The sequence below is a fragment of the Arenimonas sp. genome (assembly GCF_044353605.1).
GTDB lineage: Bacteria > Pseudomonadota > Gammaproteobacteria > Xanthomonadales > Xanthomonadaceae > Arenimonas.
This window is the reverse complement of the sequence record NZ_JBILBO010000002.1, coordinates 114,213-222,812: the sequence shown is the minus strand read 5'-3', so window position 1 is coordinate 222,812 and position 108,600 is coordinate 114,213. Positions and strand designations below refer to the sequence as shown.

General features: G+C 59.3%; 107 protein-coding genes, 2 tRNA genes, 1 pseudogene and 1 riboswitch (1 of these 111 cut by a window edge). Of the genes and pseudogenes, 45 read left to right on the top strand and 65 right to left on the bottom strand.

The window, feature by feature from the left end; genetic code table 11:
* A pseudogene (locus tag ACIQ1A_RS02380) lies at positions 1-323 on the top strand (nucleotidyltransferase family protein); the annotation flags it as partial.
* A 7-nt stretch (positions 324-330) separates the two neighbouring features.
* Here the strand turns inward: ACIQ1A_RS02380 and hda are convergent.
* From hda to ACIQ1A_RS02365, 3 genes are read right to left on the bottom strand one after another with little or no spacing between them, the layout of a single operon-like run.
* Complete coding sequence (gene hda / locus ACIQ1A_RS02375; RefSeq protein ID WP_395769477.1) at positions 331-1,023, bottom strand: DnaA regulatory inactivator Hda; 693 nt, start codon at positions 1,021-1,023, stop codon at positions 331-333.
* Positions 1,020-2,120, bottom strand: coding sequence for an AI-2E family transporter (locus tag ACIQ1A_RS02370; protein ID WP_395769476.1), 1,101 nt, complete (start codon positions 2,118-2,120; stop codon positions 1,020-1,022). The genes hda and ACIQ1A_RS02370 overlap by 4 nt, the downstream gene beginning before the upstream one ends.
* The gene (locus tag ACIQ1A_RS02365) at positions 2,117-3,361 is read right to left on the bottom strand and encodes a DUF2066 domain-containing protein (RefSeq protein ID WP_395769475.1); all 1,245 of its coding nucleotides are present in this window, start codon (positions 3,359-3,361) and stop codon (positions 2,117-2,119) included. The genes ACIQ1A_RS02370 and ACIQ1A_RS02365 overlap by 4 nt, the downstream gene beginning before the upstream one ends.
* 89 nt (positions 3,362-3,450) lie before the next feature.
* Here ACIQ1A_RS02365 and purM point away from each other — a divergent pair, with 89 nt between their 5' ends.
* From purM to ACIQ1A_RS02350, 3 genes are read left to right on the top strand one after another with little or no spacing between them, the layout of a single operon-like run.
* Positions 3,451-4,488 (top strand): phosphoribosylformylglycinamidine cyclo-ligase, encoded by a 1,038-nt coding sequence (purM, locus tag ACIQ1A_RS02360; protein WP_395769474.1) that lies wholly within the window; start codon positions 3,451-3,453, stop codon positions 4,486-4,488.
* On the top strand, positions 4,466-5,122 hold the full coding sequence (purN, locus tag ACIQ1A_RS02355; protein WP_395769473.1) for a phosphoribosylglycinamide formyltransferase: 657 nt from the start codon (positions 4,466-4,468) through the stop codon (positions 5,120-5,122). The genes purM and purN overlap by 23 nt, the downstream gene beginning before the upstream one ends.
* A 2-nt stretch (positions 5,123-5,124) precedes the next feature.
* Entirely contained in the window at positions 5,125-5,829 is a 705-nt protein-coding gene (locus tag ACIQ1A_RS02350; protein WP_395769472.1) for a DUF3108 domain-containing protein, read from the top strand.
* On the opposite strand, the gene murA is transcribed toward ACIQ1A_RS02350, so the two are convergent.
* Positions 5,830-7,086: a UDP-N-acetylglucosamine 1-carboxyvinyltransferase gene (gene murA / locus ACIQ1A_RS02345; protein WP_395769471.1), complete on the bottom strand. Its 1,257-nt coding sequence runs from the start codon at positions 7,084-7,086 to the stop codon at positions 5,830-5,832. It abuts the gene before it with no gap.
* Between the two features lie 9 nt (positions 7,087-7,095).
* A complete protein-coding gene (locus ACIQ1A_RS02340; RefSeq protein WP_297800728.1) occupies positions 7,096-7,332 on the bottom strand; it encodes a BolA family protein in 237 nt (78 codons plus the stop codon).
* 61 nt (positions 7,333-7,393) lie between these two features.
* On the opposite strand from ACIQ1A_RS02340, the gene ACIQ1A_RS02335 reads away from it, so the two are divergent.
* The 13 genes from ACIQ1A_RS02335 to ACIQ1A_RS02275 all read left to right on the top strand — a co-directional run bounded on the left by ACIQ1A_RS02335 (position 7,394) and on the right by ACIQ1A_RS02275 (position 17,476).
* Positions 7,394-8,395 carry an SIS domain-containing protein gene (locus ACIQ1A_RS02335; protein ID WP_395769470.1) on the top strand — a complete coding sequence of 334 codons (1,002 nt, stop codon included), beginning with the start codon at positions 7,394-7,396 and terminating at the stop codon, positions 8,393-8,395.
* Complete coding sequence (locus tag ACIQ1A_RS02330) at positions 8,395-8,922, top strand: KdsC family phosphatase (protein ID WP_395769469.1); 528 nt, start codon at positions 8,395-8,397, stop codon at positions 8,920-8,922. Before ACIQ1A_RS02335 ends, ACIQ1A_RS02330 begins: the two co-directional genes overlap by 1 nt.
* A complete protein-coding gene (lptC, locus tag ACIQ1A_RS02325; RefSeq protein WP_395769468.1) occupies positions 8,919-9,476 on the top strand; it encodes an LPS export ABC transporter periplasmic protein LptC in 558 nt (185 codons plus the stop codon). Before ACIQ1A_RS02330 ends, lptC begins: the two co-directional genes overlap by 4 nt.
* Positions 9,463-9,960, top strand: a complete 498-nt coding sequence (gene lptA, locus ACIQ1A_RS02320; protein WP_395769467.1) for a lipopolysaccharide transport periplasmic protein LptA — start codon at positions 9,463-9,465, stop codon at positions 9,958-9,960. Before lptC ends, lptA begins: the two co-directional genes overlap by 14 nt.
* A complete protein-coding gene (lptB, locus tag ACIQ1A_RS02315; protein WP_395769466.1) occupies positions 9,960-10,679 on the top strand; it encodes an LPS export ABC transporter ATP-binding protein in 720 nt (239 codons plus the stop codon). Before lptA ends, lptB begins: the two co-directional genes overlap by 1 nt.
* 7 nt (positions 10,680-10,686) lie before the next feature.
* Positions 10,687-12,072, top strand: coding sequence for an RNA polymerase factor sigma-54 (gene rpoN / locus ACIQ1A_RS02310; protein ID WP_395769465.1), 1,386 nt, complete (start codon positions 10,687-10,689; stop codon positions 12,070-12,072).
* Positions 12,073-12,148: 76 nt separating this feature from the next.
* A complete protein-coding gene (gene hpf / locus ACIQ1A_RS02305; RefSeq protein ID WP_395769464.1) occupies positions 12,149-12,475 on the top strand; it encodes a ribosome hibernation-promoting factor, HPF/YfiA family in 327 nt (108 codons plus the stop codon).
* 30 nt (positions 12,476-12,505) lie between these two features.
* Complete coding sequence (gene hprK, locus ACIQ1A_RS02300) at positions 12,506-13,459, top strand: HPr(Ser) kinase/phosphatase (protein WP_395769463.1); 954 nt, start codon at positions 12,506-12,508, stop codon at positions 13,457-13,459.
* Positions 13,456-14,328 (top strand): RNase adapter RapZ, encoded by an 873-nt coding sequence (gene rapZ, locus ACIQ1A_RS02295; RefSeq protein ID WP_395769462.1) that lies wholly within the window; start codon positions 13,456-13,458, stop codon positions 14,326-14,328. The genes hprK and rapZ overlap by 4 nt, the downstream gene beginning before the upstream one ends.
* A 2-nt stretch (positions 14,329-14,330) precedes the next feature.
* A complete protein-coding gene (locus ACIQ1A_RS02290) occupies positions 14,331-14,594 on the top strand; it encodes an HPr family phosphocarrier protein (RefSeq protein ID WP_395769461.1) in 264 nt (87 codons plus the stop codon).
* Positions 14,595-14,660: 66 nt separating this feature from the next.
* Complete coding sequence (gene mgtE, locus ACIQ1A_RS02285; protein ID WP_395769460.1) at positions 14,661-16,028, top strand: magnesium transporter; 1,368 nt, start codon at positions 14,661-14,663, stop codon at positions 16,026-16,028.
* Entirely contained in the window at positions 16,029-17,195 is a 1,167-nt protein-coding gene (locus ACIQ1A_RS02280) for a YeeE/YedE family protein (RefSeq protein ID WP_395769459.1), read from the top strand.
* Between the two features lie 17 nt (positions 17,196-17,212).
* On the top strand, positions 17,213-17,476 hold the full coding sequence (locus ACIQ1A_RS02275; protein WP_395769458.1) for a DUF1294 domain-containing protein: 264 nt from the start codon (positions 17,213-17,215) through the stop codon (positions 17,474-17,476).
* 9 nt (positions 17,477-17,485) lie between these two features.
* On the opposite strand, the gene tsaB is transcribed toward ACIQ1A_RS02275, so the two are convergent.
* Genes tsaB through ACIQ1A_RS02250 form a run of 5 tightly spaced genes read right to left on the bottom strand, consistent with a single transcriptional unit; the run spans position 17,486 to position 25,154 of the window.
* Positions 17,486-18,169 (bottom strand): tRNA (adenosine(37)-N6)-threonylcarbamoyltransferase complex dimerization subunit type 1 TsaB, encoded by a 684-nt coding sequence (gene tsaB / locus ACIQ1A_RS02270; protein WP_395769457.1) that lies wholly within the window; start codon positions 18,167-18,169, stop codon positions 17,486-17,488.
* Positions 18,166-20,112: an ATP-dependent DNA helicase gene (locus ACIQ1A_RS02265; protein ID WP_395769456.1), complete on the bottom strand. Its 1,947-nt coding sequence runs from the start codon at positions 20,110-20,112 to the stop codon at positions 18,166-18,168. Before ACIQ1A_RS02265 ends, tsaB begins: the two co-directional genes overlap by 4 nt.
* The gene (locus ACIQ1A_RS02260) at positions 20,112-20,615 is read right to left on the bottom strand and encodes a tetratricopeptide repeat protein (RefSeq protein WP_395769455.1); all 504 of its coding nucleotides are present in this window, start codon (positions 20,613-20,615) and stop codon (positions 20,112-20,114) included. The genes ACIQ1A_RS02265 and ACIQ1A_RS02260 overlap by 1 nt, the downstream gene beginning before the upstream one ends.
* Positions 20,612-22,987: a penicillin-binding protein 1B gene (gene mrcB, locus ACIQ1A_RS02255; protein ID WP_395769454.1), complete on the bottom strand. Its 2,376-nt coding sequence runs from the start codon at positions 22,985-22,987 to the stop codon at positions 20,612-20,614. Before mrcB ends, ACIQ1A_RS02260 begins: the two co-directional genes overlap by 4 nt.
* Before the next feature lie 58 nt (positions 22,988-23,045).
* Entirely contained in the window at positions 23,046-25,154 is a 2,109-nt protein-coding gene (locus ACIQ1A_RS02250) for a bifunctional (p)ppGpp synthetase/guanosine-3',5'-bis(diphosphate) 3'-pyrophosphohydrolase (RefSeq protein ID WP_395769453.1), read from the bottom strand.
* Between the two features lie 51 nt (positions 25,155-25,205).
* Here ACIQ1A_RS02250 and ACIQ1A_RS02245 point away from each other — a divergent pair, with 51 nt between their 5' ends.
* Positions 25,206-25,664 (top strand): hypothetical protein, encoded by a 459-nt coding sequence (locus tag ACIQ1A_RS02245; RefSeq protein WP_395769452.1) that lies wholly within the window; start codon positions 25,206-25,208, stop codon positions 25,662-25,664.
* Here the strand turns inward: ACIQ1A_RS02245 and hrpA are convergent.
* Together hrpA and ACIQ1A_RS02235 are read right to left on the bottom strand one after the other, a co-directional pair.
* Positions 25,657-29,556 carry an ATP-dependent RNA helicase HrpA gene (gene hrpA, locus ACIQ1A_RS02240; protein ID WP_395769451.1) on the bottom strand — a complete coding sequence of 1,300 codons (3,900 nt, stop codon included), beginning with the start codon at positions 29,554-29,556 and terminating at the stop codon, positions 25,657-25,659. The two genes, ACIQ1A_RS02245 and hrpA, sit on opposite strands and share 8 nt — an antisense overlap.
* 57 nt (positions 29,557-29,613) lie before the next feature.
* Complete coding sequence (locus tag ACIQ1A_RS02235; protein ID WP_395769450.1) at positions 29,614-31,545, bottom strand: prolyl oligopeptidase family serine peptidase; 1,932 nt, start codon at positions 31,543-31,545, stop codon at positions 29,614-29,616.
* Between the two features lie 160 nt (positions 31,546-31,705).
* Here ACIQ1A_RS02235 and ACIQ1A_RS02230 point away from each other — a divergent pair, with 160 nt between their 5' ends.
* Positions 31,706-32,173 (top strand): Dps family protein, encoded by a 468-nt coding sequence (locus tag ACIQ1A_RS02230; protein WP_395769449.1) that lies wholly within the window; start codon positions 31,706-31,708, stop codon positions 32,171-32,173.
* 215 nt (positions 32,174-32,388) lie between these two features.
* On the opposite strand, the gene ACIQ1A_RS02225 is transcribed toward ACIQ1A_RS02230, so the two are convergent.
* The 18 genes from ACIQ1A_RS02225 to aspS form a co-directional block, all read right to left on the bottom strand.
* Positions 32,389-32,464: transfer RNA gene (locus ACIQ1A_RS02225), tRNA-Lys, on the bottom strand.
* A 17-nt stretch (positions 32,465-32,481) separates the two neighbouring features.
* A tRNA-Lys gene (locus tag ACIQ1A_RS02220) sits at positions 32,482-32,557 on the bottom strand.
* A 33-nt stretch (positions 32,558-32,590) separates the two neighbouring features.
* On the bottom strand, positions 32,591-33,262 hold the full coding sequence (queC, locus tag ACIQ1A_RS02215) for a 7-cyano-7-deazaguanine synthase QueC (RefSeq protein WP_395769448.1): 672 nt from the start codon (positions 33,260-33,262) through the stop codon (positions 32,591-32,593).
* The gene (gene queE, locus ACIQ1A_RS02210; protein WP_395769447.1) at positions 33,259-33,927 is read right to left on the bottom strand and encodes a 7-carboxy-7-deazaguanine synthase QueE; all 669 of its coding nucleotides are present in this window, start codon (positions 33,925-33,927) and stop codon (positions 33,259-33,261) included. The genes queC and queE overlap by 4 nt, the downstream gene beginning before the upstream one ends.
* A complete protein-coding gene (gene ybgF, locus ACIQ1A_RS02205; protein ID WP_395769446.1) occupies positions 33,917-34,669 on the bottom strand; it encodes a tol-pal system protein YbgF in 753 nt (250 codons plus the stop codon). Before ybgF ends, queE begins: the two co-directional genes overlap by 11 nt.
* A 3-nt stretch (positions 34,670-34,672) precedes the next feature.
* Positions 34,673-35,203 (bottom strand): peptidoglycan-associated lipoprotein Pal, encoded by a 531-nt coding sequence (gene pal, locus ACIQ1A_RS02200; RefSeq protein WP_395769445.1) that lies wholly within the window; start codon positions 35,201-35,203, stop codon positions 34,673-34,675.
* 38 nt (positions 35,204-35,241) lie between these two features.
* Positions 35,242-36,546, bottom strand: a complete 1,305-nt coding sequence (gene tolB / locus ACIQ1A_RS02195; RefSeq protein ID WP_395769444.1) for a Tol-Pal system beta propeller repeat protein TolB — start codon at positions 36,544-36,546, stop codon at positions 35,242-35,244.
* Positions 36,543-37,427: a hypothetical protein gene (locus ACIQ1A_RS02190; protein ID WP_395769443.1), complete on the bottom strand. Its 885-nt coding sequence runs from the start codon at positions 37,425-37,427 to the stop codon at positions 36,543-36,545. Before ACIQ1A_RS02190 ends, tolB begins: the two co-directional genes overlap by 4 nt.
* Before the next feature lie 3 nt (positions 37,428-37,430).
* Complete coding sequence (gene tolR / locus ACIQ1A_RS02185; protein WP_395769442.1) at positions 37,431-37,865, bottom strand: protein TolR; 435 nt, start codon at positions 37,863-37,865, stop codon at positions 37,431-37,433.
* Positions 37,866-37,876: 11 nt separating this feature from the next.
* A complete protein-coding gene (gene tolQ, locus ACIQ1A_RS02180; protein WP_395769441.1) occupies positions 37,877-38,620 on the bottom strand; it encodes a protein TolQ in 744 nt (247 codons plus the stop codon).
* Entirely contained in the window at positions 38,617-39,027 is a 411-nt protein-coding gene (gene ybgC / locus ACIQ1A_RS02175; RefSeq protein ID WP_395769440.1) for a tol-pal system-associated acyl-CoA thioesterase, read from the bottom strand. The genes tolQ and ybgC overlap by 4 nt, the downstream gene beginning before the upstream one ends.
* Positions 39,024-40,052, bottom strand: coding sequence for a Holliday junction branch migration DNA helicase RuvB (ruvB, locus tag ACIQ1A_RS02170; protein WP_395769439.1), 1,029 nt, complete (start codon positions 40,050-40,052; stop codon positions 39,024-39,026). Before ruvB ends, ybgC begins: the two co-directional genes overlap by 4 nt.
* A gap of 37 nt (positions 40,053-40,089) precedes the next feature.
* The gene (locus tag ACIQ1A_RS02165) at positions 40,090-41,976 is read right to left on the bottom strand and encodes a potassium transporter Kup (RefSeq protein WP_395769438.1); all 1,887 of its coding nucleotides are present in this window, start codon (positions 41,974-41,976) and stop codon (positions 40,090-40,092) included.
* Between the two features lies 1 nt (position 41,977).
* Positions 41,978-42,562 (bottom strand): Holliday junction branch migration protein RuvA, encoded by a 585-nt coding sequence (gene ruvA / locus ACIQ1A_RS02160; RefSeq protein WP_395769437.1) that lies wholly within the window; start codon positions 42,560-42,562, stop codon positions 41,978-41,980.
* Complete coding sequence (gene ruvC / locus ACIQ1A_RS02155) at positions 42,559-43,083, bottom strand: crossover junction endodeoxyribonuclease RuvC (protein ID WP_395769436.1); 525 nt, start codon at positions 43,081-43,083, stop codon at positions 42,559-42,561. The genes ruvA and ruvC overlap by 4 nt, the downstream gene beginning before the upstream one ends.
* Before the next feature lie 3 nt (positions 43,084-43,086).
* A complete protein-coding gene (locus tag ACIQ1A_RS02150; protein ID WP_395769435.1) occupies positions 43,087-43,806 on the bottom strand; it encodes a YebC/PmpR family DNA-binding transcriptional regulator in 720 nt (239 codons plus the stop codon).
* Positions 43,807-43,867: 61 nt separating this feature from the next.
* Complete coding sequence (locus ACIQ1A_RS02145) at positions 43,868-44,467, bottom strand: esterase/lipase family protein (RefSeq protein WP_395769434.1); 600 nt, start codon at positions 44,465-44,467, stop codon at positions 43,868-43,870.
* Between the two features lie 3 nt (positions 44,468-44,470).
* A complete protein-coding gene (gene aspS / locus ACIQ1A_RS02140) occupies positions 44,471-46,228 on the bottom strand; it encodes an aspartate--tRNA ligase (RefSeq protein WP_395769433.1) in 1,758 nt (585 codons plus the stop codon).
* 206 nt (positions 46,229-46,434) lie between these two features.
* Here aspS and ACIQ1A_RS02135 point away from each other — a divergent pair, with 206 nt between their 5' ends.
* A complete protein-coding gene (locus ACIQ1A_RS02135; protein ID WP_395769432.1) occupies positions 46,435-47,382 on the top strand; it encodes a DUF3011 domain-containing protein in 948 nt (315 codons plus the stop codon).
* A 48-nt stretch (positions 47,383-47,430) separates the two neighbouring features.
* Here ACIQ1A_RS02135 and ACIQ1A_RS02130 read toward each other — a convergent pair whose 3' ends face one another.
* From ACIQ1A_RS02130 to ACIQ1A_RS02110, 5 genes are read right to left on the bottom strand one after another with little or no spacing between them, the layout of a single operon-like run.
* Complete coding sequence (locus tag ACIQ1A_RS02130; protein ID WP_395769431.1) at positions 47,431-47,670, bottom strand: FmdB family zinc ribbon protein; 240 nt, start codon at positions 47,668-47,670, stop codon at positions 47,431-47,433.
* Positions 47,671-47,713: 43 nt separating this feature from the next.
* Positions 47,714-49,597 carry an ABC-F family ATP-binding cassette domain-containing protein gene (locus ACIQ1A_RS02125; RefSeq protein WP_395769430.1) on the bottom strand — a complete coding sequence of 628 codons (1,884 nt, stop codon included), beginning with the start codon at positions 49,595-49,597 and terminating at the stop codon, positions 47,714-47,716.
* Entirely contained in the window at positions 49,594-50,517 is a 924-nt protein-coding gene (locus ACIQ1A_RS02120; RefSeq protein ID WP_395769429.1) for an aspartate carbamoyltransferase catalytic subunit, read from the bottom strand. Before ACIQ1A_RS02120 ends, ACIQ1A_RS02125 begins: the two co-directional genes overlap by 4 nt.
* A complete protein-coding gene (gene ruvX / locus ACIQ1A_RS02115) occupies positions 50,514-50,984 on the bottom strand; it encodes a Holliday junction resolvase RuvX (RefSeq protein WP_395769428.1) in 471 nt (156 codons plus the stop codon). Before ruvX ends, ACIQ1A_RS02120 begins: the two co-directional genes overlap by 4 nt.
* A complete protein-coding gene (locus ACIQ1A_RS02110; RefSeq protein ID WP_395769427.1) occupies positions 50,984-51,547 on the bottom strand; it encodes a YqgE/AlgH family protein in 564 nt (187 codons plus the stop codon). Before ACIQ1A_RS02110 ends, ruvX begins: the two co-directional genes overlap by 1 nt.
* A 98-nt stretch (positions 51,548-51,645) precedes the next feature.
* Here ACIQ1A_RS02110 and ACIQ1A_RS02105 point away from each other — a divergent pair, with 98 nt between their 5' ends.
* Entirely contained in the window at positions 51,646-52,917 is a 1,272-nt protein-coding gene (locus ACIQ1A_RS02105) for a serine hydrolase domain-containing protein (protein WP_395769426.1), read from the top strand.
* Positions 52,918-53,011: 94 nt separating this feature from the next.
* Here the strand turns inward: ACIQ1A_RS02105 and ACIQ1A_RS02100 are convergent, their stop codons facing one another.
* The 5 genes from ACIQ1A_RS02100 to ACIQ1A_RS02080 form a co-directional block, all read right to left on the bottom strand.
* On the bottom strand, positions 53,012-53,383 hold the full coding sequence (locus ACIQ1A_RS02100) for a hypothetical protein (protein ID WP_395769425.1): 372 nt from the start codon (positions 53,381-53,383) through the stop codon (positions 53,012-53,014).
* A gap of 785 nt (positions 53,384-54,168) precedes the next feature.
* Complete coding sequence (gcvH, locus tag ACIQ1A_RS02095) at positions 54,169-54,564, bottom strand: glycine cleavage system protein GcvH (protein ID WP_395769424.1); 396 nt, start codon at positions 54,562-54,564, stop codon at positions 54,169-54,171.
* A 73-nt stretch (positions 54,565-54,637) separates the two neighbouring features.
* On the bottom strand, positions 54,638-55,723 hold the full coding sequence (gcvT, locus tag ACIQ1A_RS02090) for a glycine cleavage system aminomethyltransferase GcvT (RefSeq protein ID WP_395769423.1): 1,086 nt from the start codon (positions 55,721-55,723) through the stop codon (positions 54,638-54,640).
* Positions 55,724-55,772: 49 nt separating this feature from the next.
* A complete protein-coding gene (locus ACIQ1A_RS02085; RefSeq protein WP_395769422.1) occupies positions 55,773-56,207 on the bottom strand; it encodes an NfeD family protein in 435 nt (144 codons plus the stop codon).
* On the bottom strand, positions 56,204-57,142 hold the full coding sequence (locus ACIQ1A_RS02080) for an SPFH domain-containing protein (protein ID WP_395769421.1): 939 nt from the start codon (positions 57,140-57,142) through the stop codon (positions 56,204-56,206). The genes ACIQ1A_RS02085 and ACIQ1A_RS02080 overlap by 4 nt, the downstream gene beginning before the upstream one ends.
* An 86-nt stretch (positions 57,143-57,228) precedes the next feature.
* On the opposite strand from ACIQ1A_RS02080, the gene ACIQ1A_RS02075 reads away from it, so the two are divergent.
* From ACIQ1A_RS02075 to dusB, 7 genes are all read left to right on the top strand, one after another.
* Positions 57,229-57,801: an RNA polymerase sigma factor gene (locus ACIQ1A_RS02075; protein ID WP_395769420.1), complete on the top strand. Its 573-nt coding sequence runs from the start codon at positions 57,229-57,231 to the stop codon at positions 57,799-57,801.
* Positions 57,798-58,313, top strand: coding sequence for a hypothetical protein (locus tag ACIQ1A_RS02070; RefSeq protein ID WP_395769419.1), 516 nt, complete (start codon positions 57,798-57,800; stop codon positions 58,311-58,313). The genes ACIQ1A_RS02075 and ACIQ1A_RS02070 overlap by 4 nt, the downstream gene beginning before the upstream one ends.
* Before the next feature lie 22 nt (positions 58,314-58,335).
* Entirely contained in the window at positions 58,336-59,481 is a 1,146-nt protein-coding gene (locus ACIQ1A_RS02065; protein WP_395769418.1) for a PDZ domain-containing protein, read from the top strand.
* Between the two features lie 100 nt (positions 59,482-59,581).
* Positions 59,582-60,487 (top strand): aldo/keto reductase family oxidoreductase, encoded by a 906-nt coding sequence (locus tag ACIQ1A_RS02060; RefSeq protein ID WP_395769417.1) that lies wholly within the window; start codon positions 59,582-59,584, stop codon positions 60,485-60,487.
* A 67-nt stretch (positions 60,488-60,554) separates the two neighbouring features.
* On the top strand, positions 60,555-61,883 hold the full coding sequence (locus ACIQ1A_RS02055; RefSeq protein WP_395769416.1) for a NupC/NupG family nucleoside CNT transporter: 1,329 nt from the start codon (positions 60,555-60,557) through the stop codon (positions 61,881-61,883).
* 2 nt (positions 61,884-61,885) lie between these two features.
* Positions 61,886-62,806, top strand: coding sequence for a ribokinase (locus ACIQ1A_RS02050; RefSeq protein WP_395769415.1), 921 nt, complete (start codon positions 61,886-61,888; stop codon positions 62,804-62,806).
* 2 nt (positions 62,807-62,808) lie between these two features.
* Positions 62,809-63,777: a tRNA dihydrouridine synthase DusB gene (gene dusB, locus ACIQ1A_RS02045; protein WP_395769414.1), complete on the top strand. Its 969-nt coding sequence runs from the start codon at positions 62,809-62,811 to the stop codon at positions 63,775-63,777.
* Here the strand turns inward: dusB and ACIQ1A_RS02040 are convergent.
* Positions 63,774-64,208, bottom strand: coding sequence for an OsmC family protein (locus ACIQ1A_RS02040; protein ID WP_395769413.1), 435 nt, complete (start codon positions 64,206-64,208; stop codon positions 63,774-63,776). The genes dusB and ACIQ1A_RS02040 overlap by 4 nt on opposite strands.
* A gap of 173 nt (positions 64,209-64,381) precedes the next feature.
* On the opposite strand from ACIQ1A_RS02040, the gene metK reads away from it, so the two are divergent.
* The 4 genes from metK (at position 64,382) to ACIQ1A_RS02020 (ending at position 68,692) form a co-directional block, all read left to right on the top strand.
* A complete protein-coding gene (gene metK / locus ACIQ1A_RS02035) occupies positions 64,382-65,593 on the top strand; it encodes a methionine adenosyltransferase (RefSeq protein ID WP_395769412.1) in 1,212 nt (403 codons plus the stop codon).
* Between the two features lie 83 nt (positions 65,594-65,676).
* Positions 65,677-65,759, top strand: a riboswitch (S-adenosyl-L-homocysteine riboswitch).
* A gap of 20 nt (positions 65,760-65,779) precedes the next feature.
* A complete protein-coding gene (gene ahcY, locus ACIQ1A_RS02030) occupies positions 65,780-67,201 on the top strand; it encodes an adenosylhomocysteinase (RefSeq protein WP_395769411.1) in 1,422 nt (473 codons plus the stop codon).
* A gap of 49 nt (positions 67,202-67,250) precedes the next feature.
* Entirely contained in the window at positions 67,251-68,072 is an 822-nt protein-coding gene (gene metF, locus ACIQ1A_RS02025) for a methylenetetrahydrofolate reductase [NAD(P)H] (RefSeq protein ID WP_395769410.1), read from the top strand.
* A gap of 20 nt (positions 68,073-68,092) precedes the next feature.
* Complete coding sequence (locus ACIQ1A_RS02020; RefSeq protein WP_395769409.1) at positions 68,093-68,692, top strand: DUF4124 domain-containing protein; 600 nt, start codon at positions 68,093-68,095, stop codon at positions 68,690-68,692.
* Here the strand turns inward: ACIQ1A_RS02020 and ACIQ1A_RS02015 are convergent, their stop codons facing one another.
* The 4 genes from ACIQ1A_RS02015 to ACIQ1A_RS02000 all read right to left on the bottom strand — a co-directional run bounded on the left by ACIQ1A_RS02015 (position 68,693) and on the right by ACIQ1A_RS02000 (position 72,173).
* Positions 68,693-69,964 carry an ATP-binding protein gene (locus tag ACIQ1A_RS02015; protein ID WP_395769408.1) on the bottom strand — a complete coding sequence of 424 codons (1,272 nt, stop codon included), beginning with the start codon at positions 69,962-69,964 and terminating at the stop codon, positions 68,693-68,695.
* Positions 69,948-70,634 (bottom strand): response regulator transcription factor, encoded by a 687-nt coding sequence (locus ACIQ1A_RS02010; protein ID WP_395769407.1) that lies wholly within the window; start codon positions 70,632-70,634, stop codon positions 69,948-69,950. The genes ACIQ1A_RS02015 and ACIQ1A_RS02010 overlap by 17 nt, the downstream gene beginning before the upstream one ends.
* A gap of 5 nt (positions 70,635-70,639) precedes the next feature.
* Positions 70,640-71,083, bottom strand: a complete 444-nt coding sequence (locus ACIQ1A_RS02005) for a hypothetical protein (RefSeq protein WP_395769406.1) — start codon at positions 71,081-71,083, stop codon at positions 70,640-70,642.
* Between the two features lie 214 nt (positions 71,084-71,297).
* Positions 71,298-72,173, bottom strand: a complete 876-nt coding sequence (locus ACIQ1A_RS02000) for a RimK family alpha-L-glutamate ligase (protein ID WP_395769484.1) — start codon at positions 72,171-72,173, stop codon at positions 71,298-71,300.
* 42 nt (positions 72,174-72,215) lie between these two features.
* Here ACIQ1A_RS02000 and thiS point away from each other — a divergent pair, with 42 nt between their 5' ends.
* Genes thiS through ACIQ1A_RS01980 form a run of 4 tightly spaced genes read left to right on the top strand, consistent with a single transcriptional unit; the run spans position 72,216 to position 75,807 of the window.
* Positions 72,216-72,416, top strand: a complete 201-nt coding sequence (gene thiS, locus ACIQ1A_RS01995; RefSeq protein WP_395769405.1) for a sulfur carrier protein ThiS — start codon at positions 72,216-72,218, stop codon at positions 72,414-72,416.
* 39 nt (positions 72,417-72,455) lie between these two features.
* Positions 72,456-73,250, top strand: coding sequence for a thiazole synthase (locus tag ACIQ1A_RS01990; RefSeq protein ID WP_395769404.1), 795 nt, complete (start codon positions 72,456-72,458; stop codon positions 73,248-73,250).
* On the top strand, positions 73,250-73,954 hold the full coding sequence (gene trmB, locus ACIQ1A_RS01985) for a tRNA (guanosine(46)-N7)-methyltransferase TrmB (RefSeq protein ID WP_395769403.1): 705 nt from the start codon (positions 73,250-73,252) through the stop codon (positions 73,952-73,954). Before ACIQ1A_RS01990 ends, trmB begins: the two co-directional genes overlap by 1 nt.
* Positions 73,955-73,968: 14 nt before the next feature.
* Entirely contained in the window at positions 73,969-75,807 is a 1,839-nt protein-coding gene (locus tag ACIQ1A_RS01980) for an SLC13 family permease (RefSeq protein ID WP_395769402.1), read from the top strand.
* Here the strand turns inward: ACIQ1A_RS01980 and ACIQ1A_RS01975 are convergent, their stop codons facing one another.
* Positions 75,808-76,062 (bottom strand): Rieske (2Fe-2S) protein, encoded by a 255-nt coding sequence (locus tag ACIQ1A_RS01975; protein ID WP_395769401.1) that lies wholly within the window; start codon positions 76,060-76,062, stop codon positions 75,808-75,810.
* Between the two features lie 143 nt (positions 76,063-76,205).
* Between ACIQ1A_RS01975 and ACIQ1A_RS01970 the strand changes: the two genes are divergently transcribed.
* Genes ACIQ1A_RS01970 through ACIQ1A_RS01955 form a run of 4 tightly spaced genes read left to right on the top strand, consistent with a single transcriptional unit; the run spans position 76,206 to position 79,058 of the window.
* A complete protein-coding gene (locus tag ACIQ1A_RS01970) occupies positions 76,206-76,469 on the top strand; it encodes a hypothetical protein (RefSeq protein ID WP_395769400.1) in 264 nt (87 codons plus the stop codon).
* Between the two features lie 52 nt (positions 76,470-76,521).
* Positions 76,522-77,211 carry a fumarylacetoacetate hydrolase family protein gene (locus ACIQ1A_RS01965; protein WP_395769399.1) on the top strand — a complete coding sequence of 230 codons (690 nt, stop codon included), beginning with the start codon at positions 76,522-76,524 and terminating at the stop codon, positions 77,209-77,211.
* A gap of 22 nt (positions 77,212-77,233) precedes the next feature.
* Positions 77,234-77,659 (top strand): large-conductance mechanosensitive channel protein MscL, encoded by a 426-nt coding sequence (gene mscL / locus ACIQ1A_RS01960; RefSeq protein ID WP_395769398.1) that lies wholly within the window; start codon positions 77,234-77,236, stop codon positions 77,657-77,659.
* A gap of 1 nt (position 77,660) precedes the next feature.
* Entirely contained in the window at positions 77,661-79,058 is a 1,398-nt protein-coding gene (locus ACIQ1A_RS01955) for a M20/M25/M40 family metallo-hydrolase (protein ID WP_395769397.1), read from the top strand.
* Position 79,059: 1 nt separating this feature from the next.
* Here the strand turns inward: ACIQ1A_RS01955 and ACIQ1A_RS01950 are convergent, their stop codons facing one another.
* From ACIQ1A_RS01950 to pyk, 5 genes are all read right to left on the bottom strand, one after another.
* Positions 79,060-79,986, bottom strand: a complete 927-nt coding sequence (locus ACIQ1A_RS01950) for a TrmH family RNA methyltransferase (protein ID WP_395769396.1) — start codon at positions 79,984-79,986, stop codon at positions 79,060-79,062.
* Positions 79,987-80,019: 33 nt separating this feature from the next.
* On the bottom strand, positions 80,020-83,145 hold the full coding sequence (locus ACIQ1A_RS01945) for an efflux RND transporter permease subunit (protein WP_395769395.1): 3,126 nt from the start codon (positions 83,143-83,145) through the stop codon (positions 80,020-80,022).
* Positions 83,142-84,170: an efflux RND transporter periplasmic adaptor subunit gene (locus ACIQ1A_RS01940; RefSeq protein WP_395769394.1), complete on the bottom strand. Its 1,029-nt coding sequence runs from the start codon at positions 84,168-84,170 to the stop codon at positions 83,142-83,144. The genes ACIQ1A_RS01945 and ACIQ1A_RS01940 overlap by 4 nt, the downstream gene beginning before the upstream one ends.
* Before the next feature lie 118 nt (positions 84,171-84,288).
* The gene (locus ACIQ1A_RS01935; RefSeq protein WP_395769393.1) at positions 84,289-85,296 is read right to left on the bottom strand and encodes a class I fructose-bisphosphate aldolase; all 1,008 of its coding nucleotides are present in this window, start codon (positions 85,294-85,296) and stop codon (positions 84,289-84,291) included.
* Positions 85,297-85,358: 62 nt separating this feature from the next.
* On the bottom strand, positions 85,359-86,825 hold the full coding sequence (gene pyk / locus ACIQ1A_RS01930) for a pyruvate kinase (RefSeq protein WP_395769392.1): 1,467 nt from the start codon (positions 86,823-86,825) through the stop codon (positions 85,359-85,361).
* A gap of 44 nt (positions 86,826-86,869) precedes the next feature.
* Here pyk and ACIQ1A_RS01925 point away from each other — a divergent pair, with 44 nt between their 5' ends.
* Entirely contained in the window at positions 86,870-87,499 is a 630-nt protein-coding gene (locus ACIQ1A_RS01925; protein WP_395769391.1) for a GNAT family N-acetyltransferase, read from the top strand.
* Here ACIQ1A_RS01925 and ACIQ1A_RS01920 read toward each other — a convergent pair.
* A complete protein-coding gene (locus ACIQ1A_RS01920) occupies positions 87,496-88,671 on the bottom strand; it encodes a phosphoglycerate kinase (RefSeq protein ID WP_395769390.1) in 1,176 nt (391 codons plus the stop codon). The genes ACIQ1A_RS01925 and ACIQ1A_RS01920 overlap by 4 nt on opposite strands.
* 111 nt (positions 88,672-88,782) lie before the next feature.
* On the opposite strand from ACIQ1A_RS01920, the gene hemN reads away from it, so the two are divergent.
* Together hemN and ACIQ1A_RS01910 are read left to right on the top strand one after the other, a co-directional pair.
* Positions 88,783-90,177, top strand: a complete 1,395-nt coding sequence (gene hemN / locus ACIQ1A_RS01915) for an oxygen-independent coproporphyrinogen III oxidase (RefSeq protein WP_395769389.1) — start codon at positions 88,783-88,785, stop codon at positions 90,175-90,177.
* 53 nt (positions 90,178-90,230) lie between these two features.
* Positions 90,231-91,187 (top strand): L-threonylcarbamoyladenylate synthase, encoded by a 957-nt coding sequence (locus tag ACIQ1A_RS01910; protein WP_395769388.1) that lies wholly within the window; start codon positions 90,231-90,233, stop codon positions 91,185-91,187.
* 11 nt (positions 91,188-91,198) lie between these two features.
* On the opposite strand, the gene ACIQ1A_RS01905 is transcribed toward ACIQ1A_RS01910, so the two are convergent.
* Together ACIQ1A_RS01905 and gap are read right to left on the bottom strand one after the other, a co-directional pair.
* Positions 91,199-91,852 carry a sulfotransferase family 2 domain-containing protein gene (locus ACIQ1A_RS01905; RefSeq protein ID WP_395769387.1) on the bottom strand — a complete coding sequence of 218 codons (654 nt, stop codon included), beginning with the start codon at positions 91,850-91,852 and terminating at the stop codon, positions 91,199-91,201.
* A 134-nt stretch (positions 91,853-91,986) separates the two neighbouring features.
* Positions 91,987-93,000 (bottom strand): type I glyceraldehyde-3-phosphate dehydrogenase, encoded by a 1,014-nt coding sequence (gene gap / locus ACIQ1A_RS01900; protein WP_395769386.1) that lies wholly within the window; start codon positions 92,998-93,000, stop codon positions 91,987-91,989.
* Between the two features lie 116 nt (positions 93,001-93,116).
* Here gap and ACIQ1A_RS01895 point away from each other — a divergent pair, with 116 nt between their 5' ends.
* Positions 93,117-93,866 (top strand): sulfite exporter TauE/SafE family protein, encoded by a 750-nt coding sequence (locus ACIQ1A_RS01895; RefSeq protein WP_395769385.1) that lies wholly within the window; start codon positions 93,117-93,119, stop codon positions 93,864-93,866.
* A gap of 24 nt (positions 93,867-93,890) precedes the next feature.
* On the opposite strand, the gene tkt is transcribed toward ACIQ1A_RS01895, so the two are convergent.
* The 6 genes from tkt to ACIQ1A_RS01865 all read right to left on the bottom strand — a co-directional run bounded on the left by tkt (position 93,891) and on the right by ACIQ1A_RS01865 (position 100,915).
* The gene (gene tkt / locus ACIQ1A_RS01890; RefSeq protein WP_395769384.1) at positions 93,891-95,891 is read right to left on the bottom strand and encodes a transketolase; all 2,001 of its coding nucleotides are present in this window, start codon (positions 95,889-95,891) and stop codon (positions 93,891-93,893) included.
* Positions 95,892-96,008: 117 nt separating this feature from the next.
* Complete coding sequence (pilQ, locus tag ACIQ1A_RS01885; protein WP_395769383.1) at positions 96,009-98,108, bottom strand: type IV pilus secretin PilQ; 2,100 nt, start codon at positions 98,106-98,108, stop codon at positions 96,009-96,011.
* Positions 98,105-98,638, bottom strand: coding sequence for a pilus assembly protein PilP (locus ACIQ1A_RS01880; RefSeq protein WP_395769483.1), 534 nt, complete (start codon positions 98,636-98,638; stop codon positions 98,105-98,107). The genes pilQ and ACIQ1A_RS01880 overlap by 4 nt, the downstream gene beginning before the upstream one ends.
* Positions 98,639-98,640: 2 nt before the next feature.
* Positions 98,641-99,267: a type 4a pilus biogenesis protein PilO gene (locus tag ACIQ1A_RS01875; RefSeq protein WP_395769382.1), complete on the bottom strand. Its 627-nt coding sequence runs from the start codon at positions 99,265-99,267 to the stop codon at positions 98,641-98,643.
* Complete coding sequence (locus ACIQ1A_RS01870; protein ID WP_395769381.1) at positions 99,264-99,860, bottom strand: PilN domain-containing protein; 597 nt, start codon at positions 99,858-99,860, stop codon at positions 99,264-99,266. The genes ACIQ1A_RS01875 and ACIQ1A_RS01870 overlap by 4 nt, the downstream gene beginning before the upstream one ends.
* The gene (locus tag ACIQ1A_RS01865) at positions 99,860-100,915 is read right to left on the bottom strand and encodes a pilus assembly protein PilM (RefSeq protein ID WP_395769380.1); all 1,056 of its coding nucleotides are present in this window, start codon (positions 100,913-100,915) and stop codon (positions 99,860-99,862) included. The genes ACIQ1A_RS01870 and ACIQ1A_RS01865 overlap by 1 nt, the downstream gene beginning before the upstream one ends.
* A gap of 207 nt (positions 100,916-101,122) precedes the next feature.
* Between ACIQ1A_RS01865 and ACIQ1A_RS01860 the strand changes: the two genes are divergently transcribed.
* Positions 101,123-103,516 (top strand): penicillin-binding protein 1A, encoded by a 2,394-nt coding sequence (locus ACIQ1A_RS01860; protein WP_395769379.1) that lies wholly within the window; start codon positions 101,123-101,125, stop codon positions 103,514-103,516.
* A gap of 62 nt (positions 103,517-103,578) precedes the next feature.
* Here ACIQ1A_RS01860 and ACIQ1A_RS01855 read toward each other — a convergent pair whose 3' ends face one another.
* The 5 genes from ACIQ1A_RS01855 to ACIQ1A_RS01835 all read right to left on the bottom strand — a co-directional run.
* Positions 103,579-104,865: a citrate synthase gene (locus tag ACIQ1A_RS01855; RefSeq protein ID WP_395769378.1), complete on the bottom strand. Its 1,287-nt coding sequence runs from the start codon at positions 104,863-104,865 to the stop codon at positions 103,579-103,581.
* Positions 104,866-104,996: 131 nt separating this feature from the next.
* Positions 104,997-105,239: a type B 50S ribosomal protein L31 gene (locus ACIQ1A_RS01850; protein WP_297799530.1), complete on the bottom strand. Its 243-nt coding sequence runs from the start codon at positions 105,237-105,239 to the stop codon at positions 104,997-104,999.
* An 84-nt stretch (positions 105,240-105,323) separates the two neighbouring features.
* Entirely contained in the window at positions 105,324-106,262 is a 939-nt protein-coding gene (locus ACIQ1A_RS01845) for a nucleoside hydrolase (protein ID WP_395769377.1), read from the bottom strand.
* A 9-nt stretch (positions 106,263-106,271) separates the two neighbouring features.
* Positions 106,272-108,371: an ATP-dependent DNA helicase RecG gene (recG, locus tag ACIQ1A_RS01840; RefSeq protein ID WP_395769482.1), complete on the bottom strand. Its 2,100-nt coding sequence runs from the start codon at positions 108,369-108,371 to the stop codon at positions 106,272-106,274.
* On the bottom strand, positions 108,372-108,600 hold the 3' portion of the coding sequence (locus ACIQ1A_RS01835; protein WP_395769376.1) for a RidA family protein. It continues 155 nt past the right edge of the window; 229 of the gene's 384 nt are visible here — the last part of the coding sequence; its start codon lies beyond the right edge, outside the window; the stop codon is at positions 108,372-108,374.

The following is a 108,600-nucleotide window of genomic DNA, read 5'->3' as shown; positions in this document are numbered from 1 at the left end:
TGGCGCATCTGGTGATGGTCGATAATCCCGAACACAATCCGGCCGGCGACTTCGCACTGCAGCCCGATGGCCGTCTGGCCTCGGAAGGGCCGTCGCGTCTGACCTTTTCCGGCATCGGCGTGTACCGTCCGGAATTGCTGTGGGAGTGCCGGTCCGATTGGCAGAAATACGATGTCGCGCATCCGCGCTTCAAACTCGCACCGATTCTGCGTGCGGCCATGCATGCCGGAAAAATTACCGGCGAACACTACCGCGGGCAATGGACCGATGTCGGTACGCCGGAACGTCTGGCGGAGTTGGATCGCACGCTGCGCAACCGCTAAGGCGGCGTTAGCCCTCGGTGTGCAGCACCGATTTGATGAACGGTACGGTCAGGCGCCGTTGCGCGGCCAAACTGGCATGGTCGAGCCGATCGAGCAATTGGCTGAGCGTATGCAGATCACGGCTGACGCGGGTGAACAGATAATCCAACACCGCTTCATCCATCTGCAGACCGCGGCCGGCGGCGCGGCGTTGCAACACGCGGCGTTTGCCGTACTCATCGAGCACCTCGGCATGCAAACGCAATCCCTGCTCCAGACGCGACACCAGATCCGGCAAGCCGATGCCGAGTTGGGCCGGCATGGCGGTGGCGGTGAACAACAGGCGCATGCCTTCGGCGCCGGCGCGGTTGTAAAAATGGAAGAGCGCCTCTTCGGCGTCACGGTTGCCGGCCAGTGCCTGCACGTCGTCCAGACACACCAAGGCCAGACCGCTCAAGCCGTCCAGCACCTCGGCCAACATGCCCGAGGCACGGGTCAAGGGCACATAGACCGCGGCCTGCCCCAGCGCAAGTGCGTGTCCGGCACTGGCCCGCAACAGATGGGTCTTCCCGGCGCCTTGGGCGCCGACCAGAAAGATGTGATGCGCGGCTTTGCCTTCGGCGGCCTGCTCGAAAGCCTGCCGGACCGGGTCCTGGCCGAGAAAATCGATGAAGCGGTGGTCGGTGCCGGCCTTGAACGCCAACGGCAGCTGCGTGCTCACACGTCCGGCCTTGGCGGCGAATCGGCGTTGGGCGCTGGCGGCAGGGCTACATACATGCGGCTTTTCAGGTAACGCTCTTCGTAGAGGTATTTGAACACCACATTGAGCACGGCCGAAACCGGCAAGGCCAGCAGGACGCCAAGGAAGCCGAACAGCAAACCGCCGGCCATCAATACGAAAATCACCATCACCGGATTCAGACCGATGCGGTCGCCGACGATGCGCGGGGTCAGGATGAAACTTTCCGTGAACTGGCCGATGCCGTACACCACAACAACCCAAATCAGATGCTGGATGTCGCCGAACTGGATGATGCTGGCGATGGCGGCCAGCACGATGCCGACCACGAAGCCCATGTAGGGCACGAAATTCAAGGCGCCGGACAGAAAGCCGATTAGCATTGCCGACTCGATGCCGACCAACCACAGGCCGCCGGCATACAGCGCGCCCAGGCAGAGCATGACCCGGAACTGGCCATCGATGAAACCGCCCAACACACTGTTCGATTCGCGGCTGAGCCGGACCACGGTGGCTTCATACGGACGCGGAATGGACTGATGCAGCTTGGACAGAATCGCATTCCAGTCACGCAGGAAATAGAAGGTGATCAGCGGTACCAGCAACATATTGGACACGAATGCCAGGACCGCACCGGAAGACCGGGTAATGGTGCCGATCAGGGACGCCGCCGCATTGCCGATCTCTTTTTTATACGGTTCAATCCAGGCTTCGAAATGTTCACGATCGGAAAAATTCATGACATCGATGGGCAGATGCAGCGCCAGCCAGGGCAGCGCCGTTTCGCGGATCCAGATCAGAAACCGAGGCACGCCGTCGACCAGCGACGACAGTTGCATCCACAGCAACGGAATCAGAATCAGCAGGCCGAGGATCAATCCGCCGAACAGCACTGCCAAGGCCAACAGCACGGCATTGTCATGCTTCAGACCCCAACGCTCGAAGCGACGCACCAGTGGCACGCCCATCCAGGCCAGTACCAGCGAGAAAATAAAGGGGAACAGAATCGGGCTGAGCAGCCATACCGCCACGGCCAGCAGCAGCAGAAGCAGCGGAAATTGCCATTTGAGTGGAATCATCGGTCGGCGTTCCGCAGCAGGTAACGTTCGATGAATTCGGTGCGGACCGCGCTGCCGTCGACCGGATCGCCGGCGGCGGCAGGAAGCGCGATGCTGACCGGGCCCAGAGGCTGCAGGGTGTTATTGGTGCGCATCAGGCCGCGGAAGGCATGAACCCCGCTGCGCAGATCCACCCGCAACATCAATTTGCCGGGCACCGCCACATCCACATCGACGCTGCGCACCGTGGCATGGGTTTGCAGGAAGCCGAGTGCACGCACGTAATCAGACAGGGAATCGATGCCGCTGATTTCCATGCGCACCTCCCCGGAACGACCGGCATCCAAGGCGCTGGAATCGCGCTTGGCAAAATACTCGGCGGTGCGGTCGGCGCCCGAGGCGATGACCTTGCGGGCGTCGGCTTCAGTCACCGGCCAGCGCGAGAGCTCCGCGCCGTCCTGCCAAAGCAACCACCACGCCGACCAGCCGCTGACCGAGCGGTAGACCTTGCCGATCAACAGGGTGTTGTTGCGATAACGGGCGTTGATCGGATTCAACGCCTTGCCATCGAGATTCTGGATGGCCGGCACCGCCGCCTGATCGGCAGCACTGCCTTGCGGGACCAAAAAGCGGATGCCCCGCTCAAGGCCGCGGTCGGCCAGGGATTTGATCACGTTCAATTGCTTCGAGGTCACCAGACGCGGGCCACGGCCATCATCGATGGTGAGCCACAGCATCGGCTTCGGGCGTTCGCCGGTCCAGTAGCGGTAGCCGGCGGCGGCAATCAGCGAATCGACCGGATTGGGATCGAAGCTGACCCGCAGCGAGGCCTTCAGCACCGGCGCACCCCCCACCAGCGTGTTGCCCTCGGTGTCCGATGCGGTTTGATTGGCATTGCTGCTCTGCACCCACTTCGGCGCATTGGACAGCGCCCCGCGGATGACCGGATTGCCGCCGGCATCGGTGCGGCCGGTCAGTTGATTGACCACTTGGACCAGTGCCCGGGCATAAGCGGCACTGCGGGCGTCTTCGCCCTGCGACAGCAGCTCGACGGTGGTGCTGTACAGTTCGGGATTGCGCACCGGACGTTTGCGTTCAACCGGCGCGACTTCTTCGTCATCCGCCGGTGTCGCAGACTTGGCAGGGGATGCGGTTTTGGCCACAGCTGGCTTGGCCGGCGTCGCGGTCTGCGCGGCAAGCAGGCCAGCGCCCGCCATCAGCAGCGAAAACAGGGCGATACGGGCGAAATGGCGGGACATCATGGAGGTATCTTGCCTCAGTTTATGGGGTTTTGCACCGTCTATTATCGCTTAACTGGTAGAATACGACTTTCTTTTTTCGGAATGACGGCGTGACCCCGGAAAACACCCCACTGAGCTACCGCGACGCCGGCGTTGACATCGATGCCGGCAATACCGTGGTCGAACGCATCAAACCCCTGGTCAAGAAAACCTTCCGTCCCGAAGTGATGGGCGGACTGGGCGGCTTCGGCGCGCTGTTCGATCTTTCCGGCCGTTACCGCGAACCGGTGCTGGTGTCCGGCACCGACGGCGTCGGCACCAAACTGAAACTGGCGCAGCAGCTGAACCGCCATGACAGCATCGGCATCGATCTGGTCGCCATGTGCGTCAACGACGTGCTGGTGCAAGGTGCCGAGCCCCTGTTCTTCCTCGATTATTTCGCCACCGGCAAACTCGATATCGAGACCACGGTCGCCGTTGTCGGCGGCATCGCCAAAGGCTGCGAAATGAGCGGCTGCGCGCTGATCGGCGGCGAAACCGCGGAAATGCCCGATATGTATCCGCCCGGCGAATACGATCTGGCCGGCTTCACCGTGGCTGCGGTGGAAAAATCCGAAATCATCGACGGCAGCGAGGTACGCGCCGGCGACATCTTAATTGGAATCGACTCGTCCGGTCCGCACTCGAACGGCTATTCGCTGGTCCGCAAGATCTATGATCGCGCCGGCCGACCGGCCGATCTGGATGTCGGCGGTGTGCGTCTGATCGACGCGTTGATGGCGCCGACGCAACTTTATGTGAAACCGATTCTGGCCCTGCTCAAGCAGCACCGCATTCCGGCCATGGCACACATCACCGGCGGCGGCCTGAGCGAAAACATCATCCGCGTCATTCCCGAAGGCCTGGGCCTCGACATCGAAGCCAGCACCCTGGTGTTGCCACCGGTGTTTGACTGGCTGCAGCGCGAAGGCAATGTCGCCGCGCCGGAAATGTGGCGCACCTTCAACTGCGGCGTCGGTTTCGTGCTGGTCGTGCATCCCGAGCAGAGCGTCGCCGTCGGCAACGCACTCGACGCCCTCGGCCTTGGCCACAAAACCATCGGCCAGGTGGTCACGCGCAGCGGCGATGAGCGCACCCGCATCGCCTGAAGCCCTGCGGGTCGCGGTCTTCGCCTCGGGCCGCGGCAGTAACCTGCAGGCCCTGCATCAGGCGGCGAGCAGCGGCGAATTGCCGATACAAATCGTTGGGGTTTTTTCCGATAAAGCCGATTCCGGTGCCATCGCCTATGCCGATGCACAGCACATTGCGTGCGCCCACCTCGATCCGAAATCGTTTGCCACGCGCGAGGATTTCGACGTAGCCTTGATGCAGAAAGCCGCCGCCGTTTGTCCTGAATTGATTGTCTGCGCCGGCTTCATGCGCATCATTTCGGAATCCGGCATCCACGCCGCGCCCTGCCCGATGATCAACATCCATCCCTCGCTGCTGCCCAAATACCCCGGCCTGCATACCCATGCCCGTGCGCTGGCGGCCGGCGATGGCGAACATGGCGCCAGCGTGCATCGGGTTGAGTCGGTACTCGATGGCGGCCGCATCTTGAGCCAAGCCAAAATCGCCGTGCTGCCCGATGACTCGCCGGAACACCTGGCAGAACGGGTGCTCGCCATCGAACACCCACTCTTAATCGCGACTGTACGGGCCATCGCCGATGGCCGTATCAGCCTGCATGACGGTGCGGACACTCGGGTATCATGGCTCAATCACCGACTCGAACTGGAATGACCATGCGCCGTGTTGTCCTCGGTTTGCTGCTGCTGAGCTTCAGTGCCACCGGTCTTGCCGACAGCCTGGACGGCTTCAGCTACAAGCTGCGCGTGTACCGCAACGGCTCCGCGCTGGGCACCGCCGACATGCAGTACGTGCTGAAGGAAGATGGTTTTTCGCAGTTCATCACCCGGACCAACGGCACCGATGGCGTGGCCAGTCTGGCCGGCGCCGGTGTGACCGAAACCAGCCAGCTGATCCGCCGCAACGGGGAGCTGGAGCTGGTCAGTAGCCGCATCGACACCAAGGTGGCGTGGAAGACCGGCACCAAATCGACCGCATTGCAGAAAGGCGCCAAAATCTATGAATTCGTCGACGGCAAAGACCGTCGTCAGGCGCCCTATGCGCCCGGCCTGCTCGATCAGCACAGCCTGACCTTGGCCTTGCTGGAAGATCTGCGCGCCGGCAAAGGGCCGCAGTTCGTGTACAAGATCATCAACAAAGGCCGACTGGAGACCTATACCTTCAAGCGCGTCGGCGAACAGAAACTGGACACCAGCTTGGGTAAACTCGATACCGTGCGCATCGACCGCATCCGCGAAAGCAGTGATGGCCGCAGCACGCGGATTTATTTCGCCAAATCCTTGGATTACGCGCCGGTGCTGATCCAGGAACTCAACAGCAAAGGCGACAACATCGAGATGCGTATCCTGACGGTACGCTGATCAACTCACGCGTTTGATGCGGGCGCCCAGTCCGCGGAATTTTTCTTCGATGTTTTCATAGCCGCGGTCGATGTGATAAATACGGTCGATGACGGTTTCGCCCTTGGCAACCAGACCGGCCAACACCAAGGACGCCGAGGCCCGCAGATCGGTCGCCATGACCGGAGCGCCGGTCAGTTCCCGCACGCCGCGCACGATGGCGGTGTGGCCATCAATCTTGACGTCCGCGCCCAGGCGCTGCAGTTCGTTCATGTGCATGAAGCGGTTTTCGAAAATGGTTTCCTTGATCACGCCGACACCGTCGGCGATGCAGTTCATCGCGGCGAACTGGGCCTGCATGTCGGTCGGAAAGGCCGGATACGGCGCGGTGGTGATGTTGACCGCTTTCGGACGGCGGCCGCCCATGTCGAGCGTGATGCTGTCGGCGGTGGTGCTGATGTCGGCACCGGCTTCGACCAGCTTCTGCAGCACGGAATCCATGTAGTCGGCGCGGGCGCGCCGGCACACCACACGGCCGCCGGTCATTGCCGCCGCCACCAGGAAGGTGCCGGTTTCGATGCGGTCGGCTTGCACCTGATAGGTGCCCCCGTGCAGGCGTTCAACGCCCTCAATGGTCAGGGTGCTGGTGCCGATGCCGTCAATCTTGGCGCCCAAAGCCTGCAGGCACAGCGCGAGATCGATGATTTCCGGTTCCTGTGCGCAGTTTTCCAGAACGGTGGTGCCCTGCGCCAGTACGGCCGCGCTCAATACGTTTTCGGTGGCGCCGACGCTGACCATGTCGAACACGAAACGGCCGCCTTTGAGCCGGTCGCATTTGGCTTTCACGAAACCGTTTTCAACCGTGACTTCGGCACCGAGTGCCTGCATGCCGCGAATGTGCAGATCGACCGGGCGCGAACCGATGGCGCAGCCACCGGGCAGCGAGACTTCGGCATGGCCGAACTTCGCCAGCAAGGGGCCGAGAACCAGAATCGAGGCCCGCATGGTCTTGACCAGCTCGTAGGGCGCCACGGTCTGGTTGACGGATCGTGGATCGATGTGAAGGGTCTGATTGTCATCGACCGTAATCTTGGCACCGAGCGCGCCGAGCAGGCTGATGGTGGTGGTGACATCGTGCAGGTGCGGCACGTTGGACAGGGTCACCGGCTCGTCGGCCAGGATGGTGGCGCACAGGATGGGCAGCACGGCGTTCTTGGCGCCGGAAATCTGCACTTCGCCATGGAGGACGTCGCCGCCGTTGATGATGATCTTCGCCATGGAACGTCCTTATGCGCGACCGGCTTCGGCCGGAGTCAGGGTTTTGAGAGCAAGCGCGTGGATTTCACCGCCCATTTTGTCGCCCAGGGTGGCGTACACCATGCGGTGACGGGCCAGTGGCAGTTTACCGGCGAAGGCCTCATGCACGATCAGGGCTTCGAAATGCACGCCGTCATCGCCGAACACCTCGACCTGGGCACCGGGCAGACCGGCTTGAATCATCTGGGCTATGGTCTCGGGAGACATCCGCACACGCTCGCATCATAAGTCGTACAATAAGGCGACATGATACCGCTAAAGACGGCCGATGACCCTTCACAGCGCTGAAAAATTTTCGAGCGATGACGCCTGGATCACTGCCGGGCGCCGGGTGCTGTCGGTCGAAACCCGTGCCCTGCAGCATCTGGAAAGCCGGCTCGACGCCCGCTTTGCCGAAGCCTGCCGACACCTGTTGGCCTGTACCGGCCGTGTGGTCTGTACCGGCATGGGTAAATCCGGGCATGTCGCCAACAAAATCGCCGCCACCCTCGCCTCCACCGGTACCCCGGCGTTTTACGTGCATCCGGGCGAAGCCAGTCACGGCGATCTCGGCATGATTACCGATGCCGATGTCGTGCTGGCGCTGTCCTACTCCGGCGAGTCCGATGAAATCAACATGATCATGCCGGTGCTCAAGCGCCAGGGCAACATCGTCATCAGCATGACCGGCAAGCCGCAATCGCGTCTGGCCGGATTCTCCGATGTGCACCTGGATGTGGCCGTGCCCGAAGAAGCCTGTCCGCACGGCTTGGCGCCGACCTCCAGCACCACGGTCAGCCTGGCCCTCGGCGATGCTCTGGCGGTGGCCCTGCTGGAAGCGCGTGGCTTCAGTTCCGACGATTTCGCCCGCTCGCATCCGGCCGGCAGTCTCGGCCGCCGCCTGTTGGTGCGCATTGATGACCTTATGCATCAAGGCCCCGATTTGCCTGCAGTGGGTCCCGATGCCAGTGTGACCGAAGCATTACTGGAAATCAGCCAGAAGCGCTTGGGCATGACTGCCGTACTCGATGCCAACCGTCGCCTGCTCGGCGTGTTCACCGATGGCGACTTGCGACGGGCACTGGGCAACGGCCCGGTCGATTTCAACAGCACGCCGGTTTCGGCATTGATGGCCAAACACCCGAAGACGGTTCCGGCCGGCCACCTGGCTGTTGAGGCCGCCCATTTGCTCGAGCAGCACCGCATTAACGGCCTGCTGGTCGTGGATGACGAAGGTCGCTGCGTCGGGGCGCTGAACATTCACGATCTACTGCAGGCACGGGTGGTCTGATGGCCAGTGCCGATGCCCGCGCCAAGAACATCCGACTGGTCTGCTTCGATGTCGATGGCACCCTGACCGATGGCCGCCTGAATTTCGATGAAAACGGCGGAGAAACCAAATCCTTTCATGTCCATGACGGCCAAGGCCTTCGTCTGCTCGAAGATTGCGGCATCCGGGTGGCGCTGATTACCGCACGCCACAGCCGCATCGTGCAAGCCCGCGGCCGCGACCTGCGCTTGCAGCATGTGTTCGATGGCGTCACCGATAAACTGGCCGTCGTCCGGCAGCTCTGCGCCTCCGAGGGCATCACGCTGGAAGAAGTCGCCTACATGGGCGATGACTATCCCGATCTGGCCTGTCTGCAGGCGGTCGGCCTGTCGGCCTGCCCGGCCGATGCCTTGATGCCGATCCAGGCCAATGCCCTGTGGACCAGCCGGTTCAATGGCGGTCATGGTGCGGCCCGTGAATTCTGCGATTTCATCCTGTCCATCCAGGGCAAGGATGAAGAGCTGTTGCGCCGGTTCGGTGCCCCGTGAATTACCGTAAGGCCACCTTGGCCATGAGTGTCGCGGTTGCCGTTCTGGCCATGGTGGTCTGGGACATGCGCGGAGAGCGCGATCAGCAGGCCGAAAAGACCGCACGTTCGGACTACCGACTGCAGGATTTCAGCATGCATGCCTTCAATGAAGACGGCAAGACGGCATTCTCCCTGAAATCACCCTTGCTGGAGCGCGATCCGGACGGAAAATCGCTCACCATCCAAAAGCCGGTGTTCGTGTTTCCTGGCGAGGAAACGGGCCAGAACTGGGATGCCGTCGCTGACAGCGCCTGGGTATCCGACCGCGCCCGCGAAATCCGCCTGCAGCAGAACGTGCTGATCTCCGGCCCGGTATCCCCGAAGGGCCTGAAAACCGAATTCAGTGCCGCCGAACTGAGCATTTTCCCCAAGGAAAACCGAATGCAAAGCACCGGACGGGTGACCGTCAACCACGGCCGCTCTATACTCAGCGGAGTCGGTCTTGAAGCCGACATGAAGCAGCGCCGCGTCCAATTACTCTCGAAGGTCACCGCCCGTTATGCGCCCGAATAATCTGTTTCCCGTGCTGCTGTTTGCCGCCCTGTTCGCCGGCCAGTGCGATGCCAAGAGCAGCGATCGCAAACAGCCGATGGACATCAGCGCCGACAACACCGATGCCCTGCTGACCGACACCAGTGAATCCAGCATCAGCGGCAATGTGCTGATCACCCAGGGCAGCCTGAAAATCGAAGCCGACAAAGCCGTGATTTCACGGGTCAAGGGCGATGTGGTCAAAGTCACCCTCAGCGGTGCGCCCACGCGCATGCAGCAGACCAACGACAACGGCGATGTGATGAAAGCCTCGGCCAAACAGATCGTGTATCTGATCAGCAGCGAACAGATCCAGCTCAACGGCGGCGTACTCATCGACCAGGCCCGCGGCAGCATGCGCGGCGAGTCGATCCGTTACGACCTCAAGACCGGACGATTGACCGGCGGCGGCACCGGCGGGCGCGTGCAGATGCGTCTGAATCCGGCGAGCGGAGCCGGTAACTGATGCTCAGCGCACGCGGTCTTAAAAAATCCTATAAGCAGCGGGCGGTCGTGCATGATTTCGGGCTCGATCTGAATCCGGGCGAAGTGGTCGGCCTGCTTGGTCCGAACGGCGCCGGCAAAACCACCTGCTTTTACATGATCGTCGGGCTGGTGGCCGCCGATGCCGGACGCATCGAGCTTGACGGCCGCAACATCACCGGTCTGGCCATGCACGAACGTGCCCGTCTGGGCCTCGGGTATCTGCCCCAGGAAGCTTCGGTATTCCGCAAAATGTCAGTGTCGGAAAACATCCTGTCGGTACTCGAACTGCGCGCTGATCTCGACGCCGATGGCCGCGATACGGCACTGCATTCCCTGCTTGATGAACTGCAGATCGCCCATGTCGCCACCCAGATGGGCGCCAGCCTTTCCGGCGGCGAACGCCGGCGTGTCGAAATCGCCCGCGCCTTGGCCGCCAATCCGCGCATGATCCTGCTCGACGAACCCTTCGCCGGCGTCGATCCGATTTCCGTACTCGATATCCAGACCATCATCCGCCAACTCAAACAACGGGGCATCGGCGTGCTGATCACCGACCACAACGTCCGTGAAACTCTCGGTATCTGCGACCGCGCCTACATTCTGTTCGAAGGCACGGCCCTGGCCGAAGGCGAGCCGGCCTATCTGTTGGATCATCCCGACGTCCGCCGCGTCTATCTGGGCGAGCAGTTCAAGCTGTAGTCCGCGCATGAAGGCCCGTGCGCAGCTCTCGCCCCGGCAAAGCACCAAGCTGACCCCACAGCTGCAGCTTGCGCTCAAGCTGCTGCAATGCACGCAGACCGAACTCGAGCAGGAAATCGATAACGCCCTGGCCGGCAATCCGATGCTGGAGCGTGTTGAGGCCGACACCGACACCGCGGCGCTAGCGGATGCGTCAGCCGATTTTGCTCCAGAAGACACTGAACATGATGGAGGTGACGTGGACGCGGATTTTCCGCTGTCCGCCATGCCGGAATCGGAACAATCCCTCTTTGATGCCCTGCCGGAACCGAAGACCCTGCGCAGCCATCTCGGCGAGCAGCTGCAGCTCAGTGGTTTGAGCCGTCGTGATCAGGCCATTGGCGAGGCCGTGATTGATAGCCTGGATGATGACGGTTACTGCCAGGCCAGTGCCGATGATTTGCGCATTGCCAGCGCACTGATGCCGCCCGCCGCTGATGCCGAAATCGAAGCAGTCCGTCACCTGATCCAACGCTTCGATCCGGTCGGCGTTGGTTCGCGCACGCTGTCGGAATGCCTGCAGGTGCAACTGGCGCACATCGCGGCGGAACCGGGACTGTTGACACTGGCCACCGACATCGCCGCCCGTCATCTGGACACCCTGGCCAAAGGCGGCGCAACGGCAGTGGCCAAGGCCGGCGGCTATGAGGCCTTGTCGACCGCCGAAGCTGTCGCCTTGTTGAAAACCCTGGACCCCAAACCCGGCGCGCTGTTCCAGTATTCGCGCACCGAGTATGTCGAGCCCGACTTTGCCGTTGTCCCCAAACGTAATGGCTGGCAGGTGCAGAGTCTGCGCGACTCCGGACAACACCTGCGACTGAACGCCTACTACCTCAAACTGACCCGCAACAGCCGTGGCGCCGACGCCGCGCATCTGGCCCAGTACCTGCAGGAAGCCCGCTGGCTGATTGCAGGCATCGCATCACGACGCGAAACCCTGCTGAAAGTGGTGAAAGCGGTCGTGCGCAAACAGACGCCCTTTCTGGACACCGGCCCGACAGCGCTGCAGGCCATGAGCATGCGCGAAATCGCAGAAAGCGTGGGCTTGCATGAGTCGACGGTGTCGCGGGCGTGCAGTGGCAAGTGGCTGACCACCCCGCACGGCATGATCGAACTGGGCAGTCTGTTCGGCTCCGGCATCACCGATGATTCGGGAACCGTTCAGGCAGCCGGTGCCGTGCAAGGCCAGATTGCGGCACTGATTGCGGCCGAGTCCGCGGATAAACCGCTCTCGGACGCCAAGCTGGAAAGACTGCTGGCGGCCCGGGGCCTACCGGTGGCACGCCGGACCATTGCCAAGTACCGGGAAGCCCTCGGTCTTCCGCCTTCACATCAGCGCAAAAAGACCATGTGAACGCCACTGTTGGCTTGATTCTTTTTTAACACCGGCTGTGCTAGCGTGGTCTTGAAACCCAAAGAAGGAGATCCCCATGCAACTGCAAATCACCGGACATCAGGTCGAGGTCACCGCCGCCATCCGCAGCTATGCGGAAGAGAAAATGTCGCGTGTCAAAAAGCACTTCGACCACCATCTCGACATCAAGATGATTCTGTCCGTGGATAAGCTCGAGCAGAAGGCCGAAGCCACCCTGCACACACCGGGGAAAAACCACTTCGCCTTCGCGACCGCACCCGACATGTATGCCGCCATCGACCTGCTGGCCGACAAACTGGACCGGATGGTGGTCAAGAACAAGGAAAAGATGAAAGACCATCACCGTGGCGAAAGCGCGGCAAAGATGGAAAAATTTGGCTAGAATGAAGGCAGTCCTTCCTATCGGCTGCCCATGAACACCAGCATCAGCGCCCGCGAGCTGTTCGACCAGTTGCAGCAGACGCTTGCCTTGCGCTGGTTGGCCGGCAAATCGGGCAAGGATGTCCGGACTGACCGCAACGAAGTCACCTCCAAACGTCCTTCCTTGGCCGGTTACCTCAACGTCATCCATCCCAACAAAGTACAGGTGCTCGGTTTGGCCGAATTGGCCTGGCTCGATCGTCTGGATGCGCGCCTGCGTTGGGAGAACATCAGCAAGATCATCGAACAGAATCCTCTGGCACTGGTCATCAGCCAGGGTCAGCCCTGTCCGACCGATCTGCAGCAGGCCTGCGAAGATGCCCAGGTCGCCCTGTGGGTTTCCGACCGGCGTGGCTTCGAATGCCTGAACCTGCTCCAGCATTTCCTGTCAGTGCGTCTGGCACCGCAAACCTCGCTACATGGTGTGTTCATGGAGATCTTCTCGTTCGGGGTGCTGATCACCGGTGAAGCCGGATCCGGCAAGAGCGAGCTCGCGCTCGAGCTGATCAGCCGCGGTCATCGACTGGTGGCCGATGATGCGCCCGAATTCACCCAGATCACCCCAAGCATCCTTGAAGGCAGTTGCCCGCCGCTGCTGCAGGACATGATGGAAGTGCGCGGCCTCGGCATCATGAACATCCGCCAGATGTTCGGCGACACTTCGGTCAAGAGCAGCAAATACCTGAAGCTGATCATCAATCTGCTGCACTTCCGGCCCGAACACAACAACGCCGACTTCCGCCTGACCGGCACCGCCTCCACCCAACGTGTACTCGACATGGACATTCCGGTGTTCAATCTGCCGGTGGCACCCGGACGCAATCTGGCGGTACTGACGGAAGTGGCCGTACGTCTGCAGATGCTGCGCCAGCAGGGCAAGGACCCGGCCAATGATTTCATGGCCCGGCACCAGCAACTGCTCGACAACACGGATGTGTCTTCATGAGCGCCATACCGTCCAGCCTGGTCATCGTCAGCGGCCTGTCAGGCTCGGGCAAAAGCGTGGCGCTGCGGACACTGGAAGATCTCGGTTTCTACTGCGTCGATAACCTGCCGGCCAATCTGCTGCCGGACCTGGTGCAGAACATGGCCACCGATGATCTGCGCCGCCATCGGGTCGCGGTCGGCATTGATGTGCGCAATCTGACCAACGACCTGCGCCTGATCGGGAATCTGCTGACGCGGGTCAAAGCCCACGGCTTCGACACCAAGCTGGTGTTCTTCGATACCGATGATGCGGTACTGATCAAGCGCTTCTCCGAAACCCGCCGAAAACACCCGCTGTCGATGCAGGGCTTGCCGTTGTCGGATGCCATTGCCGAAGAACGCCGACAGCTGCAACCGCTGGTAGCGCTGGCCGATCTGGTGGTGGACACCACGGAACTGAATGTGCACCAGCTGCGCAAACGCGTTCTTGATGAAGTCCAAGGCCATGCCCGCAGCAGTATTTCAATCCTGTTCGAATCATTCGCCTATAAACGCGGTGTACCGCCGGACGCCGACTTCGTGTTCGACACACGTTGCCTGCCCAATCCGCACTGGGTTCCCGAGTTGCGGCCGCTGTCAGGCAAGGATGCGGCGGTGAAAGCCTATTTCGAAGCCGATCCGCAGGTCGCCACCTATCTGCGGCAAATTACCGAATTCATCGATACCTGGTTGCCGCGCTTCGAGGCCGAAACCCGCAGCTACCTGACCGTGGCCTTCGGCTGTACCGGCGGAAAACACCGCTCGGTCTATCTGGCCGAAAGCCTGACCCGGCACTGCAGTGCCGGCGGGCATGATAAGGTAATGGTGTACCACAGGGAACTGGAGTGATTATGGCGGAACGTAAACTCCTGGTGAGCGCGGAAAATGGACTGCATGCGCAGGCCTCCGCGAAAGTCGTGCAGGTCCTCAGCCATTTCGGCTGCAATGTCAGCTTCAGCCTCGGCAGTCGCGAAGTGAATGCCAAGAGCATCATGGGCGTGATGCTGCTGGCGGCCGGGCCGGGGCGTGAAATCATCGCGCGTGCCGAAGGCGAGGATGCCGATCAAGCCCTGGATGCACTGGAAGCTCTGTTTCTGCGGCGCTTCGAAGATTAAGCGCTTTCCGTCTTTTCACCGCCGCCGATTGCGCGGATAATACCCGGATAACCGGGAGGGCACCGCATGGTTGAACACGTCCGCCACACCAAGACGGCGCAACAGCTGCGCCTGCTCTCTGATGCGCTCGATTCGGGCCGTCTGGGACCGGTGCGGCGTCTGGTCAACATCCTGTCCCCGGCCGAAATCGGCAACCTGCTTGAATCCCTGCCCGCCGCCAAGCGCAATATTGTGTGGGGTCTGGTCGATCCCGAAGACGACGGTGAAGTGCTGGTGCATGTCGGCGAGGACGTGCGCGAAAGCCTGATTGCGGAAATGGACCAGGATGAAATCATCGCGGCCGTGGAAGATCTCGACCTCGACGATCTGGCCGATCTGATCGACGACCTGCCGGACACCGTCATCGAGGAAGTCCTCAAGTCGATGGACCGCGACCACCGCGAACGCCTCGAGCAGGCCTTGTCCTATCCCGAGGACTCCGCCGGCCGACTGATGAACACCGACGTCATCACCGTGCGTGCCGACGTCAACATCGATGTGGTGCTGCGCTATCTGCGTCTGCGCGGCGAAATGCCGGAGCACACCGACTACCTGTATGTGGTCTCGCGTCGCAACCAGTACATGGGCCGGATTTCGGTCAGCGACCTGCTGACCAAGGATCCTTCGACCGCCATCAACGAACTGATCAACGACGAACAGCCGGGCATTCCCCTGGATACCCCCGACAACGAAGTGGCCACGCAGTTCTCGGATCATGACTGGATTTCAGCGCCGGTGGTGGATGCCAACAACATCCTGCTCGGTCGCATCACCATCGATGACGTGGTCGACATCATCCGCGGGCAAGCCGAGCACCAGGCCCTGAGCGCGGTCGGTCTGGATGAAGACGAAGATCTGTTCAGCCCGGTACCGCGCGCGGCCAAACGGCGTGCACTTTGGCTGGGCATCAATCTGGCCACGGCCTTCCTGGCCTCCTGGGTCATCGGGCAATTCGAAGACACGCTGCAGAAGATCGTGCCGCTGGCCATTCTGATGCCGATCGTGGCCAGTATGGGCGGCGTCGCCGCCACCCAGACCCTGACCCTGATGGTGCGCGGCATCGCACTCGGCCAGGTCGGTTTGGGCAATCTGAAAGCCCTGTTCAACAAGGAAACCCTGGTCGGTTTCATCAACGGCATTGTCTGGGCCATCGTGGTCGGTGTGATTTCGGCACTGTGGTTCGAACCGAAAATCGGCATGGTGATCGCCGCGGCCATGCTGATCAATCTGGTGGTGGCGGCCTTGGCCGGCGTGGCCGTGCCCTTGTTGCTGAAACGCATGGACATCGATCCGGCGCTCGCCGGCGGCGTGGTGGTCACCACCGTCACCGATGTGATGGGCTTCCTGGCCTTCCTCGGCCTGGGCACCTGGATCCTGGTCGGCAATCCTGCCTAAATGAGCACCGTCACCCGGTCACCGGCGCAGACCCGAATGATCCTGGTAGCCTTGGTAGGAATTGCCCTGCTGGCACTGCTGATTTCGAGACAGAGTTCCGAAGCGCCACTGGTACCCTTGTTTTTAGTCGGCAGCCTGCTCGGCATCGCCCTGTACCATTCCGTGTTCGGTTTTACGGCGGCATTCCGACTCTTGCTGGCCGAACAACGCAGTGCCGGCTTCCGCGCCCAGATGGTCATGCTCGGCAGTGCCTGCCTGTTGTTTTTTCCGGCGCTTGCCGGCGGCAACTTGTTCGGCCAACCGGTGCAGGGTTTTGTGTCACCGGCAGGCCTTTCGGTGGTGATCGGTTCCTTCCTGTTCGGTATCGGCATGCAACTCGGTGGCGGCTGTGCTTCGGGCACGCTGTTTACCGTCGGCGGGGGCAGCACGCGCATGCTGGTCACGCTGTTGTTTTTCATCCTCGGCGCCATGCTGGGGCTGACCCATCTCGCCTGGTGGAAGACACTGCCGGCCTTGCCACCGGCTTCGATGATCGACCTCATGGGTTGGCCGTTCGCCTTGCTGCTGAACCTCAGTGTGTTCGCCTTGGCGTATTTTGCTGCCGCGCGCATCGAACGTCGGCACCATGGTGCAGTGGAACCCATTGCCAATCAGGGCAATGCCTCATGGCTGCGCGGGCCCTGGCCACTATTGGCCGGCGCCTTAGCCTTGGCCCTGCTCAACTTCACCACCCTGTATCTGGCGGGACGGCCGTGGGGCATCGCCACGGCTTTTGCACTCTGGGGCGGCTCGGTCCTGCAGCTCGTCGGCCTCCCGGTCGGTAGCTGGTCCGGATTTGATACGCCGGCCATGCAAACCACACTGGCCGCCGGCCCCTTGGGCGACATCACCTCGGTCATGGATTTCGGTATCGTGCTCGGGGCTTTGCTGGCGTCGGGACTTGCCGGCAAATTCCTGCCGATCTGGCGGATTCCGCTCTCCCATCTGTTGGCCAGTATGATCGGCGGCCTGCTGCTCGGTTACGGCTCGCGCATCGCTTATGGCTGCAATATCGGCGCTTTCTTCAGCGGCATCGCCTCCGGCAGTCTGCACGGCTGGGTCTGGATCGTGTTCGCGCTGATCGGCAACCGGGCGGGCATTGCGCTTCGTCCCATGTTCAAGCTTTAAGACAAGCCTTACTTCCAATGCACTATGCAGCCATCGCCTTGGCGGTTCTCAATGCCTTTACTATCCTGCTGTATGGCGCAGACAAGGCCGCAGCAAGGCGAGGAGGACGTCGCATCCCCGAAAACCTACTGCACCTTTGTGCCTTGATGGGTGGTTGGCTGGGTGCGTTATTGGCACAGCGGCTGTTTCAGCACAAAACCGGAAAACGTAGGTTTCAATTTGTTTTCCTGATTACGATTTTGGTGAATGGCGCATTCTTGTTCTGGGTTTCCCGCCATTAAAAACCGCACTCAGCCGCCTGCGCGCTCGGCAATGGTCAAGGCGACTTTGTCACGCAGATAGGCCGGTTCAATCTGTTCCGGTGGACAGGCTAGACCGGTGTTGAACCCGAACACGGCCAATTGCAGGAGTGCTTCGGGCTGCGGCAACGCGGAGTCGTCTATACGGCGCAATGCACCGGTGAATCCCGGCGACAACTGCAGCGCATAGGCAGCGAAAGCCGTGCCGGCACCAATCCATTCGCCATCAAAGGGCAGCGCGATGGCCTCGGGTTTGAGCAGACACTCCGGCGCAAGAGCCTGGACGATGCCATCGTGTTTCTGATAAAAGCCCACGTAACACTCACCCATGCGGGCGTCCATGGCCACCACAATCGGTCCGTCATGCGTTTGCGCCTGTGCAATCACCGCCAGTGTGGACACCGGCACCAGCGGAATCCCAAGACCCAGCGCCATGCCCTGTGCCAAAGAAACCGCAAGGCGTACACCGGTGAATGCCCCCGGACCGATACCGACACCGATGGCCTGCAGGTCGGTTTTTTCCAAGCCCGCCTTTGCCAACAGTTGCTCGCTCCAAGGCAGTACGCACTCGGTATGCCGGCGTGGCGTCAGTTCAAACCGGCCATGATGCACATTGCCGGCCGCTACGCCAACGGCGCAGGCTTCGGTACTGGTGTCGAATACAAGCAGATTCATGCCGGCACTTTAGCAAAAAATTCGCGGACATCGTCGATTTCGCGGGTGCGCGGAAACGGCGGCAGCGATTGGATGAATGTCTTGCCGTAGGGTTTACTGACCAAGCGGGTATCGCCCATCATCAGAACACCGCGGTCTTCGAAGCTGCGGATCAGTCGGCCGACACCCTGTTTCAAGGCGATGACCGCAGAGGGAATCTGCTCTTCCATGAACGGATTGCCACCGCGCTGGCGCACCGATTCCAGACGCGCTTCCAACACCGGATCATCGGGAGCGGCGAACGGCAACTTGTCGATGATGACCACGCTCAGGGCATCTCCCGCCACATCCACGCCTTCCCAGAAACTGGCGGCGCCGAGCAACACGCCGTTGCCGGAATTGCGGAAACGTTCCAGCAGCTCCATGCGCGGCGCCGTGCCCTGCACGAACAACGGCCACGGCCCGCCTTCGAGCAGCTGCGCAGCTTGCTTCAGCGCGCGGTGCGAGGTGAACAGCAGAAAGGCGCGGCCGCCGGAAGCTTCCAGTACCGGACGGGCGGCATCCAGCAGGGCATTCACGAAATTCGGACTGGACGGCTCCGGCATCTGCTTGGGCAGATAGAACAGACCTTGATTCTGCCAGTCGAAGGGACTCGGCTGGACCAATACGCGCGGATCATTCAAACCCAGCTTGGCCGCCAGATGATCGACCGACGCATTCACTGCCAGCGTCGCCGAGGTCAGAATCCAGGCGGCCTGACTCTGTTCGCGGTATTGCCGCAAGGGCGTCGAGACATCCATCGGTGTGGCATTCAGGGTGATACCGCGCTGGCTGAGTTCATACCAACGCACGGCCGCCATCGGCACATCAGCATCCGGTTCGCGGTTCAGGCCGCTGCACCAGACGCGCCAGCGCGCCAGCAGCGCATCGGCGCGGGCCGTACATTGATCCAAGGCCGTCGATGCGCCAGCCTGCAACTGCAGATCGGCCAATAGGGTTTCGGCAGCCTCCTGGACATCGTGCAGGGCCGTGAGAATTTTCGACTGTGTGGCCAGAATCGCAGCAGCGCCCTTTCCGGGAACGACTTCGCATTCGGCGCGCAATTGCTTGATGCGCAGCTCCATCGCTTTCACCGGTGGCGCCAACAGCACCGAGCTGCCGGTGATTTTACCGGATTCCAGAAGGATATCCTTGCCCAGATCGAGCCACTGCCGGGTGCTGACCGACTCGCCGAAGAACTGCAGGGCAAGCTCAGGCACCTGATGGGCCTCATCCAGAATGAATACCGAAGCGCCGGGCAGGACTTCACCGAAGCCCTCCTGCTTGATGGCCAGATCGGCCAGCAACAGATGGTGATTGACCACCACGATATCGGCACTCTGCGCCTCTTGGCGTGCCTTGACCAGATGGCACTCGCTCCAGTAAGGGCATTCACTGCCGAGACAATTGTCGGCGGTGGAGCTGACCTGCGGCCAGATCGGGCTGTCTTCGGGAATGCTGGAAAGTTCGGCCAGATCGCCGCGCTTGGTTTTGCCGGCCCACTGCAGCACCCGCTGGAATTGCAGGATGAGGTCACGGCTGGCAAAAGTTTCCGATTTGGCCTGTTCCATCCGGAACAGACAGAGATAGTTGGCACGGCCTTTCAGCAACGCGGAATGTACCGGCGTCGACAGCGCCTGTTTGATGCGCGGCAGATCGCGGTGATAGAGCTGATCCTGCAGGGCTTTGGTGCCGGTGGAGATGATCACGCGTTTGCCGGACAGCAGCGCCGGCACCAGATACGCATAGGTTTTACCGGTGCCGGTGCCGGCCTCGGCGATCAGGACCGCGCGGTCCTCGATGGCACGGGCGATTTCCTCGGACAATGCCTGCTGGCTTTCACGGAATGCGAAGCCCTGCAGCTGGCGGGCCAGAAGCCCATCGGCCGAGAGCGCCTCGGCGCATTGTGCGGTCCATTCCGACATTACAGGCGTTCCGGCGGAACGAGCGTACACTCGTTGAGGTTCTTGGCCAGCTGCGGCGGCGGCAGGCTGCGTCCCTGCGCCATACGTGCGTAATGCATGGTCAGCCAGTTACGTCGACACAGACTGCCGAGCTTGGCTCCGGAATCGAAGGAGCGCCGGGCATACTGCTCGGCCTGCACCCAGGCCCGATCACGGATGGCCAGCTCGGCACGGCTCTGCAGCACCTGCGGATCGGCAGGATTCACCTGCAGCGCCTGATCGAGCAACGTTTTCGCCTGCGCATAATTGCCCACCGCTTCGGCCGCCCCTGCGTTGGCCTGCAAGTCGAGGATGACTTCATCGGCCAAGGCATTAAACACGACTTCATTACCGACTTCTGATTGGGCGCGGATTTTATCCAGCATCTGCTCCGGGCTGAGATCATGTGCGGGCACAGGAGTGGTTTCCGGCCGGCTGCAGGCGACGAGCGCAAGCACCAGCACGATCGGCAGAGCGTATTTCATGGACGGTTCCGGACTTCCGGAACAGGCGTCGGCGATTCCTCGGTAGGCGCTGGCTTGGCACCGGTGAACCAGTCAAGCCAGGATCCGGACTCGGTTTCAGCAGCAGGACGCTCACCACAGGACACGTTGTCGGAAGGCAGGTAACCAGCGATGAATACCGCTCGTCGCGCACCCGGACAGAAATCATCGGTGGTGGCAAAACGCGAAGCATCCAGATAGGCCCATTCCAAACCTTCCCCGGAAATGCGCAAGGGCCGGCTCGGCAGTCGCTTGAACAGCTGCGCCCAGACCCGCATGGCGCCGGTAGCGCCGTACAAACCGGTCGGTTCGTTTTTGTCATTGCCCACCCAGATCACCGCCAGATGATCACCGGTATAGCCGGCATACCAGCTGTCACGCGAATCGTTGCTGGTGCCGGTTTTACCGGCCGATTGCAGATCGCCCAGACCTTCAGACAGCAGGGCACGGGCACTGCCGGAGGTGACCGTCTGCTGTAAACCGAACGCGAGAAGTCGCGCCGCCATGGCATCGCCTTTCTGTGCGATGACCGGTTCTTTTTCGTATTTGCTGAGCGCCTTGCCCTGCGGATCAAGCACGGCACGCACCGATTGCAGGGGCTGCACGCGGCCGCCGGAGGCAAGGAACTGGTAAATCTGCGACATGGTATAGACAGAAAGATCGGCCGATCCCAGCAACAGCGAGGGATGTGCTTTGACTTTCTCGCCGGTCAAGGCATGCACCAGCTCACCGACGCGTCCGGGGCCGACCTGCATACCCAGACGGACCGTGGCCTGATTGTAGGAATTGGCCAAGGCCGAAGACAAGGTCACGGTGCCATGACTCTTGCGATCGGAGTTCTTCGGCTCCCAGATTTTGCCGTCTTCGGTGTTGACCGCGACCGGCTCGTCACTGATCCAGCTCGACAGTGACCAGTCATCCGGACGTGCCAGCGCCAGCATGAACACGAAGGGTTTGATCAAGGATCCGATCGGCCGTTTGGCATCGACCGCACGGTTGAATCCGGGGGTGCCGACATTGCGGTTGCCGACGGCTGCAACGATGTTGCCGGTGCCCGCCTCGGTGACGATGGCACCCGCCTGCAGCTCAGGACCCTTTTCACGCTGAACGCGCGACAAGGTTCCGGTGACTGCTTTCTCCAGATAGTTCTGCGCCGCCGGTGACAGCGTGGTCAGTACAGTCAGACCCTGCCCGCTCAAATCGTCGTCATCGTAATCCTTGGCCAATTGCCGGCGCACGATATCCAGAAAAGCAGGGGCACGGTTACGGGCCAGAATGGGTTTGGCGACAACACCCAGCGGAGCCGCTTTGGCTTTTTCCGCCTGTTCGGGCGTGAACAGCCCGGCTTCGAGGAATTCCTGAATCACAATCGCACGGCGCTTGAGCGCGCGCTCCGGATGCTTGCGCGGATCCCAGTAATACGGGCCCTGAACCAGACCGATCAGCAACGCGATTTCATGGTCCTGCAACTGCGTGACATCACGCCCGAACCAGAAATCGGCACCGGCGGCGATGCCGTGGATGGACTGGTCACCGACCTGACCAAGGTAGACCTGGTTGAGATAGGCCTCGAGGATGGTTTTTTTATCGAAGCGCGCTTCGATGATGAGCGCATAAAGCGCTTCCTTGACCTTGCGGGTAATGGTTTTGGTATTGCTCAGGAAAAGGCTGCGCACCAACTGTTGCGTCAACGTCGAGGCGCCCTGCTCGAATCCGACTTCGCGGATATTGATATAAATGGCACGCGCAACACCCATCGGATCGATGCCGATGTGATTCTCGAAATTACGGTCTTCCACGGCCTGCAAACCCTCGACCAGCAGTTTCGGTACCCGATCGATTTTGACCAGCCGGCGCTCTTCGGTGGTGTTGCCGTACAAGGTGGCAATGCGCACCGGATCGACTTTCGCAGAAGGGATGTTGCGGCGCGTGTTGACATCGCGCACGGCGGCGATGCGGCCAGAAACCAGCAGCACTTCCAGATGGCGCGATGGCACCCTGCCGTTGACGTCGAAGAATTCACGGGTGGTCAGCCGGAAACGGCCGCCACTGCGCCCGTAGCTTCCGGCCAGAACGCCGCGACCGTCATCCTTGTAACCCCCGGCCTGCAGTTCCAGCTCGAGGCTGCTGCCATCCAGAGGCGATCCGGGTTTCAGCACGAGCGGCCGAGCGAAGACTTTGGTCGGTACCTGCCAGTTGAGCTGGGCGAATTGATCGCGAACCTGCTTGTCGAGATACCAGATGTAGGGAATGCCGATGCCGATGAACAGGCCGACTGCAAGGAACAGTAGGCGCCATATCCCGCGCTTGAGCATGGAGTCTTTGGGTGCCGTATCGTTATCGGGTATGTTCACAGGAATATTTTGGCCAGGTTCGAATCATTTTATCAGGTGGCGCATGCTTGCGTACGCCTCAGAAACGGCGGACTTCCAGTATGCCGGGCACGGCATCCAGCTTACCCAGAAGCGCGCTGAGCTGTCCGAAATCAGCGACCTTGAGGTTCATTTTCAATTCAGCCATCGGGCCGCCCTGCGATAAGGTATTGACGCCGGCGATATTGACGTTGGCCTGCGCAATCAAATTGGTCAGATCCTTCAGCAGCCATTTGCGGTCATAGGCGCGGATGAGGATGGAAACCTCGTAGCGGCCGTCTTCGCGGCTACCCCAATTCACCGGCAGTTCGCGCTCCGGGTGCTGCGAAATCAAATAGGCCGCGCTGGCGCAATTGGCACGGTGGATGCTGACCCCTTTGCCTTTGGTCAAATAACCGACAATGGCATCTCCGGGGACCGGCTGGCAGCAGCGCGCCAGCTGCATCAGCAGATTGCCGACACCCTCCACGGTCATGTCGCTGCGTCCGGTCGCCTTGCGCGGTGCCGGCACCCGCCGTATAGGCAAAACTTCGGATGCGGGTTGCAGGTGTTCGTGCAGGGCGCGGGTAATCAGACTGGGACTGATATCGCCAAGTGCCAGCGCGATGCACAATTCATCGCGGTCGGGAAGTTTGAATTTGTCGAGCACCGGTTTCAGATCAACCTGCATCAAAGCGACACGACGCAATTCCTTTTCCAGCATCTCGCGGCCGTCTTCGAGATTGCGTTGACGGTCGAGCCGGAAGAAATACGCGCGGACCTTGTCGCGCGAACGCGAGCTGGCCAGATAGCCGTTGGATGCCAACAGCCAATCGCGTTTGGGTGAACCGGTTTTTCCGGTCATGATTTCAATGCGGTCGCCGGAATTCGGACGGTATTCCAGCGGCACGATCCGGCCGTTGACCTTGGCGCCACGGCAGCGATGACCGACATCGGTATGCACGTGATAAGCGAAATCAAGTACGGTGCCCCCCGTCGGCAGGTCGATGACCTCACCTTTGGGTGTCAGCAGGTACTTGCGGTCTTCAACCAGCTCAGTGCCCAGACCGGCCATCAAAACGGTTTCATCGGCACCCTTGCTGTTTTCCAACAGCTGCCGCATCTGTGCGATTTTCTTTTCAAACTCGCCCTGGGCCTTGCCGCCTTCCTTGTAACGCCAGTGCGCCGCCACGCCCATCTCGGCATGCTCATGCATTTTGCGGGTCCGGATCTGCACTTCCAGGCCGAGTCCGTCGGGGCCGATGACCGCCGTATGCAGACTCTGGTAATTGTTGCTTTTGGGCTGCGCGATGTAATCATCGAACTCCCCGGGAATCGGCGTCCACAATTGGTGCACCAGACCCAGCACGCTGTAGCAGGCACCGACATCATCGACCAGCACACGGATCGCACGGATATCGTAGAGCCCTTCAAAATCCAGATTCTTACGCTGCATCTTTTTCCAGATGCTGGTGATATGTTTCGGTCTGCCGGCAACATCGGCGGTGATGCCGGCCTGCGCCAGTGCCGCCTGGATCTGTTGCGTGGCCTGCCCGATGTAGCGTTCGCGCAGACCGCGCTTTTCCTGCAGCTGGCGCGCAATGGCCTGATACTGCTCCGGCTTCATGATGCGGAACGCCAGATCCTCCAGCTCCCATTTCAATTGCCAGATGCCGAGCCGGTTGGCGAGCGGCGCATGGATATCGGCAGTCAGGTGCGCCAAGGCCAAGCGCTCCGGTTCCGGCAAGGACACCGCTTTACGCATCTGCACCAACTGCCAGGCCAGTAAAACAATCAGTACGCGCAGATCCAAGATGATGGCGAGCAGCAGACGGCGGAGGCCCTCGGCATTGCCGCTGCGGCCATGCTGGCGGTAGATGTCCCAAACCTTGCGCGAGGCGGTCAGACCTTCCAACAGCCGGAGCTGTTCGGATTTCAGGGTGAAATGCTCGGTTTGCAGGGATGGTGCCAGATAAACGGCTGCCGCCACCAGCATGTCGGTATCCGCGGACAGACCGGACAGCACGTCCCAGAGCGCCAGCATATCCTCCAATCCGGCAGCATCCAGATGTTCGGCCGCACGCGCTGACACTGCCGCAAATTCAGGCTTTTGCTGCCAGTCTGCAAGTCGTTGATTCAAGCTGGGCGGGACGGCTTTAGGCACGGGCATCCGGAAAAATGCTTTACACTAGGACAGTATGACAAAAATCCGGGAGCCGGCATGAAACCTTTTCTTCTTTTTACCCTGCTTCTTTTACCGTTCGGACAGGCCATTGCCCAGCAGTCCGATGCCGCTTCGCTTCGCGAACGGATGGGGCCGGAGCAATTCAAGGCTGCCGGTCTGGACAAGCTCAGCGCCGACGAGCTCAAACAACTCGACAACTGGATTGCGGGCGTCAAAACCGTCGTGGTTGAAAAGGTCGTTGAAAAGCAGATTGAAAAGCCGGCCGAGGATTTCTCGGACATCAACAGCACCCTGGTTGGCGAATTCCGAGGCTGGCGCGGCTATACCGAATTCACACTGGCCAATGGCCAGGTTTGGATGCAGGCCGCGCCCGGAGAACTGTTCGCCAGCAAGCTGACCAACCCGAAAGTTCGATTGGTGCACAACTACATCTCCGGATGGAAGTTGCAGGTCGATGGTTACAACAGCTGGGTCAAGGTCCGGCGCATCAAGTAATCGCGCTCATCTGCCGGACCAGATGCTTGCGCGACACCGCGCCCTTGAGTGCCAGTTCCTGCGCAAATATCTGTACATTCAGTTCTTCGACATCCTGGCGGAAACGCTGAGCTTCCGGTGTATCCATCGCTGACCGTGTCATCCTTACCACCGCCTCATTGAAAGGCTTGGCGTCAAGCAGGCGCGACTGGTCTTTGACCGGATCCAACAGCGCCCGCTCCACACGCAGGTGCAGAGCTTTCAGATAACGAGGCAGCTGTTTCAGCAATGCGGCCGGATGCGCGGCAAGAAAGCCCGGAAACACCAAGCGGTCCAGATGCGCCTTGATATCGGCGAGATTGCCGCTGGCCCAGCCCATCAGCTCGGGCTTGAGCTGCGCGCGAATGCGTGCGGTGGTGGCCATGCAGTCCTGCAACAACGTCAGCACCGTCATGCTCTGTCCGAACAGTTCGGCGCCCAGCTTTTTGGCGACAGCATCGAAATCAGCACGGCTGCGGATGCCGGCATAATCATCCTGCAGCAGGGCATTGCAGGCGGCCTGCACGCAGTCGGCGCGCATGCGTTCTGCAGATTCCAGTGTGGCGTACAGCAGACCCAGTCGGGGGTCGACCGGAAGTTGTTTGGCCGCGGACTTGCGCTGATCGCGCAGGCTTTCCAGCAGCAGGTGACGGACCGCCTCCGAATGCAGGCGTTCCGCCTCCGACCTGACGGCAACGGCCCGTAAAAACACCGCCCCGTCTTCCAGCACCAGCGCCGGGAAGGCGGTCAATCCTTCGGCCGTCGCCAGTTCGGACGGAATCGTTCTGTCCGGGAACGCAGCCAGCGCCTCGTCGCCGAAATCCTGCCCCGCCTGCGCGGAGAATGCCTGCTCTGCCAATGCTGAGAAACGGTTTTTCAATGCATCCAGATCCCGGGACTGCGCCAGAATCTGACCCTGCCGGTCGGCAAGACGCAGATTGATCCGAAGGTACGCCTCCAGAACAACTTCTTTGAAATCCAGGGCTGTCAGCGGTGCTCCGGTCGTTCGGGTCAAAAAACGTGCGAGAGCACCTTCCAAGGCGTCGGCATCGCCTGCGGGATAAGCCTGAAAGAAAGCCCGTGCGAAATCGGGCGCCGGGACGTAATTACGGCGCAGCGCTTTCGGCAGTCCGCGGATCAGTGCCGTGGCTTTTTCCTCGACCAGTCCGGGTACCAGCCAGCTCAGACGTCCGTCATCCAAGGCATTCAGCAGATGTATCGGGACATCGAGGGTCACGCCATCCTCGGCCTCGCCGGGTGCGAAGGCATAATGCAATGCCAGACGGTTGTTGCCGAGCACAAAAAATTCGGGGAACAGCGCGACACCGCTCTGCTCCGCCAGCATCAGGTCGCCATGCTGCCAGAGCAGGCTTTGCTTCTTTGCTTCGGGTAGCGCCCGAAACCACTTGTCGAGCGTTTCAGAGGAATTGATTTCCGGCGGTATGCGGTCCAGATACCAGCGGGCCTGCCAATCTTCATCCACCACCAAACCGCTGCGGCGCTGCTTGGCTTCCTCATCATGGGCTTTGGCCAAAGTCTGTAGATTGCGTGAGACAAAACCCGAGCGTGTATTGATCTCTCCGGTAAGCAGGGCCTGTCGGATGAAAATGCCGCGCGCCTCCTCGGGAAACAGGCTGCCGTAGTGCACCGGTTTTTTCGCCACCAGCAGCAGTCCAAGCAGACTGATCTGGCAATGACCGACCACCCTGCCCTGACGGCGGGACCAGTGCGGATCATGGTATGTGCGCGTGAGCAGATGCGGACATTCTTCAACCAGCCAGTCGGGCTCGATACGCGCCGCCATCAAGCCCCAGACTTTCTGGGTATCCAGCAGATTGCCGACCAGGCACCAGGATGGCGGCTGTTTGGCCAAGGGCGATGCCGGAAACACGTTAAATCGACGCTGACGCGGCGCATCGAAACTGCCCTTGTCATTACGGTGGCCGATCTGCGTGGGCAATCCGGACAGCAGCGCGCGGTGAATCATACGATAATGCTGTGCGGCCGCCTTGGCATCACTGCTCTGGACCGTGAGCTTTGATTCAATGTCATCCCACGCGGTCAGCGGCCATTGCAACTCCTGGCAGCTAATCAGCAACTGGCGGTGCAACTCGCGCCATTCGCGCATGCGCAGATACGATAGGAAATGCCGTTCGCACCATTTCCGCAAATGGCTCTGACTCAGGTCTTCATGCGCCTTCCGGTAGGCCCGCCAGAGATTGATGACGCCGAGAAACTCGGAAGTCGTGTCCTGGAAAATACGATGGGCATTATCGGCGGCCTCTTTGGCATCGGCGGGCCGTTCGCGTGGATCGGGAATGCCCATGAACGCGGCAATGACGGTCATTTCATGCAAGACCTCATGAGCATTGGCAGCCACCAGCATGCGTGCCAGTTTCACATCCACTGGCAGGCGTGCCATCTGGCGGCCGATGGCGGTGAGCTGGCGCTGGCCGTCGATGGCGCCCAGTTCGGTGAGATTCTGCCAGCCGTCGTTGATGGCGCGTGCGTCCGGCATGTCGATGAACGGAAATTTCTCGAGCGCCCCCAGCCGCAGATGCAGCATGCGCAGAATGACCCCCGCCAGCGAGGCGCGTCGGATTTCCGGATCGGTGAATTCCGGCCGCTGGTTGAAATCCAACTCGCTGTAAAGCCGGTAGCAAATACCCGCCGAAATACGGCCGCAGCGGCCCTTGCGTTGGTTGGCGCTAGCCTGCGATACGGGCTCGATCTGCAAACGGTCCATCTTCTGGCGCGGAGAATAACGTTTGACCCGCGCCAGTCCCGGATCGATGACATAGCGGATGCGCGGCACCGTGAGCGAGGTTTCCGCGACATTGGTGGCCAACACGATGCGACGGCCCCGGTCGGGATGGAACACACGGTCCTGATCCTTGGCCGAGAGGCGGGCATACAGCGGCAGCACCTCGGTGGCCCGGTATTTCCGACGCGACAGCGCGAGATGGGTTTCACGGATTTCGCGCTCGCCCGGCAGGAATACCAGAATGTCGCCGAGCCCGTCCTGCGCGGTGATTTCATCCACGGTCAAGGTGATTTTTTCAGGCAAGGTCAGATCTTCGGCGCGTTCGCGGCCCGGGCGCCCGGCCCCCGGACCGGTGGCATCCTCTTGGAATTCGCGGTAACGCACTTCCACCGGATGACTGCGCCCTTCCACTTCCAGCACCGGCGCGTCGGCAAAATGCGCGGCGAAGCGGGCCGTATCGATGGTGGCTGAAGTGATGATGATTTTGAGATCGTGCCGGCGCCCGACCAATGTCTTCAGATAACCGAGCAGGAAGTCGATATTGAGGCTACGCTCATGCGCCTCATCGATGATCAGGGTGTCGTAGCGCGACAGCCAGGGATCGCTCTGGATTTCGGCCAGCAGAATGCCATCGGTCATGAATTTCAAGTAGGTGCGCTCGCCGACCCGCTCGTTGAAGCGGACCTGGAAACCAACGGCGCCGCCGACAGCCGTCTGCAGTTCCTCGGCCACGCGGTTGGCCACCGCCCGTGCGGCGATGCGGCGGGGCTGGGTGCAGCCGATCATGCCGGCAATGCCACGACCGGCAGTCAGGCAGATTTTCGGGATCTGAGTGGTCTTGCCCGAGCCGGTTTCACCGGCCACAACCACGACCGGATACTTGGCTATGAGTTGACGAAGCTGATCGGCATACTGACCGACCGGCAGGGTCTCATCGACACGCGCTTCGGGTACCCCAGCGGCACGCGCAGCATAAGCGCTTTGGCTGCCGGACAATGCTTCGGCAAAGCGCAGCGTTGCTGCGTCATCGGCTGCATTCCGTTTGGCGGCGGCCTGCAGTCGGTGCAGGCGGCCTTGGTCCTGGCTGAGGGTTTCGGGGAATACGGACATCCGGCCATTTTATCGGATTGCCCTGAAGAAAAACGGCGCCTTGCGGCGCCGTTTGGATTACTTGATCGGTTTCAGCGGACTGGCCGTGACCGTCCCTTCCTTCAGGCGCTTCTCGAAGAAGGCCAGCAGGCGGTTGGCGTAATCGATTTGATTCTCCTTGAGCACGTTACCGTGACCCTCGCCCGGGTAAATCTTCATTTCAGTCGGAGTACCGACCTTCTGCAGCGCGGCATACATCATCTCGGTCTGTTCCGGCGGACAGGTGGTGTCCTTTTCACCGGCGAACAGCATAACCGGGATGCGGATGTTGGCAGCCAGACGGGCCGGCGAATACTGCGCGACGTCATCCTGGGCGACATCACCGAAAAACGCCTTTGCCGGATTCATGCCGCCGCCGCCGTTCGTGGAATAGTTCAGCTGGGTCGGAAGATCATACGTGCCGACATTGCCGACCGCGCAGCGATAAAGTGCGGGCTCCTTGGCAGCACCCATCAGCGCAGCATAGGCACCGTAACTCGCGCCATAGATGCAGATACGATTCGGATCGGCGATGCCCTGGCTGATTGCCCAACGGGTGGCGTCGGTCAGATCGTCCTGCATGGTCTTACCCCACTGGCGGTAGCCCTTTTCCCGGAACTCTTTGCCGTAGTTACCGGAGCCCCGGAAATTGACCTGCATCACGGCATAGCCGCGACTGGCCAGCATCTGCACTTCCGGGTTATAGCCCCAGCTGTCATAGGGTCCAAACGGCCCACCGTGCGGATTCACAATCAGCGGCAGGTTCTTGCCGGATGAGCCCTTGGGGGTGGTCACGAACACCTCGATGTCGAGACCATCACGGGTTTTAAACTTCATCGGCTCCATCAGCGACAGCTTGGCTGAATCGATCCAGGATGCACGCGATACCAAATGTTCGGCTTTCTGGGTGGTGTTATCGAACAGATAATACTCGCCGGCAATGGTATCGGACTCGACCACATAGATGATTTTGTTGCCATCGTTGGTCGCGGATACCGGGTAGACATCGGAGTCCGGGAAGGAGGCCTGCAGTTTGATCAGGTTACGGGCGAACGGATTGGCTTTGTCGATGAACTCATAGCGCGGGAAGCCGTCTTCGTAACGAACGGCATACACGCTGTCATCGACCGGGGATGACAACAACACACCAGGATCAACATTGTCGTCGCGGGCAATCTGCTTTTTCTCACCGCTCTTGAAATTGTAGGTGAACAACGCGTTGGGGCCGGTATCCTGGCTCAGCGTGTAATACAGCACCTGGTTATCGGCGGAGAATGCCTTGGCCTCGAAATCCTGCCCCGTGGCTTTCTGGTCATGAATCACCACCCAATCGGCTTCTTCGCTGGCGCGCATATAAACCTTCGAATCCTTGTAGGACTTGGCCTTGATGAAACCACGCACCTGAGCGGCGTTGTCGGTCACGAACTGGCCGTAACCTTCTGTCGGCGGTTTTTTGAAGGTGGGTCGGATATCGCCGTTCTCGACGTTCATGCGACCGTAAGTACTGGATCCGGTATCCGAGGCGTACTGCACCAGCACGAATTTGTCGTCGTCCTTGAGCGTATCGAGAATCTGCGCGAAATAGCCACGGCCATAGGCCGTACCGATACTCGAGCCATCGGCATTCATGGCGTACCAGGCCCCGGTCCAGGACGGACTGGCATTGGCACCTTCACGGACCGAGGAAGTGAACAGCAGGCGCTTGTTGCTGACCCAGTAGAATTCACCGATATAGGCCTTCTCTTGGGGCTTGAACGAACCAGTAATCTGTTTAGTGGCCAAATCCATCACCACCAAAGCTCTCAATTTCTCGAAAGGCACAGTAGCGGCCAGATAACGGCCATCTGGGGAAATCTTGACTTGACTGAAACTCGAGCGCTTCCAGAAATCCTCGACCGGAATGGGCTGCGACAGCACCGGTTGCGCCGCGGCAAGCATCAGTAAAGCCAGCAAAAAGCGTTTGAATCCCATAGTAATTTCCCTGAAAACCAGTTAGAGACACTACTTTAAAGGCAATTTAGGGCAAAAACAACATTTTCGGCAACTATCGGCGCCATAGGCACAGACAACTTCACATGGCATGGACATCGGCATACACTGTTCATATCACCCGTAGCTAATGGAGTCCGTCATGAAGATTGATATCGGAATATCTGCCAAGGACCGTAAGCATATCGCCCAAGGGTTGTCGCATCTACTAGCGGATACCTACACTCTTTACCTGAAAACCCATAATTTCCATTGGAATGTGACCGGCAGCATGTTCAACACGCTGCATACCATGTTCATGGCCCAATACAACGAACTCTGGCTGTCCTTGGATGAAATCGCCGAGCGCATCCGCGCTCTGGATCATTTTGCCCCCGGTTCGGGCGCCCAATATGCCAAGCTCTCCAGTATCAAGGAAGAAACCGGCATCCCAGACTGGAAGGGTATGGTCACCCAACTGGTTGAGGGTCATGAAATCTGCGCCAAAACCGCCCGCGAGGCATTCCGACGTGCCGACGAGGCCAACGACCAGCCGACCGCTGATTTGGCCACAACCCGCATGCAGGCCCATGAAAAAACCGCCTGGATGCTGCGCTCATTACTGAAGTAAGTGTCATGGCGGTGAGTGCTGACCTGCGGCAGGTCTTCTATGCCCTCTCCGACGCACTGGATCTGGTCACGGAATTCGACGGGGAAGGCTAACATGAGCACGCCGAAATCGGCGATGTATTGCACCAAATCCTGGATGAAATGATGGCGGCGGCGTGGCTTGAATACAGCGCATTGCCCATAAACTGAAAACCCGGCCATCGGCCGGGTCATCCCTGGTGGGTCGTGAAGGATTCGAACCTTCGACCAAAAGATTAAGAGTCTTCTGCTCTACCAGCTGAGCTAACGACCCGTCAGCGTCGTCCGAAATGGTGGGTCGTGAAGGATTCGAACCTTCGACCAAAAGATTAAAAGTCTTCTGCTCTACCGACTGAGCTAACGACCCATCGAACGGACGCTCATTATAACTAAAATGGTTTCAATGTGCCACATACCGGGTGCTATCCGGAACACCGGCACTCCGAAATCCATCGGCCCGAAGCCTGCAGGCATCGCATTTCCCGCAGGCCAAGCCGGCGGCATCGGCCTGATAGCAGGACACGGTCTGGGCGAAGTCCACACCCAATCGAAGCCCTTCCCGCACGATATCGGCCTTGCTCAGGGCGATGATGGGGGTACGGATGCGCAGGGCATTGCCCTCGACGCCAGCTTGGGTGGCCAGATTGGCCATGAGCTCGAAGGCCTTGATGTATTCGGGGCGGCAGTCGGGGTAGCCCGAATAGTCCACGGCATTGACGCCGCAGAAGACATCCTGGGCACCGAGTACCTCGGCCCAAGACAGCGCCACCGACAGCATGATGGTATTGCGGGCCGGCACGTACGTCACCGGAATGCCACTGGTTGGCAACTCTGGAACCGCGATATCGGCGGTGAGTGCCGATCCGCCGAAGCTGCGCAGATCGACCCGGACTTCCTTGTGCGCAGCGGCACCGAGCATGGCGCAGACGCGATCCGCGGCCTGCAGTTCCGATTCGTGTCGCTGGCCGTAATTGACGCTCAAGGCAAAACATTCGAAGCCTTCGGTACGCGCAATGGCCAGCGTGACCGCCGAATCCATGCCGCCGGAAACCAGCACCACCGCCTTTTTCATCGCCCCTGCTCCTCGCCCCACAACTGTTTGTGCAATTGCATCTGGAAACGCACCGGTAGGCGGTCGGCAACAATCCAGTCGGCCAATTGCCGCGGTGTAACCTGGGTGTAACTGGGCGAAAACAATACCTCGCAATGTGCATTCAACTGGCGCGTGTGCAGCTCGGCTTTGGCCCATTCGTAATCGGCATGTGAACAGATCACAAACTTGAGCTGGTCATGAGGGGTCAGTTGGGCGAGATTACTCCACAAGTTCTGCGCGCATTCGCCGGAATCCGGGGTTTTGATATCGACCACGCGGGATACACGGGTATCGACCGGACTGATGTCGATGGCACCGGAGGTTTCCAGCGATACCGAAAATCCGGCGGATACCAATGCATCCAAAAGCAGGATGCAGCGTTTCTGGGCCAGCGGTTCGCCGCCGGTCACGCAGACATTGGGCACGCCGTACGCGGCAACACGGGCAACGATATCGGGAATTTCCGACCAATCGCCACCATGAAAGGCATAGGCGGTATCGCAGTAGGTGCAGCGCAATGGGCAGCCGGTCAAACGGACGAACACTGTCGGCAGCCCGGCACTGCGGGCCTCTCCCTGCAAGGACAGGAAGATCTCAGTGAGCTTCAGCCGCGGTGCAATACCGGCCACGGACTCACTGGCCAAGACTCAACCCACGCAGGCGACTGCGCGCCAGTTCGGCCACCGGATGTTCCGGATACAGCGCAATCACCCGTTCCAGCTGTTGCTTGCCTTGCGCGGTGTTTTTCAGCTCCAATTGGCAATAGGCCGATTTCAGCATGGCGTCCGGCGTCTTGCCGGAATCGGGGAACCGCTCGAGCAGGATACCGAAGCTCTTCAGCGCCAACTCGTAACTGGCCGTCGCATAGTAGCTCTCACCCAACCAATACCATGCGTTCGGGGCCAGACGGCTATCCGGGTAACTCTGCAGAAAACTCTGGAACTGTCCCGCGGCGGCAACCGCATCGCCTTGCTTGATCAGGCTGTTGTAGGCGGTCTGGTAGGCGGCATTCTCGCCGGCTGCTGCCGGCACCGGCTTGGCAGGTGACGTCGGTTTAACCGGAACAGGCGCAACCGTGACCGGTTTGGCACTCCCGCCCTCCAAGGCACTGACCCGAGAATCCATATCGATGTATTGTTCGCGGTTGCGCTGACGCGCCTGTTCCAGATCATTCTGCAGCTGCTCGATGATGGCACGCAGTGCGCGGATTTCATCCTGCATCTGCGTGGTGCGGTTGAGCAACTCCATATTGGCCTGGCCGGTACCCTGAGTCTGCGTCGCCGCCTGGCTTTCCAGTGCCGAAACACGGTCGGCCAGACTGGCGCGCTGCGCCTGCACCGGCAGAGCGGCCAACAATAGCAACAGGGTTCCGAAAGACAGGCGCATGTCTTACTTCACGCTGTAGCTGATTTCTACGCGGCGATTCTGCGACCAGCAGGATTCGTCGCTGTCGAGACAGACCGGACGCTCTTCACCGGAGCTGACCACTTCAATACGGCCGGTATCGGCGGCATTGGCGCTGAACGCGGCGTTGACGCCGTTGCCACGGCGTTCACCCAGCGCCATGTTGTATTCACGGGTACCGCGTTCATCGGCATGCCCTTCCAAACGCATGCGGGCCGAAGGACGGTCGCGCAGATATTTGGCATGACAGGCGACAATAGCTTGGTATTCCGGCTTCAGCATGTCCTGGTCGTAATCGAAATACACCACACGCTGGCGCAGACAGGTATTACTATCCAGATCGTTAGGGCCGAATGCACCTTCTTCGACGATGGCGTTGCCTTGATCGCCGGTATTGGCTTGTCCGGAAGTGTTGCTTCCGGCGTTCGGATCGACGGCTTCTTCCTTGACTTTTTTGTTACAGGCCGACAACAACACGACTGTCAGCAGAAGGGCGATTTTAAGTTGTGTTTTCATGGGAACCTCGGGTTGGCACGGATTAAAAGGGGAAGGGTTCAACGGTAAGGCGACCAGGCCGGCTCACGGACATCGCCGTCGGACAGAACTAAGCGTTGCCGTACGCGACCGTCGGCGGAAACCGCATACAGCACGCCACGACGGCCCTGTTTGGTGGCGTACAGAATCATGCTGGCATTCGGCGCGAAACTGGGCGATTCATCCAGATTTCCCGGAGAAATGGTCTGCCAGCGTCCGCTGCCGCCGAAACTGCGATCCAGCACGGCAATCCGGTAAACATTGCCGGCGCCTTGGGCCATGGCGATTTTCTTGCCGTCGAACGAGACGGTGGCACGGGCATTGTACTCCCCGGTGAAACTGACGCGCTTGGCTTCACCACCGCTGGCAGCGACTTGATAGATCTGCGGCTTGCCGCCGCGGTCGGAAGTAAACAGCAGCGATTGGCCATCCGGCATCCAGACCGCTTCGGTGTCGATGCCAAAGTGATTGGTGACCTGCTTGAGCGTACGGGTGGCGATGTCCATGGTGTAGATTTCCGGATTGCCGGATTTCGACAGAGTCAGCGCCAGTTTGGTTCCGTCCGGCGAGAACGCCGGAGCACCATTGATGCCCTTGGCGCTGGAAACCGGATCGGTGGCACCAACGCCGGTGGCAAGTTCGACGATGTAGACCGCCGAGCTGCCTTTTTGGAAGCTGACATAGGCGATGCGCTTGCCATCCGGACTCCAGGCCGGCGACAGCAAGGGTTCACGTGAGCGCACCAGGGTCTGCGGATTGAAGCCGTCGGAGTCCGCCACCATCAGGCGGTACTCGATACCTTGGCCGAGACCGGTGGCAGTGACGTAAGCGATGCGGGTGTCGAAAGCGCCACGGATGCCGAGAATTTTTTCATAAATCTGATCGGCAACCTGATGCGCGGCCCGGCGCACGTTACTGGCGCGGGCGGGCATGCTCAGCGACAGCAAGGACTGCTGCTTGGCAACATCCATCAATTCATACTGGATGCTGAAATTACCATCGGCGCCGTCAACGATGCGGCCAACCACCAAAAAGTCCTGCTTCAACTTTTTCCAGTCGGCGAAGCGGACATCGACGCCTCGGATGGGTTTATCGGTAATGGCCGCTTCATCCAGCGACTTGAACTGTCCGGACTGGTTGAGATCGTCACGGATGACTTTGGCGACATCATGAGCCGGCGCGGTACGCGCACCCTGATAGGGCATCGGCACGATGGCGATGGACAGCGCCGCTTCGTTGCCGACCACCACGCCCGCATCCAGTGCCTGTGCCATCGCTTGCAACGGCAGCCAGGCCAGCAGGAAGGTCATCAGGATTTTTCTCATTTGCAGACCTCATCGGGATAACAGAAAGTTAGGCTTACTTTACGCTGAAATACGCTTTCAAAGCCAGCGTAGGGCATCGGGGTCTTGGACAGGGCGCGCTCGATGGAGTCGCGGCCCTTGTCATCCAAGGCACAGCTGCGGAAAGCAACGTCGATCACCTCACCGCCACGTATTTGGGTGAACTCGACCTGACAGCGGGTCTGCTCTGGAATCTGAACGGTGTTCCAATTGGCGCGGGCAGTAGCGTTGATGGCGGCAAGATATTTGGCGGTGGCCGAACTGGCGTTACCGCCGCCGCCGGATGTCCGCTCGGGCGCTTTTCCGGCAGCCTGTGCGCCGGTGCCGGCAGCCAGCGCATCCAGTTTCTGGGCTTCGATTGCTTCCTGCAACATTGCCCGCTGGCGCTTCACGTCGGCCAATTGCTGTTTGATCAGACGTTGCCGGTTTTCCTCGGCGACATCCTTCTTGATGTCATCAGTCAACTCCACTTGACCCTGCTTCTGCTTCAACTTTTGTTCTTCGGCGGCGTCGCTGGGCTGCATGGCATTCCGGTTGATTTCTTCCTGAACCGTTTGATCGGGCTGGTCGACCCAGTCCTGTGCCGTTTCCTGCAATACCTCGGTACTGGTCTGCGGACGCGGCTCCGGTTTCGGCTGCCGCTGACTGGCACTGGCCAGCTCTGCGGCGCGGATGGATTCTTTCGCACGCGCCATGTCCTCGGCGGAAATCGACAGAGTGGCCGCGACCGGCTCGCCTTGGCTTGCTTGCTCAGTCTGCGGAAACACCCAAACCGATGCCAGCCAGACCAGTGCGATGAAGGCGCCATGCAACGCCAACGTATAAACCCATGCCTGCCAGTTCTGCTCGGGAATCTGCGCCATTGTTCAGTCGGCCGAGTTGCTCATCAGGCCGACCTTTTCGACACCGGCCTGCTGCAACAGCACCATGGCCTGGTAGACCGTGTCGTAACTTGCCGTACGGTCGCCGGCGACGAACACCGCAACATCCGGATTGTTCTTGACGAAAGCCGAGACTTTCGCAGTCAGTACCGCAGCATCGACTTTCTGCTGCGGTATGTCCTGCATCTTCAGGGTGTAGCTGCCGGCGGCATCAACCACGACCACAATCGGTTCTTTTTTCTGTTCGATGGATTTGGCGTTCGACTTCGGCAGGTCGATATCAACGCCGAGATTCAATAACGGCGCCGTCACCATGAAGATGATCAACAGTACCAGCATCACGTCGATGTAAGGCACGACGTTGATTTCGGATTTCAGTTTTCGCTTCTTGTGTCTGCGGGCGAAGCTGGCGTTACTCATCGGCTCAATCCTCAGGGGCGATCGGGATTGGTCTGGCGCTGCAGAATGGACGAGAACTCCTCGGCAAAACTCTCATAACGTACCGAAATGCGTTCGGATCGCGAGGAATAGCGGTTATAGGCCCACACGGCTGGAATCGCGGCGAACAATCCCATGGCGGTCGCGATGAGGGCTTCGGAAATGCCCGGGGCCACCGAGGCGATGGTGGCCTGTTTGTTGTTGGCCAAACCATGGAAGGACACCATGATGCCGAACACCGTGCCGACCAGGCCAACATACGGGGCGGTCGAACCGACATTGGCCAGCAGCTCGAGATTGTGCTCGAGCGCATCCACTTCACGGGCCAGGGTGGCGCGCATCGCGCGCTGGGCGCCCTCGACCTGGGTTCTGGCATCGACCGACACCTGCTGCAGGCGCAGACGCAGGAACTCACGGTAACCCGCTTCAAAAATAGCTTCCAGACCGGAAACGCCGCGGCTTTGGTCGGTGGCTTCACGGTAAAGCTGGTTCAGATCGGTGCCGGACCAGAACCGGTCCTCGAAATGATTGGCTTCCAGTGTGGCGGCGCGGAACACACGTGATTTGCCGAAGATGATGAACCAGCTGAGTACCGAAGCGGCAACCAGCAGCAGCATCACGATCTGCACCGGAAGACTGGCATGCAAGATCAGCTGCAGGTAATTGAGTCCACCGGCTTCGGTATCCATGGCGACGCTCTGGGCAGTGGCGGTAAGGATCTGGATTGCTGGACTCATGCACGAACTCCGTCTTGTATCAGGCTGAGCAGAGGCTCTGGAATGCCTCTGGGTTTGAATCGGGATGCCGACAGGCAGGCGATCTGCGCGCTTCCGGTGAGCAGGAGCGTCTCGTCACGCCACAGGCCGTGCTGTACGGTGAAGCTGGCACGACGGCATTCCGAAAGTGTAATGCGTACGTTCAACAAATCATCCAATTTGGCCGGTAGCAGGAAATCGATATTCATATTCCGTACAGCAAAAACCATATCGGTGGTCTCGCTCATATGACCCTGTTCATAACCGCAGCTGCGCAGCCATTCAGTGCGTGCACGTTCGAGAAAATGCAGGTAACGGGCGTGGTACACCACGCCACCGGCATCGGTATCCTCCCAGTACACACGTACCGGCCACTCGAATGCGCTCACGAGAACAGATCCGGATCGGCTTTTCCGCCGGGCATGCTCAAGCCGAAATGGCGGTAGGCTTTGGCGGTCGCCATGCGCCCGCGCGCCGTGCGCATGATAAAGCCCTGCTGGATCAGGAACGGTTCGACCACGTCCTCAAGGGTGCCGCGCTCTTCGCTGAGCGCCGCTGCCAGTGATTCCACGCCGACCGGGCCGCCGTCGAAGTTTTCCATGATCATCTTGAGAAGCCGGCGGTCGGAATCATCGAAACCCTCCGGATCCACTTTCAGCATGGCCATCGCAGCCACCGCCAGTTCGGCATCGATGCGGCCGTCGCCTTTCACCTGCGCGTAATCTCGTACCCGGCGCAACAGACGGTTGGCGATTCGCGGCGTACCGCGTGAACGGCAGGCAATTTCGCGGGCGCCGCCTTCATCGCAGGCAATCGAAAGGATGCCGGCCGAGCGCGTGACGATGCGGCAGAGCTCTTCGACCGAATAGAACTCCAGCCGCTGCACGATACCGAAACGGTCGCGCAAGGGACCGGTCAACAATCCGGCACGGGTGGTGGCGCCGATCAGGGTGAACGGCGGCAGGTCGAGTTTGATCGAGCGTGCGGCCGGACCCTCACCGATCATGATGTCGATCTGGAAATCCTCCATCGCCGGATACAGCACTTCCTCGATAACCGGCGACAACCGGTGGATTTCATCGATGAACAGCACGTCATTCGGCTGGAGGTTGGTCAGGATCGCGGCCAAATCACCGGCGCGCTCAATGACCGGGCCGGAAGTCTGTCGCACGGAAACGCCCATTTCATTGGCGATGACATGACTGAGCGTGGTTTTACCAAGCCCGGGAGGGCCAAAAATCAATACATGATCGAGCGCCTCGCTGCGCCGGCGCGCCGCTTCGATATAGATGCTCATTTGCTCGCGCACGGCCGTCTGGCCGAGATATTCGTCCAGCTTCTTCGGGCGGATGCTGGCTTCGATCAGCTCATCTTCCCGGTTCGCGGCACCGCTGACTACGCGCATTTCATCCATTGACGACAACCTTTTCCGTGAAACCCGATTCCAGCACCTAAATTACCACTTTCGTGCCCAGCTCCACCAGCCGTTCACCCGGAATGCCGAAGAATTCGGTGGCCGGCGTGGCATTGCGGGACATGAACAGGAACAGTTTGTCACGCCACAGCGCCATGTCTTGGTCATCTTTGGCAATCAGCGCTTCGCGGCTGGCGAAATAGGTGGTGTCCATCGGATCCAGAACCAGACCAGCCTCTTTCATCAGCGCCAGGGTCTTTGGAACATCAGGGTCTTCCATGTAGCCATAGCGGAAGTTGAGCCGGTAGAAGCCAGAACCCAGGTCAAGCATCGAATAACGCTCTTCCTTTTCGGCGCGCGGCACACTCAAGGTCTCGACGCTCAGCAGAATATTCTGGCTGTGCAGCACTTTATTATGTTTCAAGTTATGCAACAGCGATGGCGGCAGGTAATCGTTGGACGGAGTCATGAAGATGGCCGTCCCCGGAACCCTGACTGGCGGGTCGACCTGCACGCTCTTGATGAAGTGCTCGATGCGCAGACTCTCGCGGTTGATTTGTCCACGCACCAGATCGCGGCCATGGCGCCAGGTGCGCATGATCGTGAATACAATCAGGCCGAGCAGGACCGGAACCCAGGCGCCATGCAGGAACTTGATGGCATTGGCAGAAAACAATGCGATGTCGATGATCAGAAAGCTGAGACCAAAGAACCAGATCACCGGTGTTTTCAAACGCCAGCCCTGGGATGCCAGAATGATCATCAGGATGGTGTCGATCAACATGCTGCCGGTCACCGATACGCCATAAGCGGCAGCCATGGACGAGGAATCCTGGAAGCCGATGACCAGCATGATGACGGTAAAGAACAGGATGTAATTGACCCAAGGCACGTATATTTGGCCGATGGTATGCGCCGAGGTGTGTTTCAACTGCAGGCGCGGCAAATACCCCAGCTGGATCGCCTGCCGGGCCAACGAGAATGCCCCGGAAATAACGGCCTGCGAGGCAATGACAGCGGCCAAGGTGGCCAGCACAATCATCGGAATCAGCAGTGGCGCGGGCACCATGCTGAAGAACGGGTTGCTGGTCGCGGCTGGATTTTCCAGAATCAGGGCGCCCTGGCCGAAGTAATTCAGCACCAAAGAAGGCAACACCACCGCCATCCAGGCGTTGCGGATCGGCATTCGGCCAAAATGGCCCATATCGGCATACAGGGCTTCGCCGCCGGTCACGCACAGCACCACTGCACCCAAAAGCAACCAGGCGCCTACGCCATTTTCAATAAAGAAACTGATGCCGTACAGGGGGTTAAGCGCCAGCAGAATACCGGGATTTTTCACAATCTGCAGCAGGCCCAACAAGGCGATGCTAAAAAACCAAACCAGCATGACAGGGCCGAAAATACGGCCGACTTTTTCAGTACCGAAACGCTGGCATGAAAATAATATGACCAAAATCACCAAGGCCGCCGGTATGACGTAAGCCTCCAGCCCTGGCGCAATCACTTTCATGCCTTCAACCGCTGATAGCACCGTCATCGCCGGGGTAATCACGGCATCACCGAAGAAAAATGCGGTGCCCAAAACGCCCAGAATGCCGATGCTGTATGTCAGTGGCGATGCTATGGGCAATGCGCGCGTCACCACCGTCATCAACGACAGAATACCGCCCTCGCCGCGGTTGTCGGCGCGGGTGATGATCATCACGTACTTCAACGTAACCACCAGCAACATGGCCCAGAACACCAAAGACAGAATGCCCAGCACATTGGCTTGATTGGCGGCCAAGCCGTAGTGTTCGCCGAACGCTTCTCTCAAGGTATACAGCGGACTGGTGCCGATGTCGCCGAATACCACGCCGACGGCACCGACCATCAATGCGGTCTTCGAGGCTTTTTCATGCGAATGGACATCGCTGGACATATCAAGACCTCAATGCGGATTTCAGGGCGGCGCGGATGATGTCCTCCGCGCTATCGGTGGATTTGGCATCTTTCACCATGCGCGAAATTTCAGCCGGTTTGTAGCCCAGCTGCTGCAGCGCGATGCTGGCTTCGCTGATGGCATCGGCCGGCATGGCAGAACCGCCGCCAAGCGCTACCGGCATCTGCTGACTACGCTCGCGCAGCTCGACAATCATCCGCTCGGCGGTTTTCTTGCCGATACCGGGAATTTTGACCAGAGCGGCAATGTCGCCGTTTTGCAGCATACGCGTGAATTCATTGACGCTGCTGCCCGAAAGGACCGCCAGCGCAATCTTGGCACCGATCCCGGAGACTTTCTGGACATCGCGGAACAGGCGGCGTTCGGCTTCGGTGGCGAATCCATACAGAGCCACCGCATCCTCACGCACCGCATAGTGGGTGATCAGGGCGACCGCTTCGCCGGCCGCCGGCAGGTCGTAGTAGGTCGACATCGGCACTTCCAGCTCATAACCGACACCGCCGACTTCGAGCAGAATCCAGGGCGCCTGTTTGCTGATGAGGGTACCGCGCAATCGTCCGATCATTTCCTGCTCCAGACCTGCCGCGCCGAGATGCCGATGCGGTTGGCGGTGGCACGCACATTGGCGTGGGTGACGGCGACCGCCAGGGCATCGGCGGCGTCGGCTTGTATTTTACCATTGAGGTTCAGCAGAACGCCCATCATGTGCTGGACCTGCACCTTGTCGGCACCGCCCTTGCCAACGACCGCCAGCTTGATTTCCTTGGCGGCGTACTCGTGGATCGGCAGATCACGCAGCACCGCCGCACACATGGCAGCGCCGCGTGCCTGGCCGAGTTTGAGTGCAGAATCGGGATTGCGCGCCATGAACACCTTCTCGATGGCGACTTCCTGCGGCTGGAACCGGGTAATCAGGGCATCCAGCTCATCGAGCAGCACTTTCAGACGTTGTGGAAAATTCTCGGCAACCAGAAGCACGATCGGCTGATGGTGCACATGCGTAATCCGCCCGGCGGCATCGACATCGATGATGCCGACGCCGGTGCGCTGCGAGCCTGGATCAATGCCGAGGATGCGGACGGTCACGTATCAGGATTCGAGTTCGGCGTTGGAATACACGTTCTGGACATCGTCGAGGTCTTCCAGCATATCGAGCAGCTTGAGCACCTGCTCGGCGGTTTCACCGCCGATTTTGATGTCATTGTCGGCGCGCATGGTCACACTGGCTTCTTCGGGCACCAGACCGGTGGCCTGCATCGAGATCTTGACCGCCTCGAACTGCTCGGGCGCGGTGATGACGTCGATGGCGCCGTCTTCCGGATAGACCACGATGTCGTCAGCACCGGCTTCGATGGCAGCTTCGGTCACCGCATCCTCATTGGACCCGGCCGGAAAGCTGATGACGCCGCATTTGCGGAACATGAAGGCGACCGAACCGTCGGTACCGAGATTGCCACCGTACTTGCTGAAGGCATGGCGGACATCGGAAACCGTCCGCACTTTATTGTCGGTCATGCAGTCAACGATAACCGCCACGCCGCCGGGAGCATACCCTTCATAGCGCAGCTCTTCGTAATTGACGCCCTCGAGCTCACCGGTTGCTTTCTTGATGGCACGCTCCATCACATCCTTGGCCATATTGGCGGACAAGGCCTTGTCCATCGCCAAGCGAAGCCGCGGATTGCCGGCCGGATCACCGCCGCCCTGCCGGGCAGCGACCGAAATTTCACGGATCAGCTTGGTGAAAATCTTGCCGCGGCGGGCGTCCTGTGCGCCTTTGCGTCCGGCAATTGCCATTAATCGGCCCATAAACACTCTCGGATTGCAAAACAATGGCCAATTATAGGCTTTTCCGATGGCTTTGGCTTGTTCAGTCTTCGCGATTCAAGAGGGTCAGGACCTGCTTGATGACGGCTTTCGAAAACAGCTGTCCACTGTGGCTGACCGGAACCGTCAAATGCACGTGTAGACCCGGAATGCGTGTTTCCGATAAAGCCACGCTGCCGTCATTGGTCTCGTCGAAACGATGCACGAATCGACCCAATCCCTTCGGATCGGTGCCGGCAATCACCGAAACATCCAGCCCATCAGGAACCTGCGTGAAACCACGGGATAACAATGCGGTGCTGCGCCCTGCCAGAAATCCCACGGGCGTATTCCGGTAGCGACGTACCACCCGGCTGCCGGCCAATGGCGAACCCACGCAAAGAATGCGGCCGCGGAAATCTCCGCATCCGGTTAACGCCTCCAAGGCAATCAAACCGCCCAGACTGTGCGCAAGGATGTCGGTATCCGGCTCTGCCAAGGCCTCGGCGCGCAGACGCGCTTCTGCCCGCTCCGGATGTTGTAGCAGGGAACGATAAGAGAAATACTGTGTGCGGTAACCGGCCGCACGCAATTGCCGCGCCCAGTAATACAGAGCCGGTGCATGCATCCACAAGCCATGCACGAGCAGGACACGACGCGCCATAATTTACTGCGGGTCGCGGACTTTCACATGCAGCTCGGCCAGCTGCACATCCGGGATCGCAGACGGTGCACTGGTCAGCAGGCATTGTGCCGATGCGGTTTTCGGGAAGGCGATGACATCGCGGATCGAATCGGTACCTGCCATCAGCGCGGCGATGCGATCGATGCCGAATGCAATACCGCCGTGCGGTGGAGCGCCGTACTGAAGTGCTTCCAGCAGGAAACCGAACTTGACCTGCGCTTCTTCCTTGGAGATGCCCAGCAGATCGAATACCGTGCTCTGCATCGCGGTACGATGGATACGCACCGAACCGCCGCCGATTTCGTTGCCATTGAGCACCATGTCGTAACCGCGGCTGACCGCAGTCTTGGCATTGGCGACCAGATCATCGACATCGTCCACCTTCGGTGCGGTGAACGGATGGTGCAGCGCCATGTAACGCTGCGCATCCTCGTCCCACTCGAACATCGGGAAATCGGTGATCCACAGCGGCGCCCAGCCTTCGGCAACCAGATGCAGATCCTTGGCCACTTTCAAGCGCAGCGCGCCCATGAAGTCGCATACGGTTTTGTAAGCACCGGCACCGAAGAACAGGATGTCGCCGTTGTTGGCCTGTGCGTCCTGCAGCACGGCGGTCAGGGTGGCGTCATCGAGGAATTTGGCAATCGGCGAATTGATGCCCTCGCGTCCCTTCAACAAATCCTCGACTTTCAGCCAGGCCAAGCCCTTGGCGCCGTATTTGGCGCAATAGGCGCCGAGATCGTCGATTTGCTTGCGAGACAGCGCCGCGCCGCCGGGCACGCGCAGAACCGCAACGCGGCCCTCGGCATGATTGGCCCAGTCGGTGAACACTTTGAATCCGGAATTCTTGACCAAATCGGCCACGTCCACCAGCTCCAGCGCGATGCGCAGATCTGGCTTGTCGGAGCCGTAACGGCGCATGGCCTCGGCATAGGTCAGGCGCGGGAACGGATTGGCCAATTCAACGCCCTGCACTTCCTTGAAGATGGTACGGATCATGCCTTCGACAAAATCCTGAATGTCCTGTTCGGTGATGAAGGCGAACTCCATGTCGAGCTGGGTGAATTCAGGCTGACGGTCAGCGCGCAGGTCTTCGTCGCGGAAGCAGCGGGCGATCTGGTAGTAGCGGTCCATGCCGGCCATCATCAGCAGCTGTTTGAACAGCTGCGGCGACTGCGGCAGGGCGAAAAATTCGCCCGGGTGCACGCGGCTCGGCACCAGATAGTCACGTGCGCCTTCCGGCGTGGCCTTCGTTAAAATCGGGGTTTCGATATCCTGGAAACCGTCGGAATCCAGGAAGCGGCGCAGTGCCTGCACCAGCGCCGTGCGCTTGCGCATGGTCTTCTGCATTTCCGGGCGGCGCAGATCAAGATAGCGGTAACGCAGGCGGATGTCCTCGCCGGGATTCTCATGGTTGTAAAACGGCAGACTGGCCGAAGCGTTCAGGATCTCGATGCGCTCAGCCAGCACTTCCACGGCACCGGTGGCGATCTTGCTGTTGACGCTGTGGCGCGCACGCACGCTACCGGTCACCCGCAGGCAGTACTCGTAACCGACCTTTTCGGCATCGGCGAATGCCGGGTTATCCGGCTCGGCCACCACCTGCACGATGCCCTCGTGGTCACGCAGATCGATGAAGCAGACGCCACCCAGATTCCGGGACACATCCGCCCAGCCGCACAGGGTGATGGTTTGGCCGATGTGGGATTCGTTGATTTGACCGCAGTAATGGCTACGCATGGGGCTTTGGGCTCTTGGCTGTCTCGAACCCGCTATTTTAAAGGACAGGCCGGTCATGTGCGCGCTTTTCGGTGCTTTTTTGCCGATTGCCGGCCCAATCGCCCGCCGAACCGGATACCGAACCCGTTTTGAACCACGCCGGTTACTTTTCGGTTCAGAAATGGCGCGGTATAGTGGCTCGAACCGCCTCACATGGGAGTCCGCTGATGATCCGTCTCGTTATCGCCCTTTTTATGGCCAGTCTGAGTTTCGGTGCCGAGGCACAATCCAAGCCCCCGGTCGATACAAGGGCCTATGCGCCAGAGAACATCGGTTCGCTGCCGGTGCCCGATCAGATCCGCGTCATCGAAAAGGAATACCGCGAACAATCCCGCGGCCGCCAGATTCCCGATGACCAGCTGGATTTTTACCTGGACCAGATCAAATTCTCGCGCTGGACCTTCAGCAAGATCAAAAATGACATTGCCGTGTCCCTTCGCGGCAACAGCACTGGCAACTGGAATCCGCCACCGGGCGGTAACTGGAACCCGGGCAATGTCATCTGCTCCAGCAAGGACAGCCGCTACAACGAATGCCGTACGCCTTTCCGCGGCCGCGCGCGTCTGGTTGAAAATATTTCCGACACGCGCTGCGTTGAAGGCCGCAACTGGGGCTCGCGCCAAGGCCTCATTTGGGTCGATGATGGCTGTCGCGGCCGATTCGTCGATTCCGGAACCGGTTGGGGAAGCAGCGGCGGCAATGGGAACAACGGCCAGACCTTCCGCTGTGAAAGCGACGGCGGCCGTTACCGCGAATGCCGCAAACCCTATAGCGGCAATACCGTTCTGGTTCGCCAGCTATCCAGTAACCGCTGCACCGAGGGCTACAGCTGGGGCGAGAAGCGCGACATTATCTGGGTCTCCAACGGCTGCCGTGGCGAATTCCAGGTCCGCGGTGGCAATGGCGGCTCCGGTGGCAACTGGAATAACGGATACACCGTGACCTGCTCGAGCTATAACGGCGCCCTGCGTACCTGCGCCTGGGACCGCAACCGCGGCGAACCGCGCCTGATCGAGCGCTTGGCCGGCCGTTGCGCTGAAGGCATCGACTGGGATTACGACGGCCGTGGCCTGTGGGTCAAAAACAGCTGCAGCGCCCGTTTCGGCACCCGCTGATACACATCGACCGCCAAAAAGAAAAACCCGGCCATTGGCCGGGTTTTTTCATTCCGCTTTCGGGGCGCTCGAGGGTGCCTCGGCCAGATTTTTCTTTTTGTCCCCGTCTTTCTTGAAATCGGTTTCGTACCACCCGGAACCGGCCAGGCGAAAACTGGGCGCGGTCACCTGACGGGACACGGCAGACTTGCCGCAAGCCGGGCAAATCGTCGGATCCGGGTCGGACATTTTCTGCAGGCGCTCGAAGCGGTGGCCGCAATCGGAACAGGCAAAATCATAAAGGGGCATGGGGCACCGGATGTCGTGAGGGTGGTGGGTAATTCGGGGCGGTTCAGCCGTTTTCAAGCGCGGCATAGGCGTCCAGCCAGCGGGCCTCGACCTGGGCACGCTCAGCCTCCAGCTTTTGCTGCTGCTGACCCAGCTGCAGGAGCACAGCGCCGCCATCAGACTGATACAACTCAGGCCGTGCCATCTCTTCTTGGATATGCACCAGTTGCGAATCCAGCTCCGCCATCCGGGCCTCCAGCTTTTCGACCTGCTTCTGCAGCTTGCCGAGCTCGGCCGTGGACTTCGGCGGTGCCTGTGGCTTGGCCGCTTCCGCTTTGGCCTCACTGCGGGCTTTGCTGGCGACCTGATCGGCTTTGTTGCCGCGTGCCTTCAGCCAAACGGCATATTCATCCAGATCGCCATTGAACGGATCGACGCGGCCATCGGCGACGCGCCAGAAGGTCTCACTGACCAAGCCGATCAAGTGGCGGTCATGCGAAACCAGCACGATGGCGCCGTCGAAGTCGCTAAGCGCCTCGGCCAAGGCCTCGCGCATGTCGATGTCGAGATGGTTGGTCGGTTCGTCGAGCAGCAGCACGTTCGGCTGCTGGTAGGCGATCAGCGCCAAGGCCAGCCGGGCACGCTCGCCCCCGGAAAAGCCGTCCACTGATTCGAAGGCGCGGTCACCGACGAAATACCACTGTCCGAGAAAATTACGCAACACCTGTTCGCCGGCATCCGGCGCGATTTCCTTCAGATGCCAAATCGGGCTCTGGCCTTCGGTCAGGCTTTCCACGGTGTGCTGGGCGAAATAACCGATGCGTAGGTCGGGATGCGCCACGCGCTCGCCATCCAACAGGGCCAGCTCGCCGACCAGGGTCTTCACCAGCGTGGATTTACCGGCGCCGTTCGGGCCGAGCAGACCGACGCGGTCGCCGGCTTCCAATCCGAAACCGACCTGATCCAGAATTTTCGTGTGGCCATAGCCGCAATCGGCCTGATTCAGACGGATCAGGGAGTGCGGCAGTTTGGCAGGTTGTCCGAACTGGATGTGCATGGCCCGTTCGGCACGCACGGCCTCGGTGCCGGCCAGTTTGGCCAATCGCTTCATGCGGGACTGGGCCTGCTTGGCCTTGCTGGCCTTGGCTTTGAAGCGGTCGATGAATTTCTGCAGATGCTCGCGCTCGGCCTGTTCCTTCTCAAAGCTGATCTGCTGCAGGCGCAGGTGCTCGGCACGCTGGCGTTCGAAGCTGGTGTAATCGCCGGTATAGAGCTTGGCCTTGCCTTCGTTCAGATGCAGCGTATGCGTACAGACGCCGTCGAGGAATTCGCGGTCGTGCGAAATCAGCATGATGGTGCCGGGATACCGCAACAGCCACTGCTCGAGCCAGAGCACGGCATCAAGATCGAGGTGGTTGGTTGGCTCATCGAGGAGCAGCAGATCCGAAGGCTTCATCAGTGCCCGCGCCAGATTCAGGCGCACGCGCCAACCGCCGGAGAAGTCAGAAACCGGGCGCAGATGGCTCTCGGCCCCGAAGCCCAGCCCGTGCAGGAGCTTGCCGGCCCGCGCCGGCGCGTCATAACCGTTCAGCTCATCCAGCTTCTGGTGCGCTTCGGCGACGGCATCGTAATCTTCGGCATCCATGGCGGCGGCTTCGGCACGGATGACATCAAACACGTCCTGATCGCCGCTGAGCACGAAATCCAGTGCTGAATCCGGCAAAGAAGGGGTTTCCTGGGCAACACTGGCGATACGCAGACGGGTCGGCATGTCGATATCGCCCTTGTCGGCATCGACCTCGCCAAGCACCGCCGCGAACAGGCTGGTCTTGCCGCAGCCGTTGCGGCCGACCACACCGACACGGGTCCCGGCATGCAGGGTCAGGTCGATATTGGAGAGCAACAGGCGCTCGCCGCGCCGAAGCGCGAAGTTACGGAATGCAATCATGCGGCGAAGACCGCCTGCAGTACCGCCATGCGCACGGACACCCCGTTACTGACCTGCTCGAAGATGACCGATTGATCGCCATCGGCAACCGCATCGGCAATCTCGACGCCGCGGTTCATGGGGCCCGGATGCATGACGATGGCATCAGGGGCGGCAAGCGCCAGTCGCCGTGGATCGAGGCCATAATCGTTGAAATAGCTTTCGGACGAACCGACCAAACCCTGCTCCATGCGCTCGCGTTGCAGGCGCAGCATCATCACCACATCGGCGCCGGCCACGGCTTCATCAAAACGGGACAGATGCTTGCAACCATCCAGCGTACCGTCACTCGGCATCAGGCTATCGGGACCGCAGACCCGGATCTCGCCGCAACCCAGAATTTTCAAGGCCTGCAGGCCGGATCGCGCGACCCGTGAATGCAGGATGTCGCCGGCAATCACCACGTTCAAACGTGAAAAATCCATGCCCTTGTGCTGACGGATGGTCAGCATGTCGAGCAAGCCTTGGGTCGGATGGTTGCTGCGGCCATCACCGGCATTGATGAAGCGGGTCTCAGGCTTCGCCGCCGCCACCAACGCACGCAGCTCACCGTCGATGGCAGTACGGACGACGAAGCAATCGACACCCATGGCTTCAAGTGTCCGCATGGTATCAATGGCGGTTTCACCCTTTTTGCCGCTTGAATTGGCCACCTCAAACGGCAAGACATCGGCACCGAGGCGGGTGGCTGCCAACATGAACGAGCTGCGGGTCCGAGTCGATGCCTCGAAAAAAAGCGGACAGACCGTCCTGCCCTGCAGTGTGCCGCGTAGACCGGTACCGCCAAGCGCTTGGTGGCGCAGTTCCTGCGCCCTGTCCAGCAAGGCCCGCAGTTGTCTGCGCTCAAGATCGGCTATGGAAAGAAGATGGTGCAAGCTCATGTGATTACGTCCAGATTGGTTCGGTTTTGGGGTTGCTGGAACCAGCGTTCCAGAATGATGACGGCCGCCCAGGCATCGAGCTGGTCGGCCTGGTGACGCTTACTTTCGCCGCGGGCACGGCTTTCGGCAAAACGCTGCGCGGCCTCGATTGATGTGTTGCGTTCGTCCATCAGGCTGATCGGCTTTCCGTAGCGGCTCTGCAAGTCGTGAGCAAACCGAAGTGCTCTGTCCCGTGCCGGCTGGCTTTCACCATCCTGTGTCAGCGGATTGCCGACCACCAGTCCATTCGGCATCCACTCACGCATCCAGGCATCCACGGACGGCCAATCCGGACCGCTGTCGAACACATCCAGAATGCCGACCGGTCGCGCCGTTCCCGACAGACTGTTGCCCACGGCAACTCCGGTGCGGCGTGCGCCGACATCGAAAGCCAATACCGTCAGTACCCCGTTCTGTTGCCAGTCCATCAGGCATGCCCTGCATGGCTGGACATCAGCGACAGATTGACCCCGATCTGCTGCGCGGCCGCTTGCCAACGCTCCGTGATCGGCGCATCGAAAATGATCTTTTCGGAAACCGGCGCATTCAGCCAGGCGTTTTCAGCCAACTCGTCTTCAAGTTGCCCGGCCGACCACCCGGAATAGCCCAGCAGAACCAGAAACCGATCCGGACCCTCGCCTGCCGCCAACGCCGTCAGGATGTCGCGGGAGGTGGAAACGGTCAATCCATTGCCTAAATGCAGGCTGGAATCCCAACTTCGACCGTCGCTGTGCAGGATAAATCCGCGTTCCGGACTGACCGGACCACCGGAGAGAACATTGACGGCGCGCAGGCGCGGATTCTGGCAAGGCATTCCAAGCTGATCGAACAATGATCCCAGCGTGAATTCGGAATCCTGATTCAGCACCAGACCCATGGCGCCCTGGGTGTCATGCTGGCAGATCAGGGACACCGAACGCGCGAAATAACCATCCTCCATGCCGGGCATGGCAATCAGCAGCTGTTCGGCGAGGCTCGTGGTGTTGGACATCTGCCTATTGTACCTTGCGGGCGTATTTTATTCGCCGTTCATTGAGTCCCCTGCCGGCTCAGGATAGACTAGCTTCATCCCGTCAACGACCCGCGAAGATGCCGAAATCCAGCCGATTCCCGAAAATCTTCGCCGCCGTCACCGTCCTGTTGGCAACTGCCGGGTTATCAACAGCCGTCAGCCAGAACAGCAAACCCGTTCCGACCGGCAACAATACCCAAGCCGCCTCCGTGACACGCGCCAATCCGAACCGGGTTCGCAACCTGCAGGGTGATGCCCGTGAAATGGAGCGCCTGGCCGAGGCTTTCATGCAGAAGAAGAAATTCCCGGGCATGGCCATGGCACTGGTTCAGGACGGCCGTGTGCTCTCCGCCCGCGGTTATGGCGTCACCGACATCCGGACCGGACAGACGGTCCGAAGCGATACGATTTTCCGGCTGGCCTCGCTTTCAAAAGGATTCGCTGCAAGCCTGACCGGCATTCTGGTGGAAGAACAGGCACTCGGTTGGGACACCCCGATCTCCAAGCAACTGCCGGCATTCAAGCTTCGGGATTACAGTGCCTCCCAAAAACTCACCGTCAGTGACATCCTCAGCCATCAGGTTGGTTTGGCCAAAAACACCTACGACCGCGATTTGGAAAGCAGCATACCCTACCCTTTATTGGCCGAGCGGCTTTCCGATGCCCCATTGACCTGTACACCTGGCGAATGCTATGGCTATCAGAACATCGCCTACAGTCTGATCGGCGACATGGTTTTTGCCGTCACCGGCGACTTCTATACCCATCAGGTCGAAGAAAAGATATTCATTCCGCTCGGCATGAAATCCGCCACCTATGGCCGGGTTTCCCTGATGGCCTCCGGCAATTGGGCGCGTCCACATAGCTACGGTGGCAAGGGCTGGGTTTCCGGCATGCCGAACGAAAATTACTACCATGTACCACCGGCCGCCGGCGTCAACGCCAGCATCACCGATATGGCCATCTGGCTGAATGCACAGCTCGGGCATTATCCCGATGTTCTTTCGCCGGAACTACTGCGCAAGACCCATACCCCCCTGGTCAATACCCCCGGCGAGTTACGTTCCTCAGGCTGGCGCAGCGAGCGCCTCAGCCGTGCCGAGTATGCTCTGGGCTGGCGCGTGTTCACCTATCAAGGCAGGAAGCTGATATTTCACGGCGGTGCAGTTCGGGGCTACCGCGGGCTGATCGCCTTTCTGCCTGAGGAGGATGTCGGAATCGTCGTTCTCTGGAACAGCGAGAGCGCCGCCCCATCGGCACTACTGCCGGCATGGATTGACCGGGCCCTGTCGATACCTGGCCGTAACTGGCTTGAGCTGGATGATTCCGGCACCGCCGCCCAAGACTAGGCATGAAAAAAGACGCCATCGGCGTCCTATTAAAAGCCCCCTCTTGACCTGGGCAGTATCAAGAGGGGGATGTTACGGTAATCGGTACAGCTAATTACATCACAGGCGCTGCCGGAGCGGCCGGAGCGGCAGCTTTCTTTTTAACTACTTTTTTTTTAGCAGCGGCTTTTTTGACTGCTTTTTTGGCGGCCGGTTTCTTGGCAGCTTTCTTGGCAGCTTTTTTCACCACTTTCTTAGCAGCGGTTTTTTTCACTGCTTTTTTGGCGGCTTTTTTGACGACTTTCTTGGCAGCCGCTTTTTTCACAGTTTTCTTAACGGCTTTTTTCGCAGCCTTTTTAACAACTTTCTTGGCAGCGGCTTTCTTTACAGTCTTTTTCACTGCTTTCTTGGCAGCGGCTTTCTTTACGACTTTCTTAGCGGCGGCTTTTTTAGCGGCCGGTTTCTTTGCAGCTTTCTTGGTAGCCATGGTCAACTCCTCGTCAGTTGGCTTTGGAACAATGGAATGAAGCGAAATGCCCAGTGAAACGTACACCGGGCAAATCGCCCGGCAAACTGCCGGCCGGGCGAACCCGGCTGGACAGATATTTCGCCACGGAATCCGTGGCTGAAATGAAAACACCCGGAACCTTCCGGAACCGGGCGTATGAATTCTGGTGCGACACTACCCGTTTCGAGACGCGTTTCGCGGAGGACAGGAATTTCTCAATTGCCGACGAACAATCGTTTGCGTCTGCTTGAATTGTTGAGAAAGTCTTGATCACTTGGCTCGTTATGTGGTGTATCTAGAATGAAAGCTAATCAAGTGATTTTGCAATGTCAACACCTTTTGCAAAAAAAATTCCCGGTCACGCCGGCGCGCTCGGCGGCGGCATCGACGCCAGAACATCGGTGAAAAAGCCGCACCAAACAAATTTATTTTGTATGCAGCCTACAAGCCTTGTAAATAAAGGCTTACAGCGCATGTTGATTTTATTTCACTGCAATAGAAATCTTCATCGATGCGGTTTCGGCATCTCGGGGACGGGCTCACAACCTGATAAATTACTTTAAGAAAAACCCGCCGGGCAACTTTTAAAAAACGCCGAAAAGGGCAAAAGTGCGCAAGTTTTCAGGGGCATTTCAAACCCTTGTAACGCCGCCCGCATCGGATCGAAACGGCGTTGATGGAACCGTTGGCAAGCAAGGGCGACGGGATTCGAAGAACAAAAAAAGGGCCGCCGGCATCGCCGACGGCCCTTTCCGAAATATCGGTCAGTGGCTTTCTTCTTCGATCAGGGCCGCGTATTCGTCCGGCGACAGAAGCTCGTTAAGCTGCTCGGCATCGTCAATCCGTACAGTGAACATCCAGCCTTCGCCATAGGCATCTTCATTGATGGTTTCCGGCTTATCAGACAAAGCCTCGTTCACGGCGGTAACCGTGCCGGTGACGGGACTGTAGACGTCGGATGCGGCCTTGACCGACTCGACCACAGCCGCGGCTGCGCCGACGGTCACGGTATCGCCCACGGCAGGCAACTCGACATACACCAGATCACCCAACAGGGATTGTGCATGCTCGGAAATTCCAACGGTAATCTGGCCGCCGTCTTCGATACGCGCCCACTCATGGGATTTCAGGAACTTCAAATCGCCGGGGATTTCGCTCATAACACTCTCTCGGTTTGTGGGATTCAGGTCAGGATAGTTTACCCCTAACGCACGCCTGCGTTAAGGGCGCGCATTAGACGCCGGGCTGGGGCTTACCATCACGGACGAACGGATATTTGACCATGCGCAGGGGATGTCGGCGGCCGCGGATGTCGACCTCGACCGCACCGACCGCGCCGGCGGGCACGCGGGCCAGTGCAATACCCTTTGAAAGGGTCGGTGAAAACGTTCCTGACAGGATTTCGCCATCACCGGCAGCGGAAAAAACCGCCTGGCCGTGACGCAAAACACCTTTGTCATCCATCACCAAACCAATCATCTGGCGGGCGCTACCGTCGGCAAGCTGTTTTTCAAGCACCGGACGACCGATGAAATCCCGGCCGTCGTCGAGTGCCACAGTCCAAGCCAGACCGGCTTCATAAGGACTGACGGCCTCATCCATGTCCTGGCCGTAAAGGGCCATGCCGGCCTCCAGTCGCAGGGTATCGCGTGCACCCAGACCGCACGGACGCACCCCGGCCAAGGTCAGGGCCTGCCAGAAGGCGATGGCACGGTCATCGGGAACCATGATTTCAAACCCATCCTCACCGGTGTAACCGGTTCGGGCGATGAAAAGCCCATCAGCCTCGCAGGCGACGAATTTGCCGAGTGCGGTAGCGCGTTCGGCACCCTCAGCGCTCAGCAAGGACAAAACCTTGGTGCGCGCATTCGGACCCTGCACCGCGACCATGGCAAGATCGGCGCGTTCCTTGAGCTGGATGTCGAAACCGGCGGCTTGGGCCGTCATCCAGGCCAGATCCTTGTCGCGGGTGGATGCGTTGACGACCACGCGGTAGAAAGCGTCATTCATGTAATAGACAATGAGATCATCGATGACGCCGCCGGCTTCATTGAGCATGCAGGAATAAAGCGCCTTGCCCGGGACTTTCAGTTTCTCGATGGAATTGGCAATCAACCGGCGCAGATAGGCGCGGGCGCCGGCACCGTGCGCATCGATGACGGTCATATGCGAGACATCGAACATGCCGGCATCATTGCGGACGGCATGATGCTCTTCGATCTGGGATCCGTAATGAATGGGCATATCCCAACCCCCGAAGTCGACCATTTTGGCGCCGGCTTCGCGGTGGGTCTGGTTGTAGATGGTTTTCTGGATCATGGCATTCCCGATGGCAGCGGCAAACACCTATTATCGCATAGCGTCCCGATCAATCGGCGAGGCCGACCTTCAGGATGCCATCATCCACAGCAATGACGGTGACGCGCGATCCCAGAGGGGCATCGGGTCCATGAACCTGCCAGAACGCATCGCCCACCTTCACCCGGCCATGGCCATTGACAATCGCACTCTCCAGAATCAACACCAAACCTAGCATTTGCTGGTTTTTTTGGTTGAGCAAGGGGTGATCGGTTTCATTGGCTTTGCCGCGGAAATACCTGAAATACACCGCTACGGACACAAACGAGAAAATGACAAACAATAACGTTTGCATGACTACACTCAGTGGCAGGCCAAGCAGCACGAGAAGGAATACACCTGCAGCAGCAAAGCCAAACCATAGCAGGAATATTCCAGGCGCGAGGGTTTCAAGGCCAATCAACACCAAGGCCAAGACAGCCCAAACAATCGCGGCGTTACTCATTTGGATTTATCCGTGTTATCGGCCTTATGTTTATCCAAACTGGCTCTTGCCAATTCAGCAATGCCCGCAATAGAGCCCATCACACCAGTGACTTCGGTTGGTAGAATCATCAGTTTTTGGTTTGGGGAATCAGCGAACTTGCCCAAAGCCTCAACATACTTTTGTGCCACAAAGTAATTGATGGCTTGCACGTCACCATGCGAAATAGCGTCCGAAACCATTTGGGTGGCTTTGGCCTCTGCTTCGGCTAGACGCTCACGCGCCTCAGCTTCACGAAAGGCGGCTTCTTTGCGTCCTTCAGCCGATAAAATAGCAGCTTGCTTTTCACCTTCAGCACGAAGAATCTCGGCCTGACGAAAACCCTCTGCTTCCAGAATGTTAGCGCGCTTTTCGCGCTCAGCTTTCATCTGCCGAGCCATGGATTCCACCAAATCACGAGGCGGTTGAATATCTTTCAATTCGATTCGATTAACTTTGATGCCCCACGGATGCGTAGCGGTATCCACTACGTTTAGCAACTTGGCATTGATTTCATCTCGCTTGGACAAGGATTCATCCAGGTCCATCGAACCGATAGCGGTCCTGATGTTGGTCATGACCAAAGCGATGGTGGCCTGTTGTAGATCGGATACTTCATAGGCGGCCTTGGCGGCGTCGAGCACTGAGAAAAAAACCACGCCGTCCACTTTCACCACGGCATTGTCTTTAGTGATTACATCCTGCGAGGGGATTTCCAGAACCTGCTCCATCATGTTCACTTTGCGACCCACGTCGTACATGATTGGAATCAGAAAATGCAAGCCGGGCTGCAGAGACCGAGTGTATTTACCGAAGCGTTCGACCGTCCACTGGAACCCCTGCGGAACCATGCGCACCATTTTCATTAGCGCTAGGGCAGCAAAGAACAGGAGTGCGAAGATAATAAAAGTATTCATGAATGGCTCCTAGCAGGTATTACAGCCATTATAGAGCTATTCAACAGCCGTGCGACCATTTCCGACTCCAAGGCATCTTATAGACAGTGAGCCATGCATCCCATTTCGCTATTGATGTTCCCGACAGCCTGATCCAGCGCGCGAAACGTGGTGACAGGCAGGCTTTCGAGCAGATTTACCGCTGGTTCGAACGGCCGATTTACACCCTGGGACTGCGCCTGTGCGGGCAGCCCGCCGAGGCCCAGGAGGTTCTGCAGGACTCTATGATCAAGGTCATGACCCGGATCGGCGAATTCAAAGGCCAGTCCCCGTTCTGGGGCTGGCTTCGGCAGATTGCGGTGAATGAAGCCCTGATGCGACTCCGGCGCAGCGCGAAAGGTTTCAAGGAGGAAGATGTGTACGACTCGGATCTGGCCGACAACGGCACCGCGATGCCGCCGCAGGCGGCCGAAGCGGCGCAGATGATCGAGGCCCTGCAGACACTTCCGGCAATCACCCGCTCCGTACTCTGGCTTTACCACGTGGAAGGCTTTACCCATGAAGAAATCGCCGGACAAATGGGGAAAACACCCTCCTTTTCAAAATCACAGCTTTCCCGCGGCACCCGAAAACTCCGTGACACCCTGGCCATCCGCCCCACTACAGGAACCGAATCATGAACACCGCCATTGATCTGCCGAATGCACTGCGTCAATTGCCGCTGGAAACACCGGCAACCAGTGCATGGCCCGGTCTGCAGCAACATCTGCCACAAAAGCGGAGTTGGCCGAAGCCGGCATTGGCGCTAGTGGCCAGCACGGCATTGGCCGTACTGCTCTGGCAAACGCTTATTCACACGTCACCGCAGACCGTCGCAGGAACAGAGCAATCGGCAAAACAAACCGACATCCAGTCCCTGATGGATCATTCGGCACGTCTGGAAACCGCTTTCTACGCCCAGCAGGATGATGCCATCTCCAGCGCCAGCGTCATCGCCGCCAACCTCGGTATCGAAGACCAGCTGGCCGCCATTGATGCCGACCTCTCGCAGCAACCCTCTCCGGAACAAGCCCAAGCGCTTTGGCAGCAACGCGTCAATCTGCTCGACCAAGGCCTGCAACTCAACCGCACCAATGCCGACTTCAACGCCGTCGGCCGCAATTTCGATCTGGCCCTGGCCAGCACCAACTGAACCATCCCCCAAGGAGACTTCCATGTTCACCCCGAAAAACCTCATTCCGCTGATACTCGCCGCAGGCTTTCTTTCCACTACTGTATTCGGACAGGCCCCGAAAGTATCTGCCGAAGAACAGAAAGCCGCGCGTGCGGAAATCGAGCAGCTGAGCAAGCGTATCCAGGAGCTGTCGAAAAAGCTCGGCCCGGATGACCAGATGCAGATCACCATCATCGAAACCAAGCGCGACAGCGAAACCGGCACGGTCGAGCGCAGCGTCACTACCACCGCGCCGGCCGGCAAAGGTCCGGGGCGAGTCGAGGACAAGCGCGGTCCGAAACGGATTGAAATGTACCCTGCCGGTCCGCGAATCGGTCTGGGTGTGGTCATGGCGCCGAACAGTGGCAACGGCGTGAAAATCGCTGCGGTCAGCCCGAAAGGTCCGGCCAAGGATGCCGGACTTCTGGCCGGCGACGTTATCACGTCCATCAACGGCAAAAGCATCACCACCAAGGACCAGGCCGGCGTCGATCAGGCCCGTGCCGCGCTTGCCAATCTGAAGGAAGGACAGACCGTGAAACTGGCCTATACCCGAAGCGGCAAAACGGCCAATGCCACGCTGAAAGCCGGAAAAATCGAACCGCAGATGATCGTCAACCGCGAAACCCGCACAACCGGTCCCGGCGGCAATAAGGCGCCCTCATTCACTTATGCCACACGTTGGCAAGGCCTGAATATGGCCGAGCTCAATCCACAACTGGGCCGCTATTTCGGCACCAATAGCGGCGTGCTGGTACTGAGCCCGAAGGCGGAATTCCCGCAATTGCAGGCCGGCGACGTCATCACCAAAGTCAACGGCAAGCCAGTCGGCAAGTCACGTGACGTACTGCAAGCCATGCATGGTAAAAAAGAAGGTGAGAAAGTAACGCTCGACATCCTGCGCGACCGCAAGCCCCAGTCGGTCAGCATCAGCATGCCTAAAATGCCGCCCATGCCTCCGATGCCTCCATTGCCGCCCGGTCCACCGCGCGTTGCCATGCTGTTCGACAGTGCTGATGGCGGCCTATTGACCGAGAATCTGATCGGCGGCAGTGACCTGTTCCGCACAATCACTCTGGTCGGCCCGACATTGGATGAGGACCTCGAAATCGAAATCATCGAATCCGGGATCGGCGAGCCTCGCTGAACCCCACAATGTCCCGAAAAACCCGGCGCTGCCGGGTTTTTCACTTGGAGAGACCGAAACCGGTAACACCTATTAATATAGTGCGAGCAAGGAGACTGACATGACACTGCCCACCACCGGAAACGATGACCGACTTATTCTCGGGTGCTGGCGTCTGCATGAGCGGACGCCGGATCAAATCGCCCTGCTTCTGGAAGCTGCACTGGAATCCGGTATCCGGCAATTCGACCATGCCGACATCTACGGTTCGGGCAGCAGTGAACGCCTGTTCACCCAGGCCATGCAGACGCTGGGCTGTAAGCGGGAATCCGTCGTTCTCCAGAGTAAATGCGGTATCCGCGAAGGTTTCTACGACAGCAGTGCCCAGCACATCCTGAATTCGGTCGACGGAATACTCAGCCGATTGGACACCGAGTACATTGATACTCTCCTGCTGCACCGGCCTGATGCCCTGATGGAACCGGCGGAAGTCGCCGAAGCCTTCAACCATCTGCAGGCTGTTGGCAAGGTCCTGCGTTTCGGCGTCAGCAACTTCCGGCCGATGCAGATCGAGCTGCTGCAGTCGGCGCTCAATCAACCCCTGTGCGCCAATCAAGTTCAATTCGGCCTGGCCCATACCGGCCCGATTGATGCCGCCCTGCAGGCCAACACCCGTTTCGGTGGCAGTCTTGACCGCGACGGTTCGGTCATCGATTATTGCCGCATGAATGGGCTGCGCGTGCAGGCCTGGTCGCCGCTGCAGTTCGGCATGTTCGAAGGTAATTTCCTCGGTCATCCGGATTTCGCGGAACTGAACCATGAACTCAATAATATGGCGCAGATCTACGGCTGCAGTGCCGGCGCCATCGCCATCGCCTGGATACTCCGGCATACGGCGAATCTGCAGGTCCTGCTCGGCAGCACAGATCCACAGCGACTGAAATCAATAGCCACGGCAACCGGCGTTAGCCTGCAGCGCGAGCACTGGTATGCGCTCTACCGCGCGGCTGGGAATCCCCTGCCCTGAGCCTGCGGGCTTGCCCTATCCTGCGCCGTAGACTACCCTTTGACGGTCACCTTCTTCGGATTTCCCCATGAGCGCAGTGCTTTTCGGACTTTTCGGCCTCAGCTGCCTGCTGGCCATCGCTTGGCTGTTTTCCAATAACCGGGGCGCCATTGATTGGCGATTGATTTCCACCGGCGTGCTGCTTCAGGTCCTGTTCGCTGCATTCGTATTGCTGACACCCTTCGGGGCCGCCGTGTTCGGGGCCGCCGCACATGCATTCGTTACGGTTTCCGGCTTTACCACGGAAGGTGCCCGAATGATTTTCGGTGACCTGGCAACGGCCGACAAATTTGGTTTCATTTTCGTGTTCCAGGTATTGCCGACGGTGATTTTCTTTGCTGCGCTCACTGCCGTCCTCTATCATCTGGGCATTCTCCAGATGGTCGTCAAAGGCATGGCATGGGCAATTACCAAAGTCATGCGCTTGTCGGGCGCTGAAACCACCTCGGTATGTGCCAGCGTGTTCATCGGCCAAACCGAAGCACCGCTGACGGTTCGTCCCTACATCGGCAAGATGACCGAGTCTGAACTGCTGACCATGATGATCGGCGGTATGGCGCATATCGCCGGCGGCGTGATGGCCACCTACGTAGCCATGCTGGGCGGAACCGACCCGGAATTGCAGGCTTTCTATGCCAAACATTTCCTTGCAGCTTCCATCATGGCCGCTCCGGCAACCTTCCTGGTGGCCAAGATGCTGATACCGGAAACCGGTGAGCCCCTGACGCGCGGCAACATTAAAGTAGAAGTGGAAAAAACCTCGGCCAACATCATCGATGCCGCCGCCGCCGGCGCTGCCGACGGTGTCAAGCTGGCCATCAACATTGCCGCCATGCTGCTGGCTTTCGTAGCGCTCATCGCCATGATCAACGCCATCATCGGCTGGTTTGGTGATTTGCATCTATCCGGCTATCAGAGCCTGAACATGATGCTCAATCAGGGCGCCGCCGCAGGTGCTACACCGATAACGCTCAATCTCGGCCTGATTCTCGGCTACGTCCTGGCCCCGATTGCCTGGGTGATCGGGATTGAGTGGAACGATGCGGTCATCGCCGGTGGTTTGATCGGCCAGAAAATCGTACTCAATGAGTTCATCGCCTATCTGCAGCTGTCTCAAATTCCGGTCGGCGAAGGTGTTGGCGCCATCAGCGAGCATTCACGCCTGATTCTGACTTACGCACTGTGCGGCTTTGCCAACTTCGCTTCGATTGCCATTCAGATCGGCGGCATTGGTTCATTGGCACCCGAGCGCCGTTCCGATCTGGCGCGCTTCGGTCTGCGCGCCGTTCTCGGTGGCACGATTGCTACGCTGATGACCGCGACCATCGCCGGCGTCCTGCTCCAGCTCGGCGGCTGATTATGATTGTCGTGGTAGGCAGCTACAACCAGGATCTGGTGTGGCGCACGCCACGGTTTCCAAAAGCCGGTGAAACCCGCACCGGCCATTTTTCCCAAGGCCCGGGCGGCAAAGGTTTCAATCAAGCCATGGCCGCACACCGCCTTGGTGGAAATGCTCTGTTCATCGCCGCCATTGGTGATGACGCCCTCGGCAAACATGCCATCACCTTGGCGGAGTCGGTGGGACTGCGCTGCGCCTGGCAACGATGCAACGGCAGCGCCACCGGCAATGCCGCCATCTGGCTGAACGCCGACGGCCAAAATCAAATTCTGGTGGATTTGGCCGCGAATACCTTGCTGTCACCGGCGCATATTTCCAGACACACCGAATCCATCCGCAACGCACGGATTGTATTGCTTCAGCAGGAAGCCAATGCCGCTGCCAGCTTGGCAGCGATGCACATTGCCAAGGCCGCCGGCGTGCGCAGCATCGTCAATCCGGCGCCGGCATCCGAATTCGCTGCCGAGCTGCAGGCATTGGCTGATATTCTGAGCCCGAACGAAAGCGAATTCGCCGCGTTGCTACAGGCCCAGGGCGAAGACATCACTGCGGAAAGCATTGCGCAACGGGATGCCGGCACATTGCATGCCTTGGCCCGCAAACTGCCCTGTCCCGATACCGTAATTACGCTGGGCGCACGCGGTGCCGTGCTCAGCACGCCCCACGGATTCCACGAATTCACGCCACCGAAAGTCAGCGTCAAAGACAGCACCGGCGCCGGTGATTGCTTCAACGGCGCACTGGCGGCGGAGCTGGCGCATGGATCGGCATTGCCGGATGCCTGTGCCTTCGCGGTCGTGGCGGCCTCCTGCAAGGTCGAGCGCGCGGGTGCGGCACTGGCCATGCCGAGCCGAGCCGACATCACTGCCCGTTTCGGCTGAACATGCACATCGGGCCGCATGCCATTTCGCCAAACCTGATCCTGGCACCGATGGCCGGCGTCACCGACAAGCCGTTTCGGATGCTGTGCAAAAAAATGGGCGCGGGCCTCTGCGTCTCGGAGATGACCATTTCCGATTCGCGTTTCTGGCGAACCAATAAGTCAGTGCATCGCATGGATCACTCCGATGAGCCGTCGCCGATATCGGTGCAGATTGCCGGAACCGATCCGGCACAGCTGGCGGAAGCGGCACGCTTCAATGTCGATCATGGCGCGCAGATCATCGATATCAACATGGGCTGCCCGGCCAAGAAGGTCTGTAATGTTTTAGCCGGCTCGGCATTGATGCGCGATGAAAAACTGGTTGCCGCAATCCTGAGTGCCACCGTCAATGCTGTCGATGTGCCGGTCACCCTGAAAATCCGCACCGGCTGGAGTCCCGAATCCCGAAACGCTCTGGCCATCGCCAGAATCGCCGAAGACTGCGGCATCCAATCGCTGGCCATCCATGGCCGCACGCGCCAGGATTTTTATACCGGCCTGGCCGAATACGACACCATCGCCGAAGTCAAACAAGCGCTGCGCATTCCAGTGGTGGCCAACGGCGACATCACTGATCCACTCAAGGCCAAGTTCGTTCTGGAATACACCAAGGCCGATGCGGTGATGATTGGGCGCGCCGCACAGGGCCGGCCCTGGATTTTCCGGCATATCCACCATTATCTTGAAACCGGCGAACTGCTATCGGAACCGCCGGTGGCATTCATTGCCGAAACCCTGCTCGGCCATCTGCGGCACCTGCATGAATTCTACGGCGAGCTGCAGGGCGTGCGCATCGCACGCAAACATTTAGGTTGGTACAGCGCCGAACAGGACAATGCCGCCGAATTCCGGGCACGGGTCAACAAGGCCGAAACGGCGCATGAGCAGATGGCAATCACCGAGGATTACTTCTCGGGTTTGGTGGCTTAAGCCAGCGTCGCATCCAAGGTCACCGGCACTGCCAGCGCGCGCGAAATCACGCAGCCGGCTTTGGCGGCTTCGGCAATCTCGGCGAACTGCGCTGAAGTGATTCCCGGCACCTTGGCCAGCACGATCAGATGCACGCCGGTCACGGTCGGTCCCGGATCCATGCCCGGCTCCATCATCGCTTCGGCCCGGGTTTCAATCCGGTCCGGCGTGAATCCGGCTTTGCCGAGCACCGCAGACAGCGCCATGCTGAAGCAGCCGGCATGCGCGGCAGCCAGCAGTTCTTCCGGATTGGTGCCCTTCTCGTCGCCGAAGCGGGTTTTGAAGGAATAGTTCTGGTCAGTGAACAGCCCGCTCTGCGGCGTACTCATGCTGCCCTTTCCGGCAATCAGATCGCCTTCCCAACGTGCGCTTGCGATGCGTTTAAATCCCATGACAATCCCCTGTAAATGCTTGTTTGGAATGGCTACTTTAGCAAATTCCCGGCCGGTTGAACGGGGGCTAAACCGGAGGGGTCAAAAAGTTGATGCGTACCGGGGCGTTTGCCTGTATTCTATGCGCTCCCCAAGTTGTATCTTTCTATCTCGATTAAAGGATATATGCCGCGATGAGCAACTACCTGTTCACTTCCGAGTCGGTCTCCGAAGGCCACCCGGACAAACTCGCCGACCAGATTTCCGATGCCGTCCTCGACGCCATCCTGGCCCAGGACAAGCACGCCCGCGTGGCCTGCGAAACCCTGGTGAAAACCGGCGCCGCCATCGTGGCCGGTGAAATCACCACCTCGGCCTGGGTCGACATCGAAGCCCTGGCCCGCAAGGTCATCAACGACATCGGCTACAACAACTCGGACGTCGGTTTCGACGGCCACACCTGCGCCATCATCAACATGATCGGCAAGCAGTCGGTCGACATCAACCAAGGCGTCGACCGCAAGCGCCCGGAAGACCAAGGCGCCGGTGACCAGGGCCTGATGTTCGGCTACGCCACCAATGAGACCGAAAGCTTCATGCCGGCCGCCATCCATCTGTCACACCGTCTGGTCGAGCGCCAAGCAAAAGTGCGCAAGCAGAAGAATTCGCCGCTGCCCTGGCTGCGTCCGGACGCCAAGAGCCAAGTCACCCTGCGCTATGAAGGCGACAAAGCCGTGGGCATTGACGCTGTGGTGCTGTCGACCCAGCATGATCCGGGCATCAAGCAGAAGGACCTGATTGAAGCCGTGCGCGCGCACGTGATCGATCCGGTATTGCCAGGCAAACTGCTGCACAAAGGCACCAAGTACCACATCAATCCAACCGGCAAGTTCGAAATCGGTGGCCCGGTGGGCGACTGCGGCCTGACCGGCCGCAAGATTATCGTCGACACTTACGGCGGCTGGGCCCGCCATGGCGGCGGTGCATTCTCGGGCAAGGATCCGTCCAAGGTCGACCGTTCGGCAGCCTACGCTGCCCGTTACGTTGCCAAGAACGTGGTCGCCGCCGGTCTGGCCGACCGCTGTGAGGTACAGGTCAGCTACGCCATCGGTGTGGCTGAACCGACCTCGATTTCGGTCACCACTTTCGGCACCGGCAAGATTCCGGATGTACAGATTGAAAAACTGATCCGCGGCCACTTCGACCTGCGCCCTTACGGCATCAGCAAGATGCTGGACCTGCTGCACCCGATTTACCAGCGCACTGCCAGCTACGGCCACTTCGGCCGCAAGCCACAGGAAGTCAGCTATGTCGACGGTCACGGCAAAACCCACAAAGCCACTGCTTTTAGTTGGGAGAAAACCGACGTCGCCGATGCCCTGCGCAAGGCCGCGAAACTGAAGTAATCCGGAAACGGGGGCGGTCAATTCGCTCCCGTTTTCACATGTCATTCCGGTGCAGACGGTATCATAGGTCTGTATCAAAACACCCCATCGAGGGGCGCTGCAAGCACCGCCACGCGCGGAAGCACAGGCTCGATGGCGGTCGTCACTGCAACTGCGCCCGCTCACTTTGATCTTTAAGGAGCGTGCATGAACGCCGTTACGAAACTGAAACCCGATTACAAAATCGCAGATATCACCCTGGCCGACTGGGGCCGCAAAGAAATCGACATCGCCGAAGCCGAGATGCCCGGCCTGATGTCGATCCGCAACAAATACGCCGCCCAGGCCCCGCTGAAAGGCGTGCGCGTCACCGGCTCCCTGCACATGACCATTCAGACCGCCGTGCTGATCGAGACCATGAAGGACATCGGCGCCGATGTGCGTTGGGCATCCTGCAACATCTTCTCGACCCAGGACCATGCTGCAGCCGCCATCGCCGCAAGCGGTACGCCGGTTTTCGCCTGGAAAGGCGAAACCCTGGAAGAGTATTGGGATTGCACCCTTGATGCCGTGACGTTCCCAGGCGGCAAGGGTCCCGAACTGGTGGTCGACGACGGTGGCGATGTCACCCTGCTGCTGCATAAAGGCTACGAAATGGAACAGGGTTCGGATTGGGTCAATACCCCGTCGGGCTCGCATGAAGAGCAGGTCATCAAGAATCTGCTGAAACGCACGGCCACCGACCGTCCGGGCTTCTGGACCAACGTGATGAAGGACTGGCGCGGTGTTTCCGAAGAAACCACCACCGGCGTGCACCGTCTGTACCAGATGATGGAAGTCGGCGGTCTGCGCGTGCCGGCCATCAACGTCAATGACTCGGTCACCAAATCCAAATTCGACAACCTGTATGGCTGCCGCGAATCGCTGGCCGATGGCCTGAAGCGCGCGATGGACGTGATGCTGGCCGGCAAGGTCGCCGTGGTCTGCGGCTACGGCGATGTCGGTAAGGGCTCGGCGCATTCGCTGCGTGCCTATGGCTGCCGCGTCGTGGTCACCGAAATCGATCCGATCAACGCCCTGCAGGCTGCAATGGAAGGCTTCGAAGTGAATACCGTGGAAGCGACTCTGGGTCGCGGCGACATCTACGTCACCACCACCGGCAATAAGGACGTGCTGACGCTGGAACACATGCAGGCCATGAAGGATCAGGCCATCGTTTGCAACATCGGCCACTTCGACAACGAAATCCAGGTCGAGCGTCTGAATACCTCCGATGCGGTCAAGCTCAACATCAAGCCGCAGGTCGACAAATACACCTTCGCCAACGGCAACGCCATCTACCTGCTGGCCGAAGGCCGCCTGGTCAACCTCGGCTGCGCCACCGGCCATCCGAGCTTCGTGATGTCGAACTCGTTCTCCAACCAGACCCTGGCGCAGATTGATCTGTGGGCCAACAAGGACGTGTACGAGCCGAAAGTCTATATCCTGCCGAAGAAGCTGGACGAAGAAGTGGCCCGCCTGCACCTGGAAAAAATCGGTGTGAAGCTGACTGAACTGACTGACGCACAGGCTGCCTATCTCGGCGTTGCCAAGGAAGGTCCGTACAAGCCGGAACACTACCGCTACTGAGTTACCGGAAAGGGCGTGCATGCGCCCTTTCTTTTGCCCGGAACCTGCCATGAAGATTTCCTACGAGTTCTTTCCGCCGAAAACCGACGAGCAACGTGCCCAGCTCGACCGAACTGCGGCCACGCTGAAGGCCCATGCACCGGAATTTGCCTCGGTCACCTTCGGTGCCGGCGGCTCGACCTTGAGTTATACCGGTGAAACGGTGCAGCACCTGGCCGATGCGCATGGGCTCAATGCGGTACCGCATCTGAGTTGCATGGGCGGTACCCGCGAAGAAATCCGACATCTGGTGGATCAGTACAGAGCACAGGGCTGCAATCGCATCATCGCTCTGCGGGGCGACCTGCCATCGGGCATGGCCCGCGCCGGCGACATGCACTTCGCCACCGACCTGGTGCGTTTCATCAAAGCCGAGTATGGCGATGCCTTCGGGATTACCGTCGCGTGCTACCCGGAATTCCATCCGCAGGCCGAAGACGCCGAATCCGACATCGCGCGCTTTGCGGAAAAAGCGGCATTGGGCGCCAGCTCGGCAATTACCCAGTATTTCTACAACGCCGATGCCTATTTCCGGTTCGTCGACGATGTGCGTCGCCGTGGCATCGACATCCCGATCATCCCGGGCATCATGCCGATTTCGAATTTCTCGCAGATCCGACGTTTTTCGCAGATGTGCGGTGCCGAGATTCCGCGCTGGATGAGCCAACGCATGCTGTCATACGGTGACGATGCCGTCAGCATCCGCGAATTCGCGGCCGACTGCGTGGCGGCCATGTGCCGGCGTCTGCTGGATGGCGGTGCCGGTGAACTGCATTTCTATACCTTGAATCTGGCCAAACCCACCGAAGCCGTGCTCTCGCGTTTGCGCTGAAGCTGCGCTACAGTGCCGGTATGGCATTATTTCGCATCACGCTGTTGATTCTGTTATTGGCCGGCAGCGCTGCATCCGCTCAGGACATGCACCGGTGCCAACGCGCTGATGGCAGCGTGGTCTATACCGATCGTCTGTGTGAGCCGGAACAGACCGAAAAGCCGGCCCCCTCGCCGGCTGCCCCCGCAATTCCGCAAACCTCACATTCCGGCCGCGCCGGACTTCCGCCGCCACCCGCCTGCAGTAAAAGCCCGGATGAGCTGCTGTATAGCGTACGTTCCGCCATCGACATGAAAGACGTCAATCAACTGGTCAAGAGCTACCATTGGGTCGGGGTCGGCCAGGAGCAGTCCGAAGGTCTACTCATGCGTCTGGATGCGATGGTGGATCGCCCGCTACTGGATGTGCAACTCCTGTATCCGGAGATGGTGACGGATACGGTTTCAGAGCTGGCGCCGGAAAGTATGACCGATGAGAGCGGAAACGCTTACCGGGAACCCTTGCAAAAGCCACCCTATGGATTAAAGGTGATGCAGTACCGGAGCAATACCGCAACCGAAACGGTCAGCACGGTATTCCGTCTGCAACGTCACTACCAGTGTTGGTGGATCCGTTTCTGATCAGCTGAAACGAAGCACGGCCACGGCGCCGCCCTGTTCACGGGGTGCGATACTTACCTTCCATCCATACAATTCGCATAATCGTCGCACGATGGACAGGCCGATGCCGCCGCCAGTGGTGTTACCGACACTGGATCCGCGATATCCGCGCTCGAACAGGCGCTCGGCATCTTCGGTGCTGAGCCCTGGACCGGTATCTTCAATGGCGATGTGGTCGGCCTCGACCCGGCAACGCACTTCGCCTTCAACCGTATATTTACAGGCATTACCCAGCAGATTGCCGATGGCGACCGAAAGCACCGCCTCGGGTGCCTCGATGATGACGCCTTCCAGACCTTCGACGAAAATCTCGACCGGCTTATTGGCCAGATGCGGACGGTTGGCCTCCGCCAGCTGACGTACCAGCTTGGCGATATCGCAACTGCCCATGCCGCGTTCATTGCGCGACAACATGAGCAGCGCGGTGGTCAAATCAGTGCACTGCAGCGCAGCGCGGTCGATGCGCAGCAGGCGCTGGCGCATTTTTTCAGTGATATCGGGATTGGCCAGAAGCAGTTCAGTGGCGCCGCGGATGACTGCCAGCGGGGTGCGCAGCTCATGACTGACGTCGGCATTGAATTCGCGGTCGCGGCGGACAATCTGGGTCATCCGGCTGGAATAATCATCCAAGGCCGAGGCCAGCTGTCCGACCTCATCATCGGGAAACAGCGGGGCGAGCTGCTGGTTGCTTTCCTTGCCAACCATCATCCGCAACCGACGCGCCAATTCCAGCACAGGGCTGATGACGCGGGACGACGACCAGATGCCGATCAACCAGGCCAACAGTGAAAACAAGGCGATGGCGCCGATGACCAGCAGGACCAGGCGTTGCTCACTCAAACTGGCACTGGTGACGTCATAGCGGACATAACTGACCAGATCTTCATCGCGGCGAATGGCATATTTGTAGCGATGCAACTGGCCGTTGCCATCCACTTCCTCGATGTCATACACGCCGGTGCTCAGATTCTGCAGCGCCAAAGGCATCTTGTAGGCGTTCCGCGTACTCCAGATTTTGGCCGAGAGCATTGAAAATGTGGCGGTACCCTGCGGGTTGGTGCGCACCTGCGCTACGAAGTTATCGACTTCTCGTTGCAGGGTGCTTTCAATGAGCTGCCCTTCCAGCTTCGCCCGAAGGTACAGGGACGACAGGGCGAACAGGGCGGTCAGCCCGAAGCCCAGCAGGAAAAAAGAAAAAATGATTCGGGTTCGGAGTCTACGCCGGTACTGCATCGGGATCGACGATTCGATAGCCTATGCCGTGACGTGTCTGGATCAGTGCCGTGGGGAACGGCTTGTCGATGGCCGCACGCAGGCCGTGGATGTGCACGCGCAGACTGTCGGAGTCGGGCAACTCTTCGCCCCAGACCCGGGTCTCCAGCTCATTGCGGGTCACCACCGAGGGGGAGGCTTCCATCAACGCCTGAAGAATCTTCAAAGCAGTCGGATTGAGCTGGATCGACTCGCCACCGCGACGGACTTCAAGCGTATCGAGGTTGAACTCGAGATCGGCGATGCCGAGCGTACGCGACAGATTGGTTTTGGTGCGCCGCGCCAAAACCTGGAGGCGGGCTTCCACTTCCTGCAGGGCGAACGGCTTGACCAGGTAATCATCGGCACCCGACTCGAAACCGGCGAGCTTGCTTTCCAGAGAATCCCGTGCCGTCAGCATCAGTACCGGGGTCTGTTTGCGGCCTTCCATGCGCAGTTTGCGACAGACCTCGATGCCATCAATTCCAGGCAGATTGAGATCCAGCACGATGGCATCGAAATCATTCACCACCGCCAGATGCAGGCCGGTCACACCGTCGGCGGCGTAGTCTACGGTATGGCCGCGATCTTCCAGATAATCGCCGAGATTGGCGGCGATATCGCGGTTGTCTTCGATGACGAGAAGTCGCATTCCCATCAGCCCCCGGAAACGTGGACTGTATCGCCTTTCTGGCCTTGCAGGGTGCGTTGCGTGGCATCGTAACTGCGCTTGCGCGCGGCAACCGTCATGCAATTGCGTTTTTTCATGTTCGAGCCAAGTGGCTTATCGTAGGTGCAGACCAATTTACTGTCGGCAAAAGTCTGTTTGAGAATGCTGTTGATGCTTGTCTCTGCTGCCTTGGCAACATCACTGGGCACTGAGGCGCCATTGAGTAACGCGAACTGCTCATTCAGTGCAGCGCGATTTTCCTTGGTCAACTCGGTGTACTCCACCTGACCCAACTTGGCCTCAATCTGCTGACGCTGCATGGAGACGTTGCCGGACGCCAGCGAAAGCTGGATAGCTTCAGCATCCAGCGTCTTGCCGGCATAGGCCAAAGATGAGACCAACAAGGTCGAAAGAAGGACAAGTCGTTTCATTGGGTAACCTTTTAAATAAATTGTAAATAACGCAATATTGAGAATACCACCAATTCCTGACCAAACCATAAAAAACCCGGCAAGCGGTTACCCGCTTGCCGGGTCAGGACGGTGAAGCTCCGATTACCATAACCGGTTGGTTGCTGACGAGGCGCGCAAACCGAAGAGATGGTCGGACAAGGCTAGACCTCAATGCGTTAATATTTCGTTAATTCTACCTGATGATTTGGTTATTCACGGTCATGTTTTGACCGTTTGTCCGGGAAATCACCAAATCAAGCATTTGCCCAGCAATATCGCGCCCTGTAGCTGCCTCCAAGGCCTCAAAACCCGGCGCAGCATTGACTTCAAGCAGCAGGGGCCCTGTAGCAGTCCGCAATAGATCGACCCCCGCCACCGTAAGCCCGATGGAGGCTGTGGCTTCAAGTACCAACGCGGTTTCGTTTTCGGTCAGTGCAATGGCTTCGGTTCGGGCACCAAGGCTGACATTGGCCCGGAATTCCCCAGGCGCAGCAATCCTTTGCATGGCGGCGATAACATGCCCACTACATACGAATGCGCGTATATCACGACCGGCGGCCTCTGCAATGAACGCCTGAAGTGTGTAGCGCTCGCCTGCTTCACTCAGGCGCGCCATCAAGGCCACTGCGGATTCCACATCATCAACGCGATGAACGCCCCAGCCACCGGCACTGACGTCCTGCTTGATCAGCATCGGAAATCCGAAAGGCAGGCCCATCAACGACCTTGCATCCATTGGTGTCGATGGTGAGAAACTCACCGGAATCGGCAGGCCCCGATGGTGATAAATCGCCATGGCGGCCTGCTTGTCGCGTGCCAAAGCCACCGATTCCGCGGTGTTCAGACAGACCACTCCGTGCGCCTGCATTCGCGCCAGCAGTTCCCCGCCCGGCACCTGCCAAATCGGTCCGAACCTCGGCAGAGCGGCATCAAAAGATTCAAGGAACTGCGCTTCATGACAGACCAGCGGATCGATCACCGTCAATTCGACACCACGCTCATTGGCCACCGCCTGTAGGCGACAGTTTGCGTAAAGTTCCGGATCACGCGATATCACCGCAATCTTCATAAGCCGGTTTCCCGATGCCCGGTCAGGCGTTAAACTGTGTGCATGGAATTGTATCTGAATGGCGAACTGCGCCAACTGGACACCGGCATCGACATCCAAGGGCTGATTGAGCAACTTGGGATATCGGGCCACCGGTTTGCCGTGGAGGTGAATCGGGAGATCATTCCGAAGAGCCGTCACCCCGGATATCAGCTGCAGGACGGCGACCGGGTCGAAATCATCCAGGCCATGGGCGGCGGTTGAAGGCTGACGGCCAGCATCGATTCAGGCGATAATAGACGCATGAGCACGCCGACAATCCATGACCCGCTGATTATCGCCGGGAAAACCTACCGCTCCCGTCTACTGACCGGTACCGGGAAATTCACCGACTTTCAACAGACCCGCGACGCTACCGATGCCGCCGGGGCGGAAATCGTCACTGTCGCCCTGCGCCGGACCAATCTCGGTCAGAACAAGGGTGAGCCGAATCTGCTGGATTTTCTGCCGCCGGATCGCTTCACACTGCTGCCCAACACTGCGGGTTGCTATAACGCCGAAGACGCTGTGCGCACCTGCCATCTGGCACGTGAACTGCTCGATGGCCACACGCTGGTGAAACTGGAAGTACTCGGCGACCCGAAAACGCTGTTTCCGCATGTCACCCAAACCCTGCTCGCCGCCGAACGCCTGGTGGCCGACGGCTTCGATGTCATGGTGTATACCTCGGATGACCCGATCGTTGCCAAGCAACTGGAACAAATCGGCTGCGTGGCCATCATGCCGCTGGCGGCTCCGATCGGATCGGGACTGGGTATCCAGAACAAATGGAGCCTGCTCGAAATCATCGAAAACGCCAAGGTTCCGGTACTGGTTGATGCCGGCGTCGGAACCGCATCGGATGCCGCCATTGCCATGGAGCTTGGCTGCGACGGCGTGCTGATGAACACCGCCATCGCTGCTGCCAAAGATCCGATTCTGATGGCTTCGGCGATGTGTAAGGCCGTGCAAGCAGGACGCGAAGCCTTTCTGGCCGGACGCATGCCGAAACGCCGCTATGCCAACGCCTCCTCACCTCTGGATGGCCTGTTCTTCTGATGTCGGATACCGAATCCCCGCTTCCAGAAAAATCAGTCCGCAGCATCCGCAGTTTCGTATTGCGTCAGGGCCGGGCCACCGAATCGCAGAAGCGTGCCTTCAACGTGCATTGGCCGACCCTTGGTCTGGATTACTCGGGACAGCCAGTGGATTTCAGCACCGTGTTCCCCAAGCCGGCGGATTTGGTCGTTGAAATCGGATTCGGCAACGGTGAGCAGCTGCTGTTCGGGGCTCTCCATGAACCGGAACGCAATTTCATCGGCATTGAAGTGCACTCCCCCGGGGTCGGACGGGCGCTCAATGCCGTGGCCGATGCCCATCTCGACAATGTGCGCATCTATTGCCACGATGCGGTGGAAGTACTGCGCGATGACATCCCGGACGGCAGCCTGTCGGAAGTTCGCATCTACTTTCCGGATCCCTGGCATAAAAAACGTCATCATAAACGTCGGCTCATCCAGCCGGACTTCGTTGCCCTGCTTTGCCGTAAACTCAAATCCGGCGGACGTCTGCATCTGGCCAGCGACTGGCAGGAATATGTTGAGCACATGTGGGAAGTCTGTGACAATGAACCGGAGTTGCTGGCAACTGCCGGACCATGCCACTCCGTTGATCGCCCGGCCTGGCGCCGGCAGACGCACTTCGAGAACCGCGGCCGGAATCTCGGCCATGGCGTCTGGGATCTGCTTTACACCCGCCGATAGGAGTCGTATCACGCATGCATAGCGGTCTGGTTCTAACACAAGACATGCTGATCGTGCTGGGTCTGACCGGCTTCATCATCGCCATGCTGATGTTCGAGCGCATCCGCGCCGATGCCGCCTCCTTGTTGGCACTGGTCATCCTCGGCTTCACCGGTGTCGTTTCGGAAACCGATCTGTTCAAAGGCTTCGCCGGCAACGCGGTCATCAGCGTCATGGCGTCGATGATCCTCAGTACCGCACTCGACCGTACCGGCGCGCTCAACCGCTTGGCTGGCTGGTTATTGCGCCGATCCAATGGCCAAGAGCAACGGCTGGTTCTGATAACCTCGGCCGCTGCCGGCGGCATGTCCGGGTTCATGCAGAATCCGGCAGTCACATCGCTGTTCCTTCCGGTTGCCGCGCGCCTTTCCAGCCGTACCGGCATGGGACTGGGACAACTGTTGCTGCCAATCGCTGCCTGTATCATTCTCGGCGCGCAGCTGACCATGATCGGCAACTCCCCACTGATGCTGCTGAATGATCTGTTGCGCTCGGCCAACCAGAACCTTCCCTCGGGTGTCGCGACATTGGAAGACCTGCCGATGTTCCGACCATTGCCGATCGGTCTGGTATTGCTCGGTCTGGGCCTGCTCTACTTCCGCTTCCGCAAGCACCTCGGATTTCTTCCGGAAACCGGCAGCAACGTCAATCCGAATACACCGGAACATTACTTCGCGAACGCTTATGGCATCGAAGGCGATGTGCATGAACTCGTGCTCACGCCGGAAAGCCCGCTGGTCGGCATGAGCATCGGCGATGCCGAGGCCGAAATCGGCGCACCGCTTTACCTTGCGCTGCACAGCGGCACCGAATCACGCATGGCGCCACCGGCCGACGAGCGCTTGAGCGCCGGCAGCGTCATCGGCGTGATGGGCACGCCGGAAATGGTCAGCGCCTATGCCAAAAGCAAGCAGCTGAAATTCTCCCAGCGCCTGCGTGTGCTCGGTGACCTGTTCAACCCATCGCAGTCCGGCATTTCCGAGGCGGTCATTCCCAGCAATTCGCCGTTCATCGGCAAAGCGCAGGCCGAGCTGCGTCTGCGCAAACGTTATGGCATCAGCCTGCTCGCCATCAACCGCGATAAAAAAGTCCTGCGCCGCAACATCCGTAATCTGCCGATCCGCGCCGGCGACATTCTGGTATTCCATTCCAACTGGAACGACCTGGCCCAGGCCAATGCCAACAAAGATTTCGTGGTCATCACCGATTATCCAAAGCAGGAACAGCGGCCACACAAACTGCGCGTGGCTCTGGGCATTTTCACCGGTAGCATGCTGCTGGCATTGAGCACGCTGGTGCCATTACCGATTGCCCTGATGGCAGGCGCCGTGCTCATGATCGTTACCGGCGTGCTTGATATGGAGGAAGCCTACGCCTCGATCAGCTGGAAAACGGTATTCACCATGGCCTGCCTGATTCCCCTCGGTATCGCCATGGATTCCACCGGCGCCGCCAACTGGCTTGCCCAACACACTATCGAGCGCTTGGGCGCCGGGGTGCCGGATTGGCTGATCCAGACGACGCTGGCGATTTTCACTACCTGCCTGGCTTTGGTCATCGGCAATGTCGGCGCTACGGTGGTCATGGTGCCGATGGCCATCAACATCGCACTGGCCGCGGATGGCAATCCGATGGCCTATGCCTTCCTGGCGGCTCTGTGCGCGTCCAATAACTTCATCAGCCACTCCAATCCGGTGGTCTCGATGATAGCCGGGCCTGCCGGATACACCACGCGCGACCTCTGGCGCAATGGATTACCGATTACTTTCCTGTACTTGGCGGTATCGGTCATCGGCGTCAATCTGCTTTTCTAGTCAGTCCTGGGCTGGCCACTCGATGCGCAACACGCCATCCTGCCACTGGCAGGCGTAAGGCATCAGCGACTCACCGCGACAGGGTCCTTGCAGACAGAGGCCATCGGCCATGCCGAATACCGCACCGTGTGCGGCGCAGACCAGAGTCGCATCCTTGATCAGAAAGCGGTCCGGGGCGTAATCCAGGCGCCGGCCCTGATGCGGGCAGCGATTGGCATAAACCTGAACCATATCGCCACAGCGGATCACGATCAAAGGCGTGGATTCACCGCGAATCAATGGGTTTATTGTGACCGGCGTCTCATTTTCAAGAACCGAGATTGCTATTAACGAACAATTTACACTTTCCAATCCCTGCCTCGGCATACTGTCGACTCCCTGAGTTTTATAGCACATCCATGCGCAGTATTTTCCATCGTCTTTTGCTGGCCCGCCCCAACAAGCCCCGTAATCCGGTACTGAAGGCCGTATTCTCCGTGCTCGGCCTGTTCTTCCTGTTCGGCGTCTGCGTTTTCGCCATTTTCATGGGCGTATTCATGCTGATCGCCAGCTTCCTGTTGAAGCGTCTCGGAAAGAAAACCACCCCTGCGCCGTCGCGTGCCGATGTGCTCGATGGTGAATACACCGTGGTCGACAAGTCGCCGATCAGTCTGTCCCGGTAATTTGTAAAAAAAACGCCCAATACCGTTAGACTGGACTTTTCAGGAAGCCCTTATGACGGACTACGCATTCCCGCCACCGGATCAAGCCAGTATCGGCATCGCCGGTAGCAGCAAACGCTTTCCCGTGCACCGGATTTACTGTGTCGGACGCAACTTTGCCGAGCACGCGCGTGAAATGGGCGCCGAGCCTTCCAAAGGCAGTCCCGTTTTCTTCATGAAACCGTCCGACGCCGTAATTCAAAATCCGCACATCCCCTACCCGAGCTGTACTTCAGACTTTCATCACGAGGTTGAGCTCGTGTTGGCGCTTGGCCCTTCGTTGCCTGAACATTGGAGTGCCGAGAACGCCCTGCAGGCCGTATACGGGTATGCCGTCGGTCTGGATCTGACCCGCCGTGACCTGCAGGCCGCCGCCAAGGAAAAACGCCTGCCATGGGATACCGCCAAAGGCTTCGACGCCTCGGCTCCGATCAGCGACATCGTGCCGATTCAAGAGGCGCACCTCAATGCGGATACTTTGCTAAGCCTGCATGTCAACGGCATTCAGCGGCAACAAGCCTGTCTGGGTGATATGATTTTTTCAGTCAGTGATATCCTGCTGGCACTGTCCGGGCTGTATGCCCTGCAACCGGGCGATCTTGTTTTCATGGGCACCCCGTCCGGCGTGGCGGCACTGCACAAGGGCGACCGCTTCCATGCCGAATTGCAGGGTATTGCGGAACTGCACGGCACCATCATCTGAACACTCACAGGAGAAACGCATCATGAGCATACTTTCGGAATTCAAGGAATTTGCACTGCGCGGCAATGTCATCGATCTTGCGGTCGGCGTGGTCATCGGCGGCGCATTCGGAAAAATCGTCACGTCGATGGTCAATGACCTGATCATGCCTTCGGTGTCTTACCTCATCGGTAGCGCTGATTTCAAGAGCCTCTCGGCCGTATTGCGGCCTGCCGCCTTGGGCGCGGATGGCAAGGAAACCATGCCGGCCGTTCTGCTCAATTACGGCGCCTTCATCCAAACCATCGTCGACTTCACCATCATCGCACTGGTGATTTTCCTGGTCATCAAAGCCATCAACCGCGTCCGCCGTCAGGAGCAGCCGGAAGCACCGGCAACGGTTGAGCCCAGCGATGAAGTCAAACTGCTGACGGAAATCCGCGACGCCCTTAAAAAGCCGGGAGCCTGAAGTGCGCCCGTACCTGCACGCGATCCTGCTCGCATGCGCGGCTCTGACCGCATCTGCTGAATCCGGGCTCGGTAATAAAGCCATCCGTACCGCAGAGGATCTCCGGGATGCCGCCGTGGGTGGATCCAAGGGATACGCCATCGTTGAGTCGCTGACCACCGAGGTCGGCCCCCGCATGGGCGGTAGCGAAGCCTACGACCGTGCCACCGCTTGGGCACAGGCGAAATTCAAGACCCTTGGATACGACAAGGTCTGGCTGCAGCCGGTGACGTTTCCGGTCTGGCAGCGTCGCTCGGAATCGGCGCGCGTCATCAGTCCGTTTCCGCAGCCATTGGTATTGACCGCGCTCGGCGGCAGTGAAAGCACACCGGGCGATTTGCGCGCGGAAGTGGTCGAGTTTGCCGATCTTGATGCATTGAAGGCGATACCGGATGGCTCCTTGGCGGGAAAAATCGCATTCGTAAATCTGAAAATGAAGCGTGCCAGGGATGGCAGCGGTTACGGCCCCGTGAGCAACGTGCGACGCGCCGGCGCCTCCGAAGCGGCACGCAAGGGGGCCTCGGCGCTGCTGATCCGTTCGGTCGGCACCGATTCCGACCGGCTGCCGCATACCGGCATGATGAAATACGAGGACGGTGTGGTGAAGATTCCAGCCGCTGCCCTGTCGGTTCCCGATGCCGATCTTCTGGCGAACATGCTCCGGCGCGGCAAACCGGTGATGGTGGAAATGAATATCCAGGCGGGATTCAGCGGAAGCAAAACCGAGTACAACGTCATCGGTGAAATCACCGGTCGCAGCAAGCCCGATGAAGTGGTCATTATCGGCGGCCATCTGGATTCATGGGATCTGGGTACGGGCGCCATCGACGACGGCGCCGGTGTCGCCATCACCATGGCCGCCGGTGCACTTATCGGTGACCTGAAGCAGGCTCCGAAACGCACCATCCGTGTGATTGCGTTTGCCAATGAGGAGCAGGGTCTGCTTGGCGGCAAGGCTTATGCCGAAGCTATGAAAGGAGTTATGGACAAACACCAGCTCGGCGCCGAAAGCGATTTCGGCGCTGGCCGTATCTATGCCCTGAGTGCCGGCGTATCTGAACAATCCCGGCCGGTGATTGCAAGTATCGCCAAAGTGCTGGAGCCCTTGGGCATTCTTCCGGCGGAAGGCGGTGGTCCCGGCCCGGACATCAGCCCGAGCGTACCCTATGGTCTGCCCTGGGTGGAGTTGCAACAGGATGGCAGTGATTATTTCGATTACCACCACACCGCCAACGACACCCTCGATAAGATTAACGCGAAGGATCTCGACCAACAGGTCGCCGCTTACGCCGTTCTGGCATATCTGGCTGCGGAAACCAATGTGGATATCCAGCCTCAGATTCCGAAGATTGAGAACTGAGTCAGGCTTTGCTGTTCTGACGTCGCCATTCCGCAAGCAGTACCGCCGCCGCCGCGGATACGTTGAGGCTTTCAACCTGTCCCGTGCCTGGCACCTCCACACGCAGGCCGCTTGCGGCAAGCAAATCGGAATCCACTCCGGTCTGCTCTGCGCCCATCACCATGACGCAACGCGCGGGCAACTCGGATCGGAACACGTCGCTGCCGCCACGGACCACGGTACTGACCAGGGTAAAGCCGGCCGAGGCCAGCTGTGCAATGGCGTTATCCGTCCGTCCAAGCCGAATCAACGGCACATGTTCGGCGGCGCCCTCAGCCACACGTGACGCGGCACCGGAATGACTGAGGCTCGAGGTTTTCGGCAGCAGAATGGCCGCCACGCCGAAGTGGGCGGCCGAACGCATGATGGCGCCGAGATTGTGCGGATTGCCGACACCGTCCAGCCAAAGCAACAGGCAACGGCCGGTCGGAGCCGTCATCAGCCAGTTGGATAAGTTCAATTCCGGCTGCGGCAGCATCGCCAGACACACCCCTTCGTGATGGGCGCTGGCTGTGAGTTTCTCGAGATCTTCGTTTTCCACCACGTTATAGCCGATGCGGTTCTTGACACAGAAAGCGAGCAATTCCTGCAGCTTCGGGATACGCGACTCCAGCAACCAAAGCTTGCGGACGCTCTCTGGCCGCGCCCTGAATGCGGCAAGGCACGCGTTCAGACCATAAATACGGAACTCCTTTGGCTTTGCAGGCCACGAATCGTCCTGCCGGCCTTCGACATCACCGTAAGGTGGACGCGGCGCAGCACGTTCGGCACGATGCGGTATGCGCGGACCTTGACGGTCATCACGGCGCGGCGGACGCGGTCCGCGACCTTCCTCACGGCCCTGGCCAGGACCGCGGTAAAGCGGGTGCTTGTCTTTCGGGTCCGTCATAAATTACCCCTGTTCGCTGTTATTCGCGACGCATCAATGCATCGCGCCTTCTGCATCCGGCGTCGCGGCTTCTTGCTTGCTCAAATCACGGGCGCGCTGCTCCGGAGACTGCGTATACGGCGCAAGCCAACGGTACATGACTGGCACGATGAACAAAGTCAGCAACGTGGCGCAGAGAACGCCGAACACCACCACGATACCGATGGCCTGACGCGACCCGGATCCCGGGCCAGTGCCGAGCATCAGCGGCAAAGCGCCCGCCGCCGTGGCAATGGATGTCATTAAAATCGGACGCAAGCGCACCGAAGCCGCCTCGATGATGGCTGCATCGACACCCAGTCCGGCGTCACGGCGCTGATTGGCGAATTCGACAATCAGGATGCCGTTCTTGGCCGCAAGACCAATCAGCATGATAATCCCGACCTGGCTGAACAGATTGAGACTGCCTCCCATAATCCACAGTCCGAGCAATGCTCCGAAAACCGCCATCGGAACCGTCAGAAGAATAACCAAGGGGTGGATCAGGCTTTCAAACTGCGCCGCCAGAACGAGATACACGATGAGCAGCGCCAGCGCAAAGGTAAACAGTATCGCCTGACCCGACTTCAGGTATTCACGGGACTGTCCTTTGAAGTCGATCTGCACGGTGCTCGGAAGTTCTTCTTTGGCGGTTTTCTGCATCCAATCCAGGGCCTCACCCAGATTCGCCTCCGGTTTCAGCCCTGCCGACACCGTGATGGCACGCAGGCGATTGAAGCGATTGAAGCTGCCGGGCTCGGCCAATTCACGCACATCGATGACCGATGCCAAGGGCACCAGTTGTCCGCTACCGGTACGTACATGCATGGACAACAGATCCGATGGCGAACGGCGCTGCTCGGCATCGGCCTGAACAATCACATCGTATTCTTCACCGCCTTCCACGTAGGTGCCGACACGGCGCGAACCGAGCATGCTTTCCAAAGTACTGCCGATGGCCTGATTCGAAACCCCCAGTGCCGCTGCCCGTTCACGATTGATGTCGAGACGAAGCTGGGGACGGGTTTCCTTGTAATCGGAATCCGGCCCGGTCAAATCCGGATTTTCTTCCATGCGCTTGAGCAGGCGGTCGCGCCATTGCACCAACTCGTTATAATCCGAGCCCTGCAGAACCAGCTGGACCGGCTGGCCGCCGCCACGGACCAATCCGCTCGGCTGCTGGGGCCGTGCCTGTACACCGGGAATCTTAGACAGCAATTTCCGGGACTCTTCAACGATGGCGGAGGTGTCCGTGTCCCTGTCCTTCCAGGGTTTCAGCAGCACGGTGGCACGGCCGGTGTGCATTTCTTCACTGGCGCCGAATCCACCGGGGACTACCGCATTGATACGGTCGATGGCCTCGGATTTCGTCCGCAGTGCCATCAGTTCGGCCTGCACCTGCTCCATCTGCTTGACGGTGTAATCGAAACCCGCGCCCTCGGGGCCATTGACCGAAACGAAAAATACGCCACGGTCCTCGGCCGGAGCCAACTCCTTGGGTACCAGCAGGTAGAGCACTGCACTGGCACCGAGAATCGCGAGCATGGCGATACCAATGGTATTGCGTTTTGCCAGAAGCGCCTGCAGTTTCTGCGAATACGCCTGACTCACGCGCTCGAGGAATGCGTTGATCCGCGCCTCGAAACCGGTCGCACCGGCTTTATGGGGTTTCAGAATCAATGAACACATCATCGGAGTCAGAGTCAACGCGACAACCGCCGAAATGGCAATGGCGCTGGCCATCGTTACCGCCAGTTCGCGGAAAAGACGGCCGTTGTTTCCTTCGATGAACGCCATCGGCAGGAATACCGCCACCAACACGGCCGTGGTGGCAATGACGGCAAAAGCGACCTGGCGGGTGCCGCGGAATGCCCCCAGCATCGGCGGCTCTCCGGCATCGATGCGGCGCTGGGCGTTCTCAAGCACTACGATGGCATCATCGACCACCAGGCCGATACACAGCACCAACGCCAACAAGGTCAGCAGATTGATGGAATACCCGAATAACCAGAGTGCGATGAATGCCGCCATCAGACACACCGGTACCGTAACCGCCGGAATCAGCGCGGCGCGTACACTGCCGAGGAACAGCCAGATCACCAACAACACCAGAGCGATGGCTTCGAACAGCGTGCTATAGACTTTTTTAACCGCGGCGTCGATGAACACGGTGGTATCGAAATTGATACCCATGGTCATGCCTTCCGGAAGCCCCGGATTGATCCGATTGATTTCCGCACGGACATCCCGCGAAACCTGCAATGCGTTGGCCGTGGACGTTTTGATGATGCCCAGAGCAAGTTGCGGCTCTCCATTGCCGCGGAACCAGGCGCGGCGGTCGGCGGACTCGCGGGCGATGCGCGCGACATCGGACAGGACGATGCTCTGGCCATCATTCATGGTCTTCAGCACCAGCTTTTCGAAAGCCGCCGGCGAGTCGAAACTGCGGTTGACGCGAAGCAGGAAATCACGGTCCTGCGATTCCAATCGGCCAGCCGGCAATTCGAGATTCTCACGGCGCAATGCACTTTCGACATCCGCCACGGTGAGCCCACGTGCCGTCAAGGCGTCGTCGTTCAGCCAGACCCGCATCGCATAACGCTGGCCACCGGAAAGCCTTACCTGGGCCACACCGGGAATGCTGGAGAAACGGTCCGCCAGATAGCGGTCGGCATAGTCAGTCAATGCCAGCGCATCGGCACCCTTCTGCACGACGCGGATCCAGATGATGACATCGGCATCGGCTTCCACTTTGGCAATTTCCGGAGCATTGGCTTCCTCGGGAAGACGATCGGCAACACGGCTCACGGCATCGCGCACATCGTTGGCGGCGGACTCGATATCGCGTTCCAGGGTGAACTCAAGATTGACTGAAGCGCGTCCGTTGCGTGACGAGCTGGTGACCAGGTCGACGCCTTCGATGCCAGCCACGGCATCTTCAAGCACCTGGGTCACACGCGTTTCAACCACGCCGGCAGCAGCTCCGGGGTAAGCGACATCGATGGAAACCACCGGTGGATCGATATTCGGCAATTCACGCAAGGGCAGACGCGTGAAGGCAATCAGTCCAACGGTCACCAGCATCAGGCTGATGACTGCGGCAAATACCGGGCGCTTGATCGAAATATCGGAAAGGATCATGGCGCGGCCGGAACCACTTTCAGCTTCTGTCCGTCACGCAGTTTCGAAGTACCGTCGAGCACCACCTTCTCGCCGGTCTTGAGGCCTTCGATCACCTCGACCTTGCCGTCATGGCGGCTACCGACACGGACATTACGGCTGGTGGCGACGCCATCGGCTCCCGCGACAAAAACGAAAGTGCGGTTGCCGACCTGCTGCACGGCCAGCTCGGGAATCACCAAGGCCTGTACCGCATCCTGCTGCAGAGATACCCGCATGAGCATTCCCGGCCGGACCAGTCCGCCGGCATTATCGATGGCGGCCCGCACCATGATGGCGCGCGTGGCGATATCCACACGCGAGTCGATGCCCACGACCTGCGCAGAGAGTGCTTGACCGGGCGCGGCATCGGCCTGCAGCTCCAGCGCCATCCCGGTTTTCAGTTGCGACAAAAGACCTTCCGGCACCGGGAAATCCACCCACAGATGATCGAGGTCATCCAGATTGACCATGATTGCACCGGCCGAAACAAACTGACCCTGACTGACCTGACGCAGACCGAGAACACCGGCGAAGGGCGCACGGATGATGCGGTCATTGAGACGCTCCTGCGCCGCCTGCGCGCGTGCCCGGGCAGCATTACGGGAGGCAATCACGGTATCAAGCTGGCCTTTTGCGACCAATTGCCGACTCTGCAGATTCTGAAGACGCGTGACCTGTGCGTTCAGATCATTCAAATTGGCCTGGGCTTCCGCCAGCTCGGCTTTGACCGTGCCGGCATCCAGCTCGACCAGAACCTGTCCTTTGGCGACCCGCTGACCGCTTTCAAAACGGACGGCTGCGATGCGCTCGGACTGTTTGGCAGCAATGACCACGGACTCCCGGGCCTTGGCGGTACCGATGGCCTGGATGCGGTCGCTCCAGGACTCGGGAGCGACAGTGACCACGGTCACCGTGGCCGGCGGACCGGACTCTCTGCCCGGACCTTTTTCATCGCTGCTGCAGGCCGTCGCCAGCAGAACCAAAGCCATCAGTGAAACACGCATGGGGAATTCCTTCAGGATCATGCCTTCGATTATAAACGGCTTAGTCGCCGACGCCGTTAATGGCGCGTAAAGAAAACGCCGGCAAGCCGGCGTTTTCGGAAGAACTGTGCGCTACGCCTTACTTGCACTCACCCATGGCTGCCAGTCCGTTGTCACGGGCACGGGCATGCACGGTTTCCTGGGCTTTACCGACGTTGTTGACGATATCCTGACCCCAGATCTTCAGGGCGGCGGACTGCATGGCGCGGCCGTAGCTGAAGCTCAGCGGCCACGGCAGGTTTTCCACTTTGTTCATTTCGTTCAGATGCGCGGTGGCATCTTCGTCGGATTGACCGCCGGAGAGGAACACGATGCCCGGCAGCGCAGCCGGCACGGCCGACTTCAGGCACTGCACGGTGTAGTCGGCAACGTCTTCGACCGAGGCCTGATCCGGACAATCCTTGCCCGGGATGACCATGCTGGCTTTCAGGATGGTGCCTTCCAGCATCACATTATGCTGATACAGGGCATTGAACAGCGCGCGAAGCACCTTTTCGGTGACCACGAAGCAATCGTCGATGTCATGCTCGCCGTCCATGATCACTTCCGGCTCGACCATCGGTACGATGCCGGCTTCCTGGCACAGGGCGGCGTAGCGGGCCAGCGCGTGGGCATTGGCCTCGATGCAGGTATCCGACGGCATGCCGTCTTCAATGTTGATGTTGATGACCGCACGCCATTTGGCGAACTTGGCGCCGAGACCGGCATATTCATTCAGGCGCTCGCGCAGACCGTCGAGACCATCAGTGACCACTTCGCCCGGAAAGCCGGCCAGCGGCGTGGTGCCTTTGTCGACCTTGATGCCGGGCAGGATGCCGTTATCCATCATGACCTGGGTGAACGGTACGCCGTCCTTGGTTTTCTGGCGCAGGGTTTCGTCATAAAGAATAGCGCCGGAAATATGCTCGCCAAGACCCGGCGTGGTCAGCAGCATTTCGCGATAGGCGCGGCGGTTTTCTTCGGTGTTTTCCACACCCACGGTATCAAAGCGCTTCTTGATGGTGGCGTTGGATTCGTCGATGGCGATGATGCCTTTGCCGCGGGCAACCATGGCTTGGGCGATTTCAGGGAGTTGGTCGATGCTCATGAGGGCGATCCGGGGCTGGTTGGGGTGGCGATATTATACCCCATGGCCACGGAGCGCCGGGGTTACAGGTCGCCCAGACCTTCGGTTCGGCCGCCCTCGCCCACCGCCAGCAGGCGCAGGGTGTTGGTGGCGCCGTGCTGCTCCATGTGATCGCCACTGGTAATCAGCACGCGGTCGCCTGCGGCCAAATAGCCCTGATCGAACAGCTGCTTGATGGCTTTGCGGGCTGCGACCCGCATGGACTGGCCTTCGGAATCGAAATTGACCGGCGCGACATCACGCATCAATGCCATGCGCCGGCGGGCATAGCCGAAACGCGACAGTCCAAACAGCGGCACATTGGCACGGAACCGGGACAGATAGCGGGCCGTGCCGCCGGATTCGGTCAAGGCGATGATGCCGCGCAGCTTGATGTGCTCGGCAATGAACATGGCCGACATCGCGATGGCCTGGTCGACGCGCTCAAGATCACGCGGCGCCGCTTCGAAATCGGTGTCGTGCTTGAACTGACGCTCGGCGCCGAGACAAATGCGGTTCATCGCCTCCACCGCCTTGACCGGATAGGCGCCGGATGCGGTCTCGGCGGACAGCATCACGGCATCGGTACCATCAATCACTGAATTGGCGACGTCCAGCACTTCGGCGCGCGTCGGTATCGGATTATCAACCATCGACTGCAGCATCTGGGTGGCGGTAATCACCACCTTGTTGCATTCCAGCGCGGTCTTGATGATCAGCTTCTGCAGGCCGGGCAGCTCGGCATCGCCGATTTCGACACCCAGATCGCCGCGGGCGACCATGACCACATCGCTGGCCTGGGTGATTTCCACCAGACGTTCGATGGCCTCGGCGCGTTCGATCTTGGCCACAATGTGGGCATAGGACCCGTGACTGAGCGCAATCGAACGGGCCAGTTCAATATCGGCCGCGCTGCGGCAGAATGAAACTGCGAGAAAATCGACATCCAGCTTGGCGGCAATGGCGATGTGCTCTTTATCCTGCTCGGACAAGGCGTCCAGAGAGAGGCCGCCGCCAAGACGGTTCAGGCCCTTGCGGTTGGACAGCGCACCGCCAGCCAGCACTTCGGTGACGATGGTGTCGCCGTCGAGGGCTTTGACCATCAAAGCTACCAGCCCATCGTCCAGCAGCAGGGTATCGCCGGGCGCGACATCCTTGACCAGACCGAGGTAACTGACACCGACCTGGGTTTCGTCACCCAGCGGTGCATCGGCGCGGCAGACCAGACGGAATTCGCTGCCGTTGACCAGATGGACTTTGTCATTGGCGAATTTTTCGATGCGTATCTTGGGGCCCTGCAGATCGGCCAGAATGCCGACTTCGCGACCGAGGCTGGCGGCAATCTCGCGCACGCGGGTCACCCGCTCGGCATGCTGCTCGGCGGTGCCGTGCGAGAAATTCATGCGTACCACATTGACGCCGGCTTCGATGATCTGGGCCAGTACGCCGGGCTGATCGGTCGCAGGACCAAGCGTGGCCAGTATCTTGGTTCGGCGGAAGTGGATGCTCATATATTGGATTTATACTCTTGGATTAAGCCAAAGCCGGATCAGCCATGACCATGCACGCATCGATGCAGTGTATCAAAGACAAGCTTGCCACACTATCGGATTTTCCGGTACTTGAAAGCGACTGCATACGATTGCGCGGCATCCGGGATTCCGACCACGACGGGCTTTTCGCGCTGTTCTCCAACCCGCAGGTGATGCGCTACTGGAGCCGCGGACCAATGACAGACCGGCAGGAGGCCGTCGACTACGCGAAAACCATCCTTGACGGCTTCGTCAGACGCGACCTGCTGAACTGGATCGTGGCCGACACCAACAGCGACGCCATGATCGGCACCGCCACCCTTTACGAAATCAATCCACAGCATGCCCGTGCCGGACTGGGTTATGCCTTAATGCCCGAGTACTGGGGCAAAGGGCTGGCGCAGGAAGCCGCCACACTGGCGATCAGCTATGGGATTCTCGAGCTCGGGCTACACCGTATCGAGGCCGACACCGAACCCAACAACTTCCGTTCGAACAAGGTCCTGGAGCGCCTGGGTTTCCAACGCGAGGGTCTTCTGCGCGAACGCTTCTTTCATCCGGATGGCATCCAGGACTCACTGATTTTCGGCCTGCTGCGATCGGAATGGATCGCGTATCTGGAAAGACAGGGTTACCGATTCGATGCGGATTAAACCCCGCGTTCCATCAATGCGGTGACCGCCGGCAAGGGCTTGCCTTCACAGAACTCCAGAAAGGCACCACCACCGGTCGAGATGTAACCAACGTCGGCCTCGATGCCGAATTTATCGACGGCCGCCAATGTATCGCCGCCGCCGGCAATCGAGAACGCTGAGGATCGGGCTATGGCCCTTGCCAGCACTTCCGTGCCTTTGGCAAAGGCATCGAATTCAAACACACCGACCGGGCCGTTCCAGATCACCGTGCCGGCTTGCTCGATCAGGGTGGCATAACGCGCCGCCGTATCCGGCCCGATGTCCAGAATCAAATCATCCGCCTCAACATCGGCAACGGCTTTCACTGCAGCATCGGCATCGGCCGCGAAGGTTTTGGCCACGACCACATCGGAGGGAATCGGGATATCGGCACCACGGGCCTTGGCGTCGGCCAAAATGGCCTTGGCCGTGTCGAGCAGATCCGGTTCGTACAGGGATTTGCCGACCGGCAGACCGACCGCGGCCATGAACGTATTGGCGATGCCACCGCCGACAATGAGTTGATCGACCTTGCCGACCAGGTTGGCCAACAGTGCCAGTTTTGACGATACTTTAGATCCTGCGACAATCGCCAGTAAAGGCCGCTGCGGGGCCTCCAACGCTTTGGCCAAGGCATCCAGCTCCGCCATCAACAGCGGACCGCCGCAGGCGATTTTCGCAGCGCGGATGGCGCCATGCGTGCTGGCTTGGGCGCGGTGCGCGGTGCCAAAGGCATCCATGACATACACATCACACAAATCGGCCATTTTCTGGGACAGCGCCGCGTCGTCGGCACCCTCACCGACATTCATCCGGCAGTTTTCCAACAACACCAATTGTCCCGGATGGACATCCACGCCATCCAGCCAATCGCGTTTCAGCGGTACCGGCAGGCCCAACAGTTCGGACAGGCGGGCCGCCACCGGTGCCAGTGAATCGACTTCCGACCAAACGCCTTCGGTTGGTCGGCCCAGATGCGAGGTCACCATCACCGCCGCCCCCATTTCCAAGGCCAAGCGTAGTGTCGGCAATGCGGCTTTGATCCGCTGCTCGGAAGTGATCCGTCCCTCTTTCACCGGAACATTGAGGTCTTCACGGATCAGCACACGTTTGCCGCGCAAATCGAGATCGGTCATCCGGAGCACGGTCATGGCTTGGCTTCCTGTTGAAAATAAATATTATTGTCGCATTTTTCAGGGCATTTCCCAATCCTTTGACTTGAATCAAAGCCAAATCCGGCGGAGGCGTTTAGGATTTCGGACATGAGCCAAGCCACCCTTTTCGACCCGGACCTGATCCGTCGCTATGACGGTGTCGGGCCGCGTTACACCTCGTACCCGACCGCCCCGCAGTTCAGTCCGCAGTTCGGCAGCACGGAGCTATTGAAGGCTATTGCCGAAAGCAACGAAGATCCTATTCCGCGCGCACTGTCTTTGTATGCTCACATTCCGTTCTGCTTCAGCCCGTGTTTCTATTGCGGCTGCAACCGGATCATTACCCGCGACGCCGACAAGAAACAGGACTATCTGGAAAACCTGCTCAAGGAAGTCCGGATGCTGGCTCCCCTGTTCGACCGCGATCGCGAAGTGGTGCAGCTGCATCTGGGCGGCGGCACCCCGAACGCGCTCAATATCAGCCAACTGGCTGAGCTGATGCAGGAGTTCGCCCGCAACTTCCATTTCGCTCCCGAGCGCGAACGCGATTTCTCAATCGAAGTCGATCCGCGAACGGTCGATGTTGCTGACATCGGCGCCCTGCGTGCCATTGGCTTCAACCGCGTCAGTCTGGGCATCCAGGATTTCGACCCGCAAGTCCAACTGGCCATCAACCGCTTGCAGGACACCGATCGCATCCGCGATATCTTCAATGCCTGCAAAGCCAACGGTTTCGGCTCGGTTAATTTCGACCTGATCTACGGACTGCCGATGCAGAACACGGAAACGTTCGCGGCAACCCTCGCAACGGTTGCCCGCATTCGCCCGGACCGCATCGCGCTCTATAGCTATGCACACATGCCGGAACTGTTCAAAGCCCAGAACAAGATCAATGTCCTGAGCATCCCCGATCCGGAACGCAAACTGGCCTTGTTCCAGCTCGCGGTGGAAACCCTGATGGCCGAAGGCTATGTCTACATCGGCATGGATCATTTCGCCCTGCCCGGAGATGAACTCACTCTGGCCCAGGCCAGTGGCGATCTGCACCGAAATTTCATGGGTTACACCACCCGCAAGCAAACCGATCTGGTCGGATTCGGGGTCAGTGCCATCAGCCAAATCGGGGACTGCTACGCGCAGAATGTCAAAGACCTGCCGTCATGGACGGCGTGTGCGCAATCCGGAAAACCGGCTACTGTCCGCGGCCTGCGCACGCACAACGACGACCGTATCCGTGCCGATGTCATTCAGTCCATCATGTGCCAGGGTCATATGCAGTTTGATGAGATCGCGCGGCGTTTCGGCATCGTGTTCGCGGATTACTTCCGCGACGAACTGGAACAGCTTCCGGCCTTGGCCGAAGACGGCTTGATTGCTCTGGACTCGGCCTCACTGACCGTGCTGCCGCGCGGGCGTCTACTGCTCAGGGTCATCGCTTCGCGCTTCGATGCCTACCTGCCGAAGAAGACGATACCGAGCGAATTGCTGCGGCAGGCGCGCTGAACCCCTAAAGCCCGTAGCGTATGCGAAAATAGCCTGAATTCAGGGCGCTTCGCATGCCAGAACATCCATCAACGCCAACGATTGCCGAAGCCGTCGCCATCCTCCGGGGCGGCGGCCTTTTAGCGATTCCGACTGAAACCGTCTACGGGTTAGCGGCCGATGCGCGCAATGCCGAAGCCGTTGCGCGGATATTCGCTCTGAAAGGCCGGCCCTCCGACCACCCTTTGATCGTACATATCGCTGGCTCGGATGCCATCGAGGCTTGGGCGAGCACGATTCCGGAATCGGCAAAAAAGTTGGCGACACACTTTTGGCCCGGCCCCCTGACCTTGATTCTGAAAAAGCGTTCGGATGTGCCAGACGCGGTGACCGGTGGCCAGGATACCGTCGGTCTCCGTTCTCCGGACCATCCGCTGACGCTTTCATTGCTTCGGGCCTTCGGCGGCGGCCTGGCTGCGCCCTCGGCCAACCGTTTCGGCCGCATCTCACCGACCAGTGCCGACCATGTTCGTGATGAATTCGGCGAAAACGCACCGCTGATTCTGGATGGCGGTCCCTGCCCGGTCGGCATCGAAAGTACCATCGTCGATCTCAGCCAAAGTCCTCCCCGCATACTGCGTGAGGGTCATATCCGGCGTGAACAGCTTCTGCCATTCCTGCCTGACCTGCAAAGTGGCTTGATCACCGCCAGCCCGCGAGTTTCTGGAAGTCTGGACGCCCACTATGCGCCGCGCACGCCGATGCGCATGCTGGAACGCAGGCGCCTGATTGAAGCTGCCGCGGACGAACCGCACAGTGTGCTATTGGCACTCGATGCCCTGCCTGCGAAAACGCAGGGGCTCAGTCTGCCGGCACAAGCCGAAGCTTACGCCCATGGCCTGTATGCTGCCCTACGCGAGCTTGACTCCTGCAATGCCGCGTTCATCCTGATTGAACAGCCGCCTTCCGGACCGGACTGGCTGGCGGTGAATGACCGCATCAAACGCGCCCTAGCTGGCGCCGGTAGTTAACGTTGAAAGCCTTACGATTGACTATCAAAACTGTAGCCGAATTCCTTCAAGTCCTCCTGAAACCAATCTGCCACTAACTTCGCACTGAAGTCATCATAAAATTCATGGTATGTGGACACTAGAGTTGAATTCAAATGCGGAAGTTCTTCAGGAAATCCTAAATCATCTGCTACTGACTTATATTCGTGCGCCAAATTTTCAAAATGGATTATTTTATCCATCTTGATTTGGCCATTGTAATCTTTCAGCCATTCAACCTGAGGCAAAAAATGCTGAGGGCGATTATAGAATTTCTTATCCTTATCCGGCCCTAATGTAAACTTTAACCACTCGGAAAATGAAACAAACTCAACTCCGTCATTTTTCATCATTGTCTTAGGCTTAGTCTTTATATTATGTTTGTAGTGCGAGAACATTTTATCCCAAGGGTTCCGAACAACCGTAAACTTGTAGGCGGAATTCCACTTTTCATTTCCAATGACATCGATAACTTCCTTTGCCGTCAGGTGCTTCCTAAAAGGCTTTCCGGTATAACTGACGATACTGGTACCAGCGGTCTTATTGATGTGAATGAAAACGAAATCGCGTTTCGGGCCCTTACGTAATGGGGAATTAAAGTGCAACCCAATTCTATTTTTGAATTTTTCGATGAATGGAAACTTCATTTTTTAGCTCTCTGTTGACACCTTACAACTAGATTAACAATTAGTAGCAATTTAGCACACCCCACCACAATCAATTCATTTCAATATGAAAAAGCCCGCAATCGCGGGCTTTTTCTTACTTCGTCTGATTGTGCTTACTTGGCATTCATCAGGGCAACCGTCATATCGAGCATGCGGTTGGAGAAGCCCCACTCGTTGTCGTACCAGGAGCAGACCTTGACCAGCGTACCGCCCATGACCTGGGTCAGGGTGCTGTCATAGACCGAGCTGTTTGGATTGTGGTTGAAGTCGATCGACACCAGCGGCTTGCTGTTGTAACCGAGGATATTCTTGAGCGGACCCTCGGAAGCGGCCTTCAGCACCGCATCGATTTCTTCCTTGGTGGTTTCGCGGGCAGCGACGAATGACAGATCGACGACCGAGACGTTGATGGTCGGAACACGCATCGAGAAACCGGTCAGTTTGCCATTGAGTTCCGGCAGCACCAGGCCGACTGCGGCAGCGGCACCGGTCTTGGTCGGAATCTGGCTCATGGTGGCGCTACGGGCGCGGCGCAGGTCGCTGTGGAACACGTCGGTCAGCACCTGGTCATTGGTGTAGGCATGGATGGTGGTCATCAGGCCGTGCACGATGCCGATTTCCTCATGCAATGCCATGGCCAGTGGCGCCAGGCAGTTGGTGGTGCAGGACGCGTTGGAGATGACGGTATGCTCGGCCTTCAGCAGGTGGTGGTTGACGCCGTAAACGAAGGTGCCGTCGACGTCTTTGTCGCCCGGCGCGGAAATGATGACTTTCTTGGCGCCGCCGGCAAGATGCGCCGAGGCCTTGGCTTTGGAAGTGAACAGGCCGGTGCATTCCAGGACCACGTCGACATCGTGCGCGCCCCATGGAATTTCGGCCGGGTTACGCACCGCATAGACCTTGATGCGGTCGCCGTTGACGATCAGATCGCCGCCTTCGGCGGTGACCGTACCCGGGAACTTGCCATGGGCGGTGTCGTACTGGGTCAGATGGGCATTGGTTTCGGCATCGCCCAGATCGTTGATGGCGACCACCTGGATTTCATTCGTACGGCCGGATTCATAGAGGGCGCGCATTACATTGCGGCCGATGCGGCCATAGCCGTTGATGGCAACTTTGATGGTCATTAGAGACTCCCGGTGGGCGGTGAAAGCGCTATTTTAGCAAAGTTTGCAGGGCCACTGGGCTGGGCAAACGGGGGATGCCGTATCATGTGGATTGACTGCATCTGCTTCGGTACACCATGGATTTAGATATCCTCGCCTTGGCCGGCCTGTTCTTTCTGGTGGCCGCGCTCTATTCCTCCGTGGGTCATGCCGGCGCCAGCGGCTATCTGGCCGCAATGGCCCTGCTCGGCTTCGCCCCGGAGCAGATGCGCCCGACCGCGCTGGCACTGAATATTTTAGTCGGTGGTATCGGTCTTTGGCGTTTCTACCGGGCCGATCTGGTGCCCTGGCGCAAAGTGCTGCCCTTCGTGCTGGCCTCGATTCCGATGGCTTTTCTGGCGGCGCAGTGGGAAATTCCCAAGGAAACCTACAGCTTTTTGCTGGGCGCACTGCTCCTCACCGCAGCCATCGGCGCCTGGCGTAACGGCCAGCAGTTGGCGCAGACCGGGGAATCCATGTCCTCGAAACCGGTACCATGGCCTGCCGCACTGGCCGCCGGCGCTGCCATCGGCTGTCTGTCAGGCATTACCGGCACCGGCGGTGCAATCTTCCTGACGCCGCTGATCCTGGCCATGGGCTGGGCGCACACACGTGAGGCCTCGGGACTGTCGGTCGCCTTCGTCTGGCTGAACTCGCTGGCGGCCATTCTCGGGCTATTACGCAGCAATCAGAGCTTTCCGGAAGCATTGCCGTTGTGGCTGATGGCAGTTGCCTTGGGCGCGGTGCTCGGCACACAGCTGGGCATCCAGCGTTGGCCCGTGCACCGGCTTCGCAAAAGTCTGGCGGTGGTGTTGGCGATAGCGGCCGGAAAACTACTACTCAGCTAGTTGTAGACGAACGCAATCCGCGCATCACTTCAGATTTTCAACAGCCGAAACCACCGCATCCATGGTAATGCCGAAGTGCACATACAGCTGGTCTGCCGGTGCCGAAGCGCCGAAGGAATTCATGCCGATGACTTCGCCGTCGAGACCGACGTACTTGTACCAAAAGTCGCGCGTACCGGCCTCAACGGCCACGCGGCGTTTGCAGGCAGACGGCAACACCGATTCACGGTAAGCGGCATCTTGGCGGTCGAACACGGTTGTACTCGGCATCGACACCACACGCACGGCCTTGCCCTGTCCGGCCAATTGCTTCGCGGCCTGCACGGCCAGCTCCACTTCCGAACCGGTTGCAATCAGAATGACATCGCAGACGCCGGGGTTGGATTCAAACAGCACATAAGCACCGCGTGCGATATCGGCGACCTGCTGCGGACTGCGCGGCTGGTGGGCCAGATTCTGTCGGCTGAACACCAGACAGCTCGGGCCGCCGCGACGTTTGATGGCTTCCGCCCAGGCCATTGCCGACTCGACGGCATCGCAGGGACGCCAGACATCATTGTTCGGAATATAGCGCAAGGAGGCCATGTGCTCGATCGGCTGATGGGTCGGGCCGTCTTCACCAAGACCGATGGAGTCATGCGTGAAGACATGGATGGCATTGGCTGGAATCAATGCCGACATGCGCAATGCGTTGCGCGAATAATCGGAGAATACCAGGAAGGTCGCATCGTAAGGCAGGAATCCGCCATGCAGTGCCAGGCCGTTGGCGATGGCGCTCATGCCGAATTCTCGGACGCCGTAGTACACGTAATTGGCATCGGCATCGGAACCGGCAACGGACTTGGATCCTTTCCACAAGGTCAGGTTGGAGTGCGCCAGATCGGCGGAGCCCCCAATTAATTCCGGCAACAGCGGCGCGAAGGTCTCGATGGCCATCTGCGAAGCCTTACGCGAGGCCACGACCGGGCCTTCGGCCTGCAGCTTGGCGATATAGTCAGCCGCGGCCTTGTCGAAGTTTTCCGGAAGCGCTCCGGACAGACGACGCTGCAGCTCGGCCGCCGGCTCCGGATGGGCCGTGGCATAGGCGCTGAACAGGACATTCCATGCGGCTTCGCGCTTGCCACCGGCATCCCGAGCATCCCAAGCATCGTACACGGCATCAGGAATCTCGAAGGGCGCATGCGGCCATTTCAGCGCGGCTCGGGTCAATGCGATTTCATCTTTACCCAGCGGCGCACCGTGCGCACTCTCCTTGCCCTGCTTGTTCGGTGAGCCGAAACCAATCGTGGTCCGGCAGCAGATCAGGGTCGGCTTGCCGATTTCGGCCTGCGCGGTACGGATGGCCTGATCAATCTCGACCGGATCATGGCCGTTGACATGACGGATGACCTGCCAGCCATAGGCCTCGAAACGTGCGGGTGTATCGTCGGTGAACCAGCCATCGGTATTGCCGTCGATAGAGATGTTGTTGTCATCCCAGAAGCAGATCAGCTTGCCAAGACCCCAGGTTCCAGCCAGCGAGGCGGCCTCGTGCGAAACGCCTTCCATGAGGCAGCCATCGCCGAGAAACACCCAGGTGGCGTGATCGATGACATCAAAACCGGGGCGATTGAAACGTTGCGCCAGTACTTTTTCAGCCAAGGCAAAACCCACGGCATTGGCCAAGCCCTGTCCGAGCGGACCGGTGGTGGTTTCCACGCCGGGCGTTTCCGCGGCTTCCGGATGGCCCGCAGTGCGCGAATGCAGCTGGCGGAAACGCTTCAGCTCATCGATCGGCAAATCATATCCGGACAGGTGCAGCAAGGCGTAGTGCAGCATCGAACCATGGCCATTCGACAGTACGAAACGGTCGCGGTTGGGCCACTTCGGATTGACCGGATTATGCCGGTAATAGCCGTTCCAGAGCACCTCGGCGATATCGGCCATGCCCATCGGCATGCCCGGATGCCCGGACTTGGCCGCTTCCACGGCATCGATGGCGAGAAAACGGACGGCGTTGGCCAGCTCGGTACGGGATGCGCTCATGGGGCGGCTCGGGTGCGGGGATGCGCTATTTTACCCGAAAGCCGATTTTTCCGGTTCGCCGAAATGGAAAATGGCCGCTTGCGCGGCCATTTCCGTATACCGGAAGCAAAGACCCGATTAGTTGACGCGCGGGGCCGGCTTCAGAATGCGCGGGGTCACGAAAATGAGCAGCTCTGCTTTTTCCATGTCCTTGCTTGATTTCTTGAACAGGGCGCCGAGGAACGGGATGTCGCCGAGGAACGGAACCTTGCTGACGTCGTCACGGTTCTTGAACTCGTAAACACCACCGATGACCACGGTCTGGCCGTCATCAACCAGAACCGCCGTGCTGACCTCACGCTTCTGGATCTGCGGCACGTCACCGGTCGGAGTCGACAGGAAGTCCTTGATTTCGTCTTTCTTGACGCCGAGATCGAGGAATACGCGGCCGTCCTGGGTGATGGTCGGGGTCACTTTCAGTTCGAGCAACACTTCCTTGAACTCGACCGTTGCCTGCGGGACAGTGGTGGTGCCGGAAGCCTGCGTGGTCACGTAACCGACTTCGTCACCCTGGCGGATGACCGCGGCTTTCTGGTTCGAAGTAATCACGCGCGGATTGGAAATGACTTCACCACGGCCCTTGGTTTCCAGGGCCTGCAGCTCGACATCCAAAGACGTGTTGGCGCCGAGGATGCTGAAGTTCAGGATTCCGGCCGGATTGCTCAGCGGCAGATTCACATTGAAGCCGGAATCGCGGGTCACGCCCGGATTGGTGGAATCAACACCGTAACGGTCATTAACGCCGAACTTGGCACCGAGTTCACGGGCAAAGGAATCCTGCGCGACCACGATGCGGGCCTCGATCATGACCTGGTCCACGGCGCGGTCGAGAGTCAGCAGCAGCTGTTTGACTTCGGCAACTTTTTTCGGGATATCAATCAGCAACAGGGTGTTGGTACGCGGATCAAAGCTGACGCTGCCGCGCGGCGACAGGAAGCCACGCTGTTGGGCGCCACCTGCACTGGCGCCACCTGCACTGGCTCCACCCGAACCCGACTTGCTGTTCTCGGTCAGCAGTCTGGCAATCGCTTCGGCATTACCATAATTGATCTGGATATACTCGCTGATGGTTTCTTCGCGGGTTTCGATGGCGATGCGGGCATCTTCCTTGGCCTGCTCGTAGGAAGCGAGTTCCTGCTGCGGACCGATCCAGATGACATTGCCGTCCTTGCGCTTATCAAGGCCTTTGGCACGCAATACGATCTCCAACGCCTGATCCCAAGGCACATTGACCAGACGCAGAGTCACATTACCGCCGACCGAATCAGCAGCGACGATATTGAGGTTGGATTCGTCGGCAATCAACTGTAGCACGGTGCGCACTGGCACATCCTGGAAGTTGAAGGTCACCGGACGACCGGCATAGCCGGAGGTTTTCTTGCCACTGGAAACGGCACCGGTACGGGCCAAATCGGTTTTAGCGGCAACGGCAGAGGCTTTCGGCGTGACTTCGACGACATACTCGTTGCCGGTCTGATAGGCCATCATGTCGGCCTTGCCCTTGGTGTTCAGCACCAAACGGGTTTTGCCGCCCATATCACGGGCATCGATGTTCATGACCGGCGTGGCGTAGCCCGCCACATCCATCTGGCGACGTAGTTCGGCCGGCAGTTTGGCGTTAGCGATTTCCACCACCAGCTCTGTACCCTGTTCTTTCATGACCGGAGTGGCGTTGGCGCCGTCGAAACGCACAATCATGCGACCGGAACCGTTATCGCCGCGTTTGAAATCGATGGCGGAAACTGCAACGGCATTGCCAGCTGCGGATTTCGGATCAAGGGTCAGTACCAACGTGTTTCCTATGGCCTGCGTCTGGTACTGGGCATTCTTGGCCAGATCGACCACAACGCGAGTACGTCCCCCGGACTCGACGGTGTTCACCGATTTGGCAGCACCACTGGTCAGCTGCAGTCTGCGCTGGGCGAAGGCATTGCTGGTTTCCGGCAGATCGATGGCAATCCGTGGCGGATTGTCGGTGCTGAAAGCCTGGATATCCCCGACAGGTTCGGCGAACTGCAGCGTGATGGCCGTTTTGCCATCCGCCTGCGTTGCGGCTTTGACATCCTTGAGGACGTTTTCGGCCCAAGCGGTCTGCGCGAACAGAAGGCAGAGTGCGGCGCTAAGCAAACCGGACTTGAAGCCGGCGCCCTGCGATTTCCTGTTGAAAATATTCGTCATTTCTTTTCCCCACTATTTGATTCGTTCAACGCAATGGATGCCTGGCGTTCAAGCCAACCGCCATTGCCGTCAGGCACCAGTTCAACCAATTCAATGCGGTTACCCGACACCGCGACCACCCGGCCATCGCTTTGGCCGAGATACACGCCGGGGCGGACCCGGTAAGTCACCTTGTCGGGTGCCAACACCAGCGCCGAAAGCCCGGAACCGCTACCGATGCTGCCAACCATGCTGAGCGTATCGAGCGTATATGCCTCGAGCGGCTGGCGGCGGCGGTTCAGATCGGGGCTCGGACCCCCGGTATTGGACATGCGGTTGAGCGGCGGCTTAGTGAACGGATCGCGCAGACCTTCGGGTGAATACACCACGACCGGTGGATCCTGGACCAGCGGCAGCGGATCCAATGGCGGTGCCGGCTTGTTCTTGACTACGTTGATCCATGTACGCAGGTCGGAATCGCCTTTGGTACAAGCGGCAGTCATCAGCAAAGCGGAGGCAAGCAGCAGCCAACGGGTGTTACGCAGTGAAATCATCACGGCGCACCCCCTTCCACCGGAGCCGCGGCCTGTTCATTGGGATCCAGGTAGCGGTAGGTTTTGATGGTGCCGGCCATTTCCAGAAGCTCGTTGTTGGTACCACGGGGCTTCAGCGAAATATCATGCATGGTCATGATCACGACGCGTGGCAAGGAAGCCACACCGCTCATGAAGGCGCCGAACTGGTGGTAGTTGCCCACCATCCGGATTGAAATCGGTTTTTCGGCGTAGAACTCGCGCGGCGTTTCCGGGCCGGGCTGGAACAGCTCGTTGGTGATGCCGCTCTGCAAGGCTTCTTGGGAGACGTCGACGATCAGATCCGGCATTTCATTCTTGCTGGGCAACTGACGCAGCATCTGCTGGAGGATAAGCTCCATCTGAACTAATTGCTGCTTGAGCGGCTCCAGATTGGATGCGCGCGCCTGCTTGTTTTCGAAATCGGCACGCAACGCGGTTTCATCCGATTCCAGACGCAGCATTTCATCACGCTTGTCCTTGATCATGAAAAACCAGGCGCCCAGCAGGATCAGTATGACAAGAAATATGCAGACAGCGTATTTCAGCTCCTTCGGCCAGGATCCCGATGATTTGAAATCGATATCACTGAGATTGATGTTCTTCATTGCGCACCCCCCTGTACCGGTGCGGCCTCGGTGGCCTGACCCGCTTCGGCAGCAGGCGCTTTCACCTTGGCATTGAGGATGAATTCATACGGCAACGCACGGTCGCCGCCACGGGCTTCGATCACGGTCAGATCGGGGTCGGAAACGACCGGCGACGCCATGATATTCCGCATGTAGCTACTGACGCGTGCATTCGACTGGACGCGACCTTGGATGACCAGATCCGGACCGCTCTGGCGGATGGTGGAGATCTGGGCACCATCGGCAATGGTTTTGGCCAGTTCAGTGAACAGGCTGACCATTTCATAGCGTTTGCCTTGGAGCTCCTCGATGACTTTCTTACGCGCCAACAGGCTTTCCTTGCGCTTGTCGAGCTCTTCGATTTCCTTGATCTTGACTTCGACCGCAGCGATTTCCTGGCGCAGCAGTTCATTGCGCTGGTTCTGCCCGGTGACTTGCCCTGAATAATAAAGATAGACCAAGGCGCTCAGCACCAAGCCGGCCACTGCGGCCAGACCCAGCATGCCATTGAACTGGCGTTGCTGCGATTTACGGCGATCTTCGCGCCATGGCAATAGGTTGATTTTGGCCATTAGTCGAAACTCCTCAGGGCGAGTCCGCACGCAATCAGCAGAGCCGGTGCGTCGGCGGCCAGGGCATGCGCCTGGACCCGAGGACTGACCGTCATGCTTGCGATCGGATTGGCCGTCATGGTGCTGACGCCGAGGTGCTGCTCAACGACCTGATCAAGGCCGGCAATGGACGCAGTGCCGCCGGCCAAAACGATCTGGTCGACGCGGGAAAAATCGCTGCCGGAATAGAAGAATTGCAGCAAACGCGAAATCTGCTGGGCAACCCCTTCCTTGAACGGTTCGAGCACTTCGGATTCATAGCTTTCCGGCAGACCGCCGAGTTTTTTGGCAGCACCGGCTTCGCTGAAGCTCAGGCCGTAGCGCCGCATGATTTCCTCGGACAGCTGCTTGCCGCCGAACACCTGTTCACGGGAGTAAATGCTGCGGCCTTCCTTGATTACGTTCAGCGTCGTCAGATTGGCGCCGATATCGACCACCGCGGTCAAGCCGCCGGCAGGAATATCGAGCTGGTTGAAAATGAGTTTGAAAGCGTTCTCGAGTGCAAAGACCTCGACATCCACCACCTGGGCTTCAAGACCGGCAATTTCAAGTTCGGCCTGACGCGCTTCCACGTTTTCGGTACGTGCCGCGGCAATCATCACCTGCACGGACTCGCTATTGGGTATCGGGCCGAGTACTTCGAAATCCAGACTGACTTCTTCCATCTGGTAAGGAATATGGTTGGAGGCCTCATCGAAAACCTGCTCTTCCATGGCCTTATCATCAAGACCGTCAGTCACACTAATGACCTTGGTGATGACCGACGATCCGGAAATGGCGACGGCGGCATGCTTGGATTTGCTACCCGACTTGGCAACGGCGCGCTTTATGGCGGCCCCAATGACTTCGGTCTGTATCGCCGACTTGTCGCCGCTCGGGTTGGCCGGAAGCGGTTCGACGGCGTAATGCTCGACACGGTAGCGACCCGCGCTTTTGCTCAGTTGCAGCACTTTGACGGCTGCGGCACTGATATCAATCCCGATCAACGGCGCTGATTGTTCACCGAATAATTGCACTGTTTCCCCCAGTTAGGCACTTGAACGCCATTATTATGCCGTTACGGTACATTCTTATGTGGTTACATTAAATAACGATTTTCGGGGATTTAGCAAGTTTTTTACTAAAATCATTCGAAAGCCCCGTTGTGCCGGAGCTGTCCGGCACGGCATCCACCGGAAAGGCTACAATGAATGCCCGATCGTGGTATTTCAGTGGCAAATGGCATGTTAAAAATCATCAAGTGTTTGACTGTATTGACTGTTTTAGGCATTTCCGGCCTTGCCCTGGGTCTGACCATCGCCTATTTCAGCATCATGCCAAATTTGCCCGACGTCACAGAATTGAAGCGGGTCGACTGGCAGATGCCGCTCACGGTTTACAGCAGTGATGGCAAATTCATTGCTGAGTTCGGTGAAAACCGGCGCTATCCGACCCGCATCGAGGACATCCCTGCGCAAACCAAGAACGCGGTCATCGCCATCGAGGACGCCCATTTCTACAAACATATCGGTCTGGATTGGCGCGGAATCGCCCGCGCGGTCTGGCTGACCGCAACCACCCGCGACGAACGCGTTCCGGGCGGCAGCACCATCACCCAACAGGTGGCGCGCAACTTCTTCCTCAGCAACGAATACAGCTACTTCCGGAAATTCAAGGAAATGCTGTTGGCGCTGAAGATGGAGCGCGAACTGAGTAAAGATGAAATTCTCGGGCTTTATCTCAATAAAATCTTCTTTGGTAACCGTGCCTACGGCATTGCGGCGGCCGCGGACTTTTATTACGGAAAAAAGCTTGAAGAGCTGAGTCTTGCCGAATCAGCAACGCTGGCCGGCATCCCGAAATTTCCCTCCTCCGGCAATCCGCTCAGCAATCCGGAGCGTTCGATGATCCGGCGCAATTACATCCTGCAACGCATGGCTAAGGAAGGCTTCATCAGCGAGGCCGAAATGCGCTCAGCGCAGGCCGAACCGAACACCGCCAAGGCCCATGAGCAGATTACCGAGCTGCATGCACCCTATCTGGCGGAAATGGTTCGGATCGAAATGGTGCGCCGTTATGGTGAGAAAGCCACTGACAGTGGCTTCAAAGTCACCACCACGGTCAGCAGCAAGGACCAGCTGGCCGCGCAGAGCGCGGTTCGCAACGGGTTGATGCAGTACGACCGCCGGCATGGTTGGCGCGGTGCCGAGGCGACCATCGATGTGACCGGAAAGTCCGAAGCCGAACTCTTGAAAGCCTTACGCCAGCGTCCGCGTATCGGCGGCCTTCCGGCGGCATTGATGTTGTCGGTCAGCGGCAATTCCGCGAAAGCGCTGCTGGATGATGGACGTACCCTTGCGCTCGGTCCGTCGGCCGCCGACGGAACCGGAAAATCCCTGTCGGGCGCGGTCAAGGCAGGCGATGTGGTTCGACTCCAGGAGCTCTCGAATAAAACGATGCGCCTCGCCCAGATTCCGCGTGCGCAGGCGGCACTGGTATCCCTTGATCCGGAGGATGGTGCGTTGCGTGCAGTGGTCGGCGGCTTTGCTTATTCAGCCTCCAACTTCAACCGCGTCACCACCGCCAAGCGACAGCCGGGTTCAAGCTTCAAGCCTTTTGTTTACACCGCTTCCTTCGAACGCGGCTATTCGCCGTCCAGCATCGTGTTGGATGCGCCGGTGGTATTCAAAGACCGGAAGGGCAATGTCTGGCGGCCAAAGAACGACCGTGGCGGTTTCATGGGTCCGATCCGGCTGCGCGAAGCCCTTGTGCAATCGCGCAATCTGGTATCGGTCCGTTTGCTTGACGGCATCGGCATGAATTACGCCCGGGATTACATCACCCGATTCGGTTTCAGCAAGGACAGCCTGCCGGCCAACCTGTCGATGGCACTGGGTACCGCCTCGCTGACGCCGATGTCGGTAGCACGCGGCTATACCGTGTTCGCCAACGGCGGCTACCTGGTCGATCCCTATTTCATCCGCAGCATCACCGATACCAACGGCACCGTAGTCGCTTACACGCATCCGAAGCGCGCCTGTGCGCTCTGTCCGGAACGTCTTGCCGGCGATGTCAGCAAGGCGGTGGTGGTCGATGGCTTCGATCTCAGCGCGGACGGTCTCGGCAAGAACGATACCGCTCAGAATACCGGCATGTTCGATCCGGCCTTCGTCGGTCCGCCGGTGACGGCATTGGCGCCGCAGACAATCGATCCGCGCAACGCCTTTCTGATCAGCGACATGATGCTGGACGTGGTCCGGCGCGGCACCGCCGTGGAAGCGAAAGTGTTGAACAGGCCGGATATCGGCGGCAAGACCGGTTCCACCAACGACCACCGCGATGCCTGGTTCTCCGGGTTCGGCGGCAATCTAGTGACCACGGTCTGGGTCGGCCGCGATGATTTCAAACCGCTGGGTTATGGCGAATACGGTGGCCGCGCCGCGTTGCCGATCTGGATTGATTTCATGCGCGCCGCGCTTGTCGGCGTACCGCTGAAGAACATGGAACCGCCGGCAGGAATCATCAAGTCGGCAAACGGCGACTACTTCAAGGAAGAACAATACGACCTTGAAATGATGCAGGTGCCCTCCGATGAGTCCTTCCAGCAGCAGACCGAGCAGGCTTACGATATTTTCTGAGCCGGTTGTTTGCCGCCCATGAAAAACGCCCCTTTCGGGGCGTTTTTCGTAAGCGATGCGGATCAGCGTTTGGCCAGTTGCGTGTAGTCGCGGTTGACCGCACCGGTATAGATCTGGCGGGGACGGCCGATCTTGTTTTCCGGATCATTCTGCTGCTCGAGCCAGTGCGAAACCCAGCCGGCGGTGCGCGCGATGGCGAACATGACCGTGAACATCTCGGTCGGGATGTTGAGCGCCTTGTAGATGATGCCGGAGTAGAAATCGACGTTTGGGTACAGCTTGCGCTGGATGAAGTAATCGTCCTTCAATGCGGCTTCTTCCAGACGCATCGCGACTTCCAGCAGCGGGTCGTTGACGCCGAGTTCATTCAGTACTTCGTGGCACATTTCACGGATGATCTTGGCGCGCGGATCGAAGTTTTTGTACACGCGGTGACCGAAGCCCATCAGGCGGAAACCGGATTCCTTGTCCTTGGCCCTGGCGATGGCACTGCCGACGTCTTCGGGACGGCCGATTTCATTGAGCATGCTCAGCACGGCTTCGTTGGCACCGCCGTGTGCGGGGCCCCACAGCGCGGCAACGCCGGCGGCGACACAGGCATAGGGATTGGCACCGGTCGAACCGACCAGACGCACGGTCGAAGTCGAAGCGTTCTGTTCGTGATCGGCATGCAGGATGAACAGCAAATCGAGTGCCTTTGCCGCAATCGGTTTGAGTTCCAGCGGCTCGCTCGGCACTTCGAACATCATATGCAGGAAGCGGTCGACATACTCGAGATTGTTCTTCGGGTAGCGGATCGGCCAGCCGATGGAATAACGGTAACAGGCGGCGGCGATGGTCGGCACTTTGGCCAGCAGGCGAATGGCGGCCAGACGGCGCTCTTCCGGGTCATCCAGGTTCAGATCGCTGTGATAGAAGGCGGCCAAGGAACCGAGCATGCCGGTCAGCATCGCCATCGGGTGGGCATCGTGACGGAATCCGTAGAGGAAGGTACGGAAAGCCTCGTGCATCATGGTGTGGTGCGTGACTTCGTGCTCGAACTTGGCCAGCTGGCCGGCATCCGGAAGCTCGCCGTTCATCAGCAGGTAACTGACTTCGGTGAAGTTGGAATGTTTAGCCAGCTGTTCGATCGGATAGCCGCGATACTGGAGAACGCCGGCATCGCCATCGATATAGGTAATCGCGCTGCGGCAGCTGGCGGTCGACATGAAGCCCGGATCGTAAGTAAAGCTGCCGGTTTCCTTGTACAACTTTCCGATGTCGACGCAGTCCGGACCGGTACTGCCGGACAGCACCGGAAGTTCGACGGTCTTGTCGCCGGCCTGCAGAGTGAAGGATTTGTTGGACACGGCTCGCTCCTGTGACATTGGCCCGACGGGCGCACGTTGGCTTGGGTGCATTATTATCGCACAGCTGTGATTGCCGCGTCATCGCCCGCACAGGCGAAAAAAAAACCACCCGAAGGTGGTTTTTTTCAGAATTACTTGGCGTAGCGTTTGCGGAACTTGTCGACGCGGCCGCTGGTATCGACCAGCTTCTGCTTGCCGGTGTAGAACGGATGCGAGGCCGACGAAATTTCGACTTTCAGCAGCGGGTATTCCTGGCCGTCTTCCCATTTGATGGTTTCTTTGCTCGACAGGGTCGAACGGGTCAGGAAGGCGAAATTGGAGGTCACGTCCTGGAACACGACGTCTTTGTATTGCGGATGGATATCGGCTTTCATGGTGAACCCACTGGATATGCGTGAAGAAAGACGGAAATTATAGCCCAAACCAGCCCTTGCCGGCAAGTTCCGTTGGACTTTTGTTCAGACCCGCATGCCCAAAGCGTCCAGAATCATGGCCTCGAACCGCCCCTGATCGAGCTTCAGGACGATTTCGGTCTGTGCCATTCTGCCGGATCGTTCGAGCCAATCCACCACGGTCGCCCCGCGGGACTGACTGCCGGCGGTTTCCACATGTAGAAAATGTCTTTGTTTTTCAATGATATATTCTGGATACAGGGCGGCCATCATGGCCAAGGCGTCGGCGCTGTGCCAGTGATCGCCACGTTTGCCTTCGGCCCAGAGCCGGGTTTTCCGGGAAATCCGGTCATAAAAATCAGCCCGCGGGCTACCACCTGTAAGCCAATCTTCGAAGGCGGCGTGGCGGAAGCCATGCCGGAGCACCGCTTCCCAGTCGACCAGAACGATATCGGGAAAACTATCGAATACAATGGCAGCCGCCTCGGGATCGAACGCGATATTGAATTCGGCGGCGATGCTGGTATTGCCTTTGCCGGTCACGGCGCCACCCATGACCACGAGGCGCCCGATTCGGGATGGCAGGCTCGGATCTAACCGGACCGCCAACGCCAGATTGGTCAGCGGACCCAATGTGACCAACAACAGCTTGCCGGCATGTGCATGCGATTCGCGCAGGATGGCGAGCGCGGCATGTTCTGCTGCAGGCCGGAGATGTGCCGGTTCATAAGCAATATCGCCGAAGCCGTCACGGCCATGCACGTAAGACGCATCCTCGGCCGCGAACACCAGCGGCCGGTCGCAACCCGGATACACCGGCACGTCGACACCGGCGACTTCCAACAGCTTCAAGGCATTGGCCGTGGTGTAATCCAGCCCGACATTGCCGGCCGTGATGCACAGACCGAGCAGGTGATGGCGCGGACTGTTGAATGCCATCAGCAGCGCAAGCGCGTCATCGACGCCCGGGTCGGTATCAATCAGGAGTGGAATGGACTCGTTCATGGCGGATTCTCAGGCATGGGCGAAGCGGGCGGCGCTGCCAATCCAACGCGCGACCAGCAGATCGGATTGTTCAGGATAACGCTGCATCAGACGTTCGGCCAGACGCAATACCTCCGGCAGCAGGCTGGCATCGCGGGACAGATCGGCAATGCGGTAACCGGTATCGCCGGTCTGCCGTGTACCCAGCAATTCACCGGGGCCACGCAGCTCCAGGTCCTTCTCGGCAATCAGAAAGCCGTTATCGGTTTGCCGCATCACCTCGATGCGCTCGCGCGCCATGGCGGATAGCGGGGCTTGGTACATCAGCAGGCAGTGCGAAGCAGTGCTGCCCCGCCCGACCCGGCCGCGCAGCTGGTGCAGCTGGGCCAAACCGAGACGTTCGGCGTTCTCGATCACCATCACACTGGCATTCGGCACGTCCACGCCGACTTCGATGACGGTGGTGGCGACCAATACCTGAATGCGGTTGTCCTTGAAATCGCGCATGATGCGGCTTTTCTCGGCAGGGGGAACCTTGCTGTGCAGCAACGCGACCTCGATGCCTGGAAGACATCCGGCGATCAGATCGAAGGCGGCCTGCGCCGACTGCGCCTGGATGTCTTCGGATTCATCGATGAGGGTACACACCCAATAGATCTGGTTGCCCTGACCGCAATAATCGCGGATGCGGGCAATCACTTCGTCGCGGCGGCTGTTGGCCAAGGCCACGGTCTGCACCGGCGTACGGCCGGGCGGCAGTTCATCGATGACCGATACATCCAGATCGGCATAGGCCGACATCGCCAAGGTGCGCGGTATCGGGGTGGCCGTGAGGATCAGCTGATGCGGCGAATGCGCCTCGAACTCGCCCTTGTCGCGCAGACTCAGGCGCTGGTCGACACCAAACCGGTGCTGTTCGTCGACCATGACCAGATCCAACTGGCGGTACTGTACATGATCCTGCATCAGCGCATGGGTACCGATGACCATGCCGGCGCCGTCTGCAATGCACTGCAGGTTCTGCCGGCGGACCGCAGCCGTCTGCTTGCCGGCCAGAAAAACGGTATCGATGCCGAGCGGTGCGAACCAGTCCATGAAGGTGCGGGCATGCTGTTCGGCCAACAGCTCGGTCGGCGCCATCAGCGCGGCCTGCCCGCCGGCGCGGATGGTGGATAAGGCCGCCAGCGCGGCCACGACGGTCTTGCCGCTGCCGACATCGCCCTGCACCAGACGCAGCATCGGTTGGCCGCTGCGCAGGTCGCCGCGGATGTCGTCGATGACCCGCTGCTGTGCTGCCGTCAAGCGGTAGGGCAATCCGGCCAGAAACGGTTCGAGGGTGGATGCCGGCGGATCGATCCTGCGTGCCGCCTTGGCTTTCACTGCAAGCCGTTGCTTGCGCAGACTGAGATGATGCGCCAGCAGTTCTTCCAGCGCGAGGCGTTGCATTGCCGGATGCCGGCCCGTGCGCAGCTCGGCCAAGGTGGTGCCGGGCAGAGGCTCGTGGATGGCCGTCAATGCGGCACCGAATCCGGGCAAGCCGGAATCCCGTAAGAGTGCTTCGGGGATCAGTTCCAGATCGGCTTCCGGCGGAAGATGTTGCAACGACTGCCGCACCAGCTTACCGAGCGTGGCAGCGCCGATACCATCGATGTTGCTGTACACCGGATCAAGACGGTCACGACAGACCCCGGCTTGATCTTCGGTAATGAATCGGTAACTCGGATGCACCATCTCGAAACTGTTCGCCCCCAGACGCACCTGACCGTAACAGCGCAGCAGCCTCCCGACCTGAAATTGGCTGGCCTGACTCGACGAATAATGAAAAAAACGCAGTCCAAGCTGGCGCAGGGACTCGTCCTGCACGGTCACTTTCAGCATCGGTCGGAACCGGAATCCGCGCTCGACCGCCGCCACCCGAACCTCAATCTGGGCGGTCTGCCCGAGCTGCAAAGCATCCAGAGTGACAATCTGCGTGCGGTCCTCGAAAGCGACCGGCAACTGAAGCCAGAGATCCTGAAGGGTGTCGATCCCGCGTTCGTGCAGCTTGCGGGCGATAGCCGGACCGACCCCATGCAATACCGAAATCGGTTGCCGGGCCTGTGCGCCGAATTCAGGCTTCACAGCCGGGATTCAGCCCAGCACCATCACGGCATCGATTTCCACCCGGGCACCGCGCGGCAAGGCCGACACCTGCACGGTGGAGCGTGCCGGATACGGCACCTGCATGTATTCCGCCATGACCGCATTGACCGCGGCGAAATCGTCGAGGTCGGTCAGGAAGATACCAAGCCGGACGATATCGGCGAGTGAACCGCCGGCTGCAGTGCAGACCGCCGTCAGGTTACGGAACACCTGATGG

What these genes read in the sequence shown, in the direction of transcription:
- ACIQ1A_RS02370 (WP_395769476.1), bottom strand. Translation starts at nt 2,120, where the DNA reads ATGATTCCACTCAAATGGCAATTTCCGCTGCTTCTGCTGCTGCTGGCC.
- ACIQ1A_RS02365 (WP_395769475.1), bottom strand. Translation starts at nt 3,361, where the DNA reads ATGATGTCCCGCCATTTCGCCCGTATCGCCCTGTTTTCGCTGCTGATG.
- purN (WP_395769473.1), top strand. Translation starts at nt 4,466, where the DNA reads ATGAGCGCACCCGCATCGCCTGAAGCCCTGCGGGTCGCGGTCTTCGCC.
- ACIQ1A_RS02350 (WP_395769472.1), top strand. Translation starts at nt 5,125, where the DNA reads ATGCGCCGTGTTGTCCTCGGTTTGCTGCTGCTGAGCTTCAGTGCCACC.
- murA (WP_395769471.1), bottom strand. Translation starts at nt 7,086, where the DNA reads ATGGCGAAGATCATCATCAACGGCGGCGACGTCCTCCATGGCGAAGTG.
- ACIQ1A_RS02340 (WP_297800728.1), bottom strand. Translation starts at nt 7,332, where the DNA reads ATGTCTCCCGAGACCATAGCCCAGATGATTCAAGCCGGTCTGCCCGGT.
- ACIQ1A_RS02335 (WP_395769470.1), top strand. Translation starts at nt 7,394, where the DNA reads ATGACCCTTCACAGCGCTGAAAAATTTTCGAGCGATGACGCCTGGATC.
- ACIQ1A_RS02330 (WP_395769469.1), top strand. Translation starts at nt 8,395, where the DNA reads ATGGCCAGTGCCGATGCCCGCGCCAAGAACATCCGACTGGTCTGCTTC.
- lptA (WP_395769467.1), top strand. Translation starts at nt 9,463, where the DNA reads ATGCGCCCGAATAATCTGTTTCCCGTGCTGCTGTTTGCCGCCCTGTTC.
- lptB (WP_395769466.1), top strand. Translation starts at nt 9,960, where the DNA reads ATGCTCAGCGCACGCGGTCTTAAAAAATCCTATAAGCAGCGGGCGGTC.
- rpoN (WP_395769465.1), top strand. Translation starts at nt 10,687, where the DNA reads ATGAAGGCCCGTGCGCAGCTCTCGCCCCGGCAAAGCACCAAGCTGACC.
- hpf (WP_395769464.1), top strand. Translation starts at nt 12,149, where the DNA reads ATGCAACTGCAAATCACCGGACATCAGGTCGAGGTCACCGCCGCCATC.
- hprK (WP_395769463.1), top strand. Translation starts at nt 12,506, where the DNA reads ATGAACACCAGCATCAGCGCCCGCGAGCTGTTCGACCAGTTGCAGCAG.
- rapZ (WP_395769462.1), top strand. Translation starts at nt 13,456, where the DNA reads ATGAGCGCCATACCGTCCAGCCTGGTCATCGTCAGCGGCCTGTCAGGC.
- ACIQ1A_RS02290 (WP_395769461.1), top strand. Translation starts at nt 14,331, where the DNA reads ATGGCGGAACGTAAACTCCTGGTGAGCGCGGAAAATGGACTGCATGCG.
- mgtE (WP_395769460.1), top strand. Translation starts at nt 14,661, where the DNA reads ATGGTTGAACACGTCCGCCACACCAAGACGGCGCAACAGCTGCGCCTG.
- ACIQ1A_RS02280 (WP_395769459.1), top strand. Translation starts at nt 16,029, where the DNA reads ATGAGCACCGTCACCCGGTCACCGGCGCAGACCCGAATGATCCTGGTA.
- ACIQ1A_RS02275 (WP_395769458.1), top strand. Translation starts at nt 17,213, where the DNA reads ATGCACTATGCAGCCATCGCCTTGGCGGTTCTCAATGCCTTTACTATC.
- tsaB (WP_395769457.1), bottom strand. Translation starts at nt 18,169, where the DNA reads ATGAATCTGCTTGTATTCGACACCAGTACCGAAGCCTGCGCCGTTGGC.
- ACIQ1A_RS02265 (WP_395769456.1), bottom strand. Translation starts at nt 20,112, where the DNA reads ATGTCGGAATGGACCGCACAATGCGCCGAGGCGCTCTCGGCCGATGGG.
- ACIQ1A_RS02260 (WP_395769455.1), bottom strand. Translation starts at nt 20,615, where the DNA reads ATGAAATACGCTCTGCCGATCGTGCTGGTGCTTGCGCTCGTCGCCTGC.
- ACIQ1A_RS02250 (WP_395769453.1), bottom strand. Translation starts at nt 25,154, where the DNA reads ATGCCCGTGCCTAAAGCCGTCCCGCCCAGCTTGAATCAACGACTTGCA.
- ACIQ1A_RS02245 (WP_395769452.1), top strand. Translation starts at nt 25,206, where the DNA reads ATGAAACCTTTTCTTCTTTTTACCCTGCTTCTTTTACCGTTCGGACAG.
- hrpA (WP_395769451.1), bottom strand. Translation starts at nt 29,556, where the DNA reads ATGTCCGTATTCCCCGAAACCCTCAGCCAGGACCAAGGCCGCCTGCAC.
- ACIQ1A_RS02235 (WP_395769450.1), bottom strand. Translation starts at nt 31,545, where the DNA reads ATGGGATTCAAACGCTTTTTGCTGGCTTTACTGATGCTTGCCGCGGCG.
- ACIQ1A_RS02230 (WP_395769449.1), top strand. Translation starts at nt 31,706, where the DNA reads ATGAAGATTGATATCGGAATATCTGCCAAGGACCGTAAGCATATCGCC.
- queC (WP_395769448.1), bottom strand. Translation starts at nt 33,262, where the DNA reads ATGAAAAAGGCGGTGGTGCTGGTTTCCGGCGGCATGGATTCGGCGGTC.
- ybgF (WP_395769446.1), bottom strand. Translation starts at nt 34,669, where the DNA reads ATGCGCCTGTCTTTCGGAACCCTGTTGCTATTGTTGGCCGCTCTGCCG.
- pal (WP_395769445.1), bottom strand. Translation starts at nt 35,203, where the DNA reads ATGAAAACACAACTTAAAATCGCCCTTCTGCTGACAGTCGTGTTGTTG.
- tolB (WP_395769444.1), bottom strand. Translation starts at nt 36,546, where the DNA reads ATGAGAAAAATCCTGATGACCTTCCTGCTGGCCTGGCTGCCGTTGCAA.
- ACIQ1A_RS02190 (WP_395769443.1), bottom strand. Translation starts at nt 37,427, where the DNA reads ATGGCGCAGATTCCCGAGCAGAACTGGCAGGCATGGGTTTATACGTTG.
- tolR (WP_395769442.1), bottom strand. Translation starts at nt 37,865, where the DNA reads ATGAGTAACGCCAGCTTCGCCCGCAGACACAAGAAGCGAAAACTGAAA.
- tolQ (WP_395769441.1), bottom strand. Translation starts at nt 38,620, where the DNA reads ATGAGTCCAGCAATCCAGATCCTTACCGCCACTGCCCAGAGCGTCGCC.
- ruvB (WP_395769439.1), bottom strand. Translation starts at nt 40,052, where the DNA reads ATGGATGAAATGCGCGTAGTCAGCGGTGCCGCGAACCGGGAAGATGAG.
- ACIQ1A_RS02165 (WP_395769438.1), bottom strand. Translation starts at nt 41,976, where the DNA reads ATGTCCAGCGATGTCCATTCGCATGAAAAAGCCTCGAAGACCGCATTG.
- ruvA (WP_395769437.1), bottom strand. Translation starts at nt 42,562, where the DNA reads ATGATCGGACGATTGCGCGGTACCCTCATCAGCAAACAGGCGCCCTGG.
- ACIQ1A_RS02150 (WP_395769435.1), bottom strand. Translation starts at nt 43,806, where the DNA reads ATGGGCCGATTAATGGCAATTGCCGGACGCAAAGGCGCACAGGACGCC.
- ACIQ1A_RS02145 (WP_395769434.1), bottom strand. Translation starts at nt 44,467, where the DNA reads ATGGCGCGTCGTGTCCTGCTCGTGCATGGCTTGTGGATGCATGCACCG.
- aspS (WP_395769433.1), bottom strand. Translation starts at nt 46,228, where the DNA reads ATGCGTAGCCATTACTGCGGTCAAATCAACGAATCCCACATCGGCCAA.
- ACIQ1A_RS02135 (WP_395769432.1), top strand. Translation starts at nt 46,435, where the DNA reads ATGATCCGTCTCGTTATCGCCCTTTTTATGGCCAGTCTGAGTTTCGGT.
- ACIQ1A_RS02130 (WP_395769431.1), bottom strand. Translation starts at nt 47,670, where the DNA reads ATGCCCCTTTATGATTTTGCCTGTTCCGATTGCGGCCACCGCTTCGAG.
- ACIQ1A_RS02125 (WP_395769430.1), bottom strand. Translation starts at nt 49,597, where the DNA reads ATGATTGCATTCCGTAACTTCGCGCTTCGGCGCGGCGAGCGCCTGTTG.
- ACIQ1A_RS02120 (WP_395769429.1), bottom strand. Translation starts at nt 50,517, where the DNA reads ATGAGCTTGCACCATCTTCTTTCCATAGCCGATCTTGAGCGCAGACAA.
- ruvX (WP_395769428.1), bottom strand. Translation starts at nt 50,984, where the DNA reads ATGGACTGGCAACAGAACGGGGTACTGACGGTATTGGCTTTCGATGTC.
- ACIQ1A_RS02110 (WP_395769427.1), bottom strand. Translation starts at nt 51,547, where the DNA reads ATGTCCAACACCACGAGCCTCGCCGAACAGCTGCTGATTGCCATGCCC.
- ACIQ1A_RS02105 (WP_395769426.1), top strand. Translation starts at nt 51,646, where the DNA reads ATGCCGAAATCCAGCCGATTCCCGAAAATCTTCGCCGCCGTCACCGTC.
- ACIQ1A_RS02100 (WP_395769425.1), bottom strand. Translation starts at nt 53,383, where the DNA reads ATGGCTACCAAGAAAGCTGCAAAGAAACCGGCCGCTAAAAAAGCCGCC.
- gcvH (WP_395769424.1), bottom strand. Translation starts at nt 54,564, where the DNA reads ATGAGCGAAATCCCCGGCGATTTGAAGTTCCTGAAATCCCATGAGTGG.
- gcvT (WP_395769423.1), bottom strand. Translation starts at nt 55,723, where the DNA reads ATGATCCAGAAAACCATCTACAACCAGACCCACCGCGAAGCCGGCGCC.
- ACIQ1A_RS02085 (WP_395769422.1), bottom strand. Translation starts at nt 56,207, where the DNA reads ATGAGTAACGCCGCGATTGTTTGGGCTGTCTTGGCCTTGGTGTTGATT.
- ACIQ1A_RS02080 (WP_395769421.1), bottom strand. Translation starts at nt 57,142, where the DNA reads ATGAATACTTTTATTATCTTCGCACTCCTGTTCTTTGCTGCCCTAGCG.
- ACIQ1A_RS02070 (WP_395769419.1), top strand. Translation starts at nt 57,798, where the DNA reads ATGAACACCGCCATTGATCTGCCGAATGCACTGCGTCAATTGCCGCTG.
- ACIQ1A_RS02065 (WP_395769418.1), top strand. Translation starts at nt 58,336, where the DNA reads ATGTTCACCCCGAAAAACCTCATTCCGCTGATACTCGCCGCAGGCTTT.
- ACIQ1A_RS02060 (WP_395769417.1), top strand. Translation starts at nt 59,582, where the DNA reads ATGACACTGCCCACCACCGGAAACGATGACCGACTTATTCTCGGGTGC.
- ACIQ1A_RS02055 (WP_395769416.1), top strand. Translation starts at nt 60,555, where the DNA reads ATGAGCGCAGTGCTTTTCGGACTTTTCGGCCTCAGCTGCCTGCTGGCC.
- ACIQ1A_RS02050 (WP_395769415.1), top strand. Translation starts at nt 61,886, where the DNA reads ATGATTGTCGTGGTAGGCAGCTACAACCAGGATCTGGTGTGGCGCACG.
- dusB (WP_395769414.1), top strand. Translation starts at nt 62,809, where the DNA reads ATGCACATCGGGCCGCATGCCATTTCGCCAAACCTGATCCTGGCACCG.
- ACIQ1A_RS02040 (WP_395769413.1), bottom strand. Translation starts at nt 64,208, where the DNA reads ATGGGATTTAAACGCATCGCAAGCGCACGTTGGGAAGGCGATCTGATT.
- metK (WP_395769412.1), top strand. Translation starts at nt 64,382, where the DNA reads ATGAGCAACTACCTGTTCACTTCCGAGTCGGTCTCCGAAGGCCACCCG.
- ahcY (WP_395769411.1), top strand. Translation starts at nt 65,780, where the DNA reads ATGAACGCCGTTACGAAACTGAAACCCGATTACAAAATCGCAGATATC.
- metF (WP_395769410.1), top strand. Translation starts at nt 67,251, where the DNA reads ATGAAGATTTCCTACGAGTTCTTTCCGCCGAAAACCGACGAGCAACGT.
- ACIQ1A_RS02020 (WP_395769409.1), top strand. Translation starts at nt 68,093, where the DNA reads ATGGCATTATTTCGCATCACGCTGTTGATTCTGTTATTGGCCGGCAGC.
- ACIQ1A_RS02015 (WP_395769408.1), bottom strand. Translation starts at nt 69,964, where the DNA reads ATGCAGTACCGGCGTAGACTCCGAACCCGAATCATTTTTTCTTTTTTC.
- ACIQ1A_RS02010 (WP_395769407.1), bottom strand. Translation starts at nt 70,634, where the DNA reads ATGCGACTTCTCGTCATCGAAGACAACCGCGATATCGCCGCCAATCTC.
- ACIQ1A_RS02005 (WP_395769406.1), bottom strand. Translation starts at nt 71,083, where the DNA reads ATGAAACGACTTGTCCTTCTTTCGACCTTGTTGGTCTCATCTTTGGCC.
- ACIQ1A_RS02000 (WP_395769484.1), bottom strand. Translation starts at nt 72,173, where the DNA reads ATGAAGATTGCGGTGATATCGCGTGATCCGGAACTTTACGCAAACTGT.
- thiS (WP_395769405.1), top strand. Translation starts at nt 72,216, where the DNA reads ATGGAATTGTATCTGAATGGCGAACTGCGCCAACTGGACACCGGCATC.
- ACIQ1A_RS01990 (WP_395769404.1), top strand. Translation starts at nt 72,456, where the DNA reads ATGAGCACGCCGACAATCCATGACCCGCTGATTATCGCCGGGAAAACC.
- trmB (WP_395769403.1), top strand. Translation starts at nt 73,250, where the DNA reads ATGTCGGATACCGAATCCCCGCTTCCAGAAAAATCAGTCCGCAGCATC.
- ACIQ1A_RS01980 (WP_395769402.1), top strand. Translation starts at nt 73,969, where the DNA reads ATGCATAGCGGTCTGGTTCTAACACAAGACATGCTGATCGTGCTGGGT.
- ACIQ1A_RS01970 (WP_395769400.1), top strand. Translation starts at nt 76,206, where the DNA reads ATGCGCAGTATTTTCCATCGTCTTTTGCTGGCCCGCCCCAACAAGCCC.
- ACIQ1A_RS01965 (WP_395769399.1), top strand. Translation starts at nt 76,522, where the DNA reads ATGACGGACTACGCATTCCCGCCACCGGATCAAGCCAGTATCGGCATC.
- mscL (WP_395769398.1), top strand. Translation starts at nt 77,234, where the DNA reads ATGAGCATACTTTCGGAATTCAAGGAATTTGCACTGCGCGGCAATGTC.
- ACIQ1A_RS01950 (WP_395769396.1), bottom strand. Translation starts at nt 79,986, where the DNA reads ATGACGGACCCGAAAGACAAGCACCCGCTTTACCGCGGTCCTGGCCAG.
- ACIQ1A_RS01945 (WP_395769395.1), bottom strand. Translation starts at nt 83,145, where the DNA reads ATGATCCTTTCCGATATTTCGATCAAGCGCCCGGTATTTGCCGCAGTC.
- ACIQ1A_RS01940 (WP_395769394.1), bottom strand. Translation starts at nt 84,170, where the DNA reads ATGCGTGTTTCACTGATGGCTTTGGTTCTGCTGGCGACGGCCTGCAGC.
- ACIQ1A_RS01935 (WP_395769393.1), bottom strand. Translation starts at nt 85,296, where the DNA reads ATGAGCATCGACCAACTCCCTGAAATCGCCCAAGCCATGGTTGCCCGC.
- pyk (WP_395769392.1), bottom strand. Translation starts at nt 86,825, where the DNA reads ATGAGCATCCACTTCCGCCGAACCAAGATACTGGCCACGCTTGGTCCT.
- ACIQ1A_RS01925 (WP_395769391.1), top strand. Translation starts at nt 86,870, where the DNA reads ATGACCATGCACGCATCGATGCAGTGTATCAAAGACAAGCTTGCCACA.
- ACIQ1A_RS01920 (WP_395769390.1), bottom strand. Translation starts at nt 88,671, where the DNA reads ATGACCGTGCTCCGGATGACCGATCTCGATTTGCGCGGCAAACGTGTG.
- hemN (WP_395769389.1), top strand. Translation starts at nt 88,783, where the DNA reads ATGAGCCAAGCCACCCTTTTCGACCCGGACCTGATCCGTCGCTATGAC.
- ACIQ1A_RS01910 (WP_395769388.1), top strand. Translation starts at nt 90,231, where the DNA reads ATGCCAGAACATCCATCAACGCCAACGATTGCCGAAGCCGTCGCCATC.
- ACIQ1A_RS01905 (WP_395769387.1), bottom strand. Translation starts at nt 91,852, where the DNA reads ATGAAGTTTCCATTCATCGAAAAATTCAAAAATAGAATTGGGTTGCAC.
- gap (WP_395769386.1), bottom strand. Translation starts at nt 93,000, where the DNA reads ATGACCATCAAAGTTGCCATCAACGGCTATGGCCGCATCGGCCGCAAT.
- ACIQ1A_RS01895 (WP_395769385.1), top strand. Translation starts at nt 93,117, where the DNA reads ATGGATTTAGATATCCTCGCCTTGGCCGGCCTGTTCTTTCTGGTGGCC.
- tkt (WP_395769384.1), bottom strand. Translation starts at nt 95,891, where the DNA reads ATGAGCGCATCCCGTACCGAGCTGGCCAACGCCGTCCGTTTTCTCGCC.
- pilQ (WP_395769383.1), bottom strand. Translation starts at nt 98,108, where the DNA reads ATGACGAATATTTTCAACAGGAAATCGCAGGGCGCCGGCTTCAAGTCC.
- ACIQ1A_RS01875 (WP_395769382.1), bottom strand. Translation starts at nt 99,267, where the DNA reads ATGAAGAACATCAATCTCAGTGATATCGATTTCAAATCATCGGGATCC.
- ACIQ1A_RS01870 (WP_395769381.1), bottom strand. Translation starts at nt 99,860, where the DNA reads ATGGCCAAAATCAACCTATTGCCATGGCGCGAAGATCGCCGTAAATCG.
- ACIQ1A_RS01860 (WP_395769379.1), top strand. Translation starts at nt 101,123, where the DNA reads ATGTTAAAAATCATCAAGTGTTTGACTGTATTGACTGTTTTAGGCATT.
- ACIQ1A_RS01850 (WP_297799530.1), bottom strand. Translation starts at nt 105,239, where the DNA reads ATGAAAGCCGATATCCATCCGCAATACAAAGACGTCGTGTTCCAGGAC.
- ACIQ1A_RS01845 (WP_395769377.1), bottom strand. Translation starts at nt 106,262, where the DNA reads ATGAACGAGTCCATTCCACTCCTGATTGATACCGACCCGGGCGTCGAT.